Origin of the sequence: Mucilaginibacter paludis DSM 18603 (assembly GCF_000166195.2) — a bacterium.
Lineage (GTDB): Bacteria > Bacteroidota > Bacteroidia > Sphingobacteriales > Sphingobacteriaceae > Mucilaginibacter > Mucilaginibacter paludis.
In genome coordinates this window covers 2,512,081-2,627,423 of record NZ_CM001403.1, presented here as the reverse complement: position 1 = coordinate 2,627,423, position 115,343 = coordinate 2,512,081, and the positions used below count along the sequence as shown (strand labels likewise).

Sequence of the window (115,343 nt, the reverse complement as noted above, 5' to 3'; positions counted from 1 at the left end):
GCGCCGTTCCGCATATTTATGATGGGTTAAAGCCTGTTCAGCGCCGGATCCTCCATTCGTTAAAGGAAATGGACGACGGGCGTTTTAACAAAGCCGCCAACGTAATTGGTAACACCATGAAGTATCACCCTCACGGGGATGCCTCTATTGGCGATGCCATGGTGCAGATAGGCCAAAAAAACCTGATGATTGATTGCCAGGGTAACTGGGGCGACCCGGTAACCGGCGACTCGGCGGCGGCGCCACGTTACATTGAAGCGCGTTTATCCAAATTTGCTATTGATGTAGCTTTTAATCCGGATACCACCATTTGGCAGTCCAGCTATGATGGACGTAACCGCGAGCCTATTACCCTGCCCGTTAAATTTCCACTTTTACTGGCACAGGGGGCCGAGGGTATTGCCGTTGGTTTGGCTACCAAAATATTGCCGCATAATTTTGTTGAGCTATTGGATGCTTCCATAGCCGTGCTAAATGGCATTCGGCCTAATTTATTGCCCGATTTTCCAACCGGTGGCTTGGCTGATGCTTCTAACTACAACGAAGGGCAGCGTGGCGGTAAGGTAAGAGTACGTGCAAGGATAGCCGAACGCGACAAAAAGACGCTTGTAATTACCGAGGTGCCTTTTAGCACCACTACCGGTGGGCTTATGGAGAGCGTGGTAGCAGCCAATGACAAGGGTAAGATCAAAATCAAGAGCATCGTTGACCATACGTCGAAAAATGTTGAGATATTGATCAACCTGGCGCCTGGCATATCTCCCGATGTTACCATTGACGCCTTGTACGCTTTTACCGACTGCGAAGTTTCCATCTCTCCAAATACCTGTGTAATTCACGACGATAAGCCACGGTTTATGAGCGTGAACGATATGCTTACGGAGAGTACATATCATACCAAAGAATTACTGAAACAGGAACTGGAAATCAGGCTGAATGAACTGAAGGAAAAGATATTTTTTAGCTCATTGCTTAAAATATTTATCCAGCAGGGTATGTACAAAAATCCGGCTTACGAAACCTCAGCTAACTTTGAGGCGGTTGTTGAGGTGTTGAATGGTTTGTTTGAACCCTTCTTTTCGCAATTTTACAGAACTATACTGGCGGAAGATTATAAGAAGCTGATTGATAAACCCATGAGCAGCATTACCCGCTTTGACGTAAAAAAAGCGGATGAGCAGATGAAGACGCTGGAGAACGAGATTAAAGAAGTTAACCACCACCTGAAACATTTGAACGATTATGCCATTGCCTGGTTTCAAAAATTAAAAGATAAATACGGCAAAGGGCGCGAACGTAAAACCGAGCTCAGAACGTTTGATAGGGTGGAGGCCTCGCAGGTGGCCTTGGCCAACGTGAAGTTATATGCTAACCTGGAAGATGGTTTTATTGGCTCCGGCTTAAAGAAGGATAAGTTTATTGCCGATTGCTCCGACCTGGACGAGATCATCGTTTTCCGTGCAGACGGGCGTTGCCTGGTAACCAAAATACAGGATAAGGTTTTTGTAGGTAAAGAGATTATCCATGTGGGGGTGTTTAAAAAGAACGATGAGCGCACCGTTTACAACATGATATATAAAGATGGTGCTAACGGTACATCCTATATCAAGCGTTTTTCGGTTTTGGGCGTTACCCGCGATAAGGAATACGATTTAACCAAGGGTACCAAAGGCTCACGCGTGCTTTATTTTAGCGCTAACCCTAATGGCGAGGCCGAGGTAGTCAATATTCAGTTAAAGCCGCATTCCAAACTTAAAAAGTTGGTGTTTGATGAGGATTTTGCCGAAGTTGGTATCAAAGGCCGTGGCTCGATGGGGAATATCCTGACTAAGTATCCGATTAAAAAAATCATCCTGAAATCAAAAGGTATATCCACGCTGTCTGGCCGTAAAATATGGTACGACGATATTTTAAAGAGGCTGAATGTGGATAGCCGCGGCAAATATCTGGGTGAATTTGACGGAGATGATAAAATACTGACCGTATTGAGCTCTGGTGTTTATGAGCTTACCAGTTTTGATCTGAGCAATCATTTTGATGATAAGATGATCAGGATTGAAAAGTATAACCCCGAGCAGGTTTATACCGTTGTTCATTACGAAGGAAAGTCGAAAAACTATTATGTAAAACGTTTTGTTTTTGAGCATGTTGCTATAGGCAAACAAACCAGCATTATTAGTGAAGAGAGCGGCTCAAAGTTGATCCTGATATCTGCAGCAGCGCAACCTATTGTAGTGGTAGAGCAACTGAAAGGTAAAGCGCTTACACCTGAAACAATAGAAATTAATCTGGCCGATGCTATTGATGTGAAGGGGATGAAAGCGCAGGGTAACCGTTTAACCCCGCACGAGGTAAAGAAAATTGAATTGATTGCCGAACACGACGATGAAGAAGACGTGCCCGACCCTGTGCCCGAAACTCCGTTAAGCGAAGTAGTTGCCGCTGAAAAACTGGATGAGGAAGCCGAAAAAGATGTCCCCCAAAAGGAGGATGGCGATGTGCCCGGAAAAAAAGCAGCAGACACGGCGGCCAAAACTGAACCGGAAGTGAAACCCGCCAAGAAGATCGATTTTGAGATAACTAACCCCGATGATATTGAAATTGATGATAAAGGGCAGATAGGCTTATTTTAAACCTGTAACAGTTTTGTCCTCAATAATTTTATACTGTAAAATTATTGAGGATATTAACATTATCATTACAATTAGCGGGGCAGTAATGCGTATCTTTGTAGAAACTTTTAAATTTTAATGAAGATATTTATTGCAGGGCTACCATTCCAGGTCGAGGAAGAAGAATTGACAGCCGTTTTTGGTGATTTTGGGCATGTAAAATCACTTAGGATCGTTAAAGATCGTGAGACAGGACAAAGCAAAGGCTTTGGCTTTGTTGAAATGACAAACGACGATGAGGCTAAAGAAGCCATCAAAAACATGAATGGCGCTGATTACTACGGACGCAGAATTTCTGTAGCCGAAGCTGAAGATAAGCCAAGAACCGGCGGTGCCGGTGGCAATGGCGGCGGGTTTAAACGCAATTCAGGCGGCCAGGGTCAAAAAAACTTTAACCGTTAAAACATAAAAAAGCCGGATATCAAAAATGTCCGGCTTTCTTATTACTCCTATTTCCAGTAATCCTTCATCAGGTTACTTACCCAGGCCGGTTGTTTAATCTCGCCCTTGGGTTCAAATTCCCTGAAAACAGGTTTAATGTCTAATACCGGGGTACCATCAATAGCGTCAAGGTATTTCACCATGATGGTTCTGCCTTTGTGCTCCAGTAATTCTACGGTGCATATTCCTATCTGGTTTGGGCGGTCTTTTTTGCGCTGCCCCAATATCCCCATCTTTGGGTACTTGGTATTGCCTCTCGGGTGTCCCGAAAAAATAATCTCGCCTGGCTCAACCTGATCGAAATAGTAAATAATTTCCAGGTGCGAAAACTCCTCCAGGTTATCCATCGCCTCGTCGGGTATGTGGTTCAACAAGGTAATTTCCGAAATCGTATCGCCCCAGTTATCATCTGTTGCTTCAGTTCGTTTATTGGTTACTTTAGCTATGGGGTATACAATAATATCCATTTACAATCTTAATAAAAAAACGAGAAGAAATTGCTGCAAAGGGACAGCATATATCGATTATTTCCAGCTTCGCTTCAAACTCGTATGTTCAAAGGTTACTTTGGGGAAGACTGTTTTTTGCGGTCATAGTCACCCCGGACATAGTTTAACTTTGTTACCTTTAAGCTGCTATTTGTTAGAAGATGAAAAGAAACCATGATATTTTATGGAAGGGCACATTGGAAGATCTGTTTGATGATTTCCTCCGTTTTTTTTACCCCGAAGCCGAAAGCCTCTTTGAGTTTGATAAGGGATTTCAATACTTGGATAAGGAACTCGATCAACTTTTTCCGGCGGAAGCCGGGAACCACGCGCCGAGGTATGTTGATAAACTGGTCAAGGTTTTTACTAAAGGTGGTGGTGAGGAATGGATACTTATTCACATCGAGGTTCAATCTTATACGGATCACGATTTCGCACAGCGCATGTTTCAGTACTATTACAGGATACTTGATTTATACCAGAAGCCTATAACTGCGTTTGCGATCTTCGCGGATACCAATAAAAACTTTCATCCGAAACGCTATGAACGGGAATTTTTAGGTACGAAGATAGTATACAGCTACAATACCTTGAAGATCATTGACCAGGAAGATACGGTGTTACAGGAGAGCGAGAATCCTTTTGCTATGGCTGTCTTATCAGCTAAACTGGCGCTGTCTCGCAGCTCACTACAGGATCAGCAACTATTTGACCGGGCTACCGATATTGCCCGCCGGTTATTGGGTAAACAAATGCCTAAAGATAAGATCCGCAAGGTGATGAACTTTTTAAAGTATTACCTCAGCTTTGAAAATCCGGATATGTTTGCTAAATTTGAGAAAGAGATTGCTATATTAACAGAAAGGAGTGACACTATGGGCTTAGAAGAGCTTTTATTAGCCGAAGCCAAAAAAGAAGGTAAGTTGGAAGGCAAGCTGGAAGGCAAGTTGGAGGGTAAACACGAGGGTATTGTTGCTGTTGCTATTGAGATGAAAAAAGATGGTATCCCCAATGAGCAAATTGCTAAGTTTACCAAACTTTCGATAGAAGAAATTGAAAAATTGTAATTAATAAAATTGAGCTTCTGCTTTAATAAGTAGGAGCTTTTTGGTAAATAGTAGTTATTATGGGCTTAGAAGAACTTTTATTGGACGAAGCCAAAAAAGAAGGTAAGCTGGAAGGCAAGTTGGAGGGTATACACGAGGGTATTGTTGCTGTTGCTATTGAGATGAAAAAACATGGTATCCCCAATGAGCAAATTGCTAAGTTTACCAAGCTTTCGATAGCAGAAATTGAAAAATTATAATGTCTAACTAAATATACCGAAGCCCCTGTTTATTAAAACAGGGACTTTTTACTTACAAGGCTATTCAAAGATAATTAGCGGCGACCAAGGATGTTTATAATGAATGACCATGACAAAATACTGTACTTATAACCCCAAAACCAACTAATTAACCGGGGTTAATGTAACCGGCCCAATTAATCCTGAAGGCATTACCTTCCACTTACAGGCATCAAAAGGCTGGTAGTTGATATTCACAAAATTAATTTCGTGGTATTTACGCCATTGAATGCCGTTTTGATCCATATAGCGGATGCGGTTAGCCATTAAGTTGGCCACCTCAACCTTAATGGTGTTTTTGCCCGGTTTTAAATATTGGCCCACCCTGGCGCTAAATGGTATACTCCAAAAAATGCCCGCATCGGCTCCGTTGATATACACATGGGCGCTCTCGCACACCTTACCTAAGTTAAGGATGTAATCGGCTGCTTTGTTGGCCGGAATATCAAAGGTGGTAGTATACTCAGCACTACCGGAGAACGATTGTGTTTTGGGATCGGATGATTCCGTCCACGAACCGAGTTGGTTTAGCTTTTCATCTGCCGGTAACTCCGGCCCGCCTTTGGTAAAATGCAGGTTCCACCCGTTACCGAGAGCCAGGGGGGCGCCTGCTTGCCCAATGTATTTCCAGGCAGCAGTTTGCATAGGCGCGGCACTTGCTTTTAAAATGAGGGCTTCGCCGGGTTGCATTTGCACACGCACCATCGTTTTATTATTGGCGGTGTTTGCTATAGCTTTGCCATAACTTCCGCTTTGCGGATCCATTATTAAAACAGCCGCCGCCTTAAAGTTTAAAGGGATATTGGTATCGATAACTTTGGCGGTATGGTTAACCAGGTAATAATATTTACCACCGGGAATTTCCCTGCGGATAAACTTTAATCCGGTTCCGGTTAAAGCCTCTCCTGTAATATTTTTCAATTGAAGTGCCTTTTGAATATCTTCCGACAGCAGAATCTGGCCTTTACCTATACCGGATTGCTTTACACCGTTTCCCGCATCGGTAAAATTTAGCGTAGCCAATGTGCTTTTTAGTTTGGTACGGCGGGCGTCAAGATCATTTAATCCGGGTACATCCTGGGGCAACTGCTGGATGATGATGGTTGCCCCGTCTTTAGCCAATTGGATAATTTTATCCAGCGTAGCCAAAGGCATATAGTGGCATTGCGGCACAACCAGCACCTTGCGGGTTTGTGCATTAGCAGCAGTGCTGATCTGACCGTTCACTACGCTTGATTGCTCCAGCATCCCGTCGGATACAAAATCGAAAGCGTAGCCAGCCTTTTGCAGCTCCATAGCCGATTTATAAAAGTTGGTGGGGTGCAGCCATTTATCAATGCCATGGATGGCGAAGGGCATATCAATTCCCTCAGGATTACTCCATGCATCGTAAATTGGCCAATACATCATCAGTTCGTTATCTGATTTTCCGGCTTGTAAAACCGATTGGCAGCGGGTGATGTAAGTATTAAGTCCGTTTAAGTGCGGCCACCAACTGTTATCGGGTACAAAGTTGGTGGAGGCATAAAACAGCCAGCCCGGAAATTGAATATCCTCCGGCGAATAGGTGGTGCCATGAAAAAAAACATGGTTTACACCGGCCAAAAATACTTGCTCGAGCTCCGGTTTGCATTGCGATAACGATCCCTTAAAGTGCTCGGCCAGCCAGGTAAAAGTTTCTGATGTGGTATAAGGCTTGCCGTTAACATGCGCGGCTGACGAGGCAAATTTCATCATCATCGGGTCCGGGTCTACGTTACGTACATCGGCACTATCGCGGCGCAGGCCGGGTATATCAAACTTACTTGAGCCAAAGGTTTCGCACTCGGGGATATCAACGGCGGCATACAAATCTAATATGTTGCCGGGCGAGCCGTGCGATTGGTTTCTGGATAGGCTATTGTATTTATGCGCCCATTTGGTCCAATTTAAGGTAAAGTTATCCAGCAGCATCTGGCTCATGGTTTCGCGGTAATCCGTTTTAACACGGGCAACCGCATCTATATTGTCGTTGCTGTTTAATTCGCGCAAGTGCAGGCGCAGGTCATAGCCTCTCAGGCGCTTAAATTCCTCGAAAAACCCGGGCGACCAGTTGGCGCCATACACTTCATAACTATCGTTAAAATAAGAACCGATTCCGGGCGACTTACCACCAAAACCTTCATCAAAATGTTTTAAATAAACATCTACAGCCTGTTTTGATAAATGGTCCATCACATTGCCCTCGCCGCCCGGCGCTGCTCTTTTTACCTGCTGCAATGTTTTGCCCGAAAATGCGGCGTAAATATCCCAGTTGCCGCTTGCCGGTTTCCAGTTGAGCATACCATCCGGCGAAAGCTTATCCAGTAAATTAATAACCTCGCCTTTATCGCTGTAAGCCGTAAGGGCTTGCAATGGCGCTCCCGCTTTACTTTGTTTGGCATCGGTCACGGTTATTTTATCTGGCAGGGTTTGCCCGGTCGAAAGCTTGTAGTTCTGAATAATCAACTTAGCAGCGGCATTTGCAGATTTAATCTGCGGGCCGCCAAAGGGCCAGCCTGTGCCGGTATTCATATCTACCGCCATGCCCAGGCTTTTAGCCTTTGATACCGTAAAGTTTAAGGCGCTCATCCATCGGGGCGAAAGAAATTGCAGGTAACGGCTTTCGTAACCTATGGCTCCATATATCGGCGTTACCTCAACTCCACCAAAGCCAGCCTTACTGTAAGTTTCCAGTAATCTGCCTGTGTTTTTATCATCTACTGCATTGCCCATCCACCACCAGCGGGTATAAGGGCGCATTTCTTTTTTTACCTCGGGCCAAGCAGTTGGCTTTGCGGTTTGGGCATGTACCATGTTCATTGTAAGGCAACTCCCGGCAAAAAGTATCAATAATTTCTTCATCAATAAAACAGGTATGGGTAATTGGTTTATCATCCGGGCAGCCCGGATCAGTTTACAAAGATATCAGACCAGGAGAAGAAACCATCCTGTAGCATGCTGATTTAGGGTTAAGCCACATACGTCCGTGGTGGCATATATGGTAAGTATCTTTAAATTAATAGTTGTCCTGCTTTTTCTCGCACATTATGCTTGCATATTAAACTTTTACTGTTTATATTTGTTATGCTTGCATAGTAAATATGAACCAACAAGAAACCGTAGATTATTATTTAAAGGTAGTATGGCAAACAGTGGCTAACCGGTATAACCAGTTAGCTTCGGAATTTGGTATCACCCAATCCATTGGTTATTTACTGATTAACATCAATGAGAAAGAAGGTACAACGGTTTCGCAGGTTGCTGCTTTGCTTGGGCTAAAATCAACCAGTTTATCGCGTATGTTAAGTACACTGGAGCAAATGGGCTTGATTTACCGGGAATCAAATAAAGGAGATAAGCGTTCTGTGAAGATCCATTTGACCGAATTAGGTAAAGAGAAAAGGCATTTGGCTCGGGTAGTTGTACGTAAGTTTAACGATTACCTGAACGATCACATCAGCGAAAGCGAAAAACAACAATTGATAGAAACCTTAAAAAAAATAAATCAATTAACCATTGATTATAAACCAGAGTAAAATCCTGATACGATCTTTCTTTATCCGAATGATTTTAACATTGGAATAAATCTAAAAAATGAAAAGACTAATTAAAAAAGTAGCCGTTTTAGGATCCGGTGTAATGGGGTCGAGGATAGCATGCCACTTCGCCAATATTGGGGTAGAGGTGCTATTGCTGGATATTGCCCCCAAAGAGCTGGCGCCCGATGAGCAGGCTAAAGGGCTTACACTTGACAATCCGAAAGTAAAGAACCGGATAGTTAATACAGCGCTCGAAACGGCCATTAAATCAAATCCATCACCGGTATATACCAAATCTGTAATCAACCGGATTACAACAGGCAACTTTGATGATAACATGAAAGATATTGCCGGTTGCGATTGGACCATTGAGGTAGTGGTTGAAAACCTGGATATTAAAAAGAAGGTTTATGACCAGGTAGAAAAATTCCGTAAGCCAGGTACGCTCATCACCTCTAATACATCGGGTATCCCCATCCATTTAATGGCTGAGGGTAGGAGTGAAGATTTTAAGGCGCACTTTTGCGGAACGCACTTCTTTAATCCGCCACGCTATTTGCGCCTGTTGGAAATTATCCCTACACCACATACCAGTGCCGAAGTTGTTGATTTTGTGATGCATTACGGCGATCAATTTTTAGGTAAAACTACGGTTTTATGTAAAGATACACCGGCCTTTATTGCTAATCGTGTGGGCGTATACTCTATTATGGCGCTATTGCACCTGGTAGAAAAAATGGACCTGACGGTTGAGGAGGTGGATAAATTTACCGGTCCTGTTTTGGGCAGGGCAAAATCGGCCACTTTCCGCACCAGCGATGTGGTTGGTTTGGATACCATGATTAACGTAGCCAACGGATTGTACAATAACCTGCCGGATGATAAGGCACACAATTTATTTGTACTGCCCGAATACGTGAAGAAGATGGCCGAAAACAAATGGCTGGGCGATAAAACCAAACAGGGCTTTTATAAAAAGGTAAAGAACGCCGATGGCTCGAGCGACATTTTAGCGCTCGATCTGAAGACATTGGAGTATAAGCCGCAGATCAAAGTTAAATCGGCAACGCTCGACGCAACTAAACCGGTTGAGAACCTGCGCGAGCGGATGAGGGTTTACGCTAAAGGAACCGATAAAGCCGGAGAGTTTTTTAGAACATCGTTTTACGGATTGTTTGAATATGTAAGCGACCGGATCCCCGAAATATCCGATGAACTATATCGTATTGACGACGCCCTAAGGGCCGGATTTGGCTGGGAGCTTGGGCCGTTTGAAGTTTGGGATGCTCTGGGTGTGAAGGATACCGTTGCCAAAATGAAAGAAAAAGGTAACGAAGCCGCCGCCTGGGTACACCAAATGCTGGATGCCGGTAACGAAACTTTTTACAAGGTGGAGAACGGCGTTAAAAAGTATTACGATATCCCAAGTCAAAGCTACAAGGCCGTTCCCGGTACGGAAAGCTTTATTATTCTGGATAACATCCGCGAAAGCAAAACCATCTGGAAAAACTCGGGCACTACCATAACCGACCTGGGCGACGGTATTATCAACCTGGAGTTCCATACCAAAATGAATACCATTGGTGCTGAGGTTTTACAGGGTATAAATAAAGCCATTGATATTGCCGAGAAGGATTACCGTGGTTTAGTGATAGGCAATGATGGCGCCAATTTTTCGGCAGGAGCCAACGTAGGTATGATATTTATGATGGCCGTTGAGCAGGAGTGGGATGAGGTGAACATGGCTGTCAAAATGTTTCAGAACACCAGTATGCGCATCCGTTACTCATCAATACCGGTAGTGCTGGCCCCGCATAATTTAACCTTGGGCGGTGGTTGCGAGTTTTGCCTGCATGCCGATCACGTTCAGTTAAATGCCGAAACCTATATGGGTTTGGTGGAGTTTGGTGTGGGCTTAATACCCGGTGGCGGCGGTACCAAGGAGTTCACGCTCCGGACATCCGACGACTTTAAAGAAGGGCAGATTGAGCAGAACGTTTTAAAAGACCGTTTCTTGACCATCGGTATGGCCAAAGTATCAACCTCGGCTGCCGAGGCCTACGATCTGGGCTACTTACTCAAAGATAAATACAGCATCAGCATGAACCGCAGCAGGTTGATTGCAGACGCCAAAGAAAAAGCGATTGAACTGGCTGATGCGGGATATACCCAGCCTGCGCATCGTAAAGATATCAAGGTATTGGGCAAAGCCGGTTTGGGTATGGTTTACATCGGCGCCAATTCCATGTATTCGGGCCATTATATTTCTGAGCACGATAAAAAGATCTCTGAAAAGTTAGGCTACGTCATGTGTGGCGGTGATTTGTCCTCACCAACATTAGTCACCGAACAATACCTGCTCGACCTGGAACGTGAAGCCTTTTTATCGCTTTGCGGAGAAAGAAAAACACTGGAAAGAATACAGAGCATTATAACCAAGGGGAAACCTTTAAGAAATTAGAGCCCCCTCTAAATCTCCCCCGGTAGGGGAGACCAATAATTAAGTCATTAAAAGAAAATACAAAGTCCTCCCTACCGGGGAGGATTTAGGAGGGGCTAAAAAATGCAAGAAGCATATATCATAGCAGGATACAGAACCGCGGTTGGAAAAGCGCCACGTGGCGTGTTCCGTTTTACAAGGGCCGACGACCTGGCTGCAGAAGTGATCCGGGCCTTAGTGGCTTCGGTTCCGGGATTGGATAGAGAGCGGATAGATGATGTGATTGTCGGTAACGCTACACCCGAGGCTGAGCAGGGGCTCAACGTGGCCCGTTTGATATCGCTGATGGGATTGGATACTGATAAGGTGCCGGGCGTGGTGATGAACCGTTACTGCGCGTCAGGACTGGAAACCATTGCCACGGCGACAGCCAAGATCCGGTCCGGCATGGCCGACTGCATTATTGCCGGTGGTGTCGAGGTGATGTCGACCATACCGATGGGCGGATGGAAAATTGTTCCGAACGAAACGGTTGCCGTAGCGCACCCCGATTGGTACTGGAACATGGGCCTTACCGCTGAGGCTGTGGCTAAGGAGTACAAGGTAAGCCGCGAAGACCAGGACGAATTTTCTTATCAATCGCATCAGAAAGCTATCAAGGCAATCCAGAACGGACACATGAAAGAAGGCCTATTGCCCATCACCGTAAAGGAAACTTACCTTGACGAAAACCTGAAAAAGAAAACCAGGCAATATGTAGTTGACACCGACGAAGGCCCGCGTGCCGATACCAGTGTTGATAAACTGGCCAAATTAAAGCCGGTTTTTAGTGCCGATGGCGTGGTTACGGCGGGTAATTCTTCGCAAACTTCGGATGGGGCCGCCTTTGTGCTTATCGTATCCGAAAAAATGCTCAAGGAGCTTAATGTACAACCTATTGCCCGTTTGGTAAGCTATAGCGTGGCCGGTGTACCACCACGAATTATGGGTATAGGGCCCATTTACGCTATCCCGAAAGCACTGGCGCAAGCCAATATGAAGCTTGATCAGATCGATCTGTTCGAGCTGAACGAGGCTTTTGCATCGCAATCGTTAGCCGTGGTTCGCGAATTGGGCATCGACCAAAGCAAGCTCAACGTCAATGGTGGTGCCATAGCACTCGGCCATCCGCTGGGCTGTACAGGCGCCAAGTTAACCGTGCAGTTGATGAACGAATTGAAACGCAACAACCAGAAATACGGAATTGTAACGATGTGCGTAGGCACCGGGCAGGGCGCGGCCGGGGTGTTTGAAATGTTATAGAGGAGCCCCACCCAACCCTCCCCGGTAGGGAGGGCTTTTAAAATTGTAAAGTTTGAACCAACATAAAAATCAAAATCAAAGTCCTCCCTACCGGGGAGGATTTAGGAGGGGCTATGGAAACAACAGAAAAAACAACCATTAAAGGCGGCGAGTTTATCATCCGCGAAACTGAGGCCGGTGATATTTTTATACCCGAGGAGTTTGATGAAGAATCGCAGATGATCAAAAAAACCTGTGAGGACTTTTTGGCTACTGAGGTGCTTCCCAACCTGGAACGGATTGACGCGCAGGAAGAGGGCCTGATGCCAACGCTGATGGATAAAGCCGGCGAATTAGGCTTGTTGAGCGTATCCATCCCTGAAGAATACGGCGGTTTTGGTAAAAACTTCAATACCTCTATGCTGGTTGCGGATGCTATAGGCGCCGGTTATTCTTTTGCCGTAGCACTGTCTGCCCATACCGGTATCGGCACTTTGCCTATCCTGTATTATGGTAACGAAGAGCAGAAGGCTAAATACATCCCCAAACTGGCTTCGGGCGAGTGGAAGGCTGCTTATTGCTTAACCGAACCTAACTCGGGCTCCGATGCCAACTCTGGCCGTACCAAAGCTAAACTGAATGCCGAGGGAACTCATTATTTGATTACCGGTCAGAAAATGTGGATCACTAACGGAGGCTTTGCCGATGTGTTTGTGGTGTTTGCTAAAATTGACGACGATGCCAACCTGAGTGCATTTATTGTTGAAAAAGCTTTTGGCGGGATCAGCATGAACCCGGAAGAACATAAATTGGGCATCAAAGGGTCGTCAACCCGGCAGGTGTTTTTTAACGATTGCCCGGTTCCGGTTGAAAATTTATTATCAGAACGCCAGAACGGGTTTAAAATAGCAGTGAACATCCTGAATATCGGGCGGATTAAATTGGGTGCGGCGGCTATCGGCTCATCGCGCATGGCGCTCAATTACGCGGTTAAATATTCAAACGAACGTGTGCAGTTTAAGTTGCCCATCTCCAAATTCGGCGCTATCCGCTATAAGATAGCCGAGATGGCTACCCGCATTTACGCCGTTGAGAGTGCCGCTTACCGGGCGGGGCAAAATATTGATGATGCCTATGAAGCCCTGCACGCCAGTGGGATGGACCTGGCGAAAGCCAAACTCAAATCAACCGAGCAATTTGCTGTTGAATGTGCCATATTAAAGGTATGGGGATCTGAAATGCTGGACTATGTGGTTGACGAAGGTTTGCAGGTGTACGGCGGTATGGGCTACTCTGCCGAGGCGCCTATGGAGCGTGCCTATCGTGATAGCCGCATCAACCGGATATTTGAAGGTACCAACGAAATTAACCGGATGCTGATTGTAGATATGCTTTTAAAACGGGCATTAAAAGGTGAACTGGACCTGATGACCCCAGCCCAGGCAGTGGCCGGAGAGTTAATGGCGATACCTGATTTTGCCGCCGAAGACGACGCAACTTTTGCTTACGAGAAAAAGATCCTGAAAAATTTAAAGAAAACCGGGTTGATGATTGCAGGTTCGGCCGTTCAAAAACTGATGGCTACTTTAGGTAAAGAGCAAGAGATATTGATGAACATTGCCGACATCATTGGCTATGTATATGTCGCTGAATCAACCATCCTGAGAACAGAAAAATTAGTGAAGTTACGTGGCGAGGATGCTTGCAAGGGCCAGCTGGATATGATGAGGATTTACTTACATGAGGCTGTAGACCATGTTTACATAGCAGGTAAAGAAGCATTAAATTCGTTTGCTGACGGCGATGAGTATACCGCGATGATGATGGGCTTGAGGCGCTTCACCAAAACTACGCCCTTCAATATTAAAGATGCGAGGCAACGGGTGGCTAAACAGATTATCGAAGCCAATAAATATTGTTATTAACTGACCTTAATAAATAATGCCAGGCCGCTGCCCCAAAAAGGGTAGCGGCCTTTTGTTTTAATTGTAAATTGAAAACGGCGTGAAGGAACGCTTTGAACTAAACTGTTTTTTTTAGCGTTAATCCTTCATTGCGTACTTTAGCCAGTATAAAACACTTATTTTAAGTAAAAATGTGTTAAAAAGTGTTAAGGTTCTGTTTTTGAATTTTAAAAGGATAAATTTGCCCTTTGTAATAAAATGGGGAAAGTACTGTTGATATGTTTGGCTTTGTGGTTTTGCCTTTCGGGTTGCGCGAAAGACAATACTGTTGAGCGTCAGGCGTTGGCGCAGGCTGCTGTCGACAGCGTGATCATACGTAAATACATTGCCGATAATAATTTAACAAACGTGGCCAAGGAGATTAAAACTACCGGGGAGTTTTATATTATTGATACCTTGGGTACAGGTAATGTTTTGTTTACCAGTTCAACGCTGGTTACGGTAGGATATACCGGGAAACAGCTTGGCGGTACCATCCCTTTTACGCCAACCAACAACTTCCATCCGTCGTTTGTGTTAGGCCAGGTTATAAAAGGTTGGCAATTAGGTATTCCTTTGATAAAAAAGGGAGGAACCATCAGGCTCATTGTGCCTTCAGGATATGCTTATGGGCCATACCCACAACCTGATTTAAACTTACCGGCAAACGCGATACTCGACTTTACAATAAAACTTTACGATATAACCAACTGATTTAAATGAAACAACTTTTATATGCCCTGATGGCATTTTGTGCATTCGGCCTTTTATCTTGCAGAAAAAACAGCGACAATTTCACCATAAAGGAATTTGATGCCGACCAAATAAAAACCTACATTAAACAAAATAATCTCACCGGCATGAATCCAGTGCTATCCGGCGGCGATACTACCGGCATCTACTATCAGATTATCACCCAGGGAAACGGTAAAGTGATTGATTATCCCGATAAAATATCATTTGTGTATTCGTTTAAAACATTCGATGGTAATTTCAGTTCTACCGATACCATTTTAAACCACACTTATAACTTTACAGCTTATATTGCGCCTAATGGCTTACAGCTGGCTCTTAAAAATATTGTTAAAACCAAGGGTTCAAAGGTGCGCCTATTAATACCATCTCGTTTAGCTTATGGTATAAACGGCACCACCATCAGTCGCTATACATCAGAGAATACAACCAGCACAGGTATTATATCGGGTAATCAATGTTTAGATTTTACCGTTAATTTGCTGGATGATGATGTTACTAAACAAGCCGCTTATGATGACTTAAGTATCAAAAAATACATCAGCGCGAATGGATTAAGCGGCTATATTCCTATTACGACGGGAACGTATGCAGGCGTATACTACAAAATTCAGCAGGCAGGTACCGGAACCGACCTTATCGACGTGAATTCGAACATCGGCGTACAATATACCGGTACTTTACTTAACGGGGCTATATTTGATGAGGCCAACAATAACGATGGCACAGCGGCAACCACACTTACTTTATTAGACGGACTTACCGCCTGGCAAGGGGTTTTACCAATGGTAACCGCCGGAGCAAAAATATCCATCTTGTCTCCATCGGCGCTTGCCTATGGCACAGCGGCTGTCAGTAAGGGGTCATTCTCCATTCCGGCGTTTAGTTGCGTGCGTTATGATTTTAACATCATAACCGTTACAAATTAATGCTGGGCGATAATTAGCCATAGACTTGGCCCAATAACTGAATAAGGTATATTGGGCTTTCAAGGCGCTTGACTCAAGACTTGCTCAAGGCCTCTTTAAAGACTTTTAAACATCGCTCACGGGCGAAAGCATGATCTACAATGGGTTCCGGGTATTTGCTGAAATCAGCATATTCCGGGACCCATTTTTTTACGTATTGTAGTTTGGGGTCGAATTTTTTTAATTGCAGCTCAGGATTAAAAACCCTGAAGTAAGGTGCCGCATCCGTTCCAGATCCGGCTGCCCATTGCCAGCCGCCAACATTGCTGGCCATTTCATAATCTAACAGTTTACGTGCAAAATAGCGCTCGCCCCAGCGCCAGTCTATCAGCAGGTGCTTGCTTAAAAAGCTGGCTACAACCATGCGTACCCGGTTATGCATATAGCCTGTGGCGTTAAGTTCGCGCATGCCTGCATCAACTAAGGGGTAGCCTGTTTTGCCCTCGCACCAGGCTTTAAATTCGGTTTCGTTATTGCGCCAGCGGATGCGGTCATATTCGGGTTTAAAAGCATGATCGGCAGTTTGCGGGAAATGATACAATATCATCATATAAAATTCGCGCCATATCAGTTCATTCAGCCATGTTTTTTCTTCTGCGCCATAAGCATCTGTTGCCAGTTGCCTGATGCTCACCGTGCCGAAACGCAGATGGAGGCCGATATGGGAAGTGCCTTTTATTGCGGGGAAGTCGCGTTGCTCATGGTAGCCGGCAATAATAGTTTTATACTGCTTATCCGGAAAATGAGTTTTACTTTCTGCAAACCCCATCGACTTGAGTGTGGGTAACTGGAAAGGAGACGTTTTTGAAATATTGTCCAGGTATTTACGGGTGGGGTACGGCTTTAGGTAAAATGGTTTCAGTTTATCATACCATTTGCGTTTATAGGGGGTAAAAACAGTATAGGGTTTTTGGTCATCCTTAACCACCTCGCCTTTTTCAAAAATTACCTGGTCTTTGTAGGTGTAAAACTCAATGTTTTTCTGTGTAAATAATTCCTTTAATTCAGCATCCCGATGGCGGGCATAAGGCTCATAATCATGGTTGGTATAAACCGCCGCTATATCATATTCGGCTAATACCTCGTTCCAGGCTTGGCCGGTACTGTTGTATTTAATGAGTATGGATGATGATTGCTGTTCCCTTAATTCATTATTTAATGCCTCAATGGTTTGGTAAATAAAAGTAACCCGCGCATCTTCCCTGTCTTCCAGTTGGTTTAATATTTCGGTGTCAAATATAAATAAGGGTAAAACGGGGTGCCCGCCTTTCAAGGCATAGTACAAGCCCGCGTTATCGTCTAATCTTAAATCTCTCCGGAACCAAAAAATACTGACTGTTTGCTTCATTTATGCTGTTGTGTTTGCACAACGCATAGTTAATAAAAAGGTTTGGTTATAGAAAAGCCCGACTTTTACGGGCCGGGCGGTATTTACATTGAATTGAATTACTGAAACTGAACGCCGTTATAAAGGTTATTGATAGTTATTTGGGCGTCCGAATTATTTTTACCTACGTAGCCGGTATATGATTTGGTTGCAACATAATGCTTTTCATCGCCGGAGGCTACTCTTGTTATTTTTACCTTATCGTTATCATACTTAAAATCATTCAGTTTTACCGATACCGCAAAGTTGAAATTATTATACTTTTTGAGCCCCACAACCACATCGGCCATGGCAGAATTAACCGTGAGGTTTTTTAAATTATCATCAATCTGACTTATTTTTAAACCTTCGCCGTAGCGGATAGAGATATTTCCCGAAGTTTGGATCTTGTCGATATCTGCTGAAACATATTTAGCTATCAGATTCAGATTATTAGCGGTGCCTATTTTAAGGCCATGCCCGTTAGCGTACTCGCAGGTGAGGGTGCTGCCATTGATAGAGCCGATGATAACATCACTGAAACGTGTATTGATGGTATTATCGTTATTGGTCAGTTCTTTAGCTATAAAATTGCCATTAGTGCAGGCAATTGCTAATTTGCCGTCAAAATCAGGAAGGGTAATTCCGCCGAATTTATTCTTGATATCCAATGGGCTTTTAGAGGGCATATAAATAGTGTAGTTTACTTCAACCTTATGCGCGTGCGTTACGGTTTTGCCATTGCTGGTCCATAACCCCCATGAATTTCCGCGGTTGGCAATTTTGGTAATAAAAGATATCACATGGTCGGTTTTGCTATCGGCAATACTTACGCCATCCAGCAGTTTTTGGGCCTCGTCGTCATCGCCGGCAATGCCTTTAATTTCCACATCAATTTTAAACTCGTTTTTGTGCCAGGTATTGATCGTTACTTTACCATATTGATTATCTATCTGCAGTTTATCGCCAGGGCTAACCGAGTAGCTTTTACTGTAATTTTTTATCTTTTGTTTTACCTCTCCATTTTTAATTTTCTCTTCGAGTTTTTGATCCGATAAATCATAATTGAAATTAAAGTTGCTGTTCATAGCTTGGTTTAAACCTTTAAAGCTCTGGTTTAACCCCTCCATTTGCTCTTTGGTAATAGGTGCCGCAGAAAACATTTTATAGTTAAATTTAGGTAACGCTTTAAAAGTCTGTTTAAGTTGCGAGTCTGCAAGCGTTAAATGTTTAAGTGCAAGCTGCATCTTTTGGTTGGTTTTAAAGCTATCGAGCCTGCTTTGCATATCCTTAAGTTTAAGTTCAAGGCTCTGCATTTTTTGTTCCAGCTCTTTTTCCTTATCAGATGATATTACCTGGCTGTTGGCATAACCATGAATGCTTAATGCGATAACAATGGTACACAGGGTTGTTTTAAATATCTTTAGTTTCATAACGTTGTTCCTTTTTTATTTCATTAAATTGTTCTATCACTCTCAGTTGCTGATTAAGCACCTCGGTTTGTATCTGCAAGTTCCGGATCATTGCATGTAAAACACGTTCCTGGTTGGGGCTGGTAGCTAAATCGGTATTCAGTTTTTTATAGGTGGAGTCCATTTTGGCAATGTCGCTGCTAAATTCGCGGTACAATTGCGGGTCGTTTTTAGCCAGGTTTTTTAACTCCATGCGTTTGCTTTCAATCAGCGATGAATAATGTATCTGCTGCCGGGCATATTCAGGGTTAATATCGGCCAGGTTAACACTTGCCGATTTTTGATTTTTTAAGTAAAATATAAAGCCTGCCGCCATTACTACAATAATTGCGGCCGCTACTCGCATTACAAAACCAAGGGTAAAGGTTTTAACCTTAGGCATTGGTTTTGAGGCTTCCGCCGCCGGAAGCTTTTTTTCTATGCGCTCCCACAGATCATTTCCTGGTTCCAGATCATCAAAACCGGCTTTATTCGTTTTGATGAAATCTTCTAATCGCTTGCTCATGATACTATTCCTTTCTGTTTCAATAATTCAATTAACTTTCTTTTGGCTCTTAAAAATTGTGTTCTTGATGTGTTTTCGCTGATGTTTAAAATTTGTCCAATTTCTTCATGATCATAACCCTCCAATAAATAAAGCGACAAAACCAGCCTGTACCCGTCGGGCAATAACTTCATGGCTTCTTTAATCTGGGTAACCTTGTAAATCAATTCGTCATCTTCGGCTTGATCATCATCAGCCAGGTTTTCAATTTGCTCATCGCTGATGTCAACCAGATCCATTTTGCGTTTTCGCAGCAGGTTGATGCTGCGGTGCACAACAATTTGCTTTAACCAAACGCCGAAAGTTGTTTCCTGACGGAAATCTTTGATCCGCGCAAAGGCGTCCAGGAAAGCTTCCTGCAATACGTCCTCAGCCTCATTTAAATTGTCAACTATCCTGAAAGCGGTATTTAACATCGCTTTCGAGTATAATTTGTACAATTCGTAATGGGCTTTTTTGCTTCCTTGTTTGCACTCAACCACCAGGTTATAATGCTTGTCTACATAAATGGCTTCCAAATTTTAATCAGCTTTCAGGTTAAATGACACAACGTATTCAGAAACGTTGCACCCGAGCTGCAATTTAGCGGGAAGAATTTAAAAAATTATCAATGGCGTTAACCGCGCTTTCGTATCTATCAGCCCCCAAGCCCGAAATCACTACATAGTTTGCATTTAAGGCCTGTAGTTCGCGGTGCCAAACTTCCATAAAATGTTCGCGAAGGTGGGGGAAATCGCGAAGCGGATCATCTTCCCAGGGAAGATCAATATTCAAGAGTAGATAAAAATCGTACTGGTGATGAGATAGCTCGTCAAGCACTTCCTGCGGTGATTGGCCAAACATCTGGTCGCTCCATATCTTTACGGTAATAAAGGTGGTATCGCATATCAGCAACCGGTTTGCCTGTGGCAGTAATTCATTTTCTATTGCTATCTGCCCATGAAACATATTGATCTCGTCCTGCCAGGTGGGTGGAGCGGTTAGTGCATCGCAATATTCACGGGCGTACTCCGGTACCCAAACCGTGTGGTAATGCTCAGCCAGGTAGGCCGACATGGTAGATTTACCCGTTGACTCCGGGCCAACAATAGCTATTTTTAATATCCGATCATTCATACTCCGGGCTGTTGTTGTTTACGATAAGTTTTGCGCCAGTCTAAATATCCAAAAATTGCCAGCCCGGTATAAACCGCAAACAACACGGCGGTTAAACGCAGGTCTTTCATGGCATATACACCAATGTAAATCAGGTCAACAAATATCCATATCAACCAATTCTCTAAAATCTTCCGGGCCAGCAACAGCTGCGCTATTAAACTGCACACTGTACAAAAGCTGTCGAGGTATGGAAATGCCGCCGGGGCGTAATGCAAAACCGGCGCCAGCTTAGTTAACAAAAAGCCAAGGGTTGGCGATAAAACCGCAACCGCGAGTGCAGACCACCAGATCTGTTTTCTGGAGATCAGCTTAACCGGTATGGATTTTTCATCTTTTGGCCGCATGCTCCAGTAATACCAACCGTAAATATTGCTGATAAAAAGGTATACGTACTGGCCCATATCGGCATAGAGGCGGTGCGTGGCAAATATAAAAATGTATATGCCGGTGCTGATGATGGCGAAGGGCCAGTTCCAGATGATGTTTAGCGCCGCCAGCAGCACGCATAACAAACCCGTAGCAAAGCCAATTAATTCCAGCCAGCTTTGCCCCGACCACCAGGCTTCAATCGCTTTGATAACTTCCATTAATTGTTACTTAATAAATACCCTGGAAGAAACCCGAAAGGGATACATCAAAATAGTAGCATATTTTGCGGAGGGTATCCAGGCGGATATCAACTTTGCCCGATTCAAGGCGCGCAATGTTAATGTTTGTTTCGGTGTAAAACTTCTCCTGGCTTACCTGGTTTTGCCTGCGCAGGCGCTTGATCTGTAGTGCTACCTTTTTTTTAAAAGCAATTTCAGAAGTATTAAGATATTCAAAATCAGTTAAAAGCATTGTATGGTATTTGTGTCAGAAATATTTATTTAATAATATAATTAAACCTTTCCACTAAACACGTGTCTTATAAAACCTTTAAAAAAAAGCCCCTGACGCAGTTTTGTAGAGCTCAAATCATTAAGATGATTAAAGATAAATTAAATTTACTGACGTTTTAGTATTTGTTTCGACATATTTATGAGATTACCTTTGATTAACATTTACGGCCCTACAAATATCTTTGAAATAATTATTTTACATCTACCTATCAAAAATTTTTGTTTTGAATTCTCAGACGCCCATGCTGAGTAATTTGTGTTCTTTGTTTGGGTTTAATCAATAGTTTAAATTAATTAGGGGAAAGGGAGCTTCAAAAGAGCTCCTTTTTTTTTATGGAAAATATATTACTATGCATGCATATGATTATATTTGATCTCAGTTAACCTTTAGCATATAACATTTTATGTATTTCGATTTATCAGAAGAACAGATCATGATTCGGCAAGCTGCCCGCGATTTTGCCCAGTTTGAACTAAAACCAGGTGTTATTGAGCGCGACGAACATCAAAAGTTTCCGGCAGAGCAGGTGAAGAAACTCGGCGAACTGGGCTTTTTAGGAATGATGGTTGATGCCAAATATGGCGGCAGCGGCATGGATACCATATCGTACGTTTTGGTAATGGAAGAACTTTCTAAAATAGATGCATCAGCGTCGGTAGTTGTATCGGTTAACAACTCGCTGGTATGTTATGGTTTAGAAAAATACGGTACCGAAGAGCAAAAGCAAAAATACCTGGTGCCTTTAGCTAAAGGCGAAAAAATAGGAGCTTTTTGCTTATCGGAACCCGAAGCGGGATCAGATGCTACATCGCAGCACACAACTGCCATTGATATGGGCGATTATTACCTGCTGAACGGTACAAAAAACTGGATCACCAACGGCGGTTCGGCGTCAACCTATTTAGTGATAGCGCAAACGCACGCCGAACGCGGCCACCATGGCATTAACGTCCTGATAGTTGAACGCGGGATGGAAGGCTTTACTGTTGGGCCAAAAGAAAATAAACTGGGTATCCGCGGGTCTGACACCCATTCGCTGATGTTTACAGACGTTAAGGTACCAAAAGAGAACCGTATCGGAGAGGATGGCTTCGGATTTAAGTTTGCCATGAAAACACTGGAAGGCGGCCGTATCGGTATTGCTGCCCAGGCTCTCGGCATAGCGTCGGGCGCATATGAACTGGCGCTGCAATATAGCAAGGAACGCAAAACCTTCGGAAAGCCACTGGCCGATCATCAATCCATCCAGTTTAAACTGGCCGATATGGCAACCGAAATTGAAGCCGCGCGTTTGCTTTGTTTAAAAGCAGCCTGGCTGAAAGATAGCGGCCAATCTTATGCGCTGGCAAGCTCTATGGCCAAGCTGTTTGCATCCGAAGTTGCCATGAAAACAACTATCGAGGCGGTGCAGATACATGGTGGTTACGGCTTTGTAAAAGAATACCATGTGGAGCGCTTAATGCGCGATGCCAAAATAACGCAGATATACGAAGGCACATCCGAGATACAAAAAATAGTGATATCAAGGGAGATCTTGAAATAGACGCTTAGCTGACCATTTCAGTAAGGTTTTCTTTCGTGGTTAAATAATACGTTAATGGAATTGTATAAAAAGGAGGGAGTGATTCCTCCTTTTTTATGGCATGCCCCCAGCTTATTCCAAATGGAGGTACATTATTCTCATGCCCCGGTAGTGCCAACTGTTAGGAGTTTCAGTTCGTAAATATGATTTTCCAGGTATAGTCAACTCATCGTTTTTGGGGCTTGAATGCCCTGTTCGATGCCATAAATTTCTTTATTTAAATTAATTCTAAATAGTTATTTGGGGTTTTGCTCGAATTATTATCTTTGCCCCATAATTGGATTTAATCTAAATAAGAACAACAATGATAAATAAGCTTTACACAATTTTTTTAATGATCACTTTTTTGCTTGCACCAACGGCCTATGCGCAAACTAATACCGGAAGCATCAAGGGGAGAGTAGAAACGAGCGATGGCAAACCGGCTGCTTATGTTAGCGTTAGCCTGGACCATACCAATAAAGGAACCAAAACCGATGAAAGCGGTAACTACCTCATTAAAGGTATTAAGGCTGGTAATTATACCATTAAAGTTTCTTTTGTAGGTTTACAAACCGAAGCACAACAAATAACCGTGGGCGAAGGTAAGCAAGCGATGTTGAGCTTCACTTTAAAAGAAAATGCATCAAAGCTTAGTGAAGTGACTGTAAGAGGCGCTAACCAGCATAACAAGCCTGTAAAAGTGGGCAAAGCAGGTTTGCGCCCGATGGATGTACCACAAAGTATCCAGGTGATAGACAGTACAGTGATTGCCGATCAGCAGGTTAACCGGTTGGCGGATGTACTGAAAAATGTTAACGGTGTAGCCTTAGGTGAAAACCGTGGCTCAGTAAACGAGGCTTTTTACGCCCGTGGTTACAGCCTGGGCAGTAACAACGTTTTTAAAAATGGTGCCCGTACTTCCATTGGAGGTGTGCCGGAGGCCAGTACGCTGGAATCAGTAGAAGTATTGAAAGGTAGCGCTGCATTGCTTTATGGCGGGGTTAGCGGTGGCGCCGTGATCAACATGGTAACCAAAAAACCAAAATTTAACTGGGGAGGCGAGGTGAGCATGCGCGCAGGTAGCTATGATTTATACAAGCCCACAATTGACATTTACGGGCCGGTTTCTAAAAGCATAGCCTTCCGTGTTATCGCCACTAAAGAAAACGCCAATAGTTTCCGTGATGTGGTAAAAACCGACCGCTTTTATGTCAACCCATCGCTTCTATATAAAATTAGCGACAAAACGGAACTGATTGTACAAGGCGATTACTTAAAAAGCAACTACACACCGGATTTTGGTATCGGAACCGTAGGCGGGAAAATTTCTCCGGTTCCGCGTAATGCCTTCATTAACGAGCCCTGGGCTTACAATAATACCAACACCGGCAGCGCCCAGGCTAACTTAACGCACAAGTTTAATGATACCTGGAAATTGAATGTGCTTGGTGCGTTCCAATCTTACAGCCGTAACTATTTTGGAGCAGAACGCCCGGTTGGTAAAGCAAACGGCATGGCTCCACGCGCACTAACCAGATCCAAATCACAGGAATATACTTATAATCAGCAGATCAATCTCACTGGGGGCATGATGACCGGATCTATTAAACACACCTTGTTGTTTGGTGCGGATGCAGATCAGTCGAGAACTACGGCCTATAGTTTTAAATATGCGACCGGAACAGCAGCCAATGCTACCGACTCGGTAAACATACTCGACCCTTCAACTTACGGAACCAAGCTTCCAATGCCGGAAACATACACCTATCAGCATACCGTAACGCCGATATGGCGCATGGGAGCCTTCGCTCAGGACTTAATCAGCCTGACCGAGCAATTTAAGGTATTGGCTGGCGTGAGATACACTTATCAGGAAACACCAAAATCCCGCACTTATGACGAAGTAACCGGCGCAGTTACCGATGCAGTTGCCGCTACAAAGGTGGATAAAGCTTTTTCGCCAAAATTTGCTTTAATTTATCAGCCCATTAAAACCTCATCGGTTTACGTGAGCTATGCCAATAATTTCACTGCAAACACTGGTGTAGATATATATAATGTACCGCTGGGCCCGTCCATCATTGATCAGTGGGAAGCAGGTGTAAAAAACGATCTCCTGAACGGCAGATTATCGGTTAATGTAACTGCTTATCATATCCTGAACAACCGTTTTGCCCAAACAGCCTTAACTACTGCAGATGGCAAACCAAACTCGGATACCAACGTTAAGGAATTCAGCGGTAAAACAGCCAGCGACGGCTTGGAAGTTGATATTACCGGCAAATTATCAGCTAACTGTTACTTCCTGGCAGGCTATGCCTACAACTATTTCCGTTATACCCAAACACTGCCTGTTACTGGTATTACAGAGGGTGAGCGTGTTATTGGAACTACCCCCCACACAGCTAACGCTACTATTTTTTATACTTTTGACAAAGGCGACATGAAAGGATTGAAATTTGGATTTTCAGGTTATTACACCGGTAAACGCAACGCCGGTTTCAATACCCTGAAGAATGGCCTGCAACGCGGTCAGCCTACTTATTTAACAGATTATGGTACGTTTGATTTTTCTGCAGGTTATACCTTCAAAAGAAAACTGTCTTTATTGGCAAAGGTATCTAACCTAACCAACGAGCTTAACTATACCGTACACGAAAATTACAGCGTGAACCCTATTGCGCCACGCATGTTTTCTACAACATTGGCTTATAAGTTCTAAAGAGATCAGTAATTCATATCAAACCGGGAGTGCTTAGCGTCCCGGTTTTTTTACGACCTTTATTTCCGGTTTCAATTTCATGAAAAATAAACTCATCCTGCTTTTTTTACTATTTACCTTAAGTACCAGTTCGCAAATACTCAGGAAACGAACAACCAAACTCATGGGTAGCCGTTGGCAAATTACGCTGGTAGCCAAAGATTCCATCACTGCAGAACAAAATATTGATACCTGTATTGCCGAAGTTAGCCGGATAGAAAATCTTATATCCGATTGGATACCCGCTTCACAGGTATCGCAGGTAAACAGTAAGGCTGGCATCCATCCTGTTAAGGTAGACCGTGAGGTTTTCCAGCTCACCCAGCGGGCCATCTATTTATCCCGCATAACCGGCGGTGCTTTCGATATCAGCTTTGCTGCGATGGATAAAATATGGAAGTTTGATGGCTCCATGACCGCTATGCCAACACCCAAAGCGATAAAAAAATCCGTTGAAAAAGTTGGTTATAAAAACATTATCCTCGATAGTGTTAACTCCACCATATTTTTAAAACTTAAAGGCATGAAAATAGGCTTCGGTGCTTTGGGCGAAGGATACGCCGCCGATAAGTGTCGTGATATGATGATAACCAGAGGGATAAATTCGGGCATTGTAAATGGATCAGGCGACATGAGCACCTGGGGCAAACAGCCCGATGGAAGCAGCTGGAATATAGGTATTACCAACCCGATGAAGGAAGATACCATTATCGCGATAGTTCCTTTACGACAAGGGGCCGTAGTAACCTCGGGCAGTTACGAAAAATTTGTTGTTTTTAACGGCAAGCGCTACGCGCATATTATTAACCCGGCCACCGGCTACCCGGCTACAGGCTTATGCAGCGTAACCGTTTTTGGCCCCAGCGCCGAAAGGGCCAACGGTTTCAGTACCTCCATGATGGTTTTAGGGAAGGATGCCGCGCTGCAGTTTATCAAAAAATTCCCCGAATATCATTACCTGATGATTACAGACAAAGGTCGCATATTTTCGTCCCCACAATTGCATTTCAGCAAACATCAATTGTAGACAGCGTAAATATTAATAACAATCCGAACGTATCCTGTCATGCGATTGATAGAAGCTGAGATCGTTATCGGTTTTTGTTTGGCATACCGTTTCAAGCAACTCCATTACGTCTTTTTGCATTGATAAAGAACCGCATATCATTACCACGCCATCGTTATTCAATACATCAGCTATCAAATCGGTATCTGTAGCTAAAAGGTGCCCCACGTACTGCTTTGGATCTTCCCGCGAAAAAGCGGTGTGGAGCTTGCTCAGTTTACCATCGGCGTGGCTTTCTTCCAATAGGTTTTGATACAGTTGGTATGATGAACTATCCCTAAAACCGCAATACAAATGGCAAGGCTTTTTTTGTATGTTCTGATTGATCATCCCTAAAAATGGCGCTATGCCGGTACCGTTTGATATCATGATAACCTCCGGTGCCTTTACAGGGAAATAGAAATGAGAATTGTTAACAATACGGGCGTTAATGATGTTGCCTGCTTTTAAACTATGTAAAAAGCCGGAGCCAAGTCCGCCCGGATATAACCTCACGCTTAAATGAATCTCTTCGTTAATGATACCAATAGAATAAAGCCTTTCGTGGTAATCGCCGGTAGGGTAAATGGCCAACAAATCGCCCGATGTTACTATTACCTTACGTTTAGGTTTTAAGGTTACCGTAAAAACGCCGTTGGTATCGTTGGTGTGGTTAATGGTCGTAACGGTAAGCTGTTGCATATCACGGTGCTTTACCGGGTTCGCTTGGGTGGTTACATCCAGTTTTATTCCCGCTTGCTGCGACCACGCTTCGGCCCATAAAGCAAAATCATCCGGCGATTTATCGTTCACCGTATGGATGTCTATCAACGGCTTGGCCCATGCTTGTTGCGAAAGCAAATAATTAACCTCAAAAGCAAACTTGCAAAAATCAGGATAGGCGTGCGAACCGAAGCCAAGTACAGCATATTTTATGGCCTTAGGCTGAGGGTGTTGTTGCAACAGATCAGTAAACCGGCGGGCGTTTGTAGGTGCGTCTCCTAAACCATAGGTGGCCGTGAGTATCAAAAAATGTTCTGCTTCAGGGAAAACGGTATATCGATCCAATTCAACAATTATTGATCTTTCGCCGGCTTTAAGTAACTGCTTTTGTACAGTCTTGGCAAAACCAAATGTGCTGCCGTTTTCCGATCCTACCAAAATAACAAAGCGGCTTTCGTTGGCTTTATACTTGTTTTTGGTACGGTTTGATAAGCGTTTCCAGGTAATGGCAAAACCCGAATAAATAAAAAAGAGAATATTAGCCGAGGCAACTGCCAGTATAATGGCCCATATGCCACTGGCACGGCCGGTATGCAGGTTAAGGCTCAGGTTGGTGAGCAATACGGCAGTGGGATATTTAACCTCGCTCAATATATCGCCTGTTACCTGGTTAACCGCTACTTCGCCTATTTTTAACTTGAGTGTATAATAATCTTCGGCATCTTCAGAAAACGGGAACTCAATTGATTCTACTTCCGATAATTTGGTCTGCTTGAAAACATCAAAATCGGATGCGTTTTTGAGCGGCTTCATCCGGATGGCGGCGAAGTCGATCTTCGGTGATTTTTCAGGAGTGCCAATCAATCCGAAACGGGCTAAAGAAAGATAGGTTCCGCTTAACGCGATGATAAAAATCGGGATCAGCGACCAGCGCCCTAAAACTACGTGGTAATACTGCGCAAAATTATCGCGGGCTATCCGGGTGAAAAAGCGTTTGAGCCCGCGCTGCCGCTGAATGATGAGAGCCGTTCCTGATATGGTGATGAGCAGCAGCAAAAAAGCTGTTAGCCCGATAAAAAAGCGCCCTGTTTCGTGTAAAAAGAGCGAACGGTGCAGGGCGGTTACCCATTCAAAAAAGTCGCTCTTTTTACCTGGAGTGCCTAATATTGCGCCATTTTGCGGATCGATAAAAGCCAGTAGCTTTTTACCCTGCGCATCGCTACCCTTAACCTGTACAAAGTGGTTGGCATCTACGGTAAGTTGGCTGATACCGGGATACATTTTGCGTAGTACCGGGATTGACTGCGCCAGTGTAATCTGGTTAATGTTGTCCGCGCGGTAGGGTTGGAGCTTCTCCGCCACGGGTTGGAAAGCCAGTATAACACCGGTAACAGCCGCCAGCGTTAATAAAATAAAAGAAGATACAGCCAAAGCTAAATGGCTGTATCTCCAGATTGAAATGGTCATAAAAATAGATGTCGTTAATTGGGGCTAAACCGCACATAGCGGATATACCCGGTGCCCTCGTTTTTTGCCGAAAGGCTTTCAGTGGTCAGGGGTATTTCCAGGTCTTTCACGTTGTAGTTTTTATCCTCTACGGCGCTCTCAAACCTTAATTTATATCCGGCGTTAATCTTGGCGCTTTCAATTTCAATCACGTTAACGCTGCGGTCGCCCCCGGTAACTGATGCACCGGTTATCGCGCTGATGTTGGTGGGTTTCTTCGCATAAAATTGATTCCATTCTTTTAAGGTTTTATACCATTTTTTATTGGAGCCCAATACATATAAGGTTTTGTCGTAAGCACCCTTGCTATCAATGAGCGAGATAACGATATAGGCGCCTTCGCCCATGTAATTGGTCATCTGGATCATGCATTTGTATTTAGCGGTATTTTGCGCATGCAGATTACCGGGCCCAGCAAACGTGAGCGCCAGGAATAAGATAGTGATTTGAAAGAATTTAGACATCATGTTTATTTCAGGAAGTTGACAGATATATTATTTTTTGAAAGCGATTCGTTTTCGCTCGCCAGGTCAAAGGCGGTTTCTTTGAAGCTGGTAACAACATCTTTTTTGGCGCCGATAGACAAAAGGTATTTCAATAGGGCATCATCTTTTGCAATTAATGCCGCCTTGTGTAACGCGGTAAGGCCCTCTTTGTTTTTAGCGTTGGCATCAATTTGAAGTGGTTCAAGGCGTTTAAGCAAAGTCAGATCGTTTTTAGCTACCGCTAAATGATACAAGGTATTGCCATCTTTTTGCGGAGCGGTTACCTTTAAGCCTTTGCTTTGCAAAATTTTAATTTTAGCGTCAAAATCTTCCGGCTTGGGCCCGTTAAAAGCGCGCTGCTCACCTTGACCGTTTGGTGTCTGTCCGTTTGGCCTGCCAGCTCCGGGGCCATTCGGGCCTCCAAAACCTTGCCCTCCAAAGCCGCCAGCTTGCGAACGGTATGATTCTACTACATAGTAAGCCAGGTTATTGCCTTTTTTATCTACTACATTCACATCAGCGCCTTTGTTAATCAAATAGCTTACCACCTCAGGAGAATTGCTGCGTACCGCCAACGTTAATGCGGTTAAGCCATTTTGATTAGCCTGGTTAATGTTTTTAACATGCGGAATCAGCATCGCCAATACAGCGGTATCCCGGTTGGCCAATGCCGCGTTCATCAATACGGTATTGCCATCCTCATCAGCTTGGTTTACATCAACGCCTTTAGATAAAAAGTATTCAATAATTTCGTTCTGCCTTTGCTTGCGTACAATGGAGTGCAACACATTTTCGCCGTTTTTAGCTAACGTAGTTGGCTTAATGTTTAAACTTTCCAAATATTGGTAAAGGGCAAGTGTTGCACCGCTGCCTCCACCACGGCGTCCGCCGCCCTGGGCCGCCATAAGCATGGCATTAGCATTTGGCTTTACGCCTTTTTGTAAAAGCGCTTTTAAAACATCAATATTACCGGCTTTTGCCGCATAACAAAATGCGTTGTTGCCTGCGGCATCGGTACTGTTCAGGTCAAGCCCTTTCGATATAAAATAATTGGTCAGGGTAAAGTCCTTGTCGTTAGCCAGGGCCAGGAGCAGTACATTGGCGCCTTCGGGACTTAGTTCTTTTTTCAGGTCGGCACCGTGAGCCAAAAACAGATCGTATATTTTGGTATTTTGCTGGCCGCTGCTGGCCGCAAACAGTAGCGGGGTAGTGCCGTGGCTGTCTTCCACGTTATATTTAGCGCCTTTGTTCAGCAGGTATTCTACCACTTCAGCGTTACCGCGGTTAGCTGCCCAATGTAAATAGGTACGGCCATCGTGAGTTAGTTTTTCTATATCGTTCCCGGGTTGGCTCAATAAGTATTCAATTGATGCTGTGGGTGCCCCGGCGTTAATGGCCAGGGTTACGGCGTCCATGCTCATGGCATTCTGTTGCGAAGGGCTGTTCCCTTTTTCAATTTCAGCTTTCACGGCATTCACGTCGGGCGAGTTTTGCCAGAAGGATTGGTCCAGCAAAGTATTCTTCTGCGCTTGCGCCATCAAAGAGCTTAAGGCAAAAATGGCAATAAATATTTTTTTCATTTTTATGAGTTGATTAGCCTGCTTCCAAAAAATAAAGGCATGCGAATTTAATAAGAATCAGTCTAAATAAAAATTGAGAATTGAAATTGATGGTGTTTTTGCCAAATCAGTTAGGCGGATGTTTTAAAGAGGATACAAACTATATCGAAACGGTAGGGAGACCGCATCTGCAAGTTTGCCTTGTATTAGAGGAAGCGCTTACCGAGCTTAGAAAACAATCCTCCATGGCTATAAACAGGATACTCCTAACGGAGTGGACTTGTTTATAGATCCGGCAGAGGCCTGCTTATAGCAATTCACTGCCGGTAAACAGGTTCCGTGGCCGTCTCTTTGATTAGCGGTAATTCAATAGTCCGACAGCGTTCTTGGTCATCTTATCCTAAAGGGGAGCCACCGGTTTTAAAAATCTAAAGGCAGCAGCGCTTGTTTAATGTTTACTTTAAAGCTTTATTAATAGTTTGCAGTTTTTTAAAAATATCTTCGGTGTTATAGTCTGATAAAAGGATATTGTAATCTTTCCAGAATTTTTCGCCCGCGTTACTATCGTGGTTATTGATGCTTTCGTTTCTGCCTAATTTGGAGCTGAAGGGTTGTTTTTGTACGGTATCTACGGCGGTTACCTGGTAGTTAAATTTAACGTTTGCCAACAAAGCAGATTTTGAATTAGGGTTCTGCACGTTTAAAACATTATCTCCGCCTACGCTGGCCAAAACCCATTTGTTGCCCACCTCCTGGTAACTCACCTCGGTATGATCACTTTCCAGCTCAATTTGAACATCACCCATCCTCATCAGCGAGCGGCTGGCAAAGCTCCCGGTTCCCAGGTCGGCCAGGCCCGTGGGGCTTAAGCCAAAATCAAAATAAATAAAGGCGTAAGTTTTGGTATCGATAAATATCCTACCGCGATAGGTGGCTCCCACTATCCCCGGCTTTTCTTTAAAATCAATCTCGTAGGCCTGGTAGCCTTTTACATCGGTAATACCGGCCACGTTAAACTGGTGGTTTTGTAAGCCTTCGTCATTTAAAAAACCGCAGGCCGCCAGGTGATTAACAATATCGTGTTCAAAAACAGAGTTGGGTTTCTGGCCCAGTTCCAGTTTGCTGAAATCACGCTCGCTTTTTTCGTTCCGTGCTTTGATCAGCCTGAACAGGTCGGCGTGTTTATCCGCATAACCAAAATTGTAAACATCAAAAACCGCTTCGGATAGCTGCAACGGGGCCGTACCGCTAAAGGTATACATGCGGTAAAAGCCGCGCAGGATATGCGGGTGGTTAATATAATTGGCTCCTATACGGTCAATGGCTTTTTGAATGATCTTGGGCGCATCGTAGTAAGCAATATTTACTTCTTTAAGTTCGGTGATGCTTTTTTCAAGTGCAATGTTCATGGTTGCACCGTTAGTTAACCCGGCTATGGCAAACAGTTTGGTTTTAAAACCAATGCACGACACCTTGAGGGTATCGTGCAGGTTATTAGCCGGAATAATGAGCGCGAACAAGCCATCGGTATTGGTGGCAGTACCAACGCCTTTACGATCAATACTGATGCTGGCCTGTCGTACAGGCTGGCCGTTTTCCGTAGCTGTTATTTTACCGCTCACGCTGATGCTGCCCGTTTGCGCTTGGGCGGCATCAACCCGCAAGATGAGTAATAGTGACGAAAGAAGGATACAAAAAAAGAGCTTATTCATGTAAGGGCGTTGGAGTTTGTATAGCAATGTTTTGAAAGGTAAAATCCCTTCCCAAACCCTCCCCGGTAGGTAGGGCTTTTAAAAAAAGTCTCCCCTACGGGCATAGGCGTCAACCTAACACCTGACATTATTGGAGAAGATGTTTGGGCGATTAATTTCACTTGTCTTTTTCTTGTTTGGGAAGATTAGTTTTGGCTTTCTTTACACGTTTTAGTACGAAGCTATTTCTATCTTCTATCAACCATTCCATTTCTTCGCCTTTTTCTAACAGGCAAGCATCGGCAACTGCTGCCGGGAAGTTTACATAAAACGATTTGGTGCCTCCTCGCTCAACTTTTTGAACTTTTACTTTATATCCCATTTTTTTTGATTAATTTACATAGTATATATACTATGTAAATATAAATTATTTTACCCATTAATCAAAAAGACATAATGAAAAAGGTCGATTTTTTAGCGTTGCTAAATGCCATGAACATTGGTGCTGATCAAATAAAGAAAATAGCAATTGATACCGGATTTCTGATACGGAAAGGTCTTATAGAGCCTGCCGATATTTTATATGCCATTTGCTGCGCGGCCACGCATGGAACGGTTAGCTTTAATGATCTGGCGGCAAAAATAGATGCGGAAACTACTGTTTCTGTAAGTAGGCAGGCAATTGCAAAAAAGACAAACAAAGAATCATGTGTGCTTTTTTTAAAAAAGATACTGGCCCTTGTTATTATCAGTAGAATCGGAAAGGAAGAAATCGATTCATTGCGCAGGGCAGGTAAATATAAGCGTGTTTTAGTGCAGGACAGCACAATCATTAAGTTGCCCCTTAGGTTGTTTGGCTTTTTTTCGGGCGTCTCCAACGCCCAGTCCAGTGTTTGTAATGCCCGGATTCAGTGTGTTTACGATTTGATAACTGAAAGCTTTATTTATTTTACCATCGATTCTTATACTAAGAACGATCAGAAAGCCGCCCCCGAATTAACGATAGAAAAGGGCGACCTTGTTATTCGGGACAGGGGGTATCTAACCCTTAAAGAAATCGAGAGGCATTGGACAGCAGAAGCGGACTGCATATACAGGCATCAGAGTAATATAGTACTTTTAGACAGCCAAACAAAAGAAAGAATTAACCTGCTCACCGAATTACAATCAAAAAAACAGCTTGATTTTGAGGTTACTTTAAATAATGAAAAAGGTACAAAAATCAGGATAGTCGCCTTGCCTGTAAGTGACGAAATTGCAAACAGGCGCAGGATGAAGGCTAAGAAAGAGGCCAAAAAGGAACCGGGTAAAGAGTGCCTGGCCCTGATGTCATGGTCCATTTTTATGACTACCATTTCCAGACAGGACGCAGATTATAACTTTCTTTTCAAAGTATATAGCCTGAGGTGGCGGATTGAAATCATATTCAAATCCTGGAAAAGTAACATGGAGTTTTCTAAGATCCATAATGTTTCGAAAAAACAACTAGTCACTTATCCTTTATGCGAGATTTATCATGATCATCATTTACATCCAGTATATCTTTTCGCCTGCCAGAATGATCATCAAAAAACATCAGAAAAGGGGCTTGAGTATGATAAAAGTAGTCCGGTATCTCATAAAAAATGCCTCTAAAATAATACAGGTCGTTAAAGCCATAGAAAGTTATAAGGGCAAGATAGGATATCATCTAATTGCTTTAGCCAGGTACTGCTCCTACGATAAAAGAGTCAGACCCAATTTTGAACAGGATTTCGATATTGCCTTTTTACCTTAGGTTGACGCATATGCCCTACGGGGGAGATTATGCACTTTAATATGTTTTTGGTGTGCATGAAAGCTCCGCTGTTTAGAGGGGCTCCGGCTTACCTGCTTTTTTCTACACACAGTATAAAGTTAAAACTTCGCTCCCTATTTTTCAATGCTACAGGATCAATTATTTATATTAAAGATGTTTTATTATTTTGCCAGAATGTATTTGCCCCAGAAATCGGTTGGTGCAAACATGTCGGCAAACCCGTTACCACCCGGACCACCACCCGGCCCACCGGGGCCGCCTGGGCCAAAACCGCCACCGTTGCCACGGCCGCCGCCACCAAAACCGCCACCACCACCACCACCACCAAAACCACCTCCTCCATTGCCACCACCAAATCCACCGCTTGGAGGGCCACCGCCACCCGGCCCACCACCAAAGCCGCCATTTGCGCCACCGCGCATATTGTCGGGGCCAAAGTTGGCCGGCATGGTTATACCATTTACTTTAATCTGGTAAGCTATCTCTTTGTTATTACCGGGGCTCAGGCTTAATAGTTTTAAGGGGATCGCCAGTTCGTAATTGTAATTGCCTGCGGCATTGTAGCCTATCGCGGCCTTAATGCCGTATTCGTTGTAAACCGAGATCAGGCTATCGGCTATGTCTTTAAATCCTAATACCCTGATTTCTTTGGCTGCGTCTATAATTTGTTTATGCCGGGCAGCCAGCATGGCCGAGTCGGGTTGGTTATTGCCGCCGCCAAATCCGCCGCGTGGGCCATCGCCGCCAGTTGGCCCGCGCTGGCCCGGGCCGTTACCGCCAAAGCCGCCACCTGGGCCACCCGGTCCACCCGGGCCTGTAGGCCTGGCTATTACGGGATAAGTTAAGCCAAAGGCGTCCTGGTCCTTCTTTTTTCCGCCCGTGTTAATCACTAAAGTAATACCACCCGCCGCGATTTTGTTACTGGTTTGAAGGTCTGTTGACCGGATAACCAGGTACAAAAATAGATCATCGTTGCTTAGGGTATAAAACAACCTGGTTTGCTTGTTATAAGCCTGGAATTGGTCGTTCCACTCTTTCAGGTTGCCGTCAACTTTAACCAAAGGCGAGCGAATGCCCTCGGTGGATTGCACATTTTTTAAACTTTTTTCCTGGGCAAGCAGTTGGCCCGTAAGCAGCAACAGCAGCATAACGGGCATCTTGATTTTTTTCATTTGAGAATCAATGGTTAGGGTTAATAATGCAATGAGTTTAAGTTTTAGCTTGTTTAGTTTTGTAAGCCAAATAAAGCGCCTGTCATCCGGATGTTAAAACCCGATAGACCATTGGCCGGAAATAATCGACGAGGCTGGGGTTAAAGCGGTTAGCTTCTGATCTATCCATAACCCTTGGCCCTCGTCGTTTAAAAACCGCGGGTGGACGATGTTTGTATCGAAATGGACGATCATTCATCCGTTGTAAATTTTGTATATTTATCATTGCAGGATAATTAAGTGCAATGAGTGTGTTAAAAAAAAACAATGTGTTTATTTTGGTCCATTTTATTTGCTGGCTCATCCTGGCGGCGGGTTTACTGTATGCTCACCCCACCGGCCCCGGCATTACCGTTACCAACGGATTTTGGATCAGGCAGATTGTTTTACTGCTGATGCTGATGGGGGTATTCTATTTAAATTTTTACCTGTTTATTCCGCGTTTGCTCAGTCGGCAACGGGTAGCGCTTTATGTCCTGGTGGCTATTGTACTGGTGGTTTCGGCGGCTTGTTTAAATAATTTTATCAACACAGTATTTAATCTCAACCCTTTTGTTTTTAATCATCCGCATCCGCCATTTCCGGATCTGCCCTGGCACCCGGATCGCCGGGCGCATTTTGATACCTTTGTGCCAGGCCTCAACCTGCTGATGATAGGCCTGGGTATCACCATCAGCTTTATTCAAAAATGGCAGCAGGAAGTAACGCTACGCCAGCAGTTAGAACAAGAAAAGGTTGCAACGGAATTAACGTTGCTCAAAGCACAGATTAATCCGCATTTTTTTTTCAATACGCTGAATACCATTTATTCCTATACCTTGTCTGATGGGGATGTGGCGCGCACCGCCATAACCAACCTATCTAAAATGATGCGCTACGTATTATACGATGCCGCCGGGCGCCAAACATCATTAACTAAGGAGATCTCGTTCATCAGGGAATATACCGAACTGATGAAATTGCGGATCGGTAAGAAAACAACGGTTTTATTGCAGATTCAGGATAATGTAACGGATGTTTTGATTGCCCCGATGGTGTTTTTGCCCTTTATCGAAAATGCTTTTAAGCACGGTGTGAGTGGTATTGCCGAAGGTTATATCAGTATCTGGATATTACAGGATGCCGGAAGCGTAGAGCTGATTGTGAAAAATACCGTTTACGAAAACCGGCCTGCGAGCGAGGAGGATAGCAACGGCATCGGCATACTCAATACCACCCGCAGGCTCGATCTGCTGTATCCGGGAAAGTACACCCTGAGCGCCGGGTTAATTGGCGAAACTGAATACCAGGCCAAATTAAAGTTGATTTTATGACACTCACTTGTATCGCTATTGATGATGAGCCGCCTGCGCTCGATTTACTGTGCCGGTTTATTGACCGTACCCCTTTTTTAAAGCTGGCCGGAAGTTTTTCAAATGCTATTGAGAGTTTGCGCTTTATCAGCGAGAATGAAGTGGACCTGATTTTTCTGGATATCCAGATGCCCGATTTGAGCGGTATCGAGTTGGCGCGTATCTTGTCGGGCCGGAATATGGGGTATACACCGGCCATCATTTTTACAACCGCGTTTGATCAGTTTGCCCTGGAAGGTTACAAACTGGATGTGGTTGATTACCTGCTGAAGCCCTTTGCTTACGAAGAGTTTTTTAGAGGCGCCAACAAAGTGCTCAATATGGCCCGGCCGAAAGCTGCCCCTTTGGAAGCGGTGCCCAAAGACGAGGATCATATTTACCTGAAGGTAGAGTTTCAAACCGTTAAGATACCCTGCGCTAATATAGCCTACATCGAGGGGTTGAAAGATTATGCCAAACTTCACCTGGTGGATACCGGGAAAAACCTGCTGTCGCTCATCACGCTGAAGGCGCTCGAAGAAAAATTACCCAAAGGTAAGTTTATGCGGATACACAAATCGTTTATTGTATCGTTGGATAAGGTGACTTCGATCACCAGGAACACGGTTTATATTGGCGATAAGATGTTTGCGGTATCTGATCAATATAAAGAGGAATTTGCAGGGTTTGTTGAAGGATGGAGGTGATTGCAGTTGGACGGCAGGAGAAGCTTTTTGCGCAAGGTGATGGATGCTGCTCCATAACGTACCCCTTTTTTATTGATAACTCAAACCCTTTGTCATTTCGATGAGGTACGAAGAGAAATCTTTTGCGCCTGCAAGCTAACCGGTTTACCTTGACTGTCAGTATTGCCCGGTTTACAGTAAACCCGCAAACGTATTTCTTTTGCCAAAAAACCTGAAGGCTTTTTGCATTCACCGTCCCGGTGATCCCCATCATTATTTAGCCAAATCCAAAAGGTGCTTTATTGTGACAATTAGCATATTTCTATAACTTAATTTTGCCCGCTCAAAAGCAGAATAATCTATTGCCGCTCCCATAACCGCGGTTGTCATCATCAAAAATAAAAACATGCTCATCACATCCAACAAAAGCATCAAGCCGAAGCACCAAAGCATATCCACCATACTGGCTTTCGCACTCATCCCTTTATCCGGCTTCGCTACTGATATTTATATCCCCTCGTTGCCAAACATGGGGCTGTCGTTGCACATCAGCAGCATGCAGGTGCAGCTTACTTTAAGTATTTTTTTAATCAGCTACGGTGTATCCCAACTTTTTATCGGGAGCATCCTGGATAGCTTCGGCCGGTATAACCTGAGCTTAATGGCGCTCGTTATTTTTGTGATCTCCAATATCATTATCGCCCAAACACACAACATTTACCTCATTTACCTGATGCGGGTTATCCATGGCATTACGGTGGCTATTATTGTGGTAGCCAAAAGAGCTTACTTTGTTGATGTTTTTACCGGCGATAAGTTAAAGCACTATTTAAGTATTTTTACCATCATCTGGTCAACCGGGCCCATTGTGGCGCCGTTTATAGGCGGCTACTTACAAAGTGTTTTTGGCTGGGAATCCAACTTTTACTTTTTAGCGCTGATGGGGGCCGTTTTAGCGGTGCTGGAATTTATTTTCAGTGGCGAAACTCTCAAACTTACCACCGAGTTTAAACTAAAAAGAATTGCCCGTATTTACCTTGAAATGATCACTACCGCCAGTTTTACCCTCGGCTTATTGATGCTCGGTTTGGCTTATGCTATGGTGATGGTGTATAACATGTCGGGGCCGTTTATCGTAGAGCACCAGTTGCAACTGGGTCCTGTTGCTGCCGGGTACTGCTCGCTGATCTTGGGGCTGGCCTGGATGGTTGGGGGCTTTATTGGCAAGGCAACTATCGAGCGCCCTTTTTATAAAAAAATGGTGATCAATATCGGCCTGCAAACAGCCTTCGCCCTGGGCATGATCATCAGCCTGGGTTTTATCGTTAACCTGTATACCTTGCTGTTCTTCGCTTTCATTATTCACGTGGCTGCGGGGTATACTTACAATAACTACTTTACTTACAGCATGCGCAAATTTCCTAAAAACGCCGGTATTGCAGGTGGTTTAACAGGAGGTGTTGTTTATATCATGGTGTCGTTTTTAAGTTATGCCATCATCTCGGTTTTCCCGGCAAAGGATGAGCGCAACCTCAGTTATGGCTATCTGATCCTGATTGTGTTATCAGGATTGGTGATGTTCTGCATTTCACGCATCCGGAAGGTAGAAACAGGTATATCGGTAGCTGAGGTGCATGGTTAAGGCTGTTGATGGGTATCTGCTCGCCGGTTTGTTATAGTAACGTTTATTCAAGTTGTTGATTGTTAATGCGGTTTTTTGAATTGCCACTTGTCGGTGTCCTCACCGATAATTTATGGAACGATGCTTATAATAACGTTCACGTGAGTTGTTGATATTAATACATCCCCCTCTCCGCCATGTCATCCCGACGGTAGGAGGGACCTTTTGCGCGCATTAAGTATACAGTATATGGGGTGTGCTGATTGTCAATACGCCTATTTTGCGTCGACAATCAGTATTCTTAATTTAAGACATCGGCCCGCTCAATCGCCGCGGAAGAGCTTGTCACTTTTTGTCTTGATACAAAAAGTAACCAAAAAAATCAAGACTGCCCGATCCTTCCCCCCGCAAGGCCAAACCCGGCCCGGCGTGCAGTCGGGGCCTTTGCCCGCTTTTCCCTGTGCGACAGACAAGATCACGAAGGTTCAAACGTCATCCCTGTTTTTTCCGGCTGAACGGATCGAATACGCCATGACGCTCGGAGATCAGGGTAAGTTTTTTCATAATCAGCTAATTAACAAATTGTTATGGAGAGGAGACGAAGCAATCTCTATGCTATACAGGGCGAACTTACAGAGCGGCTCTGCCTCAGTGCGATTGCTTCGTTCGGCAACGGCATAGTTTAAGATGCTTTTCAAAACATCATCTCCTATTTTTTCTGGCTGGCTGGGCCTGTTACTATTAATTACTTGTCCCTTTGCCAGGTTTGCCCGGTGCGTGCAGTCTACAATCACACATCAATTTAGCTCCGAGGAGCGCGTCATTCTATAAAGGCATGTAGCCTATCGTTAGCCTCTTTGACATCAAAAGCATTTACGTCCCATTTCTTTTTACTGCCAAGCATGCCTAACCATTCCCTCATTTCCCTGTATTCGGCATGTTTCGGGTTGCTCAATATCTCCACCATTCTATAGTAACCGCCTATGCCCCCGCAATCTTCTGGCGGGCAGGCACCTTCGCCGCCGGTACACATGGGGAAGAGTACTTCGTCATCCAGTATTTTTTCCAGCACGATGGTATGCATCCAGCTGTCGCCAAAGTCGTAGATGTAGGTAAACTTTTGCTTGGGTGCCTTAAATATTTCCGACACGGCAACCTCATCGCTGTCTTCGGCGTCCATATCGTCGGTAAATTCATCAATTACCGTGTAGCTGGGCTGTGAACCCCAGCTTTTTGGACAAAACTGGTATAAATGGCAGTTCTCCCAGCCAAAAGCAGCTTGTATACACAGGTGGAAGATGTGCAGGCTGATATCGTCGGGTACAAGCAGTGTGCGCCAAACTTTAGGGTCGGCAGTATGGTTTAATGTTATTTTAAATTGGAAAGCCATATTGGGGTGGGTTTGTTGGAAGATTTTTTGTTATTAATTAAGGCGTGCTGCAAGCCCAAAAAAGGGGCGTATTAACTTGAAAAAAACTTAAAAATATTGGTTGAATAGTATTTTGTATTTTCTAAGCAGCTAAATCTTAAAGAGTTTAAAGTTAATTTCATACCTAAAAAACTCAATATTTGATGTGACGGCTAAAGCACGTTTAATTCTGAGATCATTTTCCAAGGCAATGATTACACCCTTGACAATTTGCCCGGGCTCTGCCAGTTCTTCCTTTACATAGCCCATGTAACGCTGTATTTGTCCAACAACGCTGTCGCTTGCCCTGCCCTTTTTTAATTCGACAACAAGGAGTTCTTTTTTGTCCTTGCTGATGGCCAAAATATCTATCGGTCCCGTATCACTTGGATATTGCTGGCCCACTTTTTCACCATCTTCCGTATAAATGTCGTATGTTTTTCCAAGTACGGTATTAGACCAGTTTGAAACTAAAAAGTCTTCGAGGTACTTTTCCAAAACAAAAACAGAAAGGTCTTCAATCGTTTCATCTTTCAGTACCGTAGGCGACATTTGGCCTGACAAGAAAGAATCGATCTCAGCACCATACTTCGTCACGTTGCTTACCGTACCGATCGAACCGGAAGAATTTTTTAAAGGCTCGCTCATTTCGGCCCTGTCGATCAATGTATTAAACCAGGACACAGTACGACGATGCGGTAATATTTCGCCAGGGTGATAGGCATAATTATCCATGATCTCACCAACCATATAACTGCCTGAACCATTAGGGCACAACACAATATCGCCTTTTACCAATCCCTTTGTAATAGTATGCAAAGCTCCGCAAGCTAATCCGGCGGTGACTTTACTTTTATCGGGATTTTCTTTAAGGTATACCGGGATGAAGGCATGATTAAAATCGCGCCAGTTCTCGGGAAGTTTACCAGTCAGGTCGATATTTTCTAAAAAATCCGCTCCAATAAAATTGCCGGCAAAACATTCGGCGGCGTATATGCTTTTTTTGCCGAGCATAATGCGGTAATAAGTTTTCATGGCGTTGGCTTGTGTTTAATTTTCTGGCAATCCGTTGGTGTAAGTATCAATAAATCCAAGTACTTTGCTAATTACCCGCTCAACTACTGTTTTAAGTTCCCATAGTTTTGGTTTTTTTAAGTTCTTCTGCCTCTTCAACTAATCGCAGTTTTCCGAAAGAATTTCTCGATCTCTTACTTTTTAACTGTTGCTCGATCTGCCCGTCGAAGATAATAAAACGCTCCAAAGAGTTGTATATAATTTTATGGCATTGACAGTTTTTTCCAACCGGTTGCCGTAAATGTCATTACTTCAAAGAATGAAATCAATTACCTCAACCAGTTCCCTTACTTTGAAGGCTATTGTCAAGTTATCAGCACAAAAATATTCCCCTCCCCAAAACAAAACTTTCAATTTGTCCTTAACTAATTAACTTAAAATTAAATTAGGCGACATCAACTTAACCAAAGCATTCTTTTTAAAGCGATTTAATAAGCCTATTGATAAAAGGGCATACATCAATACTAAAACAAATTTTTACCCTATCGGTTATTATTGCCGACGGAAAAGAATAAAATATTCGTGTATTAAAGATGAGGCTGGCTTTCCCCCGTATTGCCCTTGCATGGGTTATCCGATTTGGGGAATCTCCGGAACGGGATGATTAGCCCGGCAATGCGATGCTGGTCATGCTGGCCGATTTTGATGAGTTCAGTGTATACAGCAGCCGAAAAAAATGACAGCCCTCTTCCAAATTAAACAGGAAGCGGTCATTAACAAAATTAAAAAAACATACAATGGATATTAAAATGTACTCGGGCAAGCCATTTCCGCTGGGTTCAACCTGGGATGGCGAAGGTGTTAACTTCGCCATCTATTCGGAAAATGCCACTAAAATAGAATTATGCCTTTTTGATGCCGATAAAGAAACGGCCAGGCTTGAGCTCAGAGAGAGCACTAACCAGATATGGCACTGCTACCTGCCGGATGCAAAGCCGGGGCAATTGTACGGTTACCGGGTATCTGGGCCTTATGAGCCTCAAAATGGCCACCGCTTTAACCCGAATAAGCTGCTGATTGATCCGTATGCCAAGGCGATTTCGGGCACTATTGATTGGGACGATGCTTTATTTGGCTACGAGATGGGGCATCCCGACGAGGATTTGAGTTTTAGCGAACTGGACAGCGCACCTTATATCCCGAAATCGGTAGTGATTGACCCCAACTTTAACTGGGAAGACGACGAGAGCCCCAGCTTACAATACTACAATACCGTAATTTACGAAACGCATGTTAAAGGGTTCACCAAGCTGCAACCCGGTATTCCCGAAGAGATCAGGGGCACTTACGCGGGTATAGCGCACCCGGTTACCATTGCTTACCTGAAGGATTTGGGCATAACGGCCATCGAGCTCATGCCTGTACACCACTTCGTATCAGACAGGTACTTAAAAGAAAAAGGTTTAACCAATTACTGGGGATACAATACCATAGGCTTTTTTGCGCCCGATGCACGCTTCTCATCCAGCGGGGTGCAGGGGCAGCAGGTTAACGAGTTTAAAAACATGATTAAGGAGCTGCATAAGGCGGGTATCCAGGTGATATTAGATGTGGTGTACAACCACACTGCCGAGGGCAACCAAATGGGGCCAACCCTGTCGTTTAAAGGTGTGGATAATGCCGCCTACTACCGCTTAACAGACGACAAGCGTTATTATAACGACTATACCGGTACCGGCAATACGCTGAATGCCAACCTGCCATCGGTACTACGCCTGATGATGGACAGCCTGCGTTACTGGATAACGGAAATGCATGTAGATGGTTTCCGTTTTGATTTGGCGGCCACGCTGGCGCGCGAGCTGCACGAGGTGAACCGCCTGAGCGCCTTTTTTGATATCATCCACCAGGATCCGGTTATATCGCAGGTTAAACTGATTGCCGAACCCTGGGATATTGGCGAGGGCGGTTACCAGGTGGGTAAGTTTCCGCCGGGATGGGCTGAGTGGAACGGGAAATACAGGGATTGCATCCGCGATTACTGGCGAGGTTCGGAAAATTCGCTGGCCGAGTTTGCCGACCGTGTTACCGGCAGCGCCGACCTGTACCAGGATTACCGCAGGCCAACGGCGAGCATTAATTTTATTACCGCGCATGATGGCTTTACGCTGAACGACTTGGTATCGTATAACGATAAGCATAACGACGCTAACGGCGAAGACAATAACGATGGCGAAAGCAACAACCGATCCTGGAACTGCGGTGCCGAGGGCCCTACCGACGACCAGGGTATCAGGGACCTGCGCGAAAGACAGAAAAAAAACTTCCTGGCAACGCTGTTTCTTTCGCAAGGCGTACCCATGTTGGTGGCTGGCGACGAAATTAGCCGTACGCAGCAAGGTAACAACAATGCTTATTGCCAGGATAACGAGATCTCATGGCTCAACTGGAATGATGTAGACCAGGATTTGCTGAAGTTTACTCAAAAACTAATCAAGCTGCGCAACGAGCATTCGGTATTTTCGCGGAAGAACTGGTTTAAAGGTGTGCCGGTAAAGGATAATGGCATTGAGGATATAGCCTGGTTTTTACCCGATGGAACAACCATGACGGAGGAACACTGGAACCAGAACTACGCCAAATCGGTAGCGATATTTTTGAATGGTAAGGGCCTGCACGCCATGGATTCGAAGGGTAACCCGGTTGTGGATGATAGTTTTTACGTGATATTTAATGCTCACTATGAGGCTGTAAGCTACCAGATACCCGGAGAGGGTTATGGTAATCAATGGGATTTGGCCGTTGATACCAGTCAGCCTTCGGGCAGTGAACAGGAAAAACAATATCAAGCCGGTGAAACCATTCAGGTTGAGGGCCGGTCGGTAGTGGCATTACAGCATAAGCGTTGAGTTTGCTCAACGCTTATGCTTGTGGGTAAAACGGAAGCAATGAAATTAAAAATTAGTCATGCGGTCAATCAAACTCCGTTAGCAAAGTAGTAGATACCTTACCTGTGAAATGTTTTGGTACATGATTTGACAGGGTACCAGGCTGAATGCTTCATGTGATTAAGTTAAGCCGTTTTGCACGCAGAGACGCTAAGGCGCAAAGTTTTATGTCTCGTCTCTTAGCGTCCTGTCGTCTTCGCGTGAATCTTTTATGTTTCATGAGCAGTTCTTAACTTAATCACATTGGCTGAATGCCTCCGGTGAAAGTGCTAACTCCGGTCGTTTTGTGGGAAGATACGGATCACCTTAACGTATCTTGCCTCGTAATACGGATGATGAAAATCGGTTTCAACCACGCTGTTACCTTTGCCGGATGTGGCATGCATAAACCGGAGCGGCTCGCCTGGCAGCGATGAAATAATCCCCATATGGCCCACCACCCGCGCTGTACTATCGGTGCCGGTGAACAGGATCAGGTCGCCCAGTTTAGCATCTTTCAGGTCTACGGGGTGCTGCACGGGCGTAAAGTCTGCCGAGGTACGGGGCACCATAATGCCAAAATGATTAAATACATAGGTAACAAAGCCCGAGCAATCAAAACCCAGTTTCGGGTCGATAGAGCCGTAATGGTATGGCGTACCTGCTAAGGAGCAGGCAAAATATACCAGTTGGGCCGGGCTGGTTTTACCGGTTTCAATTTGGGTAATGTGCTCCGCCTGGTAAGGTGTTAATGCTTGGTGCGAAGTAACCTGCTCACTGTTATTCTTAGCCGACTCCTTACAGGCGAAACAAGATATCGCCAGGGCAAAGCAAATTGATTTTGATAACTTGTTCATTATGGGGTATATGCAAATTCTTTGCCATAGTTTGAACTGCAGGAAAAAAACAGAAATGACCTGAAGGCTGGCGTATAAACTCCTTCCTGGAGATTCACGCCAAGGCGCTAAGTATCAATGTATAAAAACTTTGCGTCTTGGCGTGCAAAATCCTTTCGTGCTGTAAGTACGCTAACATTAAGTAAGCAGGTCGGGCAGGTTGCAGAGTTCGTCGCGCGCAGAAACACACCCCTTGCAGCCGCACAGCCTAACCCGCCCTGCTCTCAAGAGGGGAATTAAACAAACGGCTCATTACCAATAAAATAAATAAAAAAAAGCGGCTGGAAAGCGCGATTCCCCTCTTGAGAGGGGCGGAGGGGTGTGTTCTATGCGAGCGATCATTAAGCGCAGAGATTTTGTATTATCATCTTCTGTTTGTTTAGCGTATTGGCGCCTTCCAAATAGAAGAAACAATAACCGGATATTTAAGATACCTCTTTCATCAAATCCAGCACCGATGTAAAGTAATCTTTTAAACTTCCATAACGCTTTTCACCTGGAATCCAGTTCGCAAATTTCCAGTACTGCCATTTACCATCAGATGAATCGGGAGGTATCAGTAAAAAGTATTGTTCATCATTAAGGCCGCCAACTACAATAGCCCTGTTTAATTGCTCGCCAATATGCATTAATGGTGCTTCATTCCAAATTTCAAGTAAAAATGAATCAATGTCTTTAAGATAACTAATCCGGTCTGCCGGTTCAAATGTTGGTTCCGTGGCGTCGTTCGGTGTAAAAAAGCCGTTGGTTATAAAAAGGAAGTTCTTATAATCACTTGGCAATTCAACACCTAATCTCCTTTCTGCCAATTGTATTTCTTCTTCGCGGGTTGGAAAACTTCCTAACCAACCAGAATTTCTTTGTTCATCAGAAAAGGTCGATCCATTTGATTGGATAGCAAATAAGGATATCTCCTGAAGTATGGTTTTCATGACGTAGATGATATGATTTGTTGCCAGTAGATGAAGGTACAAATTTGCCGGAAGTAGTTATAGCGATCAGGTCACCCTGGTTACGGCTATATTTCCATTCGGCTATTACTATAGGTAGCAAACAATCAATCCCCTTGTCCTCTTCCTTTTGTTTTTTGTCCGCTTGGCGAAGATAGGCAATTGTATTAAAGGGATGTTGCTCTAATTTTGAACCATCAAATCAACAAGATGAAGACGTTTTCAAAGCTAATAACTGCCACACTGCTCATATTATTAATGAGCCGGGGCTTGTTTGCCCAGTCGGTCAATAAGGCCGACGCCGTGCTGGGTATTTTTCAAAGCCCGGAGGGCGACCGGAAGATTGAAATTTATAAAGACAATGATCAATATGTTGGAAAACTGGTTGCCATTACCGCCGCTAACGGAAAAGCCAAAGTGGGGACGGTTGTATTAAAGGGCTTTACCTTTTCAAAAGGTACATGGCAGGGAAAAGTTTACCTGCCCGCGCGCAATTCGGAGTATCCGGCTACGCTCACACTTCCGGATGCCGCCACCTTAACCATCAAGGTAAAAGCCGGCTTTTTGAGTCAGAGTAAAAATTGGGCACGGGTTAAACCGTTGTATTAAATTCAGATCTTTTATTGAGGCGTCATAAATTTCGCTATCTTATCATCAAACCGCTCTCCTATCCCCGATCAAATTGAAGATGAAACCAAAAGTGTTTTTTTTAACCCTGTATATAGCTTGCCTGAGCCACTATGTTAGTGCGCAAACCATTGCCGATACGGTAAAAATCCGCTCGTTAAACGATGTTGTTGCTGCGGCTGTTCAGCGTAACCCTACTCAGGCAGTTTACCAGGAGCAAATCAGGCAGGCGCAATACAACTACAAAGCTTCCAAAGGATTTTATTATCCTAATGCCTCGGCCAGCTTTAATGGTACCGATAACCTGCACCTGGCCACTACGCCTGTTCCTGGTGAGTTGGTAGGGAAATCAGGCACTACCTATTACGCGCAATTTGGCAAAACGTACACGTATAATACGGGCGTCACGCTTTCGCAATCCATCCTCGACTGGACACTCATCCTGCAATCAAAAATCGCACGCGATAATATGCTGTTAACCCAGGCTCAGCAAAGCTCATACATGCAAAGCCTGAAGGAACAGGTAACCCGGCTTTATTTTACGGCTTTGATAGCTAAATCGGCCTTGGAGATTAACCAAGCAGACCAGGTACTGGCAGATAGCCTGGCCTTATTATCGCGCCAAAGGTTAAAGGAAGGCACTTCCGACCTGCTTGCTGCCAACCAGGCCGCCATCAATTACAACAACGTGCAGCAAAGCCAGGCACAGAGTCGCCAGCTTTACGACCAGAGTATCGAGAACCTGAAAATATTATTGGGCGAAAAATCGGCCTCGGAGTTAAGCTTAACCGAAAAGCTCAACCTCGATTCGCTTGCCGCCGCCGGGGCTACAGCTTTAGGTGCCGACAAAACATTGGCCGTTTATGAGCAGCAGGTAAACATAGCCGATATACAAAGCCGCTCGCAGCGCTCGGCCGCCTACCCCATTATTTCCGCTTCGGCGTATTTCGGCGGGCAGCAGTTCCGTAACGATTTTGGCTTATCTTTTGCCAATAACACCTGGAATGCCTACCGGTATTTGGGCTTAAACATCACTGTGCCCATATTTACAGGCCTTACCAATACCAACAAGTACCGGAGCGCTAAGGTGCAGAAAGATATTGCCCAGCTGCAATATGAAAATGCCCGCCAGCAAAGCCAGATTAACGACAGGCTGTTGCTGAAAAACTATACCGACTACCAGAAGATGGTAAAAAGCTCGGCTAATAGTTTTAAGCTGTATGGCGATAACCTGCGGCTTAACCAGCAAAAATACCATGAAGGGGTTACCGGCATGGATGTTTATTTAAAGGCTTTTCAGGATTACCTGACCGCCGAAAATAATTACCTCAATAATTTATCGCAGCTTTTATCTGCCAAATCAACCCTCTTATCCAGATTATAATATAGTTTTTTAGCACCCCTGAATATGAAATATCATCAACTTGTTTTTTTAACCTTGTTATTGGCCCTGGCCGGCTGCGGGCAAAAGAATGAAATTAAGCCCCAGCGCAAAGATATTGTGGATGCTGTTTTTGGCAGCGGACATATTGAAAACACCAATCAATATACCATAATGGCCAATGCCGAAGGCTTTGTGAGGGCCGCTTATGTGGCTGAAGGCGATACCGTTAAGGCCGGGCAATTGCTGTTCCGTTTATCTAACGAGGTACAGCAAACCCAGGTGGCCAACGCGGTTACCAATTTAAACTATGCCAAAGCCAATGCCCAGCAAGGCTCGCCGCAGATCACGCAATTGAAGATCCAGATTGCCCAGGCCAAACAAAAGCTGCTGGTTGATTCGGCCAATTACCAGCGCTACGCCCGTTTGGTTAAAACGCAGGCCGTATCAACCAGCGATTTTGAGAACTTCAGGCTTAATTATCAAAGTTCGCGTTCCAGCCTCAACGTATTGCAGAAAAACCTGGCCGACCTACAACGTAACTTAAATTTAAGCGTAGCCAATGCCGAAGCCCAGTATCGTATCCAGCATGAAAATAATCAATACTACTCGCTGAGCAGCACAGGGCCGGGTGTGGTTATGAATGTGAGTAAAAAAGTTGGCGATTATGTGCGCAAAGGCGATGCCATTGCCCTGCTGGGCATGGGTAATATTATTGTGAAACTGGATATTGCCGAAGATGATATTGGCCGCATTAAATTAGGGCAACGGGTATTAATAGCGCTGAATAGCGATAAGGATAAAACCTATGATGCCGGCATCACCAAAATTTATCCGGCGTTTAACAGTACCAGTCAATCCTTTATAGCCGAGGCAACCTTTAAGGCGGCGCCGCAAAATGTATTGAACGGAACCCAGTTACAGGCCAACATCATCATCGGGGAAAAGAAAAATGCCCTGGTGATTCCTTCTTACAGTTTGTTTAATGATGATTATGTGATGATAGGCAAACAAAAGCGCAAGGTGAGCGTAGGCATCCGCACCCTGGAGTGGACCGAAATAACCGCAGGCCTTAATGAGGGCGATGTGTTAACCTTGCCTAAGCAGCAATAGTTATGGGAGCAACTAATTTTAAAATTGCGCAGGTACATTTAACATCAAAGGTTAAGCAAACTATGGTGGCTTTGCTGGGGGTAACGTTTGGTATATCCATGTACATCTTCATGAATAGCTTTATGTCGGGCGTTAACGATACGCAAACCGTACTGGCATTTACCTCACTGGCCCACGTGCATATTTATAACGACGGCCCTGCGGATAATAGCAACCTGGTGAAAAAAGTGTACCCGGCAAACACCCTGGCCAACATCAGGGATGCCAAGGTAATACAATATGTTACCGGCATTAAAAACACAGCGGCTATAGTATCGCTTGTACGCAAACAGCCCGAAGTAACAGGCATCACACCGCAGGTTAACATCAATATTTTTTTCAGGAACGGCGGCAACAAGCTTAACGGCACCCTGTCCGGCGTTGATGTGGAAAACGAAAATAAACTGTTCAATATTTCAAGCTACATGACGGTAGGCCGCTGGGATAATTTAAAGTACCGCCCTGATGGCATTATCCTGGGTGCAGACCTGGCGAAGGAGCTGAGTGTAAACCTCGACGATAACATCAATATCCTGACATCAGACGGCGTGAGCCATAATTATAAACTGATAGGACTTTTTCAAACCAATGTGAAGCAGGTAGATAAATCAAAGGGCTATATCAATATATCGGCGGCAAGGCAATTGCTGGCCGAGAACCAGGAGTACGTAACCGACTTACAGATCAACGTACAAAACTATGAGGAAACAGGGCCGCTGGTGAGCCGGATAGCGCCGGTGGTGCCCTATAAGGTGGAGAGCTGGCAAACGTCGAACCAGCAGCTGGAGGCCGGGTCTAAATTGCGTAATATCATCGCGATGGCGGTTTCGCTCACTATTTTATTGGTGGCGGGGTTCGGCATCTACAACATCATGAACATGACCATCAACGAAAAGATCAAAGAGATAGCGATTTTAAAAGCCATGGGATTTTCGGGCAGCGATGTAACTCAAATATTTTTAACCCAGGCCGTAGTTATAGGCGTGTTGGGTGGCCTGGTAGGGATGATCCTGGGCTTCATTATTGCCAAAATTGTAAATCATATCCCTTTTAAAATCGCGGGCTTAAATACCCTGCCCATGACGTATCATATCAAAGACTATCTGATGGCCTTTATATTCGGGCTCATCACCACACTTATTGCCGGCTACCTGCCGGCCCGCAAGGCATCAAAAATTGATCCGGTTGAAATTATCAGGGGATAAAATGGAAAAGCAAATAGCATTAAAAGCAGAACATATCGTTAAATATTTTTACGAGCCTGAAAAATTCCAGGTGTTGAAAGATATTAGCTTCGAAGTAAAAAAAGGCGAGTTTTTAGCGCTCACCGGCAAATCAGGATCGGGAAAATCTACCTTGCTCTACGTACTGTCAACCATGGATACCAGTTACGAGGGTAGCCTGGCCATTAACGGAGAAACCTTAACCGGGCGCACGCAAAACCAGCTGGCGGCGTTCCGTAATGAGCATATCGGCTTTGTATTCCAGTTCCATTACCTGTTAACTGATTTTAAGGTGCTGGATAACGTGATGCTGCCTGCCTTAAAACTGAACAGAAAAAGCAAGCAGGAGATTGAAGAAAAGGCATACCAAAATTTAAAACTATTGGGATTGGAAGACCAGGCGCTTAAAATGGCCAGCAAATTATCCGGCGGGCAGCAGCAAAGGGTAGCCATTGCCCGCGCGTTGATTAACGATCCGTCGATCATTATGGGTGATGAGCCAACCGGCAACCTGGATTCAAAAAACACCCGGATTGTGTTCGATATATTTAAAGAGCTCACCCGCGAGCAGGGGCAAACCATTATAGCGGTAACGCACGATGAGGACTTTGCCAAAAACAGCGACCGGGTGATTGACATGAGCGACGGCCGGATTATTTAATTACGAATTGATATGGTTTTACGCGACTGTGATTTTTAAAAGGCTTCAGCAATTATCGTTTATATTTACCCGGTGAAAAAGTATAACCTGCAGGTAGGCATCCCCATATCATTACTCATTTCGGTAGTGGCTCTGTTGTTATGGCTAATCAAGTTCGAGTCGGCCAATGTTTGGCAATACCTTTTTCTTTTTTATTATTATTTTTCGTTTTCGCTTCTTTGCTGGATAGGCAATAACATGCTGGCCAACAATGCGCGGCTAAAAAAAACAAGGCATTATAAATGGCTCTTTTATTTAACCAGCATTATTTTGGGCGCCTTGTTTGCGTATCTGTACGATCATTTAAACTACATTATCCGCGGCCCGGGCTTTGTGGTGAACGAGATTGTGCAGGTAGATAGCCATAAGCGTATATTGCTGATTGTTTTCAGGGGGGCGCTGCTTAACTGGCTCAATGCTTTCCTGGTATTTCACCTGCACCAGATGAAAGAGAAGGAACAAAGCCAGCTGGAACTGGAGCATTTAAAGCAAGCGCACCTGCAAGCCAATTTATCGTCATTAAAAGAGCAGCTGAGCCCGCATTTTTTATTCAATACCTTTAACACCTTAGCTTCCCTCACCCATGAGCAAAATGTAAAAGATTATGTTGACGAGATGGCCAACGTATACCGGTATTTGCTGAGCCACCAAAAAAGCGATTGGGTTAGTCTGAAAGACGAACTTGCTTTTTGCGAATCATACCTGTACATTATTAAAACGCGGCTTAACAAAGCCATTGAGGTTGTTGTTGATGTGGGTGATACCGCCCTCCGCGCTAAAATACCTCCGCTAACCTTGCAGCTGCTCATTGAAAATGCCATTAAGCATAACATCACCGCGGCTTACAAACCCTTAAAGATCCATATCTGCACGGCTGATGGCCAGTTGATGGTGGTGAATAACCATCAGCCTAAAAGCTCGGTCGAGCCATCATCAGGCATCGGTTTAAACAATATTTCGCAACGTTACCAGCTCCTGTTTAACAGGGATATCACCATAGAGAATAAGGACGATCAATTTAAAGTGGCATTGCCTTTGGTACAATGAATGTGTTAGTTATAGAAGATGAAGCCATTTCGGCGCGGGAGCTATCCGGAATTATTTCGGCTGTTGAGCCTGGTGCAAACATCGTGGCCACACTTGAGTCGATAGAGCAAACCATCGCGTGGTTAAACCATAACCCACAACCCGATCTTATTTTCTCGGATATTCAACTGGCCGACGGGCTAAGCTTTGAGATCTACGAAAAAGTAAAAATCAACTGCCCCATTATTTTTTGTACCGCGTTTGACGAATACCTGATGAGTGCCTTTGATACCAATGCCATCAGTTACCTGCTCAAGCCCATTAACAAGGCGAAAGTGGAAAAGGCTTTTCAAAAGCTAAGCACGCTTCAGCAGGCCTTTAAGGCCGAAGGTGGCACACAAGGGATGGAGCGATTACTCAGCCAGGTTAAGCAGCCCTATAAACAGGTGCTACTGGTTAATCAGCGCGAAAAGATAATTCCGGTGCAGGTGAAAGACATCGTTTATTTTTGGCTGGAAAGTACCATAGTACAGGTATGCACCATTCAGCATCAAAAATACTTTATCACCCATAGTATGGACGAACTGGAAAAAACTATCGACCCGCAATTGTTTTACCGGGCCAACCGGCAGTTTTTGATTAACCGGCATACGGTAGCCAATGTGGAACGTTTTTTTTCGAGGAAACTGGCTGTTAAGCTGGTGATTGAAACACCTGAAACCGTTATGGTTAGTAAAACCAAGGCTGTTGATTTTTTGCAATGGCTTGAAGGGGGGAGGTATTGAGTGAGGGGTGGGGCCAAAAAGCGTCATTGGAAATTTATAATGGTGCGCTGTTAAGTTATTGATTGTCAATACTTAATTTTTCTACATTAGTCATCCTGACGCGAGGAGGAACCTTTTGTGCGCGATGAGTATGCAGCATATCGGGGCGTTGATTGTCAATCGCTTATTTTGCTCTAATATACAGTATTCTCGATTTAAAGCATCGGCCCGCTCAGTCGCCGCGGGAAGGGCTTTGTTCCTTTTTCTTGACAAAAAAGAACCAAAAAGTCAAGACTGCCCGATCCTTCCACCCGCGAGGCCAGCTCCCGGCCCGGCGTGCAGTCGGGGCCTTTGCCCGCTTTTTCTGCACCTAACAGTCTGCGAGGTGCAAAAAAATGTCATTTCGACGGTAGGAGAAATCTTTTGCGCGCGCAAGGTCATCAACGTGCTTTGAATGCCAGTTTGCTTAATTTACAGCATAGGCCCGCTCATCATCGCAGGGCTGTTAGTTATTCACATTGTGTTTGTGTTTCATGGTGTGAATTTAGTTGCTTCGCTACAAACAATCTTAACTCATTAATTAACTGTTATTAACAAAATATACCCCCGGTATTTAATATGTTTGCACAAACTGCCCAATTCCATATCAACGCAAAATAAAACTTATACATGTATAAATTCTTACTTCTCTTTTTGTTTTTAATTTCAGCACTAACCGGCTTTGGTCAAAAAAAATACACCATCAGCGGCACCATTCGCGATAAGGAAACCGGCGAACAATTGATCGGGGCCACCGTCAGGATTAAGGATGTGCCAGCATCAGCTACTGCCACCAACAACTATGGGTTTTACTCTTTCTCGGCCCCCGCTGGCGATTATACCCTAATTGTAACCTACATCGGTTACGAAACCCTGAGCCGCCAGATCTCCGTCCACCAGAATCAGGTTTTAAACATCGCCATATCCTATAAAAGTGATTTGAAAGAAGTGGTGATCAGTACCAACAAGCCTAATAATGATCAGGTACGGTCGCCGCAAATGGGCGTTGAAAAACTGAATATGGCCCAGATTAATAATGTGCCGGTGTTGATGGGGGAGAAGGATATTTTAAAAACCATTTCGCTGTTACCCGGCGTTAAATCGGCTGGCGAAGGTAATACCGGTTTTTATGTACGCGGTGGTGCTTCCGATCAAAACCTGATTCAGCTGGATGAAGCTACAGTGTACAATGCCTCGCATTTGTTCGGTTTCTTTTCTACCTTCAACTCCGATGCTATTAAGGATGTGAGCCTGTATAAAGGCGGCATGCCGGCCGAGTACGGAGGGCGTTTATCATCCGTTCTGGACATCAAGATGAACGATGGCAACAATCAAAAATTTACCGTTCAGGGTGGCCTTGGCCTCATCTCTTCGCGCATTAAGGTAGAAGGCCCGTTGGTGAAAGATAAAGGCTCATTTATGGTGAGCGCGCGCCGTACTTATATCGATTTCTTTTTAAAGGCCTCTTCCGATTCGGCCATCAAAGGGAGTACGCTCTATTTTTACGATCTCAACGCCAAAGCCAACTATCACTTTAACGACCGGAATGCTATTTACCTGTCGGGATACTTCGGGAAGGATGTTTTGGCTTTAAAAAATACCTTCGGCACCAACTGGGGAAACTCAACCGGCACCGTCAGGTTTAACCATTTGTTTAATGATCGCCTGTTCTCCAATACATCAATCGTGTTTAGCAATTACAACTACGTGGTACAGAGCTTTAGCAGCGATAATAACTTTAAAGCCACATCGCAAATTACGGATGTTAACCTGAAGGAGGATCTTCAATATGCAGTAGGGGGTGGCCACGCGCTTAAATTCGGCATCAATGTATTGCACCACACCATTGCTCCAGGCGATATTACAACCAGCCAGACATCAAGCTTTAACAGCAGGAGCGTAGAGCGGCGTTTCGGTTATGAAAATGCCGCTTATCTGAGCGACGAGTGGAAGCTCAGCGATCAGTTTACTGTACTTTACGGATTGCGTTTAAGCGGGATGTTTTTATTAGGCCCCGGCACTTTTAAAACTTATGATGCTGCCGGTAATACCTTAACCTCAAACACCTACGGCTCCGGCTCAATAGTGAAGAATTACTTTAACCTGGAGCCCCGTTTTTCTGCCAGTTATACCCTGAACGAGGAGAATTCCATCAAAGCTTCTTATAATCGCAATACGCAGAATATTCACCTGTTGAGCAACTCCACCAGTAGTAGCCCTACTGATTTGTATGTAATGAGCAGCAATAATATCAAGCCTGAGATAGCCGACCAGGTATCCACCGGTTACTTCAGAAACTTTAGCGAAAATACCTACGAATTTTCGGCAGAGGTTTATTACAAATGGCTGCAAAATCAAATTGACTATAAAGACGGTGCCCAGTTGATTGCCAACCAGGATGTGGAGTCGCAGTTAACCTTTGGCTCTGGCAGGGCATACGGACTGGAATTATTTTTAAAGAAGAAATACGGACGCTTTAACGGATGGGTAGGATACACCTTATCCAGAACGGAAAGAAAGTTTGCCGCCATTAATAACGGCAGCTATTACCCTGCCCGGCAAGATCGTACGCACGACCTCTCGGTAGTGGGCATCTACCAGCTTAACAAACGGTGGACGTTTTCCGGCTCGTTTATTTATGGAACCGGTAACGCCGTAACTTATCCAACAGGCAAGTATAACATCGGCGGCTTAACCACCTTCTCGTATTCGGAACGGAACGGTTATCGCCAGCCTGCAACCAACCGTTTGGATCTGGGTGCTACGCTTGAAGGAAAGGAACACAAAAGCTATCATTCCAGCTGGACATTCGGTATCTACAATGTGTATGGCTACCATAATCCGTACATCATCACCTTCCGCGATAGCAAAACAGTGCCTAATACTACCGAAGCGGTTGAAACCAGTATTTTTGGCACAGCCATCCCTTCTGTTACCTGGAACTTTAAATTTAATTGAATCAATTGAACATGAAATTATCAAAATTATATATCGTCTTTTTATTGGGCACGCTGCTTGCAACCTCGTGCAACCGGGTGATCGACCTGAAATTAGGCAACGATACCGGCAGGTTAGTGGTAGAAGGCAATATTACCAACATTAAGGGTACCCAAACGGTTAAGTTGAGCCAGAACGTATCGTTCGATAATACCAATACTTATCCGGCAGTATCGGGTGCCACGGTTACTATTAGCGACAACACCGGGAATAAATACACTTTAACCGAAGCTCCTGCCGGAACATATTCGGTAAGTCAGCTGGCCGGTATAGCTGGCAATGTTTACACCCTGAATATTTTAACAGGTGGTAAAACCTATACGGCTGCATCAACCATGCCTGCCTTAATCACTTTAGATTCCATCACCTCGAAAAATACCGTTATCAACAGCAGTAAAAATCGCAAACAGATCACGGTACATTACCAGGACCCACTTGGCGTAGTTAACCAGTACCGGTTTGTAATGTATGTAAACGGCGTGCAGGTAAAGAGCGTTTTTGCTTATAATGATAATTTTAATGATGGCAAATATGCCCATACTGATTTAAGGCAAACTGATATTGATATTTATCCGGGTGATACCGTGCAGGTTGAAATGCAGTGCATCGATAAAAACATATACACCTACTGGTATACACTGATGCAGCAACAGCCTAACGGCCCGGGCGGCGGCGTTACACCTACTGACCCACCCAGTAATATCACACCGGAAACACTGGGCTACTTTAGCGCGCATACTACGCAAACCTTAACTTTGGTTGTAAAGCCATAAGAAAGCCCCACTCAAACACCAATTGTTCGTAGACCCACGGAGCTGTTCGTAGACACCAGTTGTTCGTAGACTCTGTCTACGAACCTGTATGCCGGTAGTCTCTGACTACCGGCTAAATGACTTTAGGTTTGTTCTCCGTTCTACATATTCTTTCGAGCCAATTCAGTTTCATCATGCCGATGATCACATATTTGAGAATTAAGGTAAGCATTTTGATTGCCTGTTCTAAACCGTATGTACATCATTCGATCCTATGAAAAGGTTTTAACCGGTAGTCAGAGACTACCGGCATATGGGTTCGTAGACAGAGTCTACGAACAGCACGGTTTTTTTCCGGCTCTTCGGCTCCGTTACTAACAATTACAGCGATAGCCTGCCTTGGTAATAATCTAATATTTTCGACCGGATGAGGTAATCATACCGGGCGTTGATGAAGTTGGTTTTGGCACGGTCGAGGTTTCCTTTTACCACCAGGAAATCAACCGAGGTTAATGCGCCGGCGTTAAAACGCACTTCGGCTATCCTGAAAGATTCGGCAAAGGCATTTACCTGGTCGTTGAGCAGCTTAAAACGCTCAAACGCTGCGGACATGTTAGCGTAAGCCTGATCTACATTTTGCCTCAATTGTATCCGGGTGTTTTGCTCAATATATTGGGAATTGCGCAGATCAAGTTTAGCTAATGCAATCTTGTTTTTGTTTTGAAAGTAGTTTAAAATAGGGATGCTCAGGCCCAGGCTAACGGATGTGCCGTAGTTGTTTTTAAATTGATCGGCATAGCCGATGTTGGATGTATTGTAATTTTGCTGCACGGCGTAAACACTTTGCCTGCCGGTTGGCGTATTGATAAACGATTTGGTAGGCACAACAGATGAGTCGATAAAAGTGGAACGTGTTGCAGCGCTGGAGTAATTGGTACCTAAACTCCCGGATAAGGATAACGTAGGTAACGAAGCGCCCTTAGCAACCTGAACGCCTTTTTCGGCACTTTGGCGGCGCAGGGTAGCGGCCTTAACATAAGCCAGATCAGAAAGTGCTTTTTGATACACTTCGTCGGCAGTTGTTACATATACCGAGGGGAGTTGATCGCTCGCCTGGCGTTGCAACCTCACGTTTTTATGGTAGGGCACGTTCATCAGTTGCAGCAGGTTGATTTTGGCCAGGTCCAGCGTGTTTTTGGCATTGATCACGCTGAGCTGATCGGTAGCGTACTGGCCTTTCAGGTCGTACAGTTGCGATGGTGTAACCGCACCGTCTTTATCTAAAATTTGTAGCCGTAGTAGTTGTTGTTTGGATACGTCGGCCTGGGTATTAGCCTGGGTAAGTTGGTCCTCACTGTTTAAAACCTGCAGGTAAGCCGTAATCAGGTTTAGGGTCAGGTTATCTTTAGCCTGCTGAAAGTCCATTTTACCGGCCTGATAAGCCAGCGAGGTTTGGCGGATGCTGTTTTGTAACGTTAATCCGTTTGATAAAACCACACTGCTGTTGAGGCTGTAATTACCCGAGGTAATCTGCTGGTTTAAATAACCGTTGGTAAATGAGTTCAGGCTTCGGCCATCGCTCAGGCTGTGGGTAATATCCCCGTTAAGGGTCGGTAATAAATTTTCGCGCGCTTGCTGATAATTAATGCGGCTGGTTTCCATTTGTATCTCGCTTTGTTTTACCAGCAGGTTATTTTTAATGGCGATATCCAAACACTGCGGTAAGGTTAAAACACTATCCGCAGCCTGGCCAAATGTTGTTTTGATACCGGTGGTAAACAGCAATACAGGTAGTATATATTTAAAATAATTCATAATGATGTACAATTAAACCTGGCGCGACGAATCAATTTTACCATCGAGCAGGTTGATAACACGTGAGCCGAATTCAGCATTCTTTTCGGAGTGGGTAACCTGGATAATGGTTACGCCGTCTTCTTTGTTCAGCTTGCGGAAAAGTTCCATAATTTCCTCGCCTTGTTTGGAGTTCAGGTTGCCCGTTGGCTCATCGGCCAGTAATAATTTAGGTTTGGCAATCAGGGCACGGGCAATACCAACTAACTGCTGCTGCCCGCCCGAAAGCTGTGCCGGGAACAAGTCTTTTTTACCCACAATGTTAAAACGGTCCAGTATATCGGCAACCAGGGCCTTACGTTCGCCGCTTTTAACGTCCTGGTAAATTAAAGGGGTTTCAATGTTCTCGTAAACGGTTAACTCATCAATTAAATGGTAAGCCTGAAAAACAAAGCCGATGTTTGCTTTATACAGGGCTGCCCGCTGTTTTTCTTTAAGCTGATGCACAGCCTCGCCCATAAAATAATGATAGCCTTCGGATGGTGCGTCGAGCAAGCCGATCACGTTAAGCAATGTCGATTTTCCGGAACCTGACGGCCCCATGATAGAAACAAATTCTCCGCCATCAATCTCGAGGTCTATCTTATTGAGCACATAAGTTTTGGCACCGCCCACGTTGTAATATTTTGATATGTTTTTAAGTGATAGCATTTTTGTTGGTTCTTGGTTTGTGTTGGTTATTGAGTTATTAGTTATTATGTTATTGGTTTTTTGATAGTTTATGATTTGCTGTTTTTTGTGTTGAATTATTTGATGTTGGCACTTAGGTATTTGTATAATTATAATTGATTATTTTTTTTATTTCAATAGTTTTTATCTATATGATTTCAATAGTTCTCAACTTTAGCCCTTTTGTCTTTCTTTTACGAAATTTCTTCAACATCACGTATCCTGCATTTTGCCTCTTGCTTCCTGCTTCTAACTTCTTGCCTCTCGCTCATTCGCTTCTCAAGCTCTTCACCGGGTTGGCAATTGCCGCTTTAATGGCCTGTGAGCCAATGGTAGCCATGCCTATCGCTATTGTTATAAGGGTAGTATAGGCAAAAATTGTCCAGTCGATAGGTTTTCGGTAGGCAAATTCCTGGAGCCATTTATTCATCGCCCACCAAGCTATTGGCGTTGCTATGACGATAGACACAATGATCAATTTTAAAAAGTCGGCCGATAATAACGAAACGATGCTGCTTACTTTTGCTCCTAATACTTTACGAAGTCCAATTTCCCTGGTTCGTTGTTCGGCACTAAAAGCGGCAAGGCCGAGCAAACCCAGGCATGATATTAAAATGGCGATGATGGTAAAGTAGCTTACCATAGCCTGCAGGCGATTGTCGGCTATGTAGTTTTTTTGAAAGTCGTCGTCAAGAAAAGTGTATTCAAACGGTTCGTTCGGATCATATTTATGCCACAAATTTTCAACTGCTTTAAGAGCAGGTGTGGTGCTGCCTGCTTTGGCATGTACCACCAAATAGTTAAAATCGTGTTTGCCAGTAACCAGTTGGAAACCGTAGGGGGTAACCGGCAAGTGGAGATCCTCATAATGAAAATCTTTGACTACCCCGATAATTTGGATAGGGTACTGTTTACCCTGCACATTATAATAAATACTTTTGCCGATTGCTTTTTGGGGCGATGCAAATCCGTATTGTTTCACGGCGCTTTCGTTCACGATGATCACATTCCCGGTATCCGATTTAAATTGCGGCGAGTAAAACCTGCCTGCCACCTGTTTAAAATCAAGTGTATGTAAAAAGTCCTCGTCGATGTAGTTTAAACGGGTATGTTTGGCATCGGCCATGGTTTGTCCGTCGCCCTGGTAAAATGCGGCATCACTTGGGTTGATAATCCCCGGATAATAGGCCGAAGCGGCTACGGAAACGATGTTTGTATTGCTTTTAAGTTCGCTTTTCATTGAACTGTACATGGCCTTTGCAGCGGCGCTACGCAACGGTACTATGATTTGCTCATCCTTAGCAAAGCCCAGCGGGGCATTACGCATAAAATTCATTTGCCGGGCTATAACAACTGTGGCTACAATGAGCACAACGGAAATACTAAATTGAAAAACCACCAGGCCTTTACGAACAGAGGCTACCGCCAGCGAGTTGGTAAGTTTGCCCTTTAAAACCTTCACAGGATTAAATGACGACAGGTAGAATGCCGGGTAGCTGCCGGCTATAAAGCCGGTGAACAAAGCCATGCCCAGGAAGAGCCCGATCATGTATTTATCGGCACCAAAGGATAATACGATGTTTTTGCCAGATACCTGGTTAAAAACAGGTAAAAGTAAAACGGTAACCAGTAATGCAATTAAAAAAGCAATCAAAGTCATCAACATCGATTCGCCCAGGAATTGCTTCACCAGATCGCTTTTCTCCGCACCTAAAACCTTCCGTACGCCAACTTCCGATGACCGCTTTGATGATCTTGCTGTTGATAAATTCATGAAATTGATACAGGCAATCAATAAAGTAAATAAAGCGATGGATGCCAACACAAACAAATAGGTTCTGCTGGCCGGAGAGCTCACATTCGAAGTAAGTACGCTACTCAGGTGAAGGTCTTTTACCGGTGTAAGAAATTGCCTTTTATCGCGTCCCATCCGTTTTAAATCGTTGGCGGCAAATTTTTTAATAAAAGCGGGAAATTTGCTTTCAAGTTTGGCGGCACTTGCTCCCGGTTTTAGCAATACGTAAGTATAAAACATATTGTTGCGCGCAAAATCGTTCCCTTGCTGTTGCAGGTACTGATCAAGTCCGCCTCCGGGTAACGACAGGAAGAAGTTGGCATCAATATGCGAGGGAGCATTAACCGGTCGGAAAACTCCGGTTACAATATAGTCGTGCGCGCCATTCATGTTACTGCTCACATGGATGACCTTGTGAATGGCAGGCTCATTCCCAAATATTTTTTTGGCCATGTTTTCGGAGATGACGATGGTATTGGGGTTGGCCAGCGCGTTATCAGGTTGTCCTTCAATAAAGTTATAGGTAAATAGTTTAAAAAATGCTGGATCGGCTATAAATCCATGTTCTTCTAAAAACGACTTCTTTTGGTTTGCGGGTGTTGTATATTGCACCAGGTTAACTTCATCCGTAAATAAGTTAACCAACCTGGCTGTTTCTGCAATTTCCGGAAACTCCTGTTTTAAGGCCGCTGAGATGGGCGGCGATGTATGAGCCGTATTATCGTCTTTTTTGCCTTTTTTTATCATCGTAGTTCCAACCTGGTAAAGGTTATCGATGTTTTTGTGGTAGCTGTCGTAACTGGTTTCGTAATGTAGATATAAAGCGATCAGCATACAGCAGGTAAGGCCGGCCGATAAACCAAATATATTGATGCATGAAAAAGCCTTGTTTTTCATGATGTTTCGCCACGCAATTTTGATGTAATTCCTGATCATTTTAGCCCCCTCTAAATCTCCCCCGGTAGGGGAGACTTTATCTTTTTTAATTAGTTCGTCTTTGCTATTTCTCGCCTCTCGCTTCCTGCATCTTACCTCTTACCTCTCGCCTCCTGCCTCTTGCTTCTTACTTCTTGCCTCTCCTCGCCCCTTACTCGCTTCGCAAGCTCTTCACCGGGTTGGCAATTGCCGCTTTAATAGCCTGAAAGCTGATGGTTAATAAAGTGATAATGATAGCCGCTCCTGCGGATAGCAGGAACACGCCGGGGCCGATGTTGATACGATAGTTGTACTTTTGCAGCCAGTTGTGTAAAAAGTAATAGGCTATGGGCGATGCAATTAAACAGCTGATGAGTACCAGCAAAACAAAATCTGTTGATAACAATATCCATACCTGTGCAATGGAGGCACCCAGCACTTTGCGGATACCGATCTCTTTGGTGCGTTGTTCGGCAACGTAAGCTGCTAAACCGAACAGGCCCAGGCAAGAGATAAAGATAGCCAGGCCCGCAAAAATACCTGCGAGTTTGCCTACCAGTACTTCCAGGTCAAATTTCTGGTTATACTCATCATCAACAAAACGATAGCTGAACGGGTAAGCGGGATTATACTTGTTAAATATCTGCTCAATTTTGGCGATAGCATCGTGCGTATTAACGTTTGCCGCGAGCCGGTACATAGCCTTTGTGCCCCATTGGCCGTGCGCGAAAATGGCCGGTTCTACCGGGGTGAAAGGCGAATCCATCAGGGCATCTTTTACAACGCCAATTATTTTTACTTTAATGCCGGGGTGCTCATTCCAGCTTATTTCTTTACCTACCGGATCTTTTAAGCCCATACGGCTAATGGCGGCTTCGTTTAAAATTACATGGGTAGTATCTAACTCATATTTGGGCGAAAAATCGTGGCCTTCTACCAACTGCATGCCCATCGTTTTAAAATATTGATCTGCCGTAAAGATGGTGCCTATATTCACATTTTCGTCGCCCGCGGTTTTGCCGGGCCAGTCTTCAACCGTGGTATGTGAGTAAATATCGGTTATTGGGCTCGATGCCTTTACTACGTTTTCTATTAAGCCGGTTTGCATCAGCTCATTCTTTAAAGCGTCGAAACGATTGTTAAGGTCGTCGCTTAAATCGCTCATCACCAGTCTGTCGGCACTGTAACCAGTTGGTCGGTTTTTGGCGTGCTGAATTTGCTGATACACAATAACCGTACTGATAATTAAGGCTACCGAGCAACTAAACTGCACTACAACCAATATTTTGCGGGGCAGCGCTGCGGCTTTGCCTACTTTAAAGGCTCCCTTTAAAACCGTAACCGGGTTAAACGACGAGAGATAAAATGCCGGCCTGCTGCCCGCTACTAAGCCGGTAAACAACACATAACTGATCATGATGATCCAGAAAATGGGATTACCATAAGGGATGCTTACCACGCTTCCGGTTAAGGTATTAAACGACGGCAGCGCCAGTTGTACCAATATGACCGAGAGTATAAAGGCTATAAAAGTGATCAGGATAGATTCGGTTAAAAACTGGAATATCAGGTCGCTTCTTTGCGAGCCTATGGCTTTGCGGACACCAACCTCGCGGGCCCGTTTTTCCGACCGGGCGGTTGACAGGTTCATGAAATTAATGCAGGCTATCAGTAAAACCAGGATGCCGATGATACTGAACATCCGCACATAATCAATAAAACCGCCGGATACTTTGCCGTTCTTAAAATCAGAATACAGATGCCACTCGTTTAGCGGGTGTAAAATAATTTCTGGTTTGACCGACCGCATTTTGGCGCTGTTTTTAACTACAATATCTTTAATTTTAGGAGCAAGCGAAGCATAACTGGCACCAGACTGTAGCATAACAAATATCTGGAACGAATTATTGGTCCAGGTGGTGCGGGCAGTTTTCATCCAGTCTTGCGATTGTACGCGATATTCAAAAGGAAACAGGTAACCAAATTGTAATGACGAGTTGTGCGGAAGATCCTTTAGAATGCCGGTAACCTTTAAGTTATCCTTATTATCAATCTTGATCATTTTATTGATTGGATCAACATTACCAAACAGTGCCTTCGCTGTCGATTCTGTCAGGACGATTGAATAAGGATCGAGAAGTACCGAGGCCGCGCTCCCTTTCAACAACTGATATTGAAACATCTTTAAAAAATCGGAACCTACCCCTCCGCCATTGATATAGAGTTTTTTATCGCCAACTAACAGGTCGTGGTTTTGGAACCAGTCCGATTCGGCCACGTATTTAATTTCGGGATATTGCGTTTTTAAAACCTGGGCTATAGGCAACGACATTGCATTCTGGGTATGGGTGCCGTTGTGTATGCTGGTAAAGTTGATTTTGGCCTGGTAAAGCCGGTCGCTATCAGGTAAAAACCGATCATAAGAATATTCGTTAGCAACCCACAGGGCTATAAGCAGGGCTACCGCCATCCCCGCAGCCAGGCCCACTATATTAAGCGCGCTGTAAACCTTGTTGTTTACCAGGTTGCGCCAGGCTATTTTAATATAATTTCTAATCATAATTTTTACTTTAATATGCTACGCTTCATTACTTGTTATAGGCCTACCCCCAGTGTATCTTACTTCCTGCTTCTAATTTCTTGCCTCTTACTCCTGCCTCTAACTTCTTGCCTCCTACTTCCTGCTTCTAACTTCCTGCCTCTTTTCTCATTCGCTTCTCAAGCTCTTCACCGGGTTGGCTAAAGCTGCCTTTACCGATTGGAAGCTTACCGTAATTACTGCTATCAAAATGGCGATGCCGCCGGCAAAGGCAAACACCCACCAACTGATAGTAATGCGGTAGGCAAAATCCTGCAGCCATTGGCTCATGGCATACCAGGCTATTGGCGACGCGATGATTGCCGAAATCACAATCAGCCGCACAAAATCTTTAACTATCAGGCTCACGATAGTAAATACCCCCGCGCCCAAAACTTTACGGATCCCTAATTCTTTGGTACGCTGACTGATGACCAGCACCGCAATGGCAAACAGGCCCATGCATGATATGATGATGGTTAACATTGCCCCGCTAACAAATATTTTGGAGAGCCTGTCTTCCTTTTTATATTGCCTGTCAACGTTTTCATCTAAAAACGAAGCGGCGCTTTCGGCCTTGGGATTTATCTTTTTCCAGGTACTGGTAACCGCTGCCATTGAAGCGGGCAAGTTATCGGGTTTAACCCTCACAAAAATATAGCTCAACCCCCATTTTGGCTGGATAACGAAGGTAAGCGGCTCGATCTTTTTTTGCAGCGATTGAAAGTTAAAATCGTTCACCACGCCAATTACCTGCAATTTTTCGCCATCAACCGGCAGGTATGTACCTACCGGATTTTTTACGCCCAACTGGCTTGCCATGGTTTGGTTAATTACAACGGCGGCTGTATCGTTACCAAATTGTTTGGAGAAATCACGACCGCTGATCAAGGTTAACCCCAGGGTTTTGATATAATCATAATCAATACGGCGCCAGTTGCTTTTTACGGTTTTGCCTTTATAATCAAAACTCATCATCGAGTTTGAAGAGCTGTTATCGCGGCCGCGGCCCATATTCATATCGGTGCCGGTAATACTTACCACTTCCGGTTTGCCTGCCAACTGTGTCCGCATCAGGTATAGAGCACGCTCCGGGTCGATATTATCGCCGATAGGAATGCTGATCACCTGGTTTTTGTTATAGCCTAATGGCTTTTGGCGTAAAAAATTAAGCTGTTGCCAGGCTATGGTAGTGCAGATGATGAGTAAGCAGGACAATACAAATTGCACCATCATTAAACCGTTGCGCATACTGTTTGATCGTCCTGTATTGATTTTCCCTTTTACGGTTTGTGTGATTTTGTACGACGACATGAGCCATGCCGGATAGCCACCCGCTAATAAAGAAATGCTGACAAAACCTGCCGTGAAATAGCAAATGACACTGCCCGATTTTAAAATAGCCAATGATAATTGCTGATTGAAGATCTGTTGATAATAGGGCAGCAGCCAGGCCACTAATAAGCCGCCCAGAATGAGCGAGAAAGTACAGATAATGAACGATTCGCTGCAAAACTGGGTAAGTATTTGTGCAAGCCGGGCCCCCATTACTTTACGTACGCCAATTTCTTTGGCACGGATAAATGCCCGGCCAAGCGAAAGATTAATAAAGTTTACCGTAGCTATAAACAGAATGAAGACACTGATGAGCAGTAATAAAACGGGATAAAATTTATTTGTACTACCTGCTGACGCTACAATTTTGTTAAAATGAATATCGGTTAATGGCACTAAGCGGAACCGCAGGTATTCGCCTTCGTTATCGGGCTGGCCGCCATCATTTTTTAAACGTTTAATATTATCGGCAAAATACTGATGGGCGAATTGTTTAAGCTTTTGCTCAAATTGGTTTTGAGAAACATGGTCGGGTAATTGGATATAAGCGATATGGGTGCTGCTGTCCCATCTGTTTTTATCACGCTCGTAATAGGGGAATTGCTCAAAACGGGCCAGGGCATCAAAATCAATGCTTGAATTTTTTGGCGCGTCGTCCACTATTGCCGAAACATTAAAGGCTCTCCATTCATTGTTAATGCGTACTTCAACTACCTTACCTACAGGTTGCTCGGTTTTAAAAATACTTTTGGCTGTGTTTTGGGATAATACCAGGTCGTTAAGGTTCTTTAATGGCTGGCTGGCATTGCCTTTAACTAAAGGGAAGCTGAACATCTTTAAAAAATCCTCATCAACGGCCCGTACACTGTAATTAAACTCTTTATTTTGATAGCGTATCACGCTGCCTCCATTATCGCCAAACCTGGAAATATGCACCAGGTCCGGAAAGCTGGCCTTAAGCGCCGGTGTTAATGGGATGGGTAAACTGGATGAGTTTTCAAGTCCTTTGGCTTCTTGCTCTTCGCGGTAAATCTGGTAGATGTTGTTTTTATGCTGATGAAAGGCATCAAACGAAAGTTCGTAAAAAGCAGTAAGGGCCAACAGGATAGCGGCAGCGAAAGCTACAGCCATACCGGTTATATTAATAAACGCGAATGATTTATGCTTCCACAAACTTCGCCACGCTATTTTTATGTAATTCCTGATCATAATATCTTACTTTAATATTCTTTGGTTTATTTCCTGTTAAAAACCCTAACTCCGGCGTCTTACTTCTTGCCTCTTACTTCTTGCATCTCTCTTCCTGCTTCTAACTTCTTGCCTCTTACTTCCTGCTTCTCTCTCCCTACTCGCTTCTCAAACTCTTCACCGGGTTGTTTAAGGCGGCTTTAATACTTTGAAAACTAACGGTACATAATGTAATGATGATGGAGCCTATACCCGTTGCAGCGAATATCCACCAGGATAATTCAGTACGGTATTTATAATTCTGTAGCCAGCCATGCATAAAATAGTACGCTACGGGTATCGCTATCAATAACGAGATGACGATAAGCACCACAAAATCTGCCGACATTAAGCGCCATAGATTGAATACCGATGCACCGAGTACCTTGCGCACGCCAATCTCTTTGGTGCGCTGCTCGGCCATAAAGGATGCCATCCCGAAAAGCCCTAAACAACTGATGAAGATGGCCAGCGTAGTAAACAGTGCCGATAGCTTGCCAATGCGTTCTTCATCGCCAAATTTTTTGGCATATTCGGTGTCTGTAAAATGATAGTCGAAGGGGCTGTCGGGATCATATTTTTTAAAAATAGCTTCTGCTTTAGCAAGCGCCTCCCTTGTGCTGGCATGTGGGTTTACACGGATATTGATGATGTTTTCGCGTTCGCTAAGCAGGCTAAACATCGTTGGTTTAACTGGATCATAAGGCGACGACATCACCATGTATTGAATTACACCGATCACCCTGAATTGCTGAGGGCCCGAATTAATAATTTCGCCGATGGGATGATCCAGCCCCATAAATTTAACTGCCGACTCGTTCAGGATCATTCCCGAAGAATCTGTTAACATATCTTTTGAAAAATTGCGGCCCTCCTTTAAAGTCCATCCGGCAACTTTGCCAAACTCCGGGCTGATAGGTACCCAGCCAAAGTCGTCCTGCGTATTGGGGTCTTTTCCGCGCCAGGTAAAACCGCTATAGTTTGAAGATACTTCTGTTAATGAGCTGCCCGATTCGGCAATTTCTGCAATGGTACCCGTTTCAAGCAGGTCATGCCTCACTGCGGCAAAGTGATCGTGAATAGGCGCGGTCTTCATATATACCTGTATCAGCCCGTCGCGATTATAACCCACCGGCCGGTTCTTGGTAAACTGCACCTGCCTGAAAATAATTACTGTGCCTATAATTAAAATGATAGATACTGTAAATTGTAATACTACCAGCACCTTGCGGGGCAGCGCCGCCAGCCGCCCAGCCTTAAATGTTCCTTTCAAAACTTTTACCGGTTGGAACGATGACAGGTAAAGTGCCGGGTAGCTCCCTGCTATAAGCCCGGTGACGAGGCTGAAGCTAACGCACATCAGCCAAAAAATGGGGTTGGCCCATAAGATGCTCATGTTTTTATCTGCAACCTGGTTAAACCAGGGCAAAGTAAGCTGTACCAGCACAAAAGATAGCAACAAGCCGAAAGCCGTAACCATCAGCGATTCACAAAAGAATTGCCCTATCAGCTGGCTCCGTAACGAGCCTATGGTTTTGCGGATGCCTACTTCTTTAGCGCGCTTTTCCGACCGGGCCGTACTCAGGTTCATAAAGTTGATACAGGCCAAAAACAGGACAAAAACACCAATAATACCAAACATCCAAACAAATTGAATGCGGCCACCGGTATTCACCCCATTTTTAAATTCGGAATATAAGTGCCATTTGCTGATGGGAAATAAAAAAATAGACGGTTTAAACGCCACGCCCACCTTATCATTTTGTAAGGCCAGGTTATTCAATTTCAGATCTCTGATTTTAGCGGAAACGGCATCAATATCGGCATGCGGATTGAGCATACAGAATATTTGCCAGGAGTTGTTGCCCCATTTGGTTTCCGCCCTTTTTAACCAGGGCATGGTGGTGATGTACAGGTTCCAGGGGGCAATAAAGGCAAGGTTGTTAAAGGTTGTATTTTGGGGCAGGTCTTGATATACGCCGCTAACCTTAACACTCCATTTGGCATCTAATTTTAATACTTTCCCCATGGGGTCGGCATCACCAAATAAGGCCTTAGCCAATTTGTTTGATAACAGGATGGATGATGGATCCTGTAAAGCCTTGCGATTGCCCTTCAGCATGTTTAACGTGAGCAGGTCTGGAGCTTCGGCCTGCATGCAATTGCCCATCTGGTTCAGTTTTTTATCGCCGTAGGCCAAAATATGTTCATTAATATTGGTGGCAAGTACTACATATTTAAAATCGTTGCGGTACTCCTGGCTCATCTTATAGCCTAAGGGAATAGGCATGTAGGTTTGCGTTAACACATTCCCGTTAAGGGTTTGATGCTGCATGGCCATTACAATACGGTCGTAATTTTTAAAGTACTTGTTGAAGGACAGTTCATCCCATATCCAAAGGCCAATCAGCATGGCTACAGCCATGCCAACCGCCAGCCCGGTAATATTGATCAGTGAAGAAAATTTATTTCTCACCATGTTTCGCCATGCTATTTTGATGTAGTTCCTGATCATAATGCTTAATTAATATGCTTTAGTTCATTTACCTGTTATAAACCTTAACTCCGGTTGTCTCGTGTCTCCTGCATCTTACCTCTTGCTTCTAATACCCCTACTCGCTTCTTAAACTCCTCACCGGGTTAGCAACTGCCGCCCGCACCGATTGAAAGCTAATGGTGATCACAGCGATAAATAAAGCTATAAAGCCTGCCGCCACAAATACCCACCATTGTATGCTGATGCGATAAGCAAAATCGAGCAGCCAGCCTTGCATCATAAACCAGGCAACGGGTGTGGCTATCACAATGGAAACCAACACCAGCTTAACAAAATTTTTGGACAGCATAGCTACAATGGTGTAGACACCCGCACCCAATACTTTACGGATGCCTATCTCTTTGGTGCGTTGCTCGGCGGCATAAGCTGCCAGCCCGAACAAACCCAGGCAGGCAATTACGATAGCCAGTATGGCGAATATCATAAAGATGAGCCCGGTACGCTGCTCTGCACGATAGGTGTACTCGAAGTCGGCATTCATGAATGAGTATTCGAAATTGCCCGGCGAAAGCTTGTTCCAAATTGCTTCGATCTGCGGTAAAAGCACAGGTAAACTTGCCGCGTTAAAACGGATGGCTAAATTGCCATCGTCGCGGCCCAATATCATGGTAACGGGTTTAATACCTTCATGCAGCGAGGTAAAGTTGAAATCCTTGACCACGCCAACCACGTGGTACTGTAAAAGATGGGTAATGTTTTGCGCGTCAACTTCCGACTTATATAATATCTTGCCCACAGGATCGTGATAGCCTAAAAACTTCACAGCGGTTTCGTTTAGAATAACCGCCATCGAATCGGTAGTTAACTGCGCCGAAAAATCACGGCCGCCAACTATCTTCATCCCAAGCGTGTTAATGTAATCGTTATCTACGTACCATACCTGCGGGAAGATGGCGTTCTTTTGATCCTGAGTAGCTTCTTTATAAAAAATGGAGGTGTTTCTGTTGGTTGATGTAGGCAAAAATCCGCTGGTGGTGGCATTAATAACACCGGGTAATTGTTTAACCATCTGTTTAAACACACCGGCTTGTTTACCCAGTACAAAAGGTTTTTTAACCACCATAACCTGGTTACGGTTATAACCCAGATCGCGATTTTGGATATAGTTGAGCTGGTTGTAAACGATGATGGTGCCGATGATGAGTACAATGGATACAAAAAACTGAAAAACAACCAGCAGATTGCGCAGCCAGCTACCTTTAAAACCTGTAGAGAATTTACCCTTCAACACCTGTACGGGCTGAAATCCCGAAAGGAAAAATGCCGGGTACGAACCAGCCAGTACACCTATAAACAAAACTATGCCCAGCAAGGCAGGCAGCATCCAGGTAATGGTTTGGGTGGTAACTGCGATCTCTTTCCGGGCCAGGTTATTAAATGCTGGCAGAAGTATAATGGCCGCACCGCAGGCAATAACTGCCGCCACCAGGGTTACCATAACAGACTCGGTTAAAAATTGCGCGATCAGATGTTGGCGCGATGAACCTAATACTTTACGTACGCCAACCTCGCGCGCACGGCTTGATGAACGCGCGGTAGATAGATTCATGAAATTTACACAGGCAATGAGCAATGTAAACAAGGCAATGATAGAAAAAATGTAAACGTATTGGATGTTGCCATTTTTATCCAGCTCTCCTGACAGGGATGGGCTTAAATGGATACCGGTTAATTTAATGAGGTTAAGCCTGAAGTAGCTTCCGCTTTTTTCAAACTGCTCGTAATTTAAGTGCAGCGCTTTTTCTAATTCGGATGTACTGTACTTGCGCAAAAATGCCGGGAAAGCAGCTTGCAGTTTCTGCAGGTCGGCACCTTTTTTAAATAGCACGTACGTATTGTAATTACTCCTGAGCCATTGCAAAGTCTGCGCATCCGCAAAGCTCGACATCGAAATCAAAAAATCAGCTTTAAAGTGCGATTGCTTAGGAATATCATGGATAACCGCTGTTACTTTATATGTTTTGTCGTCGTTAAACGTGAGCGTTTGGCCTACGGCGTTTATGCCGTTAAAATACTTTTTAGCGCTGCTTTCGGTCAATACAATACTGTTGGGCTCCTTTAAGGCGGTGTGGGCATTGCCGCTTATTATAGGCAAAGTAAAAACGTCAAAAATAGATGGGTCAGCATAAATCACATTATCTTCCAAAATGGTTTGTCCGTTTTTTTTGATGCGGAAACTATCAGCTTTTTTTAACCGGACTACATTCTCAATATCCGGAAAATCCGCTTTTAAGGTTTGGGCCAATGGTGGCATGCATACAGCATATTGTACGGTATTATTACCCAGTTTAAGGTCTTCATTTACACGGTATATCCTATCAGCATTAGTATTGTAACGGTCGTAGCTCAACTCATCAACCACATATAAAACTATCAGCAAAAAAGCGGTTAAACCCAGTGCAAGCCCAAGCACGTTGAGCGCTGTAAAGCCCTTGTTTTTTTTGAGGCTCCGGTAAGCTGTTTTGATGTAATTCCTGATCATGGCTTTGTTGATCATCCATAACCCTTCCGTTTTACCGGAAGGGGAGGACGCTCATTAATTAACTATAACTATTTATTAACTTTCTCTTTAAAAGGCTCGCGGCGGTTGCTTGCAGTTCAGATCATAATATTTTCCATCACTGTTTGCCCGTCCAGCAAGCGGATAATGCGGTGACTGTAACGGGCATCGTGCTCGGAGTGGGTCACCATGATAATGGTAGTACCCTGTTCATTCAGGTCGGTTAACAGTTCCATTACCTCGTTGCCATTGCTCGAATCCAGGTTACCGGTGGGCTCATCTGCCAGTATCAGCTTCGGGTTATTCACTACGGCACGGGCTACGGCCACACGCTGCTGCTGTCCGCCCGATAGTTGCTGCGGGTAGTGGTTGCGACGGTGCATAATCTGCATCTTATCCAACACCTTTTCAACCCGGCCCACCCGTTCAGATGCAGGAACGTTGGTGTAGATCAGCGGCAGCTCAACGTTTTCAAAAACGGTCAACTCATCAATCAGGTTAAAGCTCTGGAAAACAAAGCCAATGTTATGCTTGCGCAGGTCGGCGCGTTTGCGCTCGTTAAAGTGCGCCACCTCGATACCGTTAAACAGGTAGCTGCCGCCATCCGGATCGTCAAGCAATCCCAAAATGTTTAACAAGGTTGATTTACCACAGCCCGACGGCCCCATGATAGCCACAAACTCGCCCTCTTTAATATCGATCGATAGCTTGTTTAAAGCAATGGTTTCCACTTCTTCCGTGCGGTAAAATTTTTCCAGATTTGTAATTTTTATCATTTGAGCCTCCTGAGTTGTTCCCGGTTACATCCGGAATATTTTTGATGTATATTGTTATCTTTTCTTTTTAATTAACCTGCATACGGCAGAACTATTTTTTCAATACCAGTTCCTGCATATCCCCATAACTTTCGTAGCTGGATGTTACTACCTTGTCGCCAGGTTTAAGGCCCTGCATTACTTCGTAGTAATCGGTGTTCTGGCGGCCAAGCTGTATATCAACCTTATACGCGGTTTTACCATCTTCGGCCAGCTTAAATATCCAGTTGCCACCTGTTTGCTGGTAAAAGCCGCCCTTGGGCAATAGTACCTGCTGGCTTTCGTCGCTCAGGGCCAGTAATATCTGTAAGGTTTGCCCTTTACGTATTCCGGCTGGTACCGGCCCTGCAAACTGCATATCTACCTGGAATTTGCCGCCTGTTACCTGTGTGTAAACCTTTTTAATTTTTAGCGTATAATTTTTATCGGCAAGGCTGAACGTGCCCGTTAAACCGGTATATATTTGCGATATATAATGCTCATCCACATCAACCCTTACTTTATAGCCCGATAATACATCCAACTGGCCTAAGTGTTCGCCTTTGTTTTTATTCTGCCCAACTTCGGCATCCATCGATGTTAACTGTCCGTCAACCGGGGCGCGTACTACCAGGTCGCCAACCTTTTTACGCATTACGGCCAGTGCGTTTTGCGTACGCTCAAACGATTGTTTGGCCTGCTCCAACTCCTGGCGGGTAGAAACCGAATCCTGTTTTAAAATCTGAGCCGTCAGTTTTTTGCGTTTCAGCTGATAGTCGTAGGCAATTTGCGCCTGTTTAAATTCCTGCATACCGACAGCTTTTTGCTCATACAGGTGCTTATCCAGCTTATATACCCGTTCGGCTTCGTTATAAGCATTATCCACATCGGCCATTTGGTTCAGCTTGGATATGGTATTTTGCTGGGCCGCATTGCGCGAAATTTGCATTTGGGTTAATAAATTAAACACCGAGGTTTCTTGCGTGGCTAAGCTCAGTTCCAGGTCGGTGTTGGATAGTTGCAGTATCGGGTCGCCCTTTTTCATGGTGGTGCCATCCTCCACAAAAAGCTTCTCAACCCGGCCACCCTCAACGGCATCCAGGTAGATGGTGGTGATAGGCAAAACAATACCGTTTACCGGGATAGTTACCTGGAACGGGCCTTTAGAAATGGCGCTGATGGTGATGCGCTCTGTTTCAACATTCAGCTTGCTTTTGCCCGAGGTTAAGTAATAGCTGCCGCCAATTAAAATTACAAGGGCTGTAATACCACCGATGGTTAGTATACGCTTATTGTTCCACCTTTTTTTCTCTATAACTCTGTCCACGGATATTTTTTTATATGTTGATTTGATACCAATATACAAAAACACATGCCATAAAATAAAATACTGTTTATCAGTTAGATATGGTGGGTTTATTGAAAATGGCGTTCGCTTTTGTAACAGCGGGTGTGCGGTTATGATACAGTTTTTTTTGGATAGATATTGGTTTTGAATGGTTTAGCCTTTGGACAGGTTTTTGACCGATAAGGATACATCTGCACAAAATTTATATATTTAAACACCCTGCAGATTTAAACTAAAGGTAAAACCGGAAAAATTGGTGGTTGGCGATTACCTGCCCATATCCTAATAGAAGTGCTGGTTTTGTCTTGGTGATTTGCGACTCTTTAATTGTTAATTAAACTTACAAGCTGTTTTATATTTACCTGGCTCATGTTATTAAAAAAAGCGAATATTTTAATTGTTGATGATGATACCGATGTGCTTACCGCGGTTAAGTTATTGTTGAAAACCGAGGCACAGGAAGTGGTAACCGAGAAAAACCCTGAAAACCTAAACTGGCTACTCAAAAAAAGCCGCCCGGACCTGATCCTGCTGGATATGAACTTTACCAGCGCCATTAATACCGGCAACGAGGGTTTGTACTGGTTACGAAAGATTAAAGAGTGGATACCCGATGCCTGTGTGATTATGATTACCGCTTATGGCGATATAGACCTGGCCGTACGCTCGTTAAAAGAGGGGGCTGCAGATTTTATTGTTAAGCCCTGGCACAACGATAAACTGATAGATACCATTAAAGATCTGCTGGATAAAATTGGCGCCAATAAAACAACCAAGCCCACAGCGGCCAAACAAACTGCGTCGGGCACATCTATATTGGGAGACTCGCCGGTAATGCAGGATATTTTTCTGAAAGTAAATAAGGTAGCGCCAACGGATGCCAATATCCTGATACTGGGCGAGAACGGAACCGGTAAGGATTTGATGGCCAAGGCTATACACGAGCGCTCTATGCGGGCCAATAAGCCTTTTATTAAGGTTGATGTGGGCGCCTTAACAGATTCATTGTTTGAGAGCGAACTATTTGGCCACAAAAAAGGCGCTTTTACCGATGCGCGCGAAGAGCGTGCGGGCCGATTTGAAGATGCCAACGGCGGCACTTTATTTTTGGACGAAATTGGGAATATATCGCTCCACCAGCAGGCCAAATTGCTAACCGTTTTACAAAACAGGCAGGTTACCCGCTTAGGGAATAATAAGGCTACCGATATTGATATCAGGCTGATATGCGCTACCAATTTGCCTTTGACTGAGCTGGCTAACGAGAACCGTTTCCGGAAGGATCTGATCTACCGGATCAATACCGTTGAAGTAACCATGCCGCCCTTGCGCAAGCGTGCCGGCGATGTGATGATACTGGCCCGGCATTTTGCCAAAGTATATGCTGCCAAGTACCTAAAGCCTGCCGTTAGCTTTGACGAAAGCGCTGTACAAAAGCTGCTCCAATACAATTACCCGGGCAATATTCGCGAACTGCAATATGCTATAGAACGCGCCGTAATTATGGCCGACGAGGCAACGATGCGAGCTTCTGACCTGATATTTTCCTCGATAGAGTCGGTTGCCGAGGTGGCGGAGCCCATGGATGATATGCCCTTGAGTATGGTTGAAAAACAAACCATTTTAAGGGTGATTGAAAAACACAGTGGCAATATAACCCGCGCCGCCAAAGAACTTGGTTTAACCCGTACGGCATTGTACCGCAGATTAAGTAAATATGATATTTAAACGTTACGAATGGCGCATCCTATCGCGCGTATCGCTCTTGTTTTTAACCCTGCTGGCTACGTGTATATTGCTGGTAAAGGGCTGGTACCCGTACCTCATCATCAGCATACCGCTCGTTGTGGCTGTGCTGGTTGATTTTTTGCGCTTCCAGAAAAAGGCGCAGCGCGAGGTGGAGCAATTTGTAGAGTCGGTACAATACCGTGATTTTTCGAGGCACTTTGATGTGGGCCGTGCACCGCTTGAGTTAAAACCCCTGCGCAAGGGTTTCAACGATATCAACACCACGTTTAAGGTGATTAGCCGTGAGCGCGAAACGCAGTACCAATACCTGCAAAAAGTTTTAGAACTGGTAGATACCGGGATTGTATCCTACGAGCAGGAAACCGGCGAAATAGGTTGGCTGAATGAATCGTTTAAAAGGATGTTCAGCATCCCTTATCTTAAAACCATTTATTCGTTGCAAAAGCGCGATGAGGCTTTGTATAACGAGGTGATGAGCATCACGCCCGGCAATAGTAAGGTAATATCCGTTACGCGTGATAAACAATTAATTAAAATATTGCTTACCGTTAGCGTAATGCGCAGCGATGATAAGGTATATCGCCTGGTTGCTTTACAGAACGTAAGTGAAGCCCTTGACGAAACGGAATCAAAAGCCTGGCAAAAACTGCTGAATGTAATGACACACGAGATTATGAACTCGGTGGCGCCCATATCATCTTTAGCAGATACCTTGAAAAACCGGCTGCAGAATTATGCCGCGGAGAACAGCAAAAGCGGCGACCTGGATGATTTGGAGCTGGGGATAGATACCATTAAACGCCGGAGCGAGGGCTTGCTTAAATTTACGGAAAGTTACCGCAGCCTCAACAAGATCACTCATCTGGACCTGACTAAAATATTGGTGCGCGACTTATTTGAAAACCTGAGCAGCCTGATGTTGCCCACGCTTGATCAGAAGAATATAGAGCTCGATATTGTATTGCGAGATCCACAGATGATGATAGAAGTTGACATTAACCTGGTAGACCAGGTGTTGATTAATTTATTGGTAAACGCCATTGAAGCAGTAAAAGACAAGCCCGCGCCCTGCATCACTTTATCTGCCGAACTGAGGCCCAACGGTAAACCCGTACTTAAAATTGCTGATAACGGCTTAGGCATGCCGCCGGAATTGATCGAAAAAATATTCATTCCTTTTTTTAGTACCCGCAAAACCGGCAGCGGCATTGGCTTAAGTCTATGTAAGCAAATTATGTTATTGCACAAAGGCAATATACAGGTACAATCGGTACAGGGTGAGGGCTCGGCTTTTATTTTGCTTTTTTGACTTAGGCGGCTAATTTTCTTTTTTTGCCATTAATACTATCTGAATAATTATTTTTAAGCACTAACTACTAAAATATCCATGGAACAAAAAATTGGCCGCTTTATTGATCCTCTGAGCGATTTTGGCTTTAAAAGATTATTTGGGAGCGAGCCCCAGAAAGATATACTGATCGATTTTTTAAACCAGTTGTTTTTAGGCCAGAAGGAAATAGCCGATTTAACTTATAGTCCTACCGAATACGCTGGCGATACTGATAAAATCAAGAAAGTATTTTTCGACCTGCATTGCACGGGAAAAAATGGCGAGAAATTCATCATCGAGATGCAAAAAGCCGAGCAGCGGAACTTTAAAGACCGGGCCGTATTTTACACCTCGCGCCTCATCAACGAGCAGTTGCCCAAAGGCGAGAGCCACTGGAATATTCAATTGGACGAACTATACCTGATAGCCATACTGGAGTTTAAATTTAAGAATGGCAACCCTGACCGGTATTTACATAATATAGCCCTGACCAATACCGATACACACGAAATATTTTACAATAAATTGGGTTATAAGTTTTTAGAATTACCTAATTTTGTTAAAACAGAAGGAGAACTGGAAACGGACCTTGACCGCTGGTTCTATTTACTGAAAAATATGAGCCACCTGGAAAGGATTCCCGCGGTATTAAATAAACGGGTTTTCCAGCAGGTGTTTAAGATAGCTGAATTAAGTAATCTGACTAAAGAGGAGAAAGCGATGTACGATTCAAGTTTAAAAGCCAAATGGGACTATGAAAACTCGATAGCTTTTGCAGAAGAGCTGGCAGAGGAAAGAGGTATCGAAAAAGGCCGTGAAGAAGGTCGCAAAGAAGGTATTGAACAAGGCGAGTACAAAAAATCCATAGAGGTCGCTATTGAAATGAAGAAAGAAGGTATCCCCAATACGCAGATAGCCAAATTCACTAAGCTTCCAGTTGAGGTTGTAGAAAAACTTTAACAATTATCAAATCTTTAACCAACCATAGTTGCGAAAAAATCGAGGTCGTATTAAGCAATACGGATTTTTTAGCAGGTATTCAAGATAGCTGAATTAATCTGACGAGGGAAGAAAAAGCGATGTACGATTCAAGTTTAAAGGCCAAATGGGACTATGAAAACTCGATAGCTTTTGCAGAAGAGTTGGCAGAGGAAAGAGGTATTCAAAAAGGTATCGAAAAGGGAATTGAGCAGGGCATCGAAAAGGGTGAGTACAAAAAATCCATAAAGGTTGCCATTGAAATGAAAAAAGAAGGTATCCCCAATACGCAGATAGCCAAATTCATTAAGCTTCCTATAGAGGTAATAGAAAAATTATAACAATTTTACAAACCTCTAATTTAATGAGAGGGACCTTTGAGCAATAGGGCGCTCTATATTAAGTATGCCCCTTTATACCCGTCAAAGCATCTGCAATAGATTGCTATAGGGTTGATAAACTCTGTAGGAGGGTAATTGCGTAATCTATGGTCCATAATTACCGCTTGCAAAATCATTTGTTTGGGATATGTAACACCGTATTTGAATCAAGGCCATCCTTACTGTATCAAATCCTTTATCATTAAATGATATTTTTCTGACATGCACACTCAAAGTAAGATCTATATTTGTCTGACAAAAATGTCAGACAATAGGGTTTAATTATGGCCATCAGAGATACAGGTACGGAGCAATTAATTAAAGATACTGCCAAGCGGATTTTTTTTGCGGAGGGTAAATTTAACGCTACTACTCAGGATATTGCCGACGCGGCCGGCGTTGCCAGAACGGTGATCAATTATTACTTCCGTTCAAAAGACGTACTTTTTCAGCAGGTATTTAAGGAGGCGATGGAGGATATGCGCAGAAATATAGACGAAGTATTGCTTTCAACCTTACCATTTAAAAAAAAGATAGCCAGGTTTATCGACGTCTTTTTATCAGAGCTTACAAAGTACCCTTACAAGGAATCATTCATGATCAGCGAGATTAATTCTCACGGATTTGTAATGCCCGAAAAGGAACCTTCGCCGGCACTAAAGCAATTTTTTGAAGATATACAGCTGGCGGCCGAGAATGGTGAGATTAAAAAAATGCTGCCGGTAAATTTTATGCTGAATCTTTTCTCGCTGATAGCCTATCCTTTGCTTACACGCCCTTTGTTTAAACAGATGCTCGAAATTACAGATATCAAGTTTGAAAAATTAATGCACGAACGGAAAAAGATGATCATGGAAATGCTTTTCGTTTAATTTTTTTAATCAAAAACTGACATAAATGTCAAACTTAATCGTTGATGAAGTCACCTTACAATAATATACAAATACAATAACAACAACACACAATATGAACAGCAACTTAATTCAAATTAAAAACCCGGCTAAGCTTGTTTGGGCAAGTATGGCCATCTTGTTCCTGGGTTCTTGTGGAGGCTCGCAAAATCAGGCGGGCGGACCTGGGCCCGGCGGGGCGCAACCACCGGCAACTTATCCGGTATTTACCATTAAAGCGCAAACAGCTACCTTAAATAACGATTACCCTGCCACTTTACAAGGCGAGCAAAATATCGACATCCGTCCAAAGGTTGATGGTTTTGTTGAGGCTATTTATGTAGACGAGGGGTCGGTTGTAAAAAAGGGGCAATTACTGTTTAAAATAAATGCTCCGCAATATCAGCAAGATGTTAATAGCGCCATCGCTGCCGTTAACAGTGCCGAAGCGGATGTTAACAGTGCCCAATTAGTGGTAAATAAAACCAAGCCTTTGGTTGATAAGGATATTATCAGCCATTATGAGCTGGAATCGGATGAGCTTACTTTAAAAACTAAAAAGGCAACATTGGCGCAAGCAAAAACCTCACTGGCAAACGCCAAAACCAATTTAGGTTATACTACCATAACCAGCCCGGTTAACGGTGTTATAGGCACCATCCCGTATAAAGTTGGTAGTTTGGTTACCAGTACCACCACCAATCCTTTAACCACGGTTTCCAATATCGGCAAGGTTTATGCCTACTTCTCGTTAAACGAAAAGCAATTGCTGGATTTTTCGAGAACGGTTAAAGGGAAAACAATTAAGGAAAAGATTGCTAACACACCAGCCGTTTCTTTGATCCTATCCGATGGTACTAACTATCCTGAACAGGGCCGGGTTGAAACCATCAGCGGCTTAATTGATACCGAAACCGGCTCGGCGAGTTTCCGTGCTTCTTTTCCTAACCCTGTGGGTTTACTTAGAAGCGGCAGCAGCGCTAATGTGCGTATCCCGGAGCAGGTTAAAGACGGCATCCTGATCCCACAGCGATCATCTTATGAATTGCAGGGTAAACACTTTGTTTATGTGGTAGACCAAACCAACGCTGTAAAAAGTGTAGAGGTGAAAATTATGGATTTAACGGCCGGGCAGTTTTACGTGGTAACCGATGGTTTAAAAGTTGGCGATAAGGTAGTTTACGATGGTAACAGCTCGTTAAAAGATGCTGCCAAAATAAAAGCTGAGCCAATGGCAGATGACAAGGTGTACCAGGACCTGAAATAGATAATAAAAATATTTTCACGGATAAGGGCCATCATGGCTTTGTCTGAATCATTCAACATAAACTCATGTTATGTTACGCAAATTTATAGAACGGCCGGTACTATCCACGGTAATATCGGTTATCATAGTTATACTCGGAGTGCTTGGGCTTACGTCGTTGCCCATCTCTCAATATCCCGAAATTGCGCCGCCAACCGTACAGGTATCCACCTCGTACCAGGGTGCCAATGCCGATGTGGTGATGAACAGCGTAATTGTTCCGCTTGAAGAACAGATTAATGGTGTGGAAAACATGACTTACATGACCTCTACGGCCAGTAACGACGGTTCAGCATCTATCACTATTTACTTTAAACTGGGTACCGACCCAGACCTGGCTGCTGTAAATGTACAGAACCGGGTATCAAAAGCTACCAGCCTGTTGCCCGCCGAGGTAACCAAATCGGGTGTTACCACCAGCAAGCGGCAAAGCAGTATGGTAATGATATTTTCGCTATACAGCGAAAATAAAGCATTCGATCAAACTTTTTTACAAAATTATGCCAACATTAACCTGCTGCCGCAAATTAAACGGATTACCGGCGTAGGTGATGCCAGCGTATTTGGTACGCGCGATTATTCCATGCGTATCTGGTTGAAACCGGATGTGATGGCTACCTATGGCTTAATACCCGATGATATCAACAACGCCCTTGCCGATCAAAATGTGGAAGCAGCGCCGGGTAAATTTGGCGAGAACAGCAATCAGTCATTCCAATACACAATCAAATACAAAGGCCGTTTAAAATCGGTTACGGAGTTTAATGATATTGTTATCCGCTCAACCACCAGTGGCCAGGTTTTACGTTTAAAAGATGTGGCACGTGTTGAACTGGGTTCGCAAACCTACTCAAGTGATAGCAAAACTAACGGACACGCGTCTATCGGTATCGCTATTAACCAAACGGCCGGCTCCAATGCGCACGAGTTGATCAAGCAACTGGAAAGCACTATCGAGGGGGCTTCCAAGTCTTTCCCTCCGGGCGTTAAATATGCCTCGCTATTAAATGCCAACGACTTTTTAGATGCCTCTATTGAAAAGGTGATCCATACCCTTATTGAAGCCTTTATCCTGGTGTTTATTGTGGTATTCATCTTTTTGCAGGATTTCCGGTCCACACTGATCCCGGCCATCGCGGTACCGGTGGCCATTGTGGGTACTTTCTTCTTTTTAAACCTGTTTGGCTTTACCATTAACCTGCTTACCCTGTTTGCACTGGTGCTGGCCATTGGTATTGTGGTAGATGATGCCATTGTAGTGGTAGAGGCGGTGCATGCTAAATTAGATGCGGGTGCCAAATCTGCTAAGGGTGCAACCATCGGCGCCATGAATGATATCAGCGGCGCAATAGTTTCCATTACCCTGGTTATGGCCGCTGTGTTTGTGCCGGTATCGTTTATCAGCGGTTCGTCAGGTGTGTTTTATAAACAATTTGGTTTAACGCTGGCTATAGCCATTATCATCTCTGCAGTAAATGCGTTAACACTTAGTCCGGCTCTTTGCGCCTTGCTGCTTAAACCGCATCCCGAAGGCGAACACCATAAAACCACCTACTTACAGCGATTTTATGATGCGTTTAACACCTCGTTTGAAACAGTTACAGGTAAATACAAAAAATCGGTAAACTTTTTAATCGGTAAAAAATGGCTGGCTGGTTTAGGTATTGTGGTGTTTGCCGGTATATTTTATTATCTGTTAAAAACCACTGCTTCAAGTTTTGTGCCGAATGAAGATCAGGGCGTATTGTTTGGTAACATCAGTTTACCGGCAGGTGCGTCGTTAGAGCGGACGGCTGTTATAGCGGAGCAAGTAGATGATATCATCAGGAAATTACCCGAAGTACAGTCTACTTTGCGTATCAACGGCCAAAATTTTATTGCAGGCGCTGGTGGCTCGTACGCCATGATTGTGGTTAAACTCAAGCCCTGGGACCAACGTACCGGAAAAGGGCAGGATTTAAGCTCGCTCACCGGGAAACTATTTGGAATGACGGCGGGTATCAAAACAGCGCAGATCATCTTCTTCGCGCCGCCAACTTTACAGGGATTTGGAAATAGCAGCGGCTTTGAGTTTCAGTTGCAGGATAAAACCGGCGGCGAGATTAGTAAATTTAGCGAGGTGAGCGGAAAGTTTTTGGCAGCGTTAAACCAGCGCCCCGAAGTTCAGTACGCTACAACCTCATTCAATATCAACTTTCCGCAATATCAGGTTGATGTAAACGTGGCCAAAACTAAGGCTGCCGGTTTAACGGTAAGCACTGTGCTGGGTACCTTGCAAGGTTATTATGGCGGCTTATATGCATCAAACTTTAACGAGTTTGGTAAGCAATACCGGGTAATGATACAGGCCGATAACAGTTACCGGGGCACACCACAAAGTCTTAATAATATTTATGTACGCAATGGCAGTAACGGCATGGCGCCTATATCCGAGTTTGTTTCGCTTAAACGTGTTTACGGCCCCGAAGCTATTAATCGTTTTAACCTGTTTACATCTATTGCTGTACAGGGTTCGCCAAAGCCTGGCTATAGCTCGGGCGATGCCATTAAAGCTATTGAGCAGGTGGCTGCGCAAACTTTGCCAACAGGTTACACCTACGAATATTCGGGCTTAACCCGCGAAGAATTGTCAAGCGGCAGCCAAACGATATTTATTTTTATTCTTTGCGTAGTATTTGTTTACTTTTTATTAAGCGCACAATACGAGAGTTATATTCTGCCCTTCGCGGTATTACTTTCGTTGCCTATCGGTTTGGCCGGAGCATTTATATTTGCCAAAATATTTGGTGTAGAGAACAACATTTATTTACAGATCACCCTGATTATGCTGATCGGTTTGCTGGCAAAAAATGCCATTCTGATTGTGGAGTTCGCCGTTGCGCGAAGGCGGCATGGGCTAAGTATCCTGGAGGCCGCTATTGAAGGTGCCGTAGCACGTTTAAGGCCAATATTGATGACGTCTTTCGCCTTTATCCTCGGCCTTGTTCCACTCATGATGGCCTCGGGAGCCGGTGCGGTAGGTAACCGTTCTATTGGTACAGGTGCCGTAGGCGGTATGCTAATCGGTACCGTGTTCGGTGTATTTGTGATCCCGGTACTGTTTGTAGTTTTCCAGGGCTTACAGGAAAGGATCAGTGGGAAACCCAACGACACGGATACTGAAATTGTGCAGGATTAACCCTCTAAACACTAAAAAAATCATGACATCAAGAAAATATCAATATATCACATTGGGCCTTACGGGATTGATCGTTCTGGCATCCTGCAAGGTAAACCAGGTTTACAAACGTCCCGATCTGAAAGCAGGTGGGCTATATCGGGATAGCTCTGCAAGGGATACAAGCTCTGCTGCTGTATTGCCGTGGCGTTCGCTTTTCTCTGATACCACTTTACAGGGCTTAATTCAGGAAGGGATCAGTAATAACCTCAACCTGCAAACCGCTATATTAAAAATAAGCGAAGCGGATGCCAGTTTAAGGGCCAGCAAAGCGGCTTACCTACCATCGTTAGACGCAACTATTCAGGCTACAAAAGCCAAATCATCCCAGGCCGCGCTCAATTTTCCGGCCGGAACGGGTATCAATTTAAATACCATAACTTACCAGGCCTCGCTAAGTGCCAGCTGGGAAGTTAATATATGGGGGCAGCTCAGTAGTTTAAAACGGCAGGCCCTGGCTAACTACCTGGAGAGCGACGCGGCCAAACGGGCTGTGCAAACGCAGTTAATTGCCGATATTGCCAACGATTATTATAACCTGCTATCATTAGACGAGCAACTTAGGGTTACCGAAGAAACGGTGAAAAACAGGATAAAGGATGTTGAAACCATGAAAGTGCTTAAAGAGGGTGCTATTGTAAACGGAGCGGCTGTTGTACAAAGCGAGGCCAACCGTTACTCAGCCGAGGTATCTATCCCCGATCTGAAGCAAAGCATCCGCGAAACCGAGAATGCCTTATGTATTTTACTGGCACGCACCCCTGGACCAATTAAAAGGAATAAACTTGCCGATCAGGTGCCTTCAGGCCAGTTAAACGCTGGTTTATCAACACAGTTGTTGCGTAACCGACCGGATGTGCAAGAGTCGGAATTTGCTTTCAGGTCGGCATTTGAAAATACCAACGTGGCGCATTCTTATTTTTATCCAACCTTAACCATTACGGCAAGTGGTGGTTTGTCCAGCTTACAACTGAAGAATCTTTTCGATAATTCCATCTTCTATAATTTGGTTGGCGGCTTAACACAGCCTATTTTTAACAAAGGCCAGAATAAGGCACGCTACCATATCGCGCAAGCGCAACAAAAAGAAGCTTTCAATACCTTCCAGCAAACCATCCTGACGGCCGGGCAGGAGGTTTCTAATGCTTTATATTCGTATGAAAACGCTGTTAGCAAGCAAAAGCTGCGTGCAAAACAGATTCAGGCTCTTGAAAAATCGGTGAGTTATACCAACGAGCTTTTGCGTTATAGCTCCAGCACCAACTATACCGATGTTTTAACATCCGAACAAAGTTTATTAGCTGCCCAGCTCAGCGGCGTGAACGACCGCCTGCAGGAATTACAGGCTATTGTAAATTTGTACAAGGCCTTAGGTGGCGGGTGGCAGCAATAATACCGGTTATCCTATAAGCGGTTTTCGCGGCTAAATTAATAATAAAGCAGATGGCACTACGGTGTTTCATCTGCTTTGTTGTATGTGGCTTTTGCTATCTCACCCTGGCAGCAATTGATAAAATATTGAACTATTCGTATGTTGTGATATAGTTAATTTAATTCCAAATTAAATTGGTTGATGAGAGTTTTTTGCCATCGTTTTTGTGGTGGATTGGCGGTAATTCAGAATCTGTATTGCTCAATTTACGCAACACATTTCCAATCGTGTTAATTATTTGTTAATTTTGTTTTCAATCCCCTCAATGTCAATATACAACGAATATACCGATCAGGAACTGGCCGCTTTGCTGACCCAGGGCAACCGGCTGGCATTTGCCGAGGTATATGATAGATATAAGGGTGTTTTGTTTGTGCATGCCTTTAAAAGGTTGAATAACCAGGAGGAGGCAGAAGACGTAATTCACGATTTATTTGCCACTTTATGGAATAAGCGCGATGAGTTAAATATCAACAGTCAGCTATCCGGATATTTATACACTGCCGTTAGAAACCGGATTTTTAAAATGATCAACCGGAAAAAGATAGAGTCGGAATATATGGCTTCGCTTGATACCTCAATTGATCAGAGTAACTTTATTACCGACCATAAAGTGCGCGAAAGCGAGTTGGCTAAACTGATTGAAAAGGAAATTGATGGTCTGCCTTCAAAAATGCGAGAGGTTTTTATCCTGAGTCGGCAACAAAACCTCAATCACAAGCAAATTGCCGAAAAATTGGGCATTTCTGAACAAACTGTGTCTAAACAAATTACAAATGCTTTAAAAATTTTGCGCATAAGGTTGGGTTTGGTTGTTTACTTGCTGTATTTGTTCAAATTTTAATTCATTTTAGTCTTATTTGGCGCAATAATTCAATTTGTTTTATTTTTTTTTAAATAAATCTACCTGTTGTGTGGAGGTTAAGGGTCTTTAGTATATAATTGGTTAAATAATCCCCTGATTATGGATAAAACTTTACTAAAAGAACTCCTTCAAAAATACGAATCCGGTAATTGCAATGCAGAAGAAACGGCTCTTCTTGAGAACTGGTATTTGCAATGGAGCCCGAACGAAGATCTTCAACTATCGGAATACTTGATTGAAAACTCGGTTGACAAAGTTTGGAATAAATTAGAGCACGATAGCACCTATGTTAAACCGGTGATCAGGGCGATATGGCCAAGGATAGCCGCCGCCGTTGCCCTATTAATTATGCTAAGTACAGGTGCCTACCTTTACCTGGGCAAACATAAAGAGTTAACTGCAACCGAAATAGCCGCTATTAAACCCGGTGGCAACAAAGCCATACTTACACTGGCCAACGGTGCACAAATTTCATTAGCCGATGCACCTAAGGGATCAGTAGTAAAGCAGGCGGGCGTAACCATCACCAAAGCTGCCGACGGGGAGGTAACTTATACCAGTGATGAAACTGCTAATGCCGCTATTATAGCCTATAATATCATTACAACGCCTAAGGGTGGCCAGTACCAGTTAATCCTTCCGGATGGTTCGCATGTTTGGTTAAACGCTGCCTCGAGCATTCGTTATCCTACAGTATTTACCAATAACGAGCGTAAGGTTGAAATTACCGGCGAAGCCTATTTTGAGGTTGCTAAAAACGCAAAAATGCCTTTCAAAGTAAAAATAAACGACCTTACCGAAGTAAAAGTTTTGGGTACCCATTTTAATATCAACGCGTATGCTAATGAGCCCGTGATCCAAACCACCTTAGCCGAGGGAGCCATCAGCATCAGTTCGGGCAGTTTGTCTGACAGGCTTTCGCCGGGGCAGCAGGCCAACATCGGCCATTCGCCATCCGGAGCTTTGTATCTCAATAAAGTAGCAAATGCCAATATAGACCAGGTATTGGCCTGGAAAGACGGATTATTCAGTTTTCAGGATATGCCGTTTGATAAGGCCATGCGGCAACTTTCGCGTTGGTATGATGTAGATGTAGTTTACCAGGACGGCGTACCCGATACCAGGTTTGCGGGTGAACTGGGCCGCGATGTTAATTTCTCTAAAATATTATTCTTTCTATCAAAGGTTAACATCCATTACCGGATGGAGCGGGGCAACCGGTTGGTGATCATCAAATAGTAACTAAACACTTAACATATTTTAAAAAATGAATGCAAAGACTCTTTGTTACAGGGTATCTATTGTCTTAACCATGCTGTTTTCGAGCCAGATGATCAGGGCGCAAACAGTAACGTTTTCAGGCAGGGATGTTCCTCTTGTAAAAGTATTTAACAACATCAGGCAGCAAACCGGCTACGCTGTATTTTATACCGAAAGTATGATGCAGCAAACCAAGCCGGTAACATTAACGGTAAAAGCGGTGCCGCTGCTTGAGTTTTTGAGCAGGTTGTTAAAAGATCAGCCACTGGATTTTATTATCGAAAATAAAACAGTGATGATTATCCCGAAAGGAACTAAATCTAACGTTACAGCTGGAATAATAGAAGGTGTTGTTGTTGATTCGGTAGCCGGCAGCTCATTGCCCGGAGCTACAATATCAATATATACTAAAGGCAAGGTTACAACGGCGGATAGTAAAGGGCATTTTACCATAACGGCTTTGCCTGGAGATAGGTTGATGGTATCATTTGTGGGCTTTAAGCCTTACCTGTACACTGTTGCCGCCGAAAGTAAAAAAATCCGTATTGTTTTAGCCCCGGTTGATAATAAATTGGGTGAAGTAATGGTGACCGATGGTTATCAGCAGATTGATAGCCGGAATTTAACCAGTGCCATTACTTCCTTAAAAGCCGCCGATATTTTAGTGCCAGGTATTTTTTCCATTGATCAGGCGCTGGAGGGGCGGATTCCCGGACTGTTTGTACTCAATAATTCAGGCGAGGTTGGCGCCTCGCCTAAGATTCGCATTCGCGGAACATCCACTGTATTAGCCAGTCGTGATCCGGTATGGGTGGTTGATGGTGTAGTTGTTAATGATCCGGTGGGGGTTGACCCGCAGAGCATTAACGATCTCGACTTTGTGAGCAGGCTGGGTAACGCCATATCAGGCTTAAATCCATTTGATATTGAACAGATTGATGTATTGAAAGATGCCTCGGCAACGGCGCTTTATGGTGTTAGGGCAGCCAACGGCGTAATTGTAATAACAACCAAAAAAGGACATGCCGGCGCATCTGTTATTAATTACAGTAGCTCCGTTACTTTTAATGCCCGTCCGAGCTATAACGATCATAATATTAATGTGATGAATTCAGCCGAGCGTGTGGGCTATTCCAAAGATGTGATTGCCAGTGGCATTGCTTACCCTACAAATATCAATTACGTAGGTTACGAAGGTGCAATAAGCAAGCTCTACTCCGGAATTTATGCCTACGATCAGTTTCAACAGGCCGTTAACAAGATGGAATCGAACAATACAGACTGGTTTAAGGTGATTACGCAGAACGCAATATCAACCAAAAACGATTTAAGTATTTCGGGTGGTACTGATAAGCTGGGTTATTTTGCATCAATAGGGCAGGCCAGCCAAACGGGTACCGTTAAAACAGAAGGTGTAAAGCAATACAATGTTTTTGTAAAGTTGAATGCTAAAATTACCCCAAAGTTAACCTGGACCATGAATTTAAGAAACAATATTGAAACCAGGAATTATGTAGCATCATCGGTTAATGCCTTGTCATACGCTTATAATACCAGCAGGGCTATACCTGCCTATAACGACGACGGATCATTAGGTTACTATGGCCGGCAAGACTTTTATACCGGCAAACTGTTCAATTTTAACATTTTAAACGAGATGCAGCATTCCAGAGATATCAGCGATAACTCGGGAGTGAGTGTAACTAACGACCTGAACTATAAATTAAACCGCGATCTGAATGGAACATTTTTACTATCCTACTCCCGTAATAACACCAACGAAAAAATAAGTTACGATGATAATACTTTTTATGCGGCTGGCTTGAGGCAAAGCGAATATGGTACACAACCCAATCCGCTTTTAACATTGCTGCCGTACGGCGGGCAACTTACCACCAATCAAATTTTAAATGCTTCGTACCTGTTACGCGGGCAGATTAATTATAATAAAGATATCGGCCGCCGGAAAAGGGATAAACTAAGCTTATTTCTTGGATCTGAAATATCATCCAATAGTTACAATGGTTCAAACGTAACCAGGCGGGGCTTTATGTCTGACAGAGGCGACTCATTTGCGCCGGTAAATCCAGTTACGTATCCAGCTTATGCGCAATGGGCCGATGTTACCAATGTCGATCAGATTACAGAGAGCCTTAGTAATTTGTTATCGGGTTATTTTTCAGGCACCTATAGTATAAATAACAAGTATATCTTCAATTTTAATGCCCGTACGGATTACTCGAATAAATTTGGAGCAGCCAGCCAGGAAAAGTTCTTGCCAACGTGGTCGGCTTCCGGAAGATGGGATATTACGCAAGACTTTTTCAAAAAATCAGAAACCGTTGATTTGCTGGCTTTAAAGGCATCGTTTGGTTACCAGGGTGATATTTTAGATAACGCCACACCAAACCTGATCATCAAACAAGGCACGCTCGACCCGATTACCAATCAGTACTCGTCTACCATTAATTCGTACCCAAACCCCAATTTAAACTGGGAGAAAACGGGCCAGGTTAACGTTGAGCTTAATTTTGGCTTGTTTAACAATAAGATAAACGGTGCCGTAAGTTATTTTCATAAAAAAACAACCAACGCCTTTTTAAATAAACAGGTTAGCGATGTAAACGGCAGAACTACTTATGTGGTAAATTCAGGAACGCTGGAAAACCAGGGCCTGGAGTTAATGTTAAGCTTTAAACCCGTTAACAATTTGGGTGCCGATAAAAACCGCAAAGGCTTTGTTTGGCGTATTGACCCTGAATTAGGCCAGGTTATTAATAAATTGCTGGCTAAGGCTATTAATAACAATGGGCAAAACCAATCGGTAGGTGTCTCAAACCCTAATACTTATCAAACCTATCTTAACGGTTCGCAAATCATTAATGGTAAACCCGTGGATGTTTTTTATTCGTACCAGTTTAATGGCCTGAATCATCAGCTTGGGTATCCTACATTTAAAAATGTATCTGCGGCTGATAACCTGATATATGCTAAGGAAACGCCAGACCAGGTTTATCAAACTGTGCTGGCCCCTTCCGGAAATCGTATTCCTACCCTGCAGGGAGGTATCAATAATTATTTTAGCTACCGCAATTTTACATTGAGCTTTAACCTCGCTTATAGTTTAGGCTCAAAAGTACGCCTGTCTAAACTTTATACCGGGGCAGATGGCTCAATCTATCTGTATGGAACGGCAGCACCCTTACCGGAGCAAAATGTACCGTTGCTTTTGCTGAGTCGCTGGCGGAAACCAGGTGATGAGGCTTTCACCAATATACCGGGTCTGTTACCAGGTGCCGCCTATGCCAGCACACTAAATAATTCTTCGGCTGGGCAAACCTATCAATACGCACAAAATATATGGCAAATGTATGATCAGTCGGATGTGCGGACAGCGAGCGGTAACTTTTTGAAGATCAAAACAATGAGCTTCAGATATGCTTTGCCCGACAGGCTGATCAATAAGATCGGTGTTAAAGCGGCCTCGGTCATATTATCAGGTGTTAATCTCTACACCTTTGCAAGCAAGGCGCTAAACGGGCAGGACCCTGAGCAAACCGGATTTGATGATACCATACAGCTTCCGCAACGCCCTACATATTCCTTTGGCATTGATGTTTCCTTCTAAAAAAATACGTTATGAAATTGTTAAAAATTAAACACCTCGCGTTCGCCCTGGCCCTGCTGTCTGTAGTAGCTTCCGGATGCAAAAAGTTTCTTGCCGAGCAATCGCAAAGCCTGCAATACGCCAATAATTCGGTAAAACTGCAAGAAGTACTGAACGGTACGGGATATATGCCGCACTACCTGCCGCCAATCCCTACCACATCGTTTAAAAATCAATCAGCTCCGGTTTATTTCGGGTGGTTAAACGCTATGGACGATGATATTACAGAAGCGGTGATCTCACCTTATTATACCGATCAGCGGGCCGATGTATTCGGTTTTTATACCTGGCAATCCAATCCGTTTGTTAGCCCTACTTATGTTGTTAGTAATGATGATACGTGGGCTAAAGTATATGTTAACATTAATGCCTGCAATATTATTGCTTACCAGGCCACCACGTTAAATGATAACCCCGCCGAGCTGAACCGCATTCGCGGTGAGGCGCTATTTCTGCGGGCTAATTACTATTTTTATATGGTAAACACTTACGCAAAGGCATATAACCCAGTCACTGCTAAAACAGACCTGGGCGTGCCATTGAAAACTGCCGAGTTTGTGCAGGATAATCTTTTTACGCGCTCAACGGTTGATAGTGTTTATCAGCAAATGATTACCGACCTCAAAAATGCAGAAACCCTGCTGGCCGGTGTAACTCAAAGTTCTATTTACCATGTGGATGTTAATGCTGTTAATATTTTGCAAAGCCGAATTTATCTGTATATGCAAGACTGGGCGAATGCCGCAGTTGCTGCTGATAAAGTGATAGCCAGGAAACCAATGCTTTATAACCTTGCCGGATATCAGGCCCATACCAGTTTTTTCTCAGCATCCTCGCCCGAAACCGTTTTTACACAAGGTGGAAATGCGATGTGCTTTTTGATGAGCGAGAACTTTCCGAAAACGTTTCAGCCATCACCTGATTTGATGAGCCTTTATCAGCCCACGGATTTGCGGCGACTTGCCTTTTTTGAGCGCGATAACCTGGGTAAGTACAGGTATACCAAAATGTACATATCCTCCACGTACAATGTACAACCGGTTGAGGTATTTGCCGACAACTTTTTTATGCGCAATGCCGAAGCTTATTTAAACAAAGCGGAAGCCGCGGCTATGGCAGGTAATACTGCGGATGCAAACACTGCGATTAATACTTTGCGCCAATCCCGTTTTCTACCCGCTGATTATACCCCCATCAATTTGGCAGATGTTAGCCTGATTAATTTTATCAGGGATGAAAGGAGACGCGAACTATGTTTTGAGGGCCACCGTTGGTTTGATTTAAAACGTTATGCCATTAATCCTAAATATCCTTTTACAAAAACCATCGTGCATACCTACTCGGATGTGGTTTATGGCAGTGCACCTTTCTTGAAGGCCTCACTCGTTTTACAGCCCGGCGATCCGGATTACCTGATTCCTATCCCGGCAGAGGCCATTGTGTTTAACCAGGGTGTTTTGATACAAAATCCGACACGCCAGGACAGAACTTTTTAATTATTAAAAAACAGATCAAATGAAAAATCATATCAGTCTTTTTCTGCTTTGCGTTACGGTTACTTTGTTTTCATGTAAAAAAAACGACTCCTTGGTGGTAGATCCTTATACGCCAGATCCGTTTGCCCGATATGACAATGCCTCCAGCGTGCTCGACAATCAGATATTTAAGGTTTATACTTCAACCGGCATCCCATTGTTATATACCGATACACTAACAAAAAGCCCGCTTGTTAAGCTCAATGTTGGTTATCACTTAACCAGTATTGATTCATCAATTACTTATAGGCTGTCGAAGAATACCTCAGATAGGATTAATGCGGTTGCACTCATTCGCGATCAGATCATACCTGCATTGGGGCCTAAATTAAAACCCTATTCCATTTTTATGGTCGACTCGGTCTTTACTTACACAATTTCATATCCAAATATCAGAACGAAGGTTTTGCTAACAACCTATCTCGGCCTGAATACGGTGGTGATCGGAAAGATCGGCCTGATTAAGAATATGATTCCGGATTCGGTTAAAACCTACAAGCGCGATATCTTTAAGTCGATTTTAACGGCGAGTTTAGCTTCACAAACAGGTATGCTTTCTAATTTTTATGCCGTTAGCGCTTCGTTTTATAATAAATACGTTTACGGCACAAACGTTAACGGCTATCTTAATTACCAGGCCGAAGAGGGTTATGGCTTTATTGCTCCTAACGGCATTACGCCTGCCGTATATTATCCTACACCTTCTCAGGCTACGGATTTAACCAGTTACCTAAATGTAATGCTGGTTTTATCAGCAAGCGATTTTTCTGCTAAATACGGTAGTTATCCTTTGGTGATGTCGAAATATGCACTTTTAAAACAAGCCCTGCTCTCGTTAGGATTTACGTTTCCGCAATAACAAACACACCATGATAAAGCAATTTTTAAAAGCGACATTGTTGCTGACCTGCATGGCCTATGTCCCAAAAGTCTATAAGCAGGTGCCTGATCTGCAAAGAGGCGTTGAACTGTCTGCTGCCTTGAACGATGTAAGCCCAATTCCGCGAAGCTTTTTAGTGGGGCCTGATGGGAAGATCATTGCCAAAAATCTTCGCGGCGAAAAACTGCAGGAAAAGCTGGCTTCAATTGTTAAAATAAGCAATCTATGAAAAAGCAATTGTTACATCTGGTCTACTGCGGTATTTTATTGCTTTTTGCAGGAAATACCATTGCGCAGGGAATCCGGTTTTTACATGACGAGCCGCTCGAAAAGATCCTGGATATGGCGCGTCAGCAAAATAAGATCATTTTTATAGATGGATATACCCAAACCTGTGCGCCCTGCAAGCAACTTGATCAGGAAGTTTTTCCTTTACAAAAGGTAGGCGATTACTTTAACAGCAACTTTATTAACGTAAAATATGATCTGGACCAGCCGGAAGGTAAAAAGCTGCGGGCTCAGTATAAAGATGTAATAACCGGTTACCCGTCGCTTATCCTGTTGGATCAGGATGGTAAAATGATCCATAAAATGGGTGGCTTTCATCCGGCCGACTCACTGATTGCTAAAATGCAGGCTGCCCTCAATGGCAACAGCCTGAGTGCTATGAGAGCACGTTTACGGGCGGGCGAAAAATCATTGGCTTTTGTGCAGACTTATAAACAGAGTATTGAAGACGGCTTTCTTCGTGAGGAATCGGAAAAGGTAGACCGGGAGATTTTGGACCGGATAACTGACGAGGAAATGCTCGATCCTAAAATGTGGAGCCTTGTAGGCCGTTCCGTTTCCGACCCTTATTCGCCGGTATTTGGCCGCGTGGTTAAAAATTACTGGGGCTTCCGCATGAAAAGGGTTACCGATCTGGGCATGCTGGAATTTCAGTTGCGTACCGCCATTCAGAATGCGGCAGATGAGATGGTAAAGCCCCAGGAAAAAGATGGTAAGCTGATATTGAAACAGGATCCTGCGAAAGAGGCTATCTTATCAAGCTATTTGAATGATGATGACCGCTTTAAGCATACTGAAGCCATTAGGGCGCTTTTTAATGTACATCGCCTGGCTTTAAATAACAGGTGGGCTGAACTGACATCGGCGCTTAAATATTATAATCAAATACACGCACTCGGCAGCCCATCGAAAATTACTTATCCCTATATCAGGTACATGATGCAATACTGTAAAGACAAAGCGGTATTAACGGCCGCGGCAACTTTACTATCGGCTATGCCTAAAGAAAAAATGGACATCATGGATCATGACGATAATTACAACACCATTATCAAGCTCTGCGTGCTGGCCGGCAAAAAAAAGGAAGCAGATAGGTATGCTGCTCTTAGCAAAAGTAATAGGTAATATACAGGCTTTAAGTTATAAAGCTCTGATTCACTAATCAGCGTTAAAAGGCAACAATTTAATAAAGTGTAACATCTAACAATTTAATATAAAAAGAATGAGAATTTTAAAAAAAGCCATACCCGGGCTATTGATGATGCTGGGATTAATTCTTCCGGCCATTAGCCAGGCACAAACTAAAAGCTTTAACGTAAATGTAAAATGGCCGGGTGGCGATGGCCGGTATCTGGAGTTGACAACTAACAGGGACGGCGCCGTAGTGAGGCTTGATTCTGCGATAGTAAAAAATGGCGCGGCAGTTTTAACCATGCCTGCTCCCGAAATCTACAGTTCAGTATATTTAAGTATCAACCGGGCGTATATGAAAGAATTGCTGGTGCATGCCGGTAAAACTGATGTGATGATAACCAACGCTGCCGACCCTCAGTTGCAGGCTACTACGCAGGTTAACGGAGGGCTTGAGCAGGATCTTCTTGAGGAGTATAATAACGTTTTTATGAAGGGGCTCAGAACCAACCTTGCCCGTACACAAGCCTTGAAAAAATCGGTTGGTAAAACACAGGCGCAAAAAGATTCGATCATCGCCTCTTATAAACCCATTTTTGATAGTTTGCTGCATGCGCAAGACTATGTAACCACCAAATATGCCGATCAGGATATAGCAGGTTATATTATGATAAAACGGGTAGCTTTTTTAACACCCGAAGAACAGGAGAAACAGTATAACGCACTGTCTAAACGCCTAAAAGGGGGGCCTTATGGATTGGAGATCCGCAGTATAATCGATAATGTCACCAACAGGAAATTGGGTAAACCTGCATTCCAGTTCACCGCTTCGGATCAAAATAATCACCCGGTTAAGTTAAGCGATTACAAAGGCAAATATGTTTTGCTTGATTTTTGGTCATCTACCTGTGCCCCTTGCCTGCGAATGGCTCCGTATGTAAAGCAGCTGTATGATACTTATAAGCAAAAAGGATTTGAAATAATTGCAGTATCATTGGACACCAAGCGTAATGATTGGATTGCTGCCATGCAAAAACATGATATTAGTGGCGTGCAGGTGTCATCGTTGAAAGGCGCTCATGATCCTATCGCGAAATTTTACGGGGTACAACAAATGCCTTCTATGATTCTGATTGATCCTCAAGGCAACAACGCGGGCCCGGTAGATCCAACCAAATTAGATGCAAAACTTGCGGAAATTTTCGATAAAAAATAATTGAAATGAGAATTGGCAAATTGGTTTTAAGGGCTGTATCATTATTTTTATTTTTTTGCACCCATAGTGCTGCATTTGGGCAAACTTTAAGTCCGTTAGCTTTTGAGCAAAAAGTACAAAAAGTGATTGCCAAAGTTAGCCCGGCTTGCGTTAAAATATCTCCTTATGATCAGTCTGGAAAAAATAGGTTTGGAGCTTTCAGCGGTGTAATAGTCACCGCTGATGGCTTTATTCTCACGGCCGCACATGCCACGGTAGCAAACGAAATCTACCAGGTTTTCCTTCCGGATGGACGCACGTATTTAGGAGTTGCCTTAGGCCGTATCCCGGTAGTTGATGCGGCTTTAATCAAGATAGAGGCTGGCCCGGTTATTCTGCCATATTGCGAGATGGGCTGGTCGCAAAATTTAAAAGTAAAACAAGCCTGCCTGAGCATAGCTTATCCGGCCTCTATCGCCGACCTTGAAAAGCCTGTGGTTCGGCTCGGATATGTTGACCGCACATTAACGCCCGAAGGTAAGTTGCAAACCACATGCCTGATGGAACCAGGAGATTCCGGCGGCCCTGTATTTGATCTTTCTGGTCAGGTCATCGGGCTGCACAGCAAGATTGAAAACTCGTTAACGGTGAACCTTGAAAATCCTGTTGATAATTACCGGAAATATTGGAAGGCGTTAACTATTCCCAAAGATTATCCGGTGGATGTTTACCCCGATGCAGAACAAACTGAAAAAACAACTGATGAACCTGCTGCTATAGTACAGGAGATCCCGTTTGCTCAATTGCTGAACTCATCAAAACTTAATCACAAGGCAACTGTCGGGATAGAAAGCGCGCTCGGTTCGGTGGTTATGCAGGCCTGGGGTAGCATAGTTTCCTTAAATGATGGCCGGGGCAATTACGTAGTCAGCAAAAGTTCCATTGTTGGCGATAGCCCGGTTTTAACAACTGACGATCTGAAAACAGTAAAGGCTGTCATCGTAAAACGCGACTCTGTAAACGACCTGATATTGTTGAAAGCCGAAGGTTTAGCATCGGGAATTAAATTAAAAACAGCGCTGGCTCATACATTAAGTATCAAAGAGGGTGCCTTTTTATTTTCGCCCTCATTTATGGATAGCACTAAGTTGGGAGTTTTAGGGAGTAACCTGATCAAGGTGGAGGTGCAAACACGGCCTGCACTCGGCGTATTATTTACAACTGTTGGGCAATCAGTTAAAATAGAAGGTTTTACTATGGATGTTAATCAACAATTTGGGCTGCAGGTTGGAGACTTGGTAGATTCTTTAAATCATACACATGTAAAGTCGGCAACTAAGGCAACTTTAATTGGAGCTGTGATGAAGCCGGGTGACAGGATTGCATATAGTCTGTTACGGAAGAATGAACGATTGAATATTGATGCTTTAGTTCAAAAGATGCCCAAAGTATATAATAAACACATAGCCGATACCTTTGATGGCGGCGCCAGCCTGAGGAACGAGGGGTTCGATTCAGTTTTTGTACATGATACGGCAATAAAACCTGAAGAGTGCGGAGGCCCCGTCTTTGATCAGAGCGGCAACTTTTGCGGCATCAACATAGCCAGGGTTAGCCGTACATCAACCATAGCGCTTCCTCCATACCTGATAAGCCGTTTCGTCTCTGATGCCCTACATGGCAAGGGATTATAGTGCCTTAAAACGCTAAATTATCCGAAAAGAAAGAGATCACTTTTTGACTGATACGCTGCCCGATATGGCTGATATGGGTGCCGGGGTAAATCTCAAAACTATGTTTAATTCCATATTTGTTCAGTTCGCTATCTAACACCGTGATACTGTTTGCAATACCGGGTATATCGTTATCCCCGGCATCAAAAGCAATGGCATGTAGTTGTTTTAAATTATAAATATATTGATCCAGCGATGCTAATGGAGCGTTGGCTATCCATTTGGCCTGTATGGCTGGTAACATTTGCCCATCGGCAAAAGGAAAATCGCTATAGAATGGCGGCTTATTGGTGTTAGGAGACCATGCTGCTGCCGAGGCAAAAAGGTATTTGGTAAAAAAGTCGGCTTTGTTAAAATCGTCAAAAGTTTTCACGGCCTCTATTGCATTCATTTGTTCGGTACTTAACGGGGCCATAACGGGGGCTAAGCTGGCAGGGCTCAACAAATAAATGCTCGAAAACACGTTGGGATTCCGCTCTCCGATGCGCATGGTGCCATATCCACCCATCGAATGGCCGGCCAGGCCACGGCTTGAGGTTTTGGCTATGGTACGGTAATGGGTATCCATATACGCAACCAGCTCTTTAGCAACAAAATCTTCCCAATTGCCGGTAGTAATGGAGTTAGAGTACATGCTGCCGCGATAACGGGTATCGGCATCGGGCGTTACAAAGATCATTTCTTTGGCGCCCCCCTGGGAGAATACCGTATCTAAGATAGCAGGCAGGTTAATCCAATGCTTGGTTAGGCCATACCATTTGGAGTCGTTATCGGTAAAGCCATGCAAAAAATAAACCACCGGGTAATGGCGCTTAGGGTTGATTTTATAACTGGCCGGAAGGTAAATAGCAAGAGAGCGGTCGATGGAGTCGCCCTCCAGGTTTCCCTCTAATGTTTTACCATGTAGCTTAACATGCAGTACGGTGCCTTTATTCAGTTTAACATCCTGGCTGTATAGTCGTGCCGAGATCAGCAACAGCGGGAACAATACAAGGGTTAAAGCGGTATGGGTTATTTTTTTCATTATATGGCAGGTGGCGCTTTGGGTTAAAGCGGTTACTCAGGTTTTAAATTAAACGCGGGTAAAAGTAAGTGTTTTACCTATAAATTTAAAGTGCCAGTAGCCGGTTACTTTAAGCACGCCCTGCGGAGTAATACAGGCTGCCGAATTCCAGTGGCGGCCATGTTTAGCATCGTATATCAGGCCGTTTTCCCAGGAGTTACTGGATGGTTGGTATACTAAATTTCGTAAGATGCTTGATCCTAATATTTTCTGATTCCGGAGTGAAGGATCTGGATTGTCGGTATCCTGCCTGGTTTCCATCGGGCGGCTTTTGTCGTCGCTATCATCAAACCATATTATTTTGGCTTTAAACTGCTCCCCTTCTTTATATACCAAAACACTCAGGTTTTTCTCCGACGACATCCATTTGCCGCAAATCAAGTCGCAGCGGGAAGTACTTTGCGCATCAATATTGATGGGAGCAAGCCCAAACAATAAAATAGTAATCAAACTAAAAATTAACCTTAGGGGTTTCACTGTCATTATTGTGAAGATAAACAATTCTATGACAATTTAACAATAAATTAATTTTTTGTTTAGCAGTAATATTTGCCGGAAGATGTATTGATTGGTTTAGGCATAACTTTAAGTAGTTGCGCTTATGATGATGTGTTATTAAGTATTTGATTGTCAGTGTGTATTCTTATATTAATAATCTGTATTCTTAATTTAGAGCATCTGCCGCTCAATTGCCGCGTGACGAAGCACAACCCCAACCCTTCCCGGTACGCTACCGTGCACCCACATCTTTTTGGTGCCATTAAAATACTCCGTTAGGAGTAAAAGCCCGGCAGAAATGATCAATAATAAACGTTTCGTGCCGTAGGTAAGTTACGCAGGTTGCACAGTTCGTCGCACGGCGAACACACCCCTGCAGCCGCACTCCCAAACCCGCCCCCTCTCAAGAGCATAGCCGTCAACTTTAGAAAAAAAAGGGATAAAATTTTTTTAGAGCAAGAATCGGAACTGCAAAATTGCAGTCATTATTCGAGCGAATGAGTTCGGAACTATTTGAACCAACGGTGTTAGATGGCCTGGCCCGTAAAACAGAGGCTATACAACGCAAACGAAAAGTGGGAGGCAAGGAACTATTGGATATGGCGTTATTTGATGGAGATCAATCGTTTAACGGCATGAGTATGCAGTTAATGCGGAGGGATGGGCTTGATATTTCGAAGCAGGCATTGCATCAAAGACATCACAGCAATATGACAAAGTTTGTACAAGCCGTTTTTGAGCAATTAATAGCAGTTGAGTTACCGCAAGAGCAAACACAGGGCTTGGAGATCCGTATCAAAGATTCTACCCGTTTCGCGTTGCCGGAAGTTATTGCAGAGACATTCCCCGGAACAAAAGGAAGTGGGATGAAAGCGGGAGCATCTGTACAATTTGAATTTGAAATCAAAAGTGGTAAAAGCGATATCAAAGTAACTCCGGCCAACGCAAATGACCAGGGTGAGAGTCATCTGGACAAGGCATCAATTCAGCCGGGGGTATTATATATGAGAGATCTGGGTTACACTCACTTGAGTTATATGAACAATATTAACAAAGTCAAAGCTTTCTTTATTAATAAATTATGTCCGAAAACAACGATTTATCTATTAAAGGACGACCAATACCAAAAGTTAGAGTTGTCGAAACTACAAGGCATAACCGGCGTATTTGATCAACAGGTATATATCGGAGCTGATAAGATGCCGGTAAGGATAATAATAGAACCGGTAAGTGAAGAGCTCAAGGCAAGGCGGATAGCCAATACTGAAAAGTACAATAAAAAGAAAGGCAGTACCACCAGTAAGGGATTCAAAGAGCGGGCAGGGTTTAACTTTATTGTTACCAACCTGGTGAGCGAAAAATATAGCGCTGAATTGATCCAAAAGTTATATCACCTGCGATGGCAGATAGAATTGGTTTTTAAAGCATGGAAGTCGTTTTTAAAGATACACACGTTCCCCAAAGGAAGTTCGGATCGTATAACCAGTATATTATACAGTAAGTTGATCTGGGCAGTTTTGAGTTGGAAAATATGCATGGCTATCGGTAAGATAGGTCAAATTAGTGTTTTAAAGGTGCATCGACTAATCGCTTCTACGAAAGAAGAATTGCGAGCGCAGCTTTTAGGGATATGCTCAAAGTGGTTAGCTCTGTTGGAGAAATTAAACTTAAAGCACCTTTCAAAAGAGCACAGAAAACATAGGTTAAAAATAGAAGAAATTGTAATAAGTATTTGATTATTAGATATTTAAATACTATATTTAGATAGTTAAACAAAAATAAGAAAGGCGGGGTCATCTAAACCTCCCCGCCTTAAAAAACGAAAAATATGAGAGTAAAAATACATAGGTTTGCCCATGCGGGCAAACCGCGCCTAAAAATTAAATAACTGAAAATCAACAATATATGAGTACAGCTACTTAAATTGACGGCTATGCCTCTCAAGAGGGGATCTAAATAAAAGTACTCATTATCAATACAATATAAAAAAAGCGGCAGCCCGCGCGATTCCCCTCTCGAGAGGGGCGTGTTCTATGCGAGCGAGTATAAAGCGCAGAGATTTTGTAGGCTTTGGTTTGTTTTGGTGTGCATGAGCGCTACGCGGTTTAGACAGGGCTTCGGTTTGTTTTGGTGTGAGCCGACTTATTGTATTTGTTAAGCCAACTTACTTCTCATCTCTTGCCTCCTGCTTTTTCCTTTTAATCGTTTAATCTCGGCAAACTGCGTTTTTCGGGCGGCAGGGCCTTAAATTTGCGGTACGAATCATTGATATAAACTGTTAATGTTTGTTGAGAGCTGTTTTTGGCAAATGCCAATGTTGGGCGATACATCATCATGAAGTTATCCAGATCGACGCCTTTTAGCGGTACAATGCTGCTCACCAACGCTTTGGTAAAAACGGCGTCAATCTGCCTTTGCTCCTGTTCGGTTTTAAAATAGTGTTTTAGGCGACGTGCATCGCGGGATTCTTTACCGAAGATGCGGGAAGGGGAGAGGGCGAATTTGCTTTTCTCGTAAATCTCAGGATATTCAGCCTCGGGGTTAAATGGTGCTGCGTTACTGGATATATCAACCGTATTTAAACTGATACCGCGCAACTTTAACTCTACACGTTTGGGTTTCATATCGATCACATATAATGTATCAGAAATATACCCGGGTGAGGAGAAGATGAGGGTGTGATTAACGGCAGTACGGATATCAAAGCTACCCGACTTATCGGTAAGGGCTACCTGTTTGCTGCCGGTATCTTTAATAAAAACATTTTCGAGCTTGGTGTTTTTACCGCTTTCGGTAACTATACCGCTCAAAATAGTTTGGGCGTTTGCTGCTAAGGACGTAATAACGAATGCGGCTGTTAAAATGGAGCGTATTTTCATTTGGTGGGGATAGCTGTGTGCAATATTAAACTTTTTTTATGGGTTAAAGTTTTAATAGTGCATATTTATAAAGTGTTAAAATCGCCATTGTGTCAAGTTAAAATGCCTATTATAAGGCCCATCGTTATTAAACTTTTACTATTTTGGAAACGGCGGCATTAATACAAACTTTGAATGGTATAGCACCATTATCGGCCGCTTTACAACAAAGTATTGTTGAGATGCTGAGAGAAGATAAGCCAGGTAAAAAACAATTGCTATTAAAAATAGGGCAGGTTAACCGGCGAATCTATTTTATACAAAAAGGTTTTGCACGGGCCTTTTATTTAAATGAAGATAAAGAGTATACCACCTGGTTTATGGGACCCGGAGATATGATGATTTCTGTTTATAGTTTTTTTACCCAACAGCCGGCCACAGAAAGTATTGAAATTTTAGAAGAGAGTGTATTGCTCTCCATCACCTGGCAACAAATGCAAACCCTTTACCAGAATTTTCCGGAGTTTAATTTGATAGGGAGGATAATTACAGAACAATATTATATCAAAAGTGAGGCACGAGCCATCGCGTTGCGCACCTTATCTGCCCAGGAGCGTTATCAATCCTTAATCAAAACGTATCCCGATGTGATTCAAAAGGCCTCATTGCGGCAAATCGCGTCGCACCTGGGGATAAGCCAGGAAACGTTAAGCAGGATAAGAGCGAAAAAATGATATTTTGATATAAGTCAAAATTTACAAATGCCTATAGTCGTAATTTTACCAGTAAACCAAGGTGATTTTACCCTGGGTATAATGGCAGGTAACAATGAAAATAGCAGTTGTTTTGATGATCTTATTATCGATATGGCCAGGTGTAGATGTGCCTGACCTTTGGGGATATATATCATTGCACTCGATTGAGTTTCCCGGTGCTTTTACTAACATCAAAGCCAATTCAATGGCTTCGTTCTCGGCTATATGCTGGCTGGGCTTGCTGGTATCGCACGGTTTTGTAGTTAGTTTGCCGTTTTTAACACGAAAGCCTTATTTTACATCCGTTTTAATTATGGCGCCATTTTTATTTGTGCTGTTTTTCGTACTCTATTTTATTCCGGCCTTATTGCTATTGATACCGTTTATAGCCGTATGGTTAATTGCACTGATGATACAGTTCAGGTTGAACTATATCAATAAAAAAGGCTCCCCGAAACCGGGAAGCCTTTTTTTGTAGTAGCAGAATCCTGATTATTTTTTACCGGATGCAGCTTCTTGCTCTGCCTGACGTAATGCACGTGAGGTAGTTACAGAAACGATAGTATCTTCGATAGCGTTGGTGATAATCAGTTTCTCTAATTTTAAGTCGCTTACACGTACTGATTTACCTACTTCTAAAGTTGCAATGCTCACATCGATGTTATCGATATGGTCGCCTGGTAAAGCTTTGATACGCAGCTTCCTTAATTTTTGAACTAATTTACCACCGGTTTTAACACCTGGGGAAGTACCGGTTAAACGGATCGGAATTTCGATAGTTACCGGTTTTGCAGCATCAAGTTCCAAAAAGTCAACGTGGATAATTTCCTCGGTTAACGGGTGGAATTGAATGTCTTTAATAATGGCCTGAGCAGTTTTGCCTGCTACTTCAAGGTTGATGAAATGAACAACAGGTGTGTAAACAACTGCTTTCAAATCAGTTACGGACACCGCTAAGTGGGTTTGTGTTGCCCCACCATAAAGCACTGCAGGCACCTTGCCTTCGTAACGCAGTAACTTGGCGTCTCTTTTCCCTACGCTCTCTCTTGGAGAACCGCTAATAGTAATTGATTTCATTGTATTTAATTTATATTTATTAGTCGATGGTCAATAGACGATAGTCCATAGTAACATCTGTTAATTCATTTTGTTATTTTGTTAGTCGATAGTCAATGGACCATAGTCCATAGTACATCTCTTAACTTTAGTTTATGGTCTATCAACCACAAACCCTCTAATCCTTCCTGTCTATGGTCTATCGACCATGGACCATGGACTCACTCCTCAATCCACCTTAAACAACTGGCTGATTGAGCCATGTTCGTTCACGTTGGCAATAGCCTTGGCAAACAATTCGGAGGTTGATAGCACCCTTATTTTAGGGCTTGGTTGCTTTAACTGGATCGTATCTGTTACAATTAATTCAGTCAAGGCCGAGTTCTCGATGGTTTCGTAAGCGTTACCCGATAATACCGGATGCGTACAAACCGCTCTTACACTCTTTGCGCCACGCTCCATAATTAAGCCGGCCGCTTTAGCCAATGTACCCGCCGTATCGCAGATATCATCTATCAAAACAATATCCTGACCGGTTACATCACCTATTACCGTCATCGATTCAATTTCGTTGGCACGTTTACGGCGTTTATCGCAAATTACCACTTCGGCATTAAAAAACTTGGCGAAGGTACGTGCCCTGTATGATCCGCCCATATCTGGCGAGGCTATCGTTAAATTGCCCAGCCCGAGGCTTTTAATATAGGGCACAAATATTACCGAAGCATCCAAATGGTCAACCGGTATGTCAAAGAAACCCTGTATCTGCGCGGCGTGCAGGTCCATGGTCATAATCCGGTTAATACCCGCGGCCACCAGTAAATTAGCTACCAGTTTGGAGCCTATAGCTACACGCGGTTTATCTTTCCTGTCTTGCCGGGCCAAACCAAAGTAAGGTATCACCGCCGTAACATAATGTGCCGATGCCCTGCGTGCGGCATCAATCAGCATTAACAGCTCCATCAGGTTATCAGTAGGCTGGTTGGTGCTTTGTATTAAAAATACATCGCATCCCCGTACCGACTCGTTAAATGACGGCTGAAACTCCCCATCGCTAAACCTGGATACAATTACATCTCCCAGTTCTTTGCCGTAAGCTTCTGCAATTTTATCAGAGAGTGCTTGGGTTGCTGAGCCTGAGAATAATTTAACGGGATTAAATTGGAGGGGCATGATTCAGGTGGCGTATGTCGAAATAACGATTTCGGGATTTTGATACTTCTTTTTTAAATTAAGAACCCGGACGTTTAGATCCGGGTTTACTTGATTTTTTTGTTGCCCGACCAGGATTCGAACCTAGACAAACGGTACCAAAAACCGTCGTACTACCATTATACTATCAGGCAATCTCCTTCAGTTTCTTGTCGATTCCGAAATGGAATGCAAATATAGGATGATATTTTAAAAGTCAAAAGGATTTTTTCAAAAATTTTTAACTTAAGCATCAATTACAACGCCCATCGAACAAAACTTCTCTATACGCTCTGCAACCAGGTCGTCGGTGTTTTTTTCCTTCAACATTTTCAGGTCCTTGAGTAACTGTTTTTTAAGCGTTGCAGCCATAGCCACCGGGTCCTGATGTGCGCCGCCAAGGGGTTCTTTAATAACACCGTCTATCAGCTTATTTTTTAACATATCAACCGATGTTAACTTTAACACTTCGGCAGCTTTTTCTTTATTTTCCCAGGTTTTCCACAAAATGGTTGAACAGTTTTCCGGGGATATAACGGAGTACCATGAGTTTTCGAGCATCAGCACCCGATCGCCGATACCTATGCCCAACGCACCGCCAGAGGCTCCTTCGCCGATGATCACACAAATTACCGGTACTTTTAATACCGACATTTCCAGCAAATTGCGGGCAATAGCCTCGCCCTGGCCACGCTCTTCAGCCTCCAGGCCCGGAAAAGCACCCGGGGTATCAATCAGCGTAACAACAGGTTTGTTAAATTTTTCGGCTATGCGCATCAGCCTTAACGCCTTGCGATAACCTTCGGGGTTGGCCATACCAAAATTGCGGTACTGCCTCATTTTGGTATTGATGCCTTTTTGATGGCCAATAAACATTACAGTTTGTCCGTTTAACGATCCAAAGCCCCCTACAATGGCTTTGTCGTCGCCTACGGTGCGGTCGCCAAACATTTCTATAAAGTCGTCGCACATCAGCTCCAAGTACTGTAAGGTATAGGGGCGTTCCGGATGACGCGAGATCTGTACCCGCTGCCAGCCGGTTAAATTGGTGAATATTTCTTTTTTGGTGGTTTCAAATTTTTCGTCAAGCTCGGCTAACGTTGCCGACATGTCAACCTTGGTCTTCTCTTCAACCTGTTTCACCTTTTCCATTTGCAGTTGCAAATCGGCTAACGGTTTTTCAAAATCAAATGTAATCTTCATTGCGCTCATTAAGGGGCAAAAGTAAATAATTCAAACGGTATATTAATTAATGCTCAATTTTCTGTAGTTGCTCGTACTTTTTACGCTGGGTTGCATCTAAAATAGCTTGTACTTTAACATAAGCCTGCAAAATAGCGTTCCGCAGCTCGCCCTGGTACAAACCGTAGCGGTTGGTATAAAATATAAGTGTGCCGTCGTCCAGTTTTTTCGATTTAAAAAGGGCATCCAGCGCTTTTTCGTTTTTGATCATAAAGGCGCCCATTTCCTTCATCTTACGTTGTAGTTCTGTGTTGATATTGCTGATTTGAGTTACCTGCGCGGCGCTTAGGCCGAGATTTTTTTTTAACAACAGTGTTTTTCCCGGATCCGGGTAATGGTTGGCCTGGGCTACCAGCGCCAGTCCGTTGATATCAACTCCGTCGGTATAGGCCTTGTATTGTTCATCAGTTAAGGCCTTTAAAGGCGATTTACCTATGTTTTTTGCGGTGTCTGCGGTGGCTTGTGCTAAACCTGCCGCAGCATTAAAAAATAAAAAGGCTGATAGTAAATATTTAGTCATGCAATGCCATTAATGTAAAACCAAAGGTAATGCATAAAACGTTTATCGCCTTTAAAATATTTTAATCAGTAGTGAATGAGCCTGTTGGTATCGTGGCACAAATATTGCCTGCTATGCTTGTTAATAATAATGAAATGAAAGATATGTGCAAGAGGATATTAGTGCTGGACGATGACTTGGCCATTTTAAGCGCCATTAGAGATATATTAGAGTATAACGGATACGAGGTGAATACCTTTTCGAGGGGCGACGAAATATTTGAAAATATCCGGCGATATCACCCGGATTTGATTTTATTAGATGTGATGCTTGCCAACCTGGATGGCCGCGAAATATGCCAGAACATTAAACAAAAGCAGGAGCAAGAAGGGGCAGGAAAAATCCCGGTGATACTGATTTCGGCTACACATAACCTGGGCGATTGTTTGCACCTAAAAAACGGCCCTGATGATTTCTTGGAAAAACCTTTTGATATCAGCAGCTTGCTTGATAAGGTCGAAGCCCATTTAGCCGCAGCTTAAGTATCCTTAAAACTTTCTTTTGCTTCTCTTACTGTAATAGTACGCCTCCTTAGCCAAATGTTGTAATAGTTGGCTTATATTCGTGTCTGTTAACCTTGCCTTATCTTCGTACCAATGAAAAGAGCCGTAGTCGTTATCATTTCACTTATTGTTTTGTTTATGCATCCGGATCCGGGTTTCACGCAATCTGCCCACAAATTGGAAAAGCTTAAGATAGTAATTATTCGCCACGGCGAAAAACCACCCCAAGGTGATAACCTGAATTGCCAGGGTTTGAACCGTGCTATGCAGCTACCCGCTGTAATTTATGCTAAATTTGGAATCCCTGATTATGTATACGTACCTGAACTGGGTTTGGGCGAGTCAACCCAACACGCGCGGATGTTCCAAACCGTGCTCCCTCTGGCGGCTAAATATAACCTTACGGTAAATACCGTACACCAGGAAAGGGATTCGGTACAGGTAGCTGCCGACTTTAAAGCAAAAAAAGGAACCATACTGATGGTATGGGAACATAAGGCAATCGCCTCTATTGTGCGGTCGTTGGGTGTGGACGATAAAAACCTACGGTGGCCCGATAGTGATTTCGACAGCATCTGGATCATTACCTTCCCTAAGGGTGTACCAACTTTAACTAAAGATAAACAGGGGTTAAAGCCATCGGCTGATTGCCATTTTTGATAAAGGCATAAATTTAAGTTGAGCTGATAATCCATTTAAACAGCAAAATGCTTAAAATCTCACTTCACCGCCTCCGCTACCAATTTTTTCAGTTCAGCATACCTTGCCTGTCTGCCATCAGGTTTCAGGTAAAAGGCCATCAGGAACGCACAGTACTTTTCCTTATTATCAACCCAAGGGAAACTGCCAAACAGGCCCGGGCTACTCACCGTGCCGTTGCCCATAATCCATTCGCCAAAGCCATAGCTCGGATTGCCTGCTTCCGCTGGCGAATAGGCAACTTTAACTTCGGCGGTTATTCTGTTAACCTGCATTTGGGCGATGCTGCTTTCAGAGAGTATGCGTTTGCCATTAAAGGTGCCCTTGTTTAAAATCATCACCAGGAAATTGATATAATCGTTAGGCGTGCTGGTTGCACCTCCGGCGGGTAAGGCTACTTTGTGCTTGCCAAAATCAGTGCTGGTCATTCCGAGCGGTTCGGCAATTCGCCGGGCAAATAAGGTTTCAAAACTTTGGCCGCTTATTTTTTCAATCACGGCACCGGCAATCTGCAAACCCAAATTGCTGTAACGGAAAACTTTGCCGGACTGGCCTTCCATGGGGTAGCTGGCAATTTTGGCTATAGCTTCGTCCATATTGTTGGCCTGGGCCATGTCCTGCAGGTTTTCTTTCAAATCGGGGGACAGGATACCTGTTAAGTGCGACAGGCATTCGGCAATGGTGATACCACCCTTTCCTCTTTTTGAGAGGATTGGCAAAAACCGGCCAACGGTGTCGGTCAGCTTCAATTTACCTTCGTCTACAAAGGTCATAACCAATGCCGCGCTGAGCCATTTGCTGCAACTGGCTATCTGCTGGCGGGTATTTGCAGTATAGTCGCCCAGGTCGGCGGTTTTGCCTTGCCTTTGGGCAATTAGCTTATTAAGCATTTTTTGTTTGAGGCTCATATCGTTTACGGCATGGCTGTACACTATTTTACCATCCTTATATATAAGCAGCATATCCCGGCCACCCATATCACTGACATGGCTGGCCAGCCAGCTATCTAATTTGGCGAAAGATGGTTGGGCATGGCCGGCTTGCGCCATACATACCGTAAACAGCAACAGAAATGGAATAATCTTTTTCATCAGGGTACGGATTGTTACACTAAAATATCAATTACAATTGGCTATTCGTGGGTTATCGGTGCTGCTGCATGGAAACAGGTATTTACTTTGACTGTATTTAGGGACCGGATTATCGGTAACTTCCAACGGTGCCATTAACTCGCCCTTATAGCCTGGCATGGTTACCTGCCCGGCAGAGCCGTTGCCCAGCGCTGTTTTTTTTGCCGATTGATTATTATTGAAGCTATAATCTATCAGGGCATCCAGTAATCGGTAGATGCCGTAATAGTCGTAAGCATCGTAAGCAGTGCGCGAATTGGGCAGGTTGTGGTAGGTATGATAAGTATACCCTGCTACGGTAGATGTTTTGAGGTAATAAAAATCCTTTTCGCTATCGGCGATATTGATGTTCTTATAAATGTCGATAGCCAGGCGATGATCATTATAGGTGTCCTCATCATAAACCTGGGTAATCATTTTGGTGTTTGACGGAAAGCTTTGCAACTGCTGCTGGGTGATCTGGTAGCTGTACCATGGCGCCATGGTAAACAGGAAGCGCCCGTTTTGCCCCCAGCCGTTAGTGGTAAAAGCCTTGTAAGCTAAGCCTATGGAAGCGCCCCCGCCAAAGGAGTGGCCCATAAAACCCACTTGTTTGGTATCGATAATTTGTGGATAATCGGCAGCTGCTTTGGTAAAGCCTGCCCATAAGGTAGTGTAGCGATGATCGATGCTTACATCGTTGGTGGCATAGGGTACAAATACCACTACGTATCCTTTTTTGGCAATAAAATTAAACAGGCCTATATTATAGTCCTTATCCTCGCCGCCGTAGGGGTGCGAGTAAAAAATAGTTGGCTTGGGAGATGTAATACCGGCGGGATAAAATATGGTTATCTGTGTGCCCGGATATTCGGTATTAGGGAAACTTACCTGGGCAACCTGGTAGGGGCCATCGGCGCCATAGCCTGAGGATGGCCTCGAAATTGGGCCTTCGAGGTCATCGTCCGCCGGATCGGTCGTGGATGAGGAATCTTTACTTTTGGAGCAGGCCGCTATCAATAGCAGCAAAAAACTAAGCTTGATCAGGATGGGTTTCATGTTTGATAGGATCTGTTTTATTTAACCATCGTAAAGTTGAGCACGAAAGATGGAGCCGAAAGGCCCAAAAAAGGCGAGGCTGAAAAAAGCGGGGGTGAACTGTTTGGTGCACCTCTATTTCAGGTTACCAGCACAAGCCCCCCTTTACCTAAACCCGATTGCAGCGAATACCGGCCAGTGGCTAAGGCCAGCGCAGTATAAGCGTAAAGCGGGACTGCCGTTGATAGCAGCAATGGCCCTGCTTTTCAAAAAAACACAAGCTTTATGATATAAACTATCGCACCCTCATTTAAGCCCGGTAGTTTTTTAACCATCAGTATCCCAACTTTTTAAACCTTCCAACTTTTAATAATCACCATCCCTGCACCTTTACAGCTCCAACCTCCAACTTTCCAACCTTTCAACTTTCCAACCTTTCAACTCCCAACCTTCCAACTTTCCAACAATCTTCAACCTTCCAACTCCCAAATTCAACCTAAAAATATTTAACTCAACCACTTGAATATCAAAAATTAACTTACTACCTTTGCAGTCCCAAATTGTGGGACAAAACAAAAACATTAAAAGGAACAATGCCTACTATTCAGCAATTAGTTAGAAAAGGTAGAGTAGCTCTGGTTGACAAGAGTAAGTCGCCAGCGTTGGACAGCTGTCCACAGCGAAGAGGCGTGTGCACCCGTGTGTACACCACTACCCCTAAAAAACCAAACTCAGCAATGCGTAAAGTTGCGCGTGTACGTTTAACCAATGGAAAAGAAGTGAATGCTTATATCCCTGGTGAAGGTCACAACCTGCAAGAGCACTCAATCGTGTTAATCCGCGGTGGTCGTGTTAAAGATTTACCGGGTGTACGTTACCACATTATCCGTGGCGCATTAGATACATCGGGTGTTGCCGGCCGTAATCAGCGTCGTTCAAAATATGGTACTAAACGTCCGAAACCAGGACAAGTTGCAGCTCCTGCTGGAAAAGGTGCTCCAGCTAAGAAGAAAAAATAATTAAGGAGGATAGAAAGCAATGAGAAAGTCAAAACCAAAAAAGAGAATTATCCTTCCTGATCCAAAGTTCAACGATACTTTGGTTACAAGGTTTGTAAATAATATGATGTATGATGGTAAAAAATCTACAGCATACACTATATTTTATGACGCTGTTGAGCTTGTTGAGAAAAAAACAAGCGAAAGCGGTTTAGATACCTGGAAAAAAGCTTTGAACAATGTAATGCCTGCTGTTGAGGTAAAGAGCCGCCGTGTTGGTGGTGCTAACTTCCAGGTGCCTACAGAAGTTCGTCCGGAGCGTAAAGTTGCTTTGGGTATGAAATGGTTAATTAGCTACGCACGTAAACGCGGCGAAAAAACCATGATGGAAAAATTAGCCGGAGAAATTATCAGCGCTGCTAAAGGCGAAGGTGCTGCGGTTAAAAAGAAAGAAGATACGCATAAAATGGCTGAGGCCAACAAGGCGTTCTCTCACTTTAGATTTTAATTATTGATTTATTGATTTTTGATTGATTGAGTTATCAGGTTTTTTTTAAGATCAGTAACTCAATCAATCATTTATAATTAATACCAATCAATCATTCAATCATTCAATAATTCAAAAATATAAACATGTCAAGAGACTTAAGGTACACCAGAAACATCGGTATTGCTGCTCACATTGATGCAGGTAAAACTACTACTACTGAGCGTATATTATACTACGCGGGTGTTAGCCACAAAATTGGTGAGGTGCACGAAGGTGCCGCAACGATGGACTGGATGGCGCAAGAGCAGGAGCGTGGTATCACCATTACTTCGGCTGCAACTACAGTAAACTGGAAATACAGAGGCCAACAATATCACATTAACATTATTGACACTCCCGGCCACGTGGATTTTACCGTTGAGGTAAATCGTTCGTTACGTGTACTGGATGGCTTGGTGTTCTTGTTTTCGGCCGTTGATGGTGTGGAGCCACAATCAGAAACCAACTGGCGCTTAGCTAACAACTATAACGTTGCCCGTATAGGCTTTGTTAACAAGATGGACCGCTCTGGTGCCGATTTCTTAAAGGTTGTTAAACAGGTTAAGGATATGTTGGGCAGCAACGCCGTGCCTTTGCAATTGCCTATCGGTAGCGAAGAAAGCTTTAAAGGTGTTGTTGATTTAATTAACTGGAGAGGTATTGTTTGGAACGAGCATGATAAAGGGATGACCTTTACCGAAGTGCCAATTCCGGAGGATATGATTGAAGAAGCTACCGAATGGAGAGAAAAATTATTGGAATCAGTTGCTGATTACGATGAAACTCTGATGGAGAAATTCTTTGAGGCTCCTGAATCAATCACTGAGCGCGAAATTTTAGATGCTTTGCGCGCAGCTGTATTGGATGCTAAAATCGTTCCGATGGTTTGCGGTTCATCTTTCAAAAATAAAGGTGTACAAACCATGTTGGATTATGTGATGGAATTATTGCCATCGCCGATGGATGTGGAAGGTATTGTAGGTACCAACCCTGAAACTGGTGAAGAGGTAATCCGTCAGCCATCAGAAAAAGAGCCTTTTGCAGCATTGGCGTTTAAAATTGCAACCGATCCTTTCGTGGGTCGTTTGTGCTTTATCCGCGTATACTCAGGTAATTTAGAAGCTGGTTCATACGTATATAACATGCGTTCTGAAAACAAAGAGCGTATCAGCCGTATCTTCCAAATGCATGCTAACAAGCAAAACCCTATCCCTAACGTAGGTGCAGGTGATATTGCTGCGGTAGTAGGCTTTAAGGATATTAAAACAGGTGATACCCTGTGCGATGAGAAAAACCCTATCGTTTTGGAGTCGATGAATTTCCCTGAGCCGGTTATCGGTTTAGCTATCGAGCCTAAAACTCAGGCCGACGTTGATAAATTGGGTATGGCTTTGGCTAAATTATCCGAAGAGGATCCAACCTTCCGCGTTAATACCGACGAAGAAAGCGGCCAAACCGTTATCTCGGGTATGGGTGAACTTCACTTAGATATCATCATGGACCGTTTAAAACGCGAGTTTAAGGTTGAGGTGAATCAAGGTGCTCCGCAGGTATCATACAAAGAGGCTATCACAGCACAAACACAACACCGCGAAACATACAAGAAACAAACCGGTGGTCGTGGTAAATTTGCTGATATCCAGGTTATCATTTCGCCTAATGACGAAGGTCAGACAGGTTTACAGTTTGTGAACGAAATTAGCGGTGGTTCAATCCCTCGTGAGTTTATTCCATCTGTTGAAAAAGGCTTTAAAGCTGCGATGGACAATGGTGTATTGGCAGGTTATCCGTTAGTGGATATGAAGGTACGTTTAATTGACGGATCTTTCCACGCTGTCGATTCGGATGCATTATCTTTCGAGATCTGTGCCCGTGGCGCTTACCGCGAAGCATTGCCAAAATGTAAACCGGTATTGCTGGAGCCTATCATGAAGATCGAGATCCTGACCCCTGAAGAAAACATGGGTGATGTTATCGGTGATATGAACCGTCGTCGTGGTCAGCTTTTAGGTATGGATTCGCGTGCAGGTGCACAGGTTATCAAGGCTACAGTGCCATTGAGCGAAATGTTTGGTTATGTAACTCAATTACGTACCATCACTTCGGGCCGTGCCACTTCAACCATGGAATTTGATCACTATGCTGAAGCTCCACGTAACGTAATGGAAGAAGTTGTGGCAAAAGCCAAAGGCAAAAAAGCACAAGCCAACGCATAATACTGATAGGATTACACCGATTTGAAGATGATTTCACTGATTACACTGTCGGTGAAATCATTTTAAAATCAGTGTAATCTCTAATAACGATAATTAATTAAACCGTTGTTGTAATAAATAGCTCTTACAACGACAACCAAATCGGTGAAATCACTAAGCAATGGGTGAGATCATCAAAAAACAAAAACAAATGAGCCAAAGAATCAGAATCAAATTGAAATCTTACGATTACAACTTGGTAGACAAGTCTGCCGAGAAGATCGTAAAGACAGTAAAACCTACGGGTGCTGTGGTAAGCGGACCAATCCCTTTGCCAACTGAAAAGAAAATTTTCACTGTTTTGCGTTCACCCCACGTGAACAAAAAAGCGCGTGAGCAATTCCAACTATGCTCTTACAAGCGTTTGTTAGACATCTACAGTTCAAATTCAAAAACTGTTGATGCTTTAATGAAACTTGAATTGCCAAGTGG

90 protein-coding genes, 1 tRNA gene and 1 pseudogene (2 of these 92 only partly in view) are annotated in these 115,343 nt (G+C 43.9%); 54 read left to right on the top strand and 38 right to left on the bottom strand.

Features of this window, described 5'->3' with window-relative positions; genetic code table 11:
- Together MUCPA_RS10945 and MUCPA_RS10940 are read left to right on the top strand one after the other, a co-directional pair.
- Window positions 1-2,633 carry the 3' portion of a DNA gyrase/topoisomerase IV subunit A gene (locus tag MUCPA_RS10945; protein WP_008506406.1) on the top strand. It extends 112 nt beyond the left edge of the window, so 2,633 of the gene's 2,745 nt are visible here — the last part of the coding sequence; the start codon falls outside the window, past its left edge; it ends in the stop codon at window positions 2,631-2,633.
- A gap of 117 nt (window positions 2,634-2,750) precedes the next feature.
- The gene (locus MUCPA_RS10940) at window positions 2,751-3,074 is read left to right on the top strand and encodes an RNA recognition motif domain-containing protein (protein ID WP_008506405.1); all 324 of its coding nucleotides are present in this window, start codon (window positions 2,751-2,753) and stop codon (window positions 3,072-3,074) included.
- 47 nt (window positions 3,075-3,121) lie between these two features.
- Here the strand turns inward: MUCPA_RS10940 and tsaA are convergent, their stop codons facing one another.
- Window positions 3,122-3,580 carry a tRNA (N6-threonylcarbamoyladenosine(37)-N6)-methyltransferase TrmO gene (gene tsaA, locus MUCPA_RS10935; protein WP_008506404.1) on the bottom strand — a complete coding sequence of 153 codons (459 nt, stop codon included), beginning with the start codon at window positions 3,578-3,580 and terminating at the stop codon, window positions 3,122-3,124.
- 182 nt (window positions 3,581-3,762) lie between these two features.
- Here tsaA and MUCPA_RS10930 point away from each other — a divergent pair, with 182 nt between their 5' ends.
- Window positions 3,763-4,668, top strand: a complete 906-nt coding sequence (locus MUCPA_RS10930; protein ID WP_008506403.1) for an RpnC/YadD family protein — start codon at window positions 3,763-3,765, stop codon at window positions 4,666-4,668.
- A 59-nt stretch (window positions 4,669-4,727) separates the two neighbouring features.
- The gene (locus MUCPA_RS10925; protein ID WP_040625835.1) at window positions 4,728-4,907 is read left to right on the top strand and encodes a hypothetical protein; all 180 of its coding nucleotides are present in this window, start codon (window positions 4,728-4,730) and stop codon (window positions 4,905-4,907) included.
- 144 nt (window positions 4,908-5,051) lie between these two features.
- Here the strand turns inward: MUCPA_RS10925 and MUCPA_RS10920 are convergent, their stop codons facing one another.
- The gene (locus tag MUCPA_RS10920) at window positions 5,052-7,829 is read right to left on the bottom strand and encodes a glycosyl hydrolase (RefSeq protein WP_040627333.1); all 2,778 of its coding nucleotides are present in this window, start codon (window positions 7,827-7,829) and stop codon (window positions 5,052-5,054) included.
- 239 nt (window positions 7,830-8,068) lie between these two features.
- On the opposite strand from MUCPA_RS10920, the gene MUCPA_RS10915 reads away from it, so the two are divergent.
- From MUCPA_RS10915 to MUCPA_RS35980, 6 genes are all read left to right on the top strand, one after another.
- A complete protein-coding gene (locus MUCPA_RS10915) occupies window positions 8,069-8,503 on the top strand; it encodes a MarR family winged helix-turn-helix transcriptional regulator (RefSeq protein WP_008506401.1) in 435 nt (144 codons plus the stop codon).
- 58 nt (window positions 8,504-8,561) lie between these two features.
- Complete coding sequence (locus MUCPA_RS10910) at window positions 8,562-10,967, top strand: 3-hydroxyacyl-CoA dehydrogenase/enoyl-CoA hydratase family protein (protein ID WP_008506400.1); 2,406 nt, start codon at window positions 8,562-8,564, stop codon at window positions 10,965-10,967.
- Window positions 10,968-11,069: 102 nt separating this feature from the next.
- Window positions 11,070-12,248 carry an acetyl-CoA C-acyltransferase gene (locus MUCPA_RS10905; protein WP_008506399.1) on the top strand — a complete coding sequence of 393 codons (1,179 nt, stop codon included), beginning with the start codon at window positions 11,070-11,072 and terminating at the stop codon, window positions 12,246-12,248.
- 113 nt (window positions 12,249-12,361) lie between these two features.
- A complete protein-coding gene (locus tag MUCPA_RS10900; protein ID WP_008506398.1) occupies window positions 12,362-14,152 on the top strand; it encodes an acyl-CoA dehydrogenase family protein in 1,791 nt (596 codons plus the stop codon).
- A 237-nt stretch (window positions 14,153-14,389) separates the two neighbouring features.
- On the top strand, window positions 14,390-14,884 hold the full coding sequence (locus tag MUCPA_RS10895) for an FKBP-type peptidyl-prolyl cis-trans isomerase (RefSeq protein ID WP_008506397.1): 495 nt from the start codon (window positions 14,390-14,392) through the stop codon (window positions 14,882-14,884).
- Window positions 14,885-14,889: 5 nt separating this feature from the next.
- Window positions 14,890-15,852 carry an FKBP-type peptidyl-prolyl cis-trans isomerase gene (locus MUCPA_RS35980; RefSeq protein ID WP_008506396.1) on the top strand — a complete coding sequence of 321 codons (963 nt, stop codon included), beginning with the start codon at window positions 14,890-14,892 and terminating at the stop codon, window positions 15,850-15,852.
- Between the two features lie 73 nt (window positions 15,853-15,925).
- Here MUCPA_RS35980 and MUCPA_RS10885 read toward each other — a convergent pair whose 3' ends face one another.
- From MUCPA_RS10885 to MUCPA_RS10855, 7 genes are all read right to left on the bottom strand, one after another.
- Window positions 15,926-17,239, bottom strand: a complete 1,314-nt coding sequence (locus tag MUCPA_RS10885; RefSeq protein WP_008506395.1) for a cryptochrome/photolyase family protein — start codon at window positions 17,237-17,239, stop codon at window positions 15,926-15,928.
- Between the two features lie 98 nt (window positions 17,240-17,337).
- Window positions 17,338-18,690 carry a hypothetical protein gene (locus tag MUCPA_RS10880; RefSeq protein WP_008506394.1) on the bottom strand — a complete coding sequence of 451 codons (1,353 nt, stop codon included), beginning with the start codon at window positions 18,688-18,690 and terminating at the stop codon, window positions 17,338-17,340.
- A complete protein-coding gene (locus MUCPA_RS10875) occupies window positions 18,671-19,234 on the bottom strand; it encodes a hypothetical protein (protein ID WP_008506393.1) in 564 nt (187 codons plus the stop codon). Before MUCPA_RS10875 ends, MUCPA_RS10880 begins: the two co-directional genes overlap by 20 nt.
- Entirely contained in the window at window positions 19,231-19,791 is a 561-nt protein-coding gene (locus tag MUCPA_RS10870; RefSeq protein WP_008506392.1) for an RNA polymerase sigma factor, read from the bottom strand. Before MUCPA_RS10870 ends, MUCPA_RS10875 begins: the two co-directional genes overlap by 4 nt.
- 64 nt (window positions 19,792-19,855) lie before the next feature.
- On the bottom strand, window positions 19,856-20,389 hold the full coding sequence (locus MUCPA_RS10865) for an AAA family ATPase (RefSeq protein ID WP_008506391.1): 534 nt from the start codon (window positions 20,387-20,389) through the stop codon (window positions 19,856-19,858).
- The gene (gene pnuC, locus MUCPA_RS10860; RefSeq protein WP_008506390.1) at window positions 20,386-21,018 is read right to left on the bottom strand and encodes a nicotinamide riboside transporter PnuC; all 633 of its coding nucleotides are present in this window, start codon (window positions 21,016-21,018) and stop codon (window positions 20,386-20,388) included. Before pnuC ends, MUCPA_RS10865 begins: the two co-directional genes overlap by 4 nt.
- 10 nt (window positions 21,019-21,028) lie before the next feature.
- Window positions 21,029-21,271 (bottom strand): helix-turn-helix domain-containing protein, encoded by a 243-nt coding sequence (locus tag MUCPA_RS10855; protein WP_008506389.1) that lies wholly within the window; start codon window positions 21,269-21,271, stop codon window positions 21,029-21,031.
- A gap of 445 nt (window positions 21,272-21,716) precedes the next feature.
- Here MUCPA_RS10855 and MUCPA_RS10850 point away from each other — a divergent pair, with 445 nt between their 5' ends.
- From MUCPA_RS10850 to MUCPA_RS10840, 3 genes are all read left to right on the top strand, one after another.
- Window positions 21,717-22,856, top strand: coding sequence for an acyl-CoA dehydrogenase (locus MUCPA_RS10850; RefSeq protein ID WP_008506388.1), 1,140 nt, complete (start codon window positions 21,717-21,719; stop codon window positions 22,854-22,856).
- A gap of 343 nt (window positions 22,857-23,199) precedes the next feature.
- Window positions 23,200-25,599 (top strand): TonB-dependent receptor, encoded by a 2,400-nt coding sequence (locus MUCPA_RS10845; protein ID WP_008506386.1) that lies wholly within the window; start codon window positions 23,200-23,202, stop codon window positions 25,597-25,599.
- Window positions 25,600-25,678: 79 nt separating this feature from the next.
- Window positions 25,679-26,665, top strand: a complete 987-nt coding sequence (locus MUCPA_RS10840; protein WP_008506385.1) for an FAD:protein FMN transferase — start codon at window positions 25,679-25,681, stop codon at window positions 26,663-26,665.
- Window positions 26,666-26,677: 12 nt separating this feature from the next.
- Here MUCPA_RS10840 and MUCPA_RS10835 read toward each other — a convergent pair whose 3' ends face one another.
- The 5 genes from MUCPA_RS10835 to MUCPA_RS10815 form a co-directional block, all read right to left on the bottom strand.
- Window positions 26,678-28,873 carry a PepSY domain-containing protein gene (locus MUCPA_RS10835; protein WP_008506384.1) on the bottom strand — a complete coding sequence of 732 codons (2,196 nt, stop codon included), beginning with the start codon at window positions 28,871-28,873 and terminating at the stop codon, window positions 26,678-26,680.
- A 14-nt stretch (window positions 28,874-28,887) separates the two neighbouring features.
- Window positions 28,888-29,379 (bottom strand): DUF2271 domain-containing protein, encoded by a 492-nt coding sequence (locus MUCPA_RS10830; RefSeq protein WP_233276853.1) that lies wholly within the window; start codon window positions 29,377-29,379, stop codon window positions 28,888-28,890.
- A gap of 2 nt (window positions 29,380-29,381) precedes the next feature.
- Entirely contained in the window at window positions 29,382-30,977 is a 1,596-nt protein-coding gene (locus tag MUCPA_RS10825) for an ankyrin repeat domain-containing protein (RefSeq protein ID WP_008506382.1), read from the bottom strand.
- Window positions 30,978-31,411: 434 nt separating this feature from the next.
- Window positions 31,412-32,668, bottom strand: a complete 1,257-nt coding sequence (locus MUCPA_RS10820; protein ID WP_008506380.1) for a carboxypeptidase-like regulatory domain-containing protein — start codon at window positions 32,666-32,668, stop codon at window positions 31,412-31,414.
- Window positions 32,669-32,825: 157 nt separating this feature from the next.
- A complete protein-coding gene (locus tag MUCPA_RS10815) occupies window positions 32,826-33,029 on the bottom strand; it encodes a hypothetical protein (RefSeq protein WP_008504097.1) in 204 nt (67 codons plus the stop codon).
- Window positions 33,030-33,103: 74 nt separating this feature from the next.
- Here MUCPA_RS10815 and MUCPA_RS10810 point away from each other — a divergent pair, with 74 nt between their 5' ends.
- Window positions 33,104-34,282: an IS4 family transposase gene (locus MUCPA_RS10810; RefSeq protein WP_040625833.1), complete on the top strand. Its 1,179-nt coding sequence runs from the start codon at window positions 33,104-33,106 to the stop codon at window positions 34,280-34,282.
- A gap of 324 nt (window positions 34,283-34,606) precedes the next feature.
- On the opposite strand, the gene MUCPA_RS38215 is transcribed toward MUCPA_RS10810, so the two are convergent.
- On the bottom strand, window positions 34,607-35,617 hold the full coding sequence (locus MUCPA_RS38215) for a hypothetical protein (protein WP_050982075.1): 1,011 nt from the start codon (window positions 35,615-35,617) through the stop codon (window positions 34,607-34,609).
- Between the two features lie 284 nt (window positions 35,618-35,901).
- Here MUCPA_RS38215 and MUCPA_RS10800 point away from each other — a divergent pair, with 284 nt between their 5' ends.
- The 3 genes from MUCPA_RS10800 to MUCPA_RS10790 all read left to right on the top strand — a co-directional run bounded on the left by MUCPA_RS10800 (window position 35,902) and on the right by MUCPA_RS10790 (window position 39,315).
- Window positions 35,902-36,969: a sensor histidine kinase gene (locus tag MUCPA_RS10800; protein ID WP_008506378.1), complete on the top strand. Its 1,068-nt coding sequence runs from the start codon at window positions 35,902-35,904 to the stop codon at window positions 36,967-36,969.
- The gene (locus MUCPA_RS10795) at window positions 36,966-37,694 is read left to right on the top strand and encodes a LytR/AlgR family response regulator transcription factor (RefSeq protein ID WP_008506377.1); all 729 of its coding nucleotides are present in this window, start codon (window positions 36,966-36,968) and stop codon (window positions 37,692-37,694) included. Before MUCPA_RS10800 ends, MUCPA_RS10795 begins: the two co-directional genes overlap by 4 nt.
- Before the next feature lie 385 nt (window positions 37,695-38,079).
- Complete coding sequence (locus MUCPA_RS10790) at window positions 38,080-39,315, top strand: MFS transporter (protein ID WP_008506374.1); 1,236 nt, start codon at window positions 38,080-38,082, stop codon at window positions 39,313-39,315.
- A gap of 799 nt (window positions 39,316-40,114) precedes the next feature.
- Here MUCPA_RS10790 and MUCPA_RS10780 read toward each other — a convergent pair.
- Both MUCPA_RS10780 and MUCPA_RS10775 read right to left on the bottom strand, forming a co-directional pair.
- Window positions 40,115-40,684 (bottom strand): plasmid pRiA4b ORF-3 family protein, encoded by a 570-nt coding sequence (locus MUCPA_RS10780; RefSeq protein ID WP_008506372.1) that lies wholly within the window; start codon window positions 40,682-40,684, stop codon window positions 40,115-40,117.
- A 129-nt stretch (window positions 40,685-40,813) separates the two neighbouring features.
- Complete coding sequence (locus tag MUCPA_RS10775) at window positions 40,814-41,737, bottom strand: endonuclease NucS domain-containing protein (RefSeq protein WP_008506371.1); 924 nt, start codon at window positions 41,735-41,737, stop codon at window positions 40,814-40,816.
- 776 nt (window positions 41,738-42,513) lie between these two features.
- Between MUCPA_RS10775 and glgX the strand changes: the two genes are divergently transcribed.
- On the top strand, window positions 42,514-44,625 hold the full coding sequence (glgX, locus tag MUCPA_RS10770) for a glycogen debranching protein GlgX (RefSeq protein ID WP_008506370.1): 2,112 nt from the start codon (window positions 42,514-42,516) through the stop codon (window positions 44,623-44,625).
- A 308-nt stretch (window positions 44,626-44,933) separates the two neighbouring features.
- On the opposite strand, the gene MUCPA_RS10765 is transcribed toward glgX, so the two are convergent.
- Complete coding sequence (locus MUCPA_RS10765) at window positions 44,934-45,500, bottom strand: C40 family peptidase (protein WP_008506369.1); 567 nt, start codon at window positions 45,498-45,500, stop codon at window positions 44,934-44,936.
- Window positions 45,501-45,964: 464 nt separating this feature from the next.
- Complete coding sequence (locus tag MUCPA_RS10760) at window positions 45,965-46,471, bottom strand: SMI1/KNR4 family protein (RefSeq protein ID WP_008506368.1); 507 nt, start codon at window positions 46,469-46,471, stop codon at window positions 45,965-45,967.
- A gap of 228 nt (window positions 46,472-46,699) precedes the next feature.
- Here MUCPA_RS10760 and MUCPA_RS10755 point away from each other — a divergent pair, with 228 nt between their 5' ends.
- The 9 genes from MUCPA_RS10755 (at window position 46,700) to MUCPA_RS10715 (ending at window position 57,171) form a co-directional block, all read left to right on the top strand.
- Window positions 46,700-47,098: a DUF2147 domain-containing protein gene (locus MUCPA_RS10755; RefSeq protein ID WP_008506367.1), complete on the top strand. Its 399-nt coding sequence runs from the start codon at window positions 46,700-46,702 to the stop codon at window positions 47,096-47,098.
- A 79-nt stretch (window positions 47,099-47,177) separates the two neighbouring features.
- A complete protein-coding gene (locus MUCPA_RS10750; protein WP_008506366.1) occupies window positions 47,178-48,500 on the top strand; it encodes a TolC family protein in 1,323 nt (440 codons plus the stop codon).
- 24 nt (window positions 48,501-48,524) lie between these two features.
- Entirely contained in the window at window positions 48,525-49,610 is a 1,086-nt protein-coding gene (locus MUCPA_RS10745) for an efflux RND transporter periplasmic adaptor subunit (RefSeq protein ID WP_008506365.1), read from the top strand.
- A 2-nt stretch (window positions 49,611-49,612) separates the two neighbouring features.
- The gene (locus MUCPA_RS10740) at window positions 49,613-50,854 is read left to right on the top strand and encodes an ABC transporter permease (RefSeq protein WP_008506363.1); all 1,242 of its coding nucleotides are present in this window, start codon (window positions 49,613-49,615) and stop codon (window positions 50,852-50,854) included.
- A 1-nt stretch (window position 50,855) separates the two neighbouring features.
- Window positions 50,856-51,533 (top strand): ABC transporter ATP-binding protein, encoded by a 678-nt coding sequence (locus tag MUCPA_RS10735; RefSeq protein WP_008506361.1) that lies wholly within the window; start codon window positions 50,856-50,858, stop codon window positions 51,531-51,533.
- Between the two features lie 72 nt (window positions 51,534-51,605).
- Window positions 51,606-52,619 carry a sensor histidine kinase gene (locus tag MUCPA_RS35970; protein WP_008506359.1) on the top strand — a complete coding sequence of 338 codons (1,014 nt, stop codon included), beginning with the start codon at window positions 51,606-51,608 and terminating at the stop codon, window positions 52,617-52,619.
- Window positions 52,616-53,383, top strand: a complete 768-nt coding sequence (locus MUCPA_RS10725) for a LytR/AlgR family response regulator transcription factor (protein ID WP_008506358.1) — start codon at window positions 52,616-52,618, stop codon at window positions 53,381-53,383. Before MUCPA_RS35970 ends, MUCPA_RS10725 begins: the two co-directional genes overlap by 4 nt.
- Before the next feature lie 648 nt (window positions 53,384-54,031).
- The gene (locus MUCPA_RS10720; RefSeq protein ID WP_008506355.1) at window positions 54,032-56,359 is read left to right on the top strand and encodes a TonB-dependent receptor; all 2,328 of its coding nucleotides are present in this window, start codon (window positions 54,032-54,034) and stop codon (window positions 56,357-56,359) included.
- 11 nt (window positions 56,360-56,370) lie between these two features.
- Window positions 56,371-57,171: a DUF4249 domain-containing protein gene (locus MUCPA_RS10715; RefSeq protein ID WP_008506354.1), complete on the top strand. Its 801-nt coding sequence runs from the start codon at window positions 56,371-56,373 to the stop codon at window positions 57,169-57,171.
- A gap of 360 nt (window positions 57,172-57,531) precedes the next feature.
- Here the strand turns inward: MUCPA_RS10715 and MUCPA_RS10710 are convergent, their stop codons facing one another.
- The 9 genes from MUCPA_RS10710 to MUCPA_RS10670 all read right to left on the bottom strand — a co-directional run bounded on the left by MUCPA_RS10710 (window position 57,532) and on the right by MUCPA_RS10670 (window position 74,701).
- A complete protein-coding gene (locus MUCPA_RS10710) occupies window positions 57,532-58,965 on the bottom strand; it encodes a TolC family protein (RefSeq protein ID WP_008506353.1) in 1,434 nt (477 codons plus the stop codon).
- Between the two features lie 12 nt (window positions 58,966-58,977).
- The gene (locus MUCPA_RS10705; protein WP_008506352.1) at window positions 58,978-59,655 is read right to left on the bottom strand and encodes an ABC transporter ATP-binding protein; all 678 of its coding nucleotides are present in this window, start codon (window positions 59,653-59,655) and stop codon (window positions 58,978-58,980) included.
- Between the two features lie 286 nt (window positions 59,656-59,941).
- A complete protein-coding gene (locus MUCPA_RS10700; protein WP_008506351.1) occupies window positions 59,942-62,404 on the bottom strand; it encodes an ABC transporter permease in 2,463 nt (820 codons plus the stop codon).
- Between the two features lie 151 nt (window positions 62,405-62,555).
- Window positions 62,556-64,943 carry an ABC transporter permease gene (locus MUCPA_RS10695; RefSeq protein WP_008506350.1) on the bottom strand — a complete coding sequence of 796 codons (2,388 nt, stop codon included), beginning with the start codon at window positions 64,941-64,943 and terminating at the stop codon, window positions 62,556-62,558.
- 147 nt (window positions 64,944-65,090) lie between these two features.
- A complete protein-coding gene (locus MUCPA_RS10690) occupies window positions 65,091-67,505 on the bottom strand; it encodes an ABC transporter permease (protein ID WP_008506349.1) in 2,415 nt (804 codons plus the stop codon).
- Between the two features lie 136 nt (window positions 67,506-67,641).
- The gene (locus MUCPA_RS10685) at window positions 67,642-70,038 is read right to left on the bottom strand and encodes an ABC transporter permease (RefSeq protein WP_008506348.1); all 2,397 of its coding nucleotides are present in this window, start codon (window positions 70,036-70,038) and stop codon (window positions 67,642-67,644) included.
- Between the two features lie 97 nt (window positions 70,039-70,135).
- Complete coding sequence (locus tag MUCPA_RS10680; RefSeq protein WP_008506347.1) at window positions 70,136-72,577, bottom strand: ABC transporter permease; 2,442 nt, start codon at window positions 72,575-72,577, stop codon at window positions 70,136-70,138.
- Window positions 72,578-72,678: 101 nt separating this feature from the next.
- Entirely contained in the window at window positions 72,679-73,356 is a 678-nt protein-coding gene (locus MUCPA_RS10675; RefSeq protein WP_008506346.1) for an ABC transporter ATP-binding protein, read from the bottom strand.
- A gap of 91 nt (window positions 73,357-73,447) precedes the next feature.
- Entirely contained in the window at window positions 73,448-74,701 is a 1,254-nt protein-coding gene (locus MUCPA_RS10670; protein ID WP_008506344.1) for an efflux RND transporter periplasmic adaptor subunit, read from the bottom strand.
- A 390-nt stretch (window positions 74,702-75,091) separates the two neighbouring features.
- Here MUCPA_RS10670 and MUCPA_RS10665 point away from each other — a divergent pair, with 390 nt between their 5' ends.
- The 17 genes and pseudogenes from MUCPA_RS10665 to MUCPA_RS10585 all read left to right on the top strand — a co-directional run bounded on the left by MUCPA_RS10665 (window position 75,092) and on the right by MUCPA_RS10585 (window position 98,519).
- Complete coding sequence (locus MUCPA_RS10665; RefSeq protein WP_008506341.1) at window positions 75,092-76,450, top strand: sigma-54-dependent transcriptional regulator; 1,359 nt, start codon at window positions 75,092-75,094, stop codon at window positions 76,448-76,450.
- Window positions 76,440-77,780 carry a sensor histidine kinase gene (locus MUCPA_RS10660; RefSeq protein WP_008506340.1) on the top strand — a complete coding sequence of 447 codons (1,341 nt, stop codon included), beginning with the start codon at window positions 76,440-76,442 and terminating at the stop codon, window positions 77,778-77,780. The genes MUCPA_RS10665 and MUCPA_RS10660 overlap by 11 nt, the downstream gene beginning before the upstream one ends.
- A gap of 78 nt (window positions 77,781-77,858) precedes the next feature.
- Window positions 77,859-78,761, top strand: a complete 903-nt coding sequence (locus tag MUCPA_RS10655) for an Rpn family recombination-promoting nuclease/putative transposase (RefSeq protein WP_008506338.1) — start codon at window positions 77,859-77,861, stop codon at window positions 78,759-78,761.
- Between the two features lie 95 nt (window positions 78,762-78,856).
- Window positions 78,857-79,120: pseudogene (locus MUCPA_RS10650) on the top strand (Rpn family recombination-promoting nuclease/putative transposase); the annotation flags it as partial.
- Window positions 79,121-79,443: 323 nt separating this feature from the next.
- Window positions 79,444-80,031, top strand: coding sequence for a TetR/AcrR family transcriptional regulator (locus tag MUCPA_RS10645; RefSeq protein ID WP_008506336.1), 588 nt, complete (start codon window positions 79,444-79,446; stop codon window positions 80,029-80,031).
- 94 nt (window positions 80,032-80,125) lie between these two features.
- A complete protein-coding gene (locus MUCPA_RS10640; RefSeq protein ID WP_008506335.1) occupies window positions 80,126-81,316 on the top strand; it encodes an efflux RND transporter periplasmic adaptor subunit in 1,191 nt (396 codons plus the stop codon).
- 70 nt (window positions 81,317-81,386) lie between these two features.
- Entirely contained in the window at window positions 81,387-84,533 is a 3,147-nt protein-coding gene (locus tag MUCPA_RS10635; protein WP_008506334.1) for an efflux RND transporter permease subunit, read from the top strand.
- Window positions 84,534-84,555: 22 nt separating this feature from the next.
- Entirely contained in the window at window positions 84,556-85,965 is a 1,410-nt protein-coding gene (locus MUCPA_RS10630; RefSeq protein ID WP_008506333.1) for an efflux transporter outer membrane subunit, read from the top strand.
- 304 nt (window positions 85,966-86,269) lie between these two features.
- Window positions 86,270-86,848 carry an RNA polymerase sigma factor gene (locus MUCPA_RS10625; RefSeq protein ID WP_008506332.1) on the top strand — a complete coding sequence of 193 codons (579 nt, stop codon included), beginning with the start codon at window positions 86,270-86,272 and terminating at the stop codon, window positions 86,846-86,848.
- A gap of 120 nt (window positions 86,849-86,968) precedes the next feature.
- Entirely contained in the window at window positions 86,969-88,108 is a 1,140-nt protein-coding gene (locus tag MUCPA_RS10620) for a FecR family protein (RefSeq protein WP_008506331.1), read from the top strand.
- A 28-nt stretch (window positions 88,109-88,136) separates the two neighbouring features.
- Window positions 88,137-91,757, top strand: a complete 3,621-nt coding sequence (locus MUCPA_RS10615; protein WP_008506330.1) for a SusC/RagA family TonB-linked outer membrane protein — start codon at window positions 88,137-88,139, stop codon at window positions 91,755-91,757.
- A gap of 11 nt (window positions 91,758-91,768) precedes the next feature.
- Window positions 91,769-93,292, top strand: a complete 1,524-nt coding sequence (locus tag MUCPA_RS10610) for a RagB/SusD family nutrient uptake outer membrane protein (protein WP_008506329.1) — start codon at window positions 91,769-91,771, stop codon at window positions 93,290-93,292.
- Window positions 93,293-93,311: 19 nt separating this feature from the next.
- Entirely contained in the window at window positions 93,312-94,190 is an 879-nt protein-coding gene (locus MUCPA_RS10605) for a hypothetical protein (protein WP_008506328.1), read from the top strand.
- Between the two features lie 10 nt (window positions 94,191-94,200).
- Window positions 94,201-94,440, top strand: coding sequence for a hypothetical protein (locus tag MUCPA_RS10600; RefSeq protein WP_050982073.1), 240 nt, complete (start codon window positions 94,201-94,203; stop codon window positions 94,438-94,440).
- Window positions 94,437-95,624: a thioredoxin family protein gene (locus MUCPA_RS10595; protein WP_008506327.1), complete on the top strand. Its 1,188-nt coding sequence runs from the start codon at window positions 94,437-94,439 to the stop codon at window positions 95,622-95,624. The genes MUCPA_RS10600 and MUCPA_RS10595 overlap by 4 nt, the downstream gene beginning before the upstream one ends.
- 97 nt (window positions 95,625-95,721) lie before the next feature.
- Window positions 95,722-96,846 (top strand): TlpA disulfide reductase family protein, encoded by a 1,125-nt coding sequence (locus MUCPA_RS36935; RefSeq protein ID WP_008506326.1) that lies wholly within the window; start codon window positions 95,722-95,724, stop codon window positions 96,844-96,846.
- A 5-nt stretch (window positions 96,847-96,851) separates the two neighbouring features.
- The gene (locus MUCPA_RS10585; protein WP_008506325.1) at window positions 96,852-98,519 is read left to right on the top strand and encodes a trypsin-like peptidase domain-containing protein; all 1,668 of its coding nucleotides are present in this window, start codon (window positions 96,852-96,854) and stop codon (window positions 98,517-98,519) included.
- A 4-nt stretch (window positions 98,520-98,523) separates the two neighbouring features.
- Here MUCPA_RS10585 and MUCPA_RS10580 read toward each other — a convergent pair whose 3' ends face one another.
- Together MUCPA_RS10580 and MUCPA_RS10575 are read right to left on the bottom strand one after the other, a co-directional pair.
- Window positions 98,524-99,582 (bottom strand): alpha/beta hydrolase, encoded by a 1,059-nt coding sequence (locus MUCPA_RS10580; RefSeq protein ID WP_008506324.1) that lies wholly within the window; start codon window positions 99,580-99,582, stop codon window positions 98,524-98,526.
- Window positions 99,583-99,630: 48 nt separating this feature from the next.
- The gene (locus MUCPA_RS10575) at window positions 99,631-100,104 is read right to left on the bottom strand and encodes a DUF2147 domain-containing protein (protein WP_008506323.1); all 474 of its coding nucleotides are present in this window, start codon (window positions 100,102-100,104) and stop codon (window positions 99,631-99,633) included.
- 512 nt (window positions 100,105-100,616) lie between these two features.
- Here MUCPA_RS10575 and MUCPA_RS10570 point away from each other — a divergent pair.
- Window positions 100,617-101,855, top strand: coding sequence for an IS4 family transposase (locus tag MUCPA_RS10570; RefSeq protein ID WP_008503844.1), 1,239 nt, complete (start codon window positions 100,617-100,619; stop codon window positions 101,853-101,855).
- A gap of 462 nt (window positions 101,856-102,317) precedes the next feature.
- Here the strand turns inward: MUCPA_RS10570 and MUCPA_RS10565 are convergent, their stop codons facing one another.
- Window positions 102,318-102,998 (bottom strand): peptidase associated/transthyretin-like domain-containing protein, encoded by a 681-nt coding sequence (locus MUCPA_RS10565; RefSeq protein ID WP_008506322.1) that lies wholly within the window; start codon window positions 102,996-102,998, stop codon window positions 102,318-102,320.
- A gap of 143 nt (window positions 102,999-103,141) precedes the next feature.
- Between MUCPA_RS10565 and MUCPA_RS10560 the strand changes: the two genes are divergently transcribed.
- Both MUCPA_RS10560 and MUCPA_RS10555 read left to right on the top strand, forming a co-directional pair.
- Entirely contained in the window at window positions 103,142-103,711 is a 570-nt protein-coding gene (locus MUCPA_RS10560; protein WP_008506321.1) for a Crp/Fnr family transcriptional regulator, read from the top strand.
- A gap of 94 nt (window positions 103,712-103,805) precedes the next feature.
- Window positions 103,806-104,210 (top strand): hypothetical protein, encoded by a 405-nt coding sequence (locus tag MUCPA_RS10555; protein WP_008506320.1) that lies wholly within the window; start codon window positions 103,806-103,808, stop codon window positions 104,208-104,210.
- Between the two features lie 14 nt (window positions 104,211-104,224).
- Here the strand turns inward: MUCPA_RS10555 and MUCPA_RS10550 are convergent, their stop codons facing one another.
- The 5 genes from MUCPA_RS10550 to MUCPA_RS10530 form a co-directional block, all read right to left on the bottom strand.
- Window positions 104,225-104,809 carry a 50S ribosomal protein L25/general stress protein Ctc gene (locus tag MUCPA_RS10550; protein ID WP_008506318.1) on the bottom strand — a complete coding sequence of 195 codons (585 nt, stop codon included), beginning with the start codon at window positions 104,807-104,809 and terminating at the stop codon, window positions 104,225-104,227.
- A 207-nt stretch (window positions 104,810-105,016) separates the two neighbouring features.
- A complete protein-coding gene (locus MUCPA_RS10545) occupies window positions 105,017-105,961 on the bottom strand; it encodes a ribose-phosphate pyrophosphokinase (protein ID WP_008506317.1) in 945 nt (314 codons plus the stop codon).
- 102 nt (window positions 105,962-106,063) lie between these two features.
- Window positions 106,064-106,134: transfer RNA gene (locus MUCPA_RS10540), tRNA-Gln, on the bottom strand.
- 91 nt (window positions 106,135-106,225) lie between these two features.
- The gene (locus MUCPA_RS10535; RefSeq protein ID WP_008506316.1) at window positions 106,226-107,182 is read right to left on the bottom strand and encodes an acetyl-CoA carboxylase carboxyltransferase subunit alpha; all 957 of its coding nucleotides are present in this window, start codon (window positions 107,180-107,182) and stop codon (window positions 106,226-106,228) included.
- Between the two features lie 46 nt (window positions 107,183-107,228).
- Entirely contained in the window at window positions 107,229-107,741 is a 513-nt protein-coding gene (locus MUCPA_RS10530) for a Spy/CpxP family protein refolding chaperone (protein WP_008506315.1), read from the bottom strand.
- A 71-nt stretch (window positions 107,742-107,812) separates the two neighbouring features.
- Between MUCPA_RS10530 and MUCPA_RS10525 the strand changes: the two genes are divergently transcribed.
- Complete coding sequence (locus tag MUCPA_RS10525) at window positions 107,813-108,262, top strand: response regulator transcription factor (RefSeq protein WP_008506313.1); 450 nt, start codon at window positions 107,813-107,815, stop codon at window positions 108,260-108,262.
- A 114-nt stretch (window positions 108,263-108,376) separates the two neighbouring features.
- Window positions 108,377-108,943, top strand: a complete 567-nt coding sequence (locus MUCPA_RS10520) for a histidine phosphatase family protein (RefSeq protein WP_008506311.1) — start codon at window positions 108,377-108,379, stop codon at window positions 108,941-108,943.
- A 59-nt stretch (window positions 108,944-109,002) separates the two neighbouring features.
- Here the strand turns inward: MUCPA_RS10520 and MUCPA_RS10515 are convergent, their stop codons facing one another.
- Both MUCPA_RS10515 and MUCPA_RS10510 read right to left on the bottom strand, forming a co-directional pair.
- Complete coding sequence (locus MUCPA_RS10515; protein ID WP_008506309.1) at window positions 109,003-110,073, bottom strand: serine hydrolase domain-containing protein; 1,071 nt, start codon at window positions 110,071-110,073, stop codon at window positions 109,003-109,005.
- Between the two features lie 27 nt (window positions 110,074-110,100).
- On the bottom strand, window positions 110,101-111,150 hold the full coding sequence (locus MUCPA_RS10510; RefSeq protein WP_008506307.1) for an alpha/beta hydrolase family protein: 1,050 nt from the start codon (window positions 111,148-111,150) through the stop codon (window positions 110,101-110,103).
- A gap of 36 nt (window positions 111,151-111,186) precedes the next feature.
- Between MUCPA_RS10510 and MUCPA_RS10505 the strand changes: the two genes are divergently transcribed.
- The 5 genes from MUCPA_RS10505 to rpsJ form a co-directional block, all read left to right on the top strand.
- The gene (locus MUCPA_RS10505) at window positions 111,187-111,351 is read left to right on the top strand and encodes a hypothetical protein (RefSeq protein WP_157543867.1); all 165 of its coding nucleotides are present in this window, start codon (window positions 111,187-111,189) and stop codon (window positions 111,349-111,351) included.
- Window positions 111,352-111,722: 371 nt separating this feature from the next.
- Window positions 111,723-112,148, top strand: coding sequence for a 30S ribosomal protein S12 (gene rpsL, locus MUCPA_RS10495; protein WP_008506303.1), 426 nt, complete (start codon window positions 111,723-111,725; stop codon window positions 112,146-112,148).
- 19 nt (window positions 112,149-112,167) lie between these two features.
- Window positions 112,168-112,635 carry a 30S ribosomal protein S7 gene (gene rpsG / locus MUCPA_RS10490; protein WP_008506301.1) on the top strand — a complete coding sequence of 156 codons (468 nt, stop codon included), beginning with the start codon at window positions 112,168-112,170 and terminating at the stop codon, window positions 112,633-112,635.
- Window positions 112,636-112,760: 125 nt separating this feature from the next.
- Complete coding sequence (gene fusA, locus MUCPA_RS10485) at window positions 112,761-114,872, top strand: elongation factor G (RefSeq protein WP_008506300.1); 2,112 nt, start codon at window positions 112,761-112,763, stop codon at window positions 114,870-114,872.
- A gap of 190 nt (window positions 114,873-115,062) precedes the next feature.
- Window positions 115,063-115,343, top strand: the 5' portion of a protein-coding gene (gene rpsJ, locus MUCPA_RS10480; protein WP_040627320.1) for a 30S ribosomal protein S10. It continues 25 nt past the right edge of the window; the window shows 281 of its 306 coding nt (coding positions 1-281); the start codon lies at window positions 115,063-115,065; its stop codon lies off the right edge, out of view.

Coding starts and splice junctions, on each gene's coding strand:
- rpsG (WP_008506301.1), top strand. CDS start 112,168: ATGAGAAAGTCAAAACCAAAAAAGAGAATTATCCTTCCTGATCCAAAG.
- MUCPA_RS10575 (WP_008506323.1), bottom strand. CDS start 100,104: ATGACAGTGAAACCCCTAAGGTTAATTTTTAGTTTGATTACTATTTTA.
- MUCPA_RS10780 (WP_008506372.1), bottom strand. CDS start 40,684: ATGGCTTTCCAATTTAAAATAACATTAAACCATACTGCCGACCCTAAA.
- MUCPA_RS10645 (WP_008506336.1), top strand. CDS start 79,444: ATGGCCATCAGAGATACAGGTACGGAGCAATTAATTAAAGATACTGCC.
- MUCPA_RS10920 (WP_040627333.1), bottom strand. CDS start 7,829: ATGAAGAAATTATTGATACTTTTTGCCGGGAGTTGCCTTACAATGAAC.
- MUCPA_RS10885 (WP_008506395.1), bottom strand. CDS start 17,239: ATGAAGCAAACAGTCAGTATTTTTTGGTTCCGGAGAGATTTAAGATTA.
- MUCPA_RS10690 (WP_008506349.1), bottom strand. CDS start 67,505: ATGATCAGGAATTACATAAAAATAGCGTGGCGAAGTTTGTGGAAGCAT.
- MUCPA_RS10520 (WP_008506311.1), top strand. CDS start 108,377: ATGAAAAGAGCCGTAGTCGTTATCATTTCACTTATTGTTTTGTTTATG.
- MUCPA_RS10635 (WP_008506334.1), top strand. CDS start 81,387: ATGTTACGCAAATTTATAGAACGGCCGGTACTATCCACGGTAATATCG.
- MUCPA_RS10510 (WP_008506307.1), bottom strand. CDS start 111,150: ATGAAACCCATCCTGATCAAGCTTAGTTTTTTGCTGCTATTGATAGCG.
- MUCPA_RS10745 (WP_008506365.1), top strand. CDS start 48,525: ATGAAATATCATCAACTTGTTTTTTTAACCTTGTTATTGGCCCTGGCC.
- MUCPA_RS10900 (WP_008506398.1), top strand. CDS start 12,362: ATGGAAACAACAGAAAAAACAACCATTAAAGGCGGCGAGTTTATCATC.
- MUCPA_RS10620 (WP_008506331.1), top strand. CDS start 86,969: ATGGATAAAACTTTACTAAAAGAACTCCTTCAAAAATACGAATCCGGT.
- MUCPA_RS10715 (WP_008506354.1), top strand. CDS start 56,371: ATGAAATTATCAAAATTATATATCGTCTTTTTATTGGGCACGCTGCTT.
- MUCPA_RS10840 (WP_008506385.1), top strand. CDS start 25,679: ATGAAAAATAAACTCATCCTGCTTTTTTTACTATTTACCTTAAGTACC.
- MUCPA_RS10710 (WP_008506353.1), bottom strand. CDS start 58,965: ATGAATTATTTTAAATATATACTACCTGTATTGCTGTTTACCACCGGT.
- MUCPA_RS10600 (WP_050982073.1), top strand. CDS start 94,201: ATGATAAAGCAATTTTTAAAAGCGACATTGTTGCTGACCTGCATGGCC.
- MUCPA_RS10910 (WP_008506400.1), top strand. CDS start 8,562: ATGAAAAGACTAATTAAAAAAGTAGCCGTTTTAGGATCCGGTGTAATG.
- MUCPA_RS38215 (WP_050982075.1), bottom strand. CDS start 35,617: ATGAAAAAAATCAAGATGCCCGTTATGCTGCTGTTGCTGCTTACGGGC.
- MUCPA_RS35980 (WP_008506396.1), top strand. CDS start 14,890: ATGAAACAACTTTTATATGCCCTGATGGCATTTTGTGCATTCGGCCTT.
- MUCPA_RS10720 (WP_008506355.1), top strand. CDS start 54,032: ATGTATAAATTCTTACTTCTCTTTTTGTTTTTAATTTCAGCACTAACC.
- MUCPA_RS10640 (WP_008506335.1), top strand. CDS start 80,126: ATGAACAGCAACTTAATTCAAATTAAAAACCCGGCTAAGCTTGTTTGG.
- MUCPA_RS10595 (WP_008506327.1), top strand. CDS start 94,437: ATGAAAAAGCAATTGTTACATCTGGTCTACTGCGGTATTTTATTGCTT.
- MUCPA_RS10925 (WP_040625835.1), top strand. CDS start 4,728: ATGGGCTTAGAAGAACTTTTATTGGACGAAGCCAAAAAAGAAGGTAAG.
- MUCPA_RS10615 (WP_008506330.1), top strand. CDS start 88,137: ATGAATGCAAAGACTCTTTGTTACAGGGTATCTATTGTCTTAACCATG.
- MUCPA_RS10915 (WP_008506401.1), top strand. CDS start 8,069: ATGAACCAACAAGAAACCGTAGATTATTATTTAAAGGTAGTATGGCAA.
- MUCPA_RS10850 (WP_008506388.1), top strand. CDS start 21,717: ATGTATTTCGATTTATCAGAAGAACAGATCATGATTCGGCAAGCTGCC.
- MUCPA_RS10750 (WP_008506366.1), top strand. CDS start 47,178: ATGAAACCAAAAGTGTTTTTTTTAACCCTGTATATAGCTTGCCTGAGC.
- MUCPA_RS10630 (WP_008506333.1), top strand. CDS start 84,556: ATGACATCAAGAAAATATCAATATATCACATTGGGCCTTACGGGATTG.
- MUCPA_RS10610 (WP_008506329.1), top strand. CDS start 91,769: ATGAAATTGTTAAAAATTAAACACCTCGCGTTCGCCCTGGCCCTGCTG.
- MUCPA_RS10550 (WP_008506318.1), bottom strand. CDS start 104,809: ATGAAATCAATTACTATTAGCGGTTCTCCAAGAGAGAGCGTAGGGAAA.
- MUCPA_RS10810 (WP_040625833.1), top strand. CDS start 33,104: ATGAAAAAGGTCGATTTTTTAGCGTTGCTAAATGCCATGAACATTGGT.
- MUCPA_RS10875 (WP_008506393.1), bottom strand. CDS start 19,234: ATGAGCAAGCGATTAGAAGATTTCATCAAAACGAATAAAGCCGGTTTT.
- MUCPA_RS36935 (WP_008506326.1), top strand. CDS start 95,722: ATGAGAATTTTAAAAAAAGCCATACCCGGGCTATTGATGATGCTGGGA.
- MUCPA_RS10580 (WP_008506324.1), bottom strand. CDS start 99,582: ATGAAAAAAATAACCCATACCGCTTTAACCCTTGTATTGTTCCCGCTG.
- MUCPA_RS10535 (WP_008506316.1), bottom strand. CDS start 107,182: ATGAAGATTACATTTGATTTTGAAAAACCGTTAGCCGATTTGCAACTG.
- MUCPA_RS10880 (WP_008506394.1), bottom strand. CDS start 18,690: ATGAAACTAAAGATATTTAAAACAACCCTGTGTACCATTGTTATCGCA.
- MUCPA_RS10530 (WP_008506315.1), bottom strand. CDS start 107,741: ATGACTAAATATTTACTATCAGCCTTTTTATTTTTTAATGCTGCGGCA.
- MUCPA_RS10675 (WP_008506346.1), bottom strand. CDS start 73,356: ATGATAAAAATTACAAATCTGGAAAAATTTTACCGCACGGAAGAAGTG.
- MUCPA_RS10565 (WP_008506322.1), bottom strand. CDS start 102,998: ATGAAAATACGCTCCATTTTAACAGCCGCATTCGTTATTACGTCCTTA.
- MUCPA_RS10585 (WP_008506325.1), top strand. CDS start 96,852: ATGAGAATTGGCAAATTGGTTTTAAGGGCTGTATCATTATTTTTATTT.
- MUCPA_RS10865 (WP_008506391.1), bottom strand. CDS start 20,389: ATGAATGATCGGATATTAAAAATAGCTATTGTTGGCCCGGAGTCAACG.
- MUCPA_RS10775 (WP_008506371.1), bottom strand. CDS start 41,737: ATGAAAACTTATTACCGCATTATGCTCGGCAAAAAAAGCATATACGCC.
- fusA (WP_008506300.1), top strand. CDS start 112,761: ATGTCAAGAGACTTAAGGTACACCAGAAACATCGGTATTGCTGCTCAC.
- MUCPA_RS10815 (WP_008504097.1), bottom strand. CDS start 33,029: ATGGGATATAAAGTAAAAGTTCAAAAAGTTGAGCGAGGAGGCACCAAA.
- MUCPA_RS10800 (WP_008506378.1), top strand. CDS start 35,902: ATGAGTGTGTTAAAAAAAAACAATGTGTTTATTTTGGTCCATTTTATT.
- glgX (WP_008506370.1), top strand. CDS start 42,514: ATGGATATTAAAATGTACTCGGGCAAGCCATTTCCGCTGGGTTCAACC.
- MUCPA_RS10835 (WP_008506384.1), bottom strand. CDS start 28,873: ATGACCATTTCAATCTGGAGATACAGCCATTTAGCTTTGGCTGTATCT.
- MUCPA_RS10790 (WP_008506374.1), top strand. CDS start 38,080: ATGCTCATCACATCCAACAAAAGCATCAAGCCGAAGCACCAAAGCATA.
- MUCPA_RS10605 (WP_008506328.1), top strand. CDS start 93,312: ATGAAAAATCATATCAGTCTTTTTCTGCTTTGCGTTACGGTTACTTTG.
- MUCPA_RS10685 (WP_008506348.1), bottom strand. CDS start 70,038: ATGATCAGGAACTACATCAAAATAGCATGGCGAAACATGGTGAGAAAT.
- MUCPA_RS10665 (WP_008506341.1), top strand. CDS start 75,092: ATGTTATTAAAAAAAGCGAATATTTTAATTGTTGATGATGATACCGAT.
- MUCPA_RS10570 (WP_008503844.1), top strand. CDS start 100,617: ATGAGTTCGGAACTATTTGAACCAACGGTGTTAGATGGCCTGGCCCGT.
- MUCPA_RS10700 (WP_008506351.1), bottom strand. CDS start 62,404: ATGATCAGGAATTACATCAAAATTGCGTGGCGAAACATCATGAAAAAC.
- rpsL (WP_008506303.1), top strand. CDS start 111,723: ATGCCTACTATTCAGCAATTAGTTAGAAAAGGTAGAGTAGCTCTGGTT.
- MUCPA_RS10895 (WP_008506397.1), top strand. CDS start 14,390: ATGGGGAAAGTACTGTTGATATGTTTGGCTTTGTGGTTTTGCCTTTCG.
- MUCPA_RS10940 (WP_008506405.1), top strand. CDS start 2,751: ATGAAGATATTTATTGCAGGGCTACCATTCCAGGTCGAGGAAGAAGAA.
- MUCPA_RS10740 (WP_008506363.1), top strand. CDS start 49,613: ATGGGAGCAACTAATTTTAAAATTGCGCAGGTACATTTAACATCAAAG.
- MUCPA_RS10905 (WP_008506399.1), top strand. CDS start 11,070: ATGCAAGAAGCATATATCATAGCAGGATACAGAACCGCGGTTGGAAAA.
- MUCPA_RS10855 (WP_008506389.1), bottom strand. CDS start 21,271: ATGCTTTTAACTGATTTTGAATATCTTAATACTTCTGAAATTGCTTTT.
- MUCPA_RS10515 (WP_008506309.1), bottom strand. CDS start 110,073: ATGAAAAAGATTATTCCATTTCTGTTGCTGTTTACGGTATGTATGGCG.
- MUCPA_RS10705 (WP_008506352.1), bottom strand. CDS start 59,655: ATGCTATCACTTAAAAACATATCAAAATATTACAACGTGGGCGGTGCC.
- pnuC (WP_008506390.1), bottom strand. CDS start 21,018: ATGGAAGTTATCAAAGCGATTGAAGCCTGGTGGTCGGGGCAAAGCTGG.
- MUCPA_RS10755 (WP_008506367.1), top strand. CDS start 46,700: ATGAAGACGTTTTCAAAGCTAATAACTGCCACACTGCTCATATTATTA.
- MUCPA_RS10765 (WP_008506369.1), bottom strand. CDS start 45,500: ATGAACAAGTTATCAAAATCAATTTGCTTTGCCCTGGCGATATCTTGT.
- MUCPA_RS10830 (WP_233276853.1), bottom strand. CDS start 29,379: ATGATGTCTAAATTCTTTCAAATCACTATCTTATTCCTGGCGCTCACG.
- MUCPA_RS10825 (WP_008506382.1), bottom strand. CDS start 30,977: ATGAAAAAAATATTTATTGCCATTTTTGCCTTAAGCTCTTTGATGGCG.
- MUCPA_RS10725 (WP_008506358.1), top strand. CDS start 52,616: ATGAATGTGTTAGTTATAGAAGATGAAGCCATTTCGGCGCGGGAGCTA.
- MUCPA_RS10845 (WP_008506386.1), top strand. CDS start 23,200: ATGATAAATAAGCTTTACACAATTTTTTTAATGATCACTTTTTTGCTT.
- MUCPA_RS10735 (WP_008506361.1), top strand. CDS start 50,856: ATGGAAAAGCAAATAGCATTAAAAGCAGAACATATCGTTAAATATTTT.
- MUCPA_RS10760 (WP_008506368.1), bottom strand. CDS start 46,471: ATGAAAACCATACTTCAGGAGATATCCTTATTTGCTATCCAATCAAAT.
- MUCPA_RS10795 (WP_008506377.1), top strand. CDS start 36,966: ATGACACTCACTTGTATCGCTATTGATGATGAGCCGCCTGCGCTCGAT.
- MUCPA_RS10555 (WP_008506320.1), top strand. CDS start 103,806: ATGAAAATAGCAGTTGTTTTGATGATCTTATTATCGATATGGCCAGGT.
- MUCPA_RS10655 (WP_008506338.1), top strand. CDS start 77,859: ATGGAACAAAAAATTGGCCGCTTTATTGATCCTCTGAGCGATTTTGGC.
- MUCPA_RS10695 (WP_008506350.1), bottom strand. CDS start 64,943: ATGATTAGAAATTATATTAAAATAGCCTGGCGCAACCTGGTAAACAAC.
- tsaA (WP_008506404.1), bottom strand. CDS start 3,580: ATGGATATTATTGTATACCCCATAGCTAAAGTAACCAATAAACGAACT.
- MUCPA_RS10820 (WP_008506380.1), bottom strand. CDS start 32,668: ATGAATAAGCTCTTTTTTTGTATCCTTCTTTCGTCACTATTACTCATC.
- MUCPA_RS10660 (WP_008506340.1), top strand. CDS start 76,440: ATGATATTTAAACGTTACGAATGGCGCATCCTATCGCGCGTATCGCTC.
- MUCPA_RS10680 (WP_008506347.1), bottom strand. CDS start 72,577: ATGATCAACAAAGCCATGATCAGGAATTACATCAAAACAGCTTACCGG.
- MUCPA_RS10545 (WP_008506317.1), bottom strand. CDS start 105,961: ATGCCCCTCCAATTTAATCCCGTTAAATTATTCTCAGGCTCAGCAACC.
- MUCPA_RS10930 (WP_008506403.1), top strand. CDS start 3,763: ATGAAAAGAAACCATGATATTTTATGGAAGGGCACATTGGAAGATCTG.
- MUCPA_RS10625 (WP_008506332.1), top strand. CDS start 86,270: ATGTCAATATACAACGAATATACCGATCAGGAACTGGCCGCTTTGCTG.